This window comes from Collinsella aerofaciens, assembly GCF_028206795.1.
Taxonomy (GTDB): domain Bacteria; phylum Actinomycetota; class Coriobacteriia; order Coriobacteriales; family Coriobacteriaceae; genus Collinsella; species Collinsella aerofaciens_AX.
On record NZ_JAQLFJ010000003.1, the window covers coordinates 10,850 to 126,192 of the forward strand.

85 protein-coding genes and 1 tRNA gene (1 of these 86 cut by a window edge) are annotated in these 115,343 nt (G+C 60.8%); 36 read left to right on the plus strand and 50 right to left on the minus strand.

The genetic code is table 11. The features are described from left to right. The 4 genes from arcC (PMX70_RS02420) to PMX70_RS02435 form a co-directional block, all read right to left on the minus strand. Nucleotides 1-917 (minus strand): carbamate kinase (gene arcC / locus PMX70_RS02420; protein WP_271742771.1); only part of this gene is annotated, 917 nt, incomplete at its 3' end. A gap of 23 nt (nucleotides 918-940) precedes the next feature. Next, nucleotides 941-1,948, minus strand: coding sequence for an ornithine carbamoyltransferase (argF, locus tag PMX70_RS02425; RefSeq protein ID WP_117584179.1), 1,008 nt, complete (start codon nucleotides 1,946-1,948; stop codon nucleotides 941-943). 85 nt (nucleotides 1,949-2,033) lie between these two features. Then, nucleotides 2,034-3,278 (minus strand): arginine deiminase, encoded by a 1,245-nt coding sequence (locus tag PMX70_RS02430; RefSeq protein ID WP_271742772.1) that lies wholly within the window; start codon nucleotides 3,276-3,278, stop codon nucleotides 2,034-2,036. Between the two features lie 41 nt (nucleotides 3,279-3,319). Further along, entirely contained in the window at nucleotides 3,320-4,756 is a 1,437-nt protein-coding gene (locus tag PMX70_RS02435; protein WP_199413514.1) for a YfcC family protein, read from the minus strand. Between the two features lie 277 nt (nucleotides 4,757-5,033). Between PMX70_RS02435 and PMX70_RS02440 the strand changes: the two genes are divergently transcribed. Beyond that, nucleotides 5,034-6,284, plus strand: a complete 1,251-nt coding sequence (locus PMX70_RS02440; protein WP_158566142.1) for an arginine deiminase — start codon at nucleotides 5,034-5,036, stop codon at nucleotides 6,282-6,284. Between the two features lies 1 nt (nucleotide 6,285). Beyond that, complete coding sequence (locus PMX70_RS02445) at nucleotides 6,286-6,936, plus strand: LexA family transcriptional regulator (protein WP_117641077.1); 651 nt, start codon at nucleotides 6,286-6,288, stop codon at nucleotides 6,934-6,936. Between the two features lie 141 nt (nucleotides 6,937-7,077). On the opposite strand, the gene arcC (PMX70_RS02450) is transcribed toward PMX70_RS02445, so the two are convergent. Beyond that, on the minus strand, nucleotides 7,078-8,040 hold the full coding sequence (gene arcC / locus PMX70_RS02450) for a carbamate kinase (protein WP_006235166.1): 963 nt from the start codon (nucleotides 8,038-8,040) through the stop codon (nucleotides 7,078-7,080). Nucleotides 8,041-8,699: 659 nt separating this feature from the next. Here arcC (PMX70_RS02450) and PMX70_RS02455 point away from each other — a divergent pair. Beyond that, nucleotides 8,700-10,061 (plus strand): ATP-binding protein, encoded by a 1,362-nt coding sequence (locus PMX70_RS02455; RefSeq protein WP_271742773.1) that lies wholly within the window; start codon nucleotides 8,700-8,702, stop codon nucleotides 10,059-10,061. Between the two features lie 255 nt (nucleotides 10,062-10,316). On the opposite strand, the gene nifJ is transcribed toward PMX70_RS02455, so the two are convergent. Then, nucleotides 10,317-13,856 carry a pyruvate:ferredoxin (flavodoxin) oxidoreductase gene (gene nifJ / locus PMX70_RS02460; protein ID WP_118080284.1) on the minus strand — a complete coding sequence of 1,180 codons (3,540 nt, stop codon included), beginning with the start codon at nucleotides 13,854-13,856 and terminating at the stop codon, nucleotides 10,317-10,319. A gap of 552 nt (nucleotides 13,857-14,408) precedes the next feature. On the opposite strand from nifJ, the gene PMX70_RS02465 reads away from it, so the two are divergent. Continuing rightward, entirely contained in the window at nucleotides 14,409-15,521 is a 1,113-nt protein-coding gene (locus PMX70_RS02465; protein WP_271742775.1) for an IS110 family RNA-guided transposase, read from the plus strand. Between the two features lie 343 nt (nucleotides 15,522-15,864). Here the strand turns inward: PMX70_RS02465 and PMX70_RS02470 are convergent, their stop codons facing one another. The 5 genes from PMX70_RS02470 to PMX70_RS02490 form a co-directional block, all read right to left on the minus strand. Further along, nucleotides 15,865-16,803 (minus strand): FHA domain-containing protein, encoded by a 939-nt coding sequence (locus PMX70_RS02470; RefSeq protein WP_022094220.1) that lies wholly within the window; start codon nucleotides 16,801-16,803, stop codon nucleotides 15,865-15,867. A 3-nt stretch (nucleotides 16,804-16,806) separates the two neighbouring features. Next, nucleotides 16,807-18,651 carry a serine/threonine protein kinase gene (locus tag PMX70_RS02475; RefSeq protein WP_271742776.1) on the minus strand — a complete coding sequence of 615 codons (1,845 nt, stop codon included), beginning with the start codon at nucleotides 18,649-18,651 and terminating at the stop codon, nucleotides 16,807-16,809. Continuing rightward, nucleotides 18,648-19,553, minus strand: coding sequence for a hypothetical protein (locus PMX70_RS02480; protein WP_271742777.1), 906 nt, complete (start codon nucleotides 19,551-19,553; stop codon nucleotides 18,648-18,650). Before PMX70_RS02480 ends, PMX70_RS02475 begins: the two co-directional genes overlap by 4 nt. Before the next feature lie 245 nt (nucleotides 19,554-19,798). Continuing rightward, entirely contained in the window at nucleotides 19,799-20,395 is a 597-nt protein-coding gene (recR, locus tag PMX70_RS02485; protein ID WP_271742778.1) for a recombination mediator RecR, read from the minus strand. A gap of 13 nt (nucleotides 20,396-20,408) precedes the next feature. Beyond that, nucleotides 20,409-20,729 carry a YbaB/EbfC family nucleoid-associated protein gene (locus tag PMX70_RS02490; protein ID WP_006235174.1) on the minus strand — a complete coding sequence of 107 codons (321 nt, stop codon included), beginning with the start codon at nucleotides 20,727-20,729 and terminating at the stop codon, nucleotides 20,409-20,411. A 341-nt stretch (nucleotides 20,730-21,070) separates the two neighbouring features. On the opposite strand from PMX70_RS02490, the gene PMX70_RS02495 reads away from it, so the two are divergent. After that, a complete protein-coding gene (locus PMX70_RS02495) occupies nucleotides 21,071-21,544 on the plus strand; it encodes a hypothetical protein (protein WP_271742779.1) in 474 nt (157 codons plus the stop codon). 21 nt (nucleotides 21,545-21,565) lie between these two features. Here PMX70_RS02495 and dnaX read toward each other — a convergent pair whose 3' ends face one another. Continuing rightward, a complete protein-coding gene (gene dnaX / locus PMX70_RS02500; RefSeq protein ID WP_271742780.1) occupies nucleotides 21,566-24,046 on the minus strand; it encodes a DNA polymerase III subunit gamma/tau in 2,481 nt (826 codons plus the stop codon). Nucleotides 24,047-24,161: 115 nt separating this feature from the next. Between dnaX and PMX70_RS02505 the strand changes: the two genes are divergently transcribed. After that, entirely contained in the window at nucleotides 24,162-24,878 is a 717-nt protein-coding gene (locus PMX70_RS02505) for a hypothetical protein (protein WP_271742781.1), read from the plus strand. Nucleotides 24,879-24,952: 74 nt separating this feature from the next. Here the strand turns inward: PMX70_RS02505 and PMX70_RS02510 are convergent, their stop codons facing one another. The 6 genes from PMX70_RS02510 to PMX70_RS02535 all read right to left on the minus strand — a co-directional run bounded on the left by PMX70_RS02510 (nucleotide 24,953) and on the right by PMX70_RS02535 (nucleotide 30,267). After that, complete coding sequence (locus PMX70_RS02510) at nucleotides 24,953-25,612, minus strand: DUF5028 domain-containing protein (RefSeq protein WP_271742867.1); 660 nt, start codon at nucleotides 25,610-25,612, stop codon at nucleotides 24,953-24,955. A 5-nt stretch (nucleotides 25,613-25,617) separates the two neighbouring features. Continuing rightward, the gene (locus PMX70_RS02515; RefSeq protein WP_271742782.1) at nucleotides 25,618-26,262 is read right to left on the minus strand and encodes an ABC transporter ATP-binding protein; all 645 of its coding nucleotides are present in this window, start codon (nucleotides 26,260-26,262) and stop codon (nucleotides 25,618-25,620) included. Further along, the gene (locus PMX70_RS02520) at nucleotides 26,259-27,056 is read right to left on the minus strand and encodes a DUF2705 family protein (RefSeq protein WP_271742783.1); all 798 of its coding nucleotides are present in this window, start codon (nucleotides 27,054-27,056) and stop codon (nucleotides 26,259-26,261) included. The genes PMX70_RS02515 and PMX70_RS02520 overlap by 4 nt, the downstream gene beginning before the upstream one ends. Nucleotides 27,057-27,094: 38 nt before the next feature. Further along, complete coding sequence (locus tag PMX70_RS02525) at nucleotides 27,095-27,961, minus strand: hypothetical protein (protein WP_271742785.1); 867 nt, start codon at nucleotides 27,959-27,961, stop codon at nucleotides 27,095-27,097. A gap of 94 nt (nucleotides 27,962-28,055) precedes the next feature. Then, nucleotides 28,056-28,568 (minus strand): hypothetical protein, encoded by a 513-nt coding sequence (locus PMX70_RS02530; RefSeq protein ID WP_271742786.1) that lies wholly within the window; start codon nucleotides 28,566-28,568, stop codon nucleotides 28,056-28,058. A 109-nt stretch (nucleotides 28,569-28,677) separates the two neighbouring features. Further along, entirely contained in the window at nucleotides 28,678-30,267 is a 1,590-nt protein-coding gene (locus PMX70_RS02535; RefSeq protein ID WP_271742787.1) for a helix-turn-helix transcriptional regulator, read from the minus strand. Nucleotides 30,268-31,258: 991 nt separating this feature from the next. Between PMX70_RS02535 and PMX70_RS02540 the strand changes: the two genes are divergently transcribed. From PMX70_RS02540 to pknB, 6 genes are all read left to right on the plus strand, one after another. Next, on the plus strand, nucleotides 31,259-33,112 hold the full coding sequence (locus PMX70_RS02540; RefSeq protein ID WP_271742788.1) for a serine/threonine-protein kinase: 1,854 nt from the start codon (nucleotides 31,259-31,261) through the stop codon (nucleotides 33,110-33,112). Beyond that, the gene (locus PMX70_RS02545) at nucleotides 33,109-34,122 is read left to right on the plus strand and encodes an FhaA domain-containing protein (RefSeq protein WP_035136732.1); all 1,014 of its coding nucleotides are present in this window, start codon (nucleotides 33,109-33,111) and stop codon (nucleotides 34,120-34,122) included. The genes PMX70_RS02540 and PMX70_RS02545 overlap by 4 nt, the downstream gene beginning before the upstream one ends. Before the next feature lie 6 nt (nucleotides 34,123-34,128). Further along, nucleotides 34,129-34,545, plus strand: a complete 417-nt coding sequence (locus tag PMX70_RS02550; RefSeq protein WP_006235180.1) for an FHA domain-containing protein — start codon at nucleotides 34,129-34,131, stop codon at nucleotides 34,543-34,545. Continuing rightward, nucleotides 34,542-36,476, plus strand: a complete 1,935-nt coding sequence (locus tag PMX70_RS02555) for a Stp1/IreP family PP2C-type Ser/Thr phosphatase (RefSeq protein WP_271742789.1) — start codon at nucleotides 34,542-34,544, stop codon at nucleotides 36,474-36,476. Before PMX70_RS02550 ends, PMX70_RS02555 begins: the two co-directional genes overlap by 4 nt. Nucleotides 36,477-36,492: 16 nt before the next feature. Further along, entirely contained in the window at nucleotides 36,493-39,363 is a 2,871-nt protein-coding gene (locus tag PMX70_RS02560) for an FtsW/RodA/SpoVE family cell cycle protein (RefSeq protein WP_271742790.1), read from the plus strand. Between the two features lie 132 nt (nucleotides 39,364-39,495). After that, nucleotides 39,496-41,457: a Stk1 family PASTA domain-containing Ser/Thr kinase gene (gene pknB, locus PMX70_RS02565; RefSeq protein WP_271739909.1), complete on the plus strand. Its 1,962-nt coding sequence runs from the start codon at nucleotides 39,496-39,498 to the stop codon at nucleotides 41,455-41,457. 278 nt (nucleotides 41,458-41,735) lie between these two features. Here the strand turns inward: pknB and PMX70_RS02570 are convergent. The 7 genes from PMX70_RS02570 to PMX70_RS02600 all read right to left on the minus strand — a co-directional run bounded on the left by PMX70_RS02570 (nucleotide 41,736) and on the right by PMX70_RS02600 (nucleotide 48,873). Beyond that, nucleotides 41,736-41,811: transfer RNA gene (locus PMX70_RS02570), tRNA-Arg, on the minus strand. A gap of 135 nt (nucleotides 41,812-41,946) precedes the next feature. After that, nucleotides 41,947-42,345, minus strand: a complete 399-nt coding sequence (locus tag PMX70_RS02575) for a DUF956 family protein (RefSeq protein ID WP_006235193.1) — start codon at nucleotides 42,343-42,345, stop codon at nucleotides 41,947-41,949. 120 nt (nucleotides 42,346-42,465) lie between these two features. Continuing rightward, nucleotides 42,466-43,386 carry a PTS system mannose/fructose/sorbose family transporter subunit IID gene (locus PMX70_RS02580; protein WP_271739910.1) on the minus strand — a complete coding sequence of 307 codons (921 nt, stop codon included), beginning with the start codon at nucleotides 43,384-43,386 and terminating at the stop codon, nucleotides 42,466-42,468. A gap of 16 nt (nucleotides 43,387-43,402) precedes the next feature. Then, complete coding sequence (locus PMX70_RS02585; protein WP_271739911.1) at nucleotides 43,403-44,221, minus strand: PTS mannose/fructose/sorbose transporter subunit IIC; 819 nt, start codon at nucleotides 44,219-44,221, stop codon at nucleotides 43,403-43,405. An 18-nt stretch (nucleotides 44,222-44,239) separates the two neighbouring features. After that, nucleotides 44,240-45,229: a PTS sugar transporter subunit IIB gene (locus tag PMX70_RS02590; RefSeq protein WP_148332486.1), complete on the minus strand. Its 990-nt coding sequence runs from the start codon at nucleotides 45,227-45,229 to the stop codon at nucleotides 44,240-44,242. 405 nt (nucleotides 45,230-45,634) lie between these two features. Continuing rightward, nucleotides 45,635-46,063, minus strand: coding sequence for a hydrogenase maturation nickel metallochaperone HypA (locus tag PMX70_RS02595; protein ID WP_271739912.1), 429 nt, complete (start codon nucleotides 46,061-46,063; stop codon nucleotides 45,635-45,637). A 32-nt stretch (nucleotides 46,064-46,095) separates the two neighbouring features. Further along, on the minus strand, nucleotides 46,096-48,873 hold the full coding sequence (locus PMX70_RS02600) for an FAD-dependent oxidoreductase (RefSeq protein WP_271739913.1): 2,778 nt from the start codon (nucleotides 48,871-48,873) through the stop codon (nucleotides 46,096-46,098). A 188-nt stretch (nucleotides 48,874-49,061) separates the two neighbouring features. Here PMX70_RS02600 and PMX70_RS02605 point away from each other — a divergent pair, with 188 nt between their 5' ends. The 3 genes from PMX70_RS02605 (at nucleotide 49,062) to PMX70_RS02615 (ending at nucleotide 52,525) form a co-directional block, all read left to right on the plus strand. Next, the gene (locus tag PMX70_RS02605; RefSeq protein WP_138340865.1) at nucleotides 49,062-49,724 is read left to right on the plus strand and encodes a TetR/AcrR family transcriptional regulator; all 663 of its coding nucleotides are present in this window, start codon (nucleotides 49,062-49,064) and stop codon (nucleotides 49,722-49,724) included. A gap of 63 nt (nucleotides 49,725-49,787) precedes the next feature. After that, nucleotides 49,788-50,795 (plus strand): DUF5692 family protein, encoded by a 1,008-nt coding sequence (locus PMX70_RS02610; protein WP_271739914.1) that lies wholly within the window; start codon nucleotides 49,788-49,790, stop codon nucleotides 50,793-50,795. A 233-nt stretch (nucleotides 50,796-51,028) separates the two neighbouring features. After that, on the plus strand, nucleotides 51,029-52,525 hold the full coding sequence (locus PMX70_RS02615) for a hypothetical protein (RefSeq protein ID WP_271739915.1): 1,497 nt from the start codon (nucleotides 51,029-51,031) through the stop codon (nucleotides 52,523-52,525). A gap of 73 nt (nucleotides 52,526-52,598) precedes the next feature. Here PMX70_RS02615 and PMX70_RS02620 read toward each other — a convergent pair whose 3' ends face one another. From PMX70_RS02620 to PMX70_RS02635, 4 genes are all read right to left on the minus strand, one after another. Then, nucleotides 52,599-53,951, minus strand: a complete 1,353-nt coding sequence (locus PMX70_RS02620; protein WP_271739916.1) for an ATP-binding protein — start codon at nucleotides 53,949-53,951, stop codon at nucleotides 52,599-52,601. Between the two features lie 321 nt (nucleotides 53,952-54,272). After that, entirely contained in the window at nucleotides 54,273-54,476 is a 204-nt protein-coding gene (locus PMX70_RS02625) for a hypothetical protein (RefSeq protein WP_271739917.1), read from the minus strand. Nucleotides 54,477-54,606: 130 nt separating this feature from the next. Continuing rightward, a complete protein-coding gene (gene clpB / locus PMX70_RS02630; protein ID WP_138375308.1) occupies nucleotides 54,607-57,234 on the minus strand; it encodes an ATP-dependent chaperone ClpB in 2,628 nt (875 codons plus the stop codon). Nucleotides 57,235-57,520: 286 nt separating this feature from the next. Continuing rightward, nucleotides 57,521-58,192, minus strand: coding sequence for a hypothetical protein (locus PMX70_RS02635; RefSeq protein WP_124785760.1), 672 nt, complete (start codon nucleotides 58,190-58,192; stop codon nucleotides 57,521-57,523). Nucleotides 58,193-58,426: 234 nt separating this feature from the next. Here PMX70_RS02635 and PMX70_RS02640 point away from each other — a divergent pair, with 234 nt between their 5' ends. Beyond that, nucleotides 58,427-59,095 carry a hypothetical protein gene (locus PMX70_RS02640; protein ID WP_117839960.1) on the plus strand — a complete coding sequence of 223 codons (669 nt, stop codon included), beginning with the start codon at nucleotides 58,427-58,429 and terminating at the stop codon, nucleotides 59,093-59,095. A 272-nt stretch (nucleotides 59,096-59,367) separates the two neighbouring features. On the opposite strand, the gene PMX70_RS02645 is transcribed toward PMX70_RS02640, so the two are convergent. The 5 genes from PMX70_RS02645 to dnaK all read right to left on the minus strand — a co-directional run bounded on the left by PMX70_RS02645 (nucleotide 59,368) and on the right by dnaK (nucleotide 66,357). Beyond that, entirely contained in the window at nucleotides 59,368-61,668 is a 2,301-nt protein-coding gene (locus tag PMX70_RS02645; protein ID WP_271742791.1) for a hydratase, read from the minus strand. 389 nt (nucleotides 61,669-62,057) lie between these two features. Continuing rightward, nucleotides 62,058-62,474, minus strand: a complete 417-nt coding sequence (locus PMX70_RS02650; protein ID WP_117655932.1) for a heat shock protein transcriptional repressor HspR — start codon at nucleotides 62,472-62,474, stop codon at nucleotides 62,058-62,060. A gap of 72 nt (nucleotides 62,475-62,546) precedes the next feature. After that, nucleotides 62,547-63,512 (minus strand): DnaJ C-terminal domain-containing protein, encoded by a 966-nt coding sequence (locus PMX70_RS02655; RefSeq protein ID WP_271742792.1) that lies wholly within the window; start codon nucleotides 63,510-63,512, stop codon nucleotides 62,547-62,549. A 107-nt stretch (nucleotides 63,513-63,619) separates the two neighbouring features. Beyond that, a complete protein-coding gene (locus tag PMX70_RS02660; RefSeq protein ID WP_117583638.1) occupies nucleotides 63,620-64,462 on the minus strand; it encodes a nucleotide exchange factor GrpE in 843 nt (280 codons plus the stop codon). A 2-nt stretch (nucleotides 64,463-64,464) separates the two neighbouring features. Next, complete coding sequence (dnaK, locus tag PMX70_RS02665) at nucleotides 64,465-66,357, minus strand: molecular chaperone DnaK (protein ID WP_117564548.1); 1,893 nt, start codon at nucleotides 66,355-66,357, stop codon at nucleotides 64,465-64,467. A gap of 476 nt (nucleotides 66,358-66,833) precedes the next feature. Between dnaK and PMX70_RS02670 the strand changes: the two genes are divergently transcribed. Then, complete coding sequence (locus tag PMX70_RS02670) at nucleotides 66,834-67,085, plus strand: indolepyruvate ferredoxin oxidoreductase subunit alpha (RefSeq protein ID WP_158564522.1); 252 nt, start codon at nucleotides 66,834-66,836, stop codon at nucleotides 67,083-67,085. Between the two features lie 203 nt (nucleotides 67,086-67,288). On the opposite strand, the gene PMX70_RS02675 is transcribed toward PMX70_RS02670, so the two are convergent. The 5 genes from PMX70_RS02675 to PMX70_RS02695 form a co-directional block, all read right to left on the minus strand. Further along, complete coding sequence (locus PMX70_RS02675) at nucleotides 67,289-67,834, minus strand: transcription repressor NadR (protein WP_271742793.1); 546 nt, start codon at nucleotides 67,832-67,834, stop codon at nucleotides 67,289-67,291. Continuing rightward, nucleotides 67,834-68,694, minus strand: coding sequence for a carboxylating nicotinate-nucleotide diphosphorylase (nadC, locus tag PMX70_RS02680; RefSeq protein ID WP_271742794.1), 861 nt, complete (start codon nucleotides 68,692-68,694; stop codon nucleotides 67,834-67,836). Before nadC ends, PMX70_RS02675 begins: the two co-directional genes overlap by 1 nt. A 3-nt stretch (nucleotides 68,695-68,697) precedes the next feature. Further along, a complete protein-coding gene (locus tag PMX70_RS02685; RefSeq protein WP_271742796.1) occupies nucleotides 68,698-70,074 on the minus strand; it encodes an L-aspartate oxidase in 1,377 nt (458 codons plus the stop codon). 56 nt (nucleotides 70,075-70,130) lie between these two features. Further along, nucleotides 70,131-71,156: a quinolinate synthase NadA gene (nadA, locus tag PMX70_RS02690; RefSeq protein WP_117735377.1), complete on the minus strand. Its 1,026-nt coding sequence runs from the start codon at nucleotides 71,154-71,156 to the stop codon at nucleotides 70,131-70,133. A 485-nt stretch (nucleotides 71,157-71,641) separates the two neighbouring features. Further along, the gene (locus PMX70_RS02695; RefSeq protein ID WP_271742797.1) at nucleotides 71,642-77,854 is read right to left on the minus strand and encodes an MBG domain-containing protein; all 6,213 of its coding nucleotides are present in this window, start codon (nucleotides 77,852-77,854) and stop codon (nucleotides 71,642-71,644) included. 243 nt (nucleotides 77,855-78,097) lie between these two features. On the opposite strand from PMX70_RS02695, the gene PMX70_RS02700 reads away from it, so the two are divergent. Together PMX70_RS02700 and PMX70_RS02705 are read left to right on the plus strand one after the other, a co-directional pair. After that, entirely contained in the window at nucleotides 78,098-78,820 is a 723-nt protein-coding gene (locus PMX70_RS02700) for a LytR/AlgR family response regulator transcription factor (protein ID WP_271742799.1), read from the plus strand. Beyond that, nucleotides 78,820-80,097: a sensor histidine kinase gene (locus PMX70_RS02705; protein ID WP_271742800.1), complete on the plus strand. Its 1,278-nt coding sequence runs from the start codon at nucleotides 78,820-78,822 to the stop codon at nucleotides 80,095-80,097. Before PMX70_RS02700 ends, PMX70_RS02705 begins: the two co-directional genes overlap by 1 nt. An 18-nt stretch (nucleotides 80,098-80,115) precedes the next feature. Here the strand turns inward: PMX70_RS02705 and PMX70_RS02710 are convergent, their stop codons facing one another. After that, entirely contained in the window at nucleotides 80,116-80,691 is a 576-nt protein-coding gene (locus tag PMX70_RS02710) for a hypothetical protein (protein WP_271742802.1), read from the minus strand. Between the two features lie 136 nt (nucleotides 80,692-80,827). Between PMX70_RS02710 and trxA the strand changes: the two genes are divergently transcribed. From trxA to PMX70_RS02750, 8 genes are all read left to right on the plus strand, one after another. Then, nucleotides 80,828-81,148 carry a thioredoxin gene (gene trxA, locus PMX70_RS02715; RefSeq protein ID WP_117776407.1) on the plus strand — a complete coding sequence of 107 codons (321 nt, stop codon included), beginning with the start codon at nucleotides 80,828-80,830 and terminating at the stop codon, nucleotides 81,146-81,148. 221 nt (nucleotides 81,149-81,369) lie between these two features. Continuing rightward, nucleotides 81,370-81,618 carry a hypothetical protein gene (locus PMX70_RS02720; RefSeq protein WP_006235225.1) on the plus strand — a complete coding sequence of 83 codons (249 nt, stop codon included), beginning with the start codon at nucleotides 81,370-81,372 and terminating at the stop codon, nucleotides 81,616-81,618. A 1-nt stretch (nucleotide 81,619) separates the two neighbouring features. Next, complete coding sequence (nikR, locus tag PMX70_RS02725) at nucleotides 81,620-82,114, plus strand: nickel-responsive transcriptional regulator NikR (protein WP_117757710.1); 495 nt, start codon at nucleotides 81,620-81,622, stop codon at nucleotides 82,112-82,114. 118 nt (nucleotides 82,115-82,232) lie between these two features. Next, complete coding sequence (gene hypF / locus PMX70_RS02730) at nucleotides 82,233-84,686, plus strand: carbamoyltransferase HypF (RefSeq protein ID WP_271742803.1); 2,454 nt, start codon at nucleotides 82,233-82,235, stop codon at nucleotides 84,684-84,686. Nucleotides 84,687-84,816: 130 nt separating this feature from the next. Next, nucleotides 84,817-85,077, plus strand: coding sequence for a HypC/HybG/HupF family hydrogenase formation chaperone (locus PMX70_RS02735; protein ID WP_055250830.1), 261 nt, complete (start codon nucleotides 84,817-84,819; stop codon nucleotides 85,075-85,077). Next, on the plus strand, nucleotides 85,077-86,189 hold the full coding sequence (hypD, locus tag PMX70_RS02740) for a hydrogenase formation protein HypD (protein ID WP_271742805.1): 1,113 nt from the start codon (nucleotides 85,077-85,079) through the stop codon (nucleotides 86,187-86,189). Before PMX70_RS02735 ends, hypD begins: the two co-directional genes overlap by 1 nt. Before the next feature lie 48 nt (nucleotides 86,190-86,237). Then, a complete protein-coding gene (gene hypE, locus PMX70_RS02745) occupies nucleotides 86,238-87,272 on the plus strand; it encodes a hydrogenase expression/formation protein HypE (protein WP_271742806.1) in 1,035 nt (344 codons plus the stop codon). A gap of 105 nt (nucleotides 87,273-87,377) precedes the next feature. After that, the gene (locus PMX70_RS02750; RefSeq protein ID WP_271742807.1) at nucleotides 87,378-88,046 is read left to right on the plus strand and encodes an HAD family hydrolase; all 669 of its coding nucleotides are present in this window, start codon (nucleotides 87,378-87,380) and stop codon (nucleotides 88,044-88,046) included. Between the two features lie 493 nt (nucleotides 88,047-88,539). Here the strand turns inward: PMX70_RS02750 and PMX70_RS02755 are convergent, their stop codons facing one another. From PMX70_RS02755 to PMX70_RS02770, 4 genes are all read right to left on the minus strand, one after another. Further along, nucleotides 88,540-89,097, minus strand: a complete 558-nt coding sequence (locus tag PMX70_RS02755; protein ID WP_117757704.1) for a hypothetical protein — start codon at nucleotides 89,095-89,097, stop codon at nucleotides 88,540-88,542. 235 nt (nucleotides 89,098-89,332) lie between these two features. After that, nucleotides 89,333-89,869, minus strand: a complete 537-nt coding sequence (locus PMX70_RS02760) for a PTS sugar transporter subunit IIA (RefSeq protein WP_117790320.1) — start codon at nucleotides 89,867-89,869, stop codon at nucleotides 89,333-89,335. A 140-nt stretch (nucleotides 89,870-90,009) separates the two neighbouring features. Next, the gene (locus tag PMX70_RS02765; RefSeq protein WP_117773710.1) at nucleotides 90,010-91,449 is read right to left on the minus strand and encodes a glycoside hydrolase family 1 protein; all 1,440 of its coding nucleotides are present in this window, start codon (nucleotides 91,447-91,449) and stop codon (nucleotides 90,010-90,012) included. 170 nt (nucleotides 91,450-91,619) lie between these two features. Continuing rightward, entirely contained in the window at nucleotides 91,620-92,612 is a 993-nt protein-coding gene (locus PMX70_RS02770) for a helix-turn-helix domain-containing protein (RefSeq protein WP_117817495.1), read from the minus strand. 114 nt (nucleotides 92,613-92,726) lie between these two features. Here PMX70_RS02770 and PMX70_RS02775 point away from each other — a divergent pair, with 114 nt between their 5' ends. Beyond that, nucleotides 92,727-95,318: a hypothetical protein gene (locus tag PMX70_RS02775; protein WP_271742808.1), complete on the plus strand. Its 2,592-nt coding sequence runs from the start codon at nucleotides 92,727-92,729 to the stop codon at nucleotides 95,316-95,318. A gap of 166 nt (nucleotides 95,319-95,484) precedes the next feature. Further along, the gene (locus PMX70_RS02780) at nucleotides 95,485-96,339 is read left to right on the plus strand and encodes a MurR/RpiR family transcriptional regulator (RefSeq protein ID WP_117839942.1); all 855 of its coding nucleotides are present in this window, start codon (nucleotides 95,485-95,487) and stop codon (nucleotides 96,337-96,339) included. 144 nt (nucleotides 96,340-96,483) lie between these two features. On the opposite strand, the gene PMX70_RS02785 is transcribed toward PMX70_RS02780, so the two are convergent. Together PMX70_RS02785 and pyrE are read right to left on the minus strand one after the other, a co-directional pair. Further along, a complete protein-coding gene (locus PMX70_RS02785; RefSeq protein WP_117839941.1) occupies nucleotides 96,484-97,104 on the minus strand; it encodes a helix-turn-helix domain-containing protein in 621 nt (206 codons plus the stop codon). A gap of 368 nt (nucleotides 97,105-97,472) precedes the next feature. Continuing rightward, a complete protein-coding gene (gene pyrE, locus PMX70_RS02790) occupies nucleotides 97,473-98,153 on the minus strand; it encodes an orotate phosphoribosyltransferase (RefSeq protein ID WP_152074526.1) in 681 nt (226 codons plus the stop codon). Nucleotides 98,154-98,588: 435 nt separating this feature from the next. Between pyrE and mgtA the strand changes: the two genes are divergently transcribed. Then, the gene (gene mgtA / locus PMX70_RS02795) at nucleotides 98,589-101,357 is read left to right on the plus strand and encodes a magnesium-translocating P-type ATPase (protein WP_271742810.1); all 2,769 of its coding nucleotides are present in this window, start codon (nucleotides 98,589-98,591) and stop codon (nucleotides 101,355-101,357) included. 189 nt (nucleotides 101,358-101,546) lie between these two features. On the opposite strand, the gene PMX70_RS02800 is transcribed toward mgtA, so the two are convergent. Continuing rightward, nucleotides 101,547-102,860, minus strand: a complete 1,314-nt coding sequence (locus PMX70_RS02800; protein WP_271742811.1) for a glycoside hydrolase family 140 protein — start codon at nucleotides 102,858-102,860, stop codon at nucleotides 101,547-101,549. 209 nt (nucleotides 102,861-103,069) lie between these two features. Beyond that, nucleotides 103,070-104,497, minus strand: coding sequence for a PTS transporter subunit EIIC (locus PMX70_RS02805; protein ID WP_271742813.1), 1,428 nt, complete (start codon nucleotides 104,495-104,497; stop codon nucleotides 103,070-103,072). Between the two features lie 490 nt (nucleotides 104,498-104,987). On the opposite strand from PMX70_RS02805, the gene PMX70_RS02810 reads away from it, so the two are divergent. Next, the gene (locus tag PMX70_RS02810) at nucleotides 104,988-106,325 is read left to right on the plus strand and encodes a prolyl oligopeptidase family serine peptidase (RefSeq protein WP_271742814.1); all 1,338 of its coding nucleotides are present in this window, start codon (nucleotides 104,988-104,990) and stop codon (nucleotides 106,323-106,325) included. Nucleotides 106,326-106,587: 262 nt separating this feature from the next. Then, nucleotides 106,588-108,099: a nucleoside hydrolase-like domain-containing protein gene (locus tag PMX70_RS02815; RefSeq protein WP_271742815.1), complete on the plus strand. Its 1,512-nt coding sequence runs from the start codon at nucleotides 106,588-106,590 to the stop codon at nucleotides 108,097-108,099. Between the two features lie 286 nt (nucleotides 108,100-108,385). Here the strand turns inward: PMX70_RS02815 and PMX70_RS02820 are convergent, their stop codons facing one another. Together PMX70_RS02820 and PMX70_RS02825 are read right to left on the minus strand one after the other, a co-directional pair. Further along, a complete protein-coding gene (locus PMX70_RS02820; RefSeq protein ID WP_118271013.1) occupies nucleotides 108,386-109,807 on the minus strand; it encodes a PTS transporter subunit EIIC in 1,422 nt (473 codons plus the stop codon). A 158-nt stretch (nucleotides 109,808-109,965) separates the two neighbouring features. Beyond that, nucleotides 109,966-110,808: a PRD domain-containing protein gene (locus PMX70_RS02825; RefSeq protein WP_158571048.1), complete on the minus strand. Its 843-nt coding sequence runs from the start codon at nucleotides 110,806-110,808 to the stop codon at nucleotides 109,966-109,968. Between the two features lie 469 nt (nucleotides 110,809-111,277). Here PMX70_RS02825 and PMX70_RS02830 point away from each other — a divergent pair, with 469 nt between their 5' ends. From PMX70_RS02830 to PMX70_RS02845, 4 genes are all read left to right on the plus strand, one after another. After that, on the plus strand, nucleotides 111,278-112,015 hold the full coding sequence (locus PMX70_RS02830; RefSeq protein WP_117758603.1) for a DUF4428 domain-containing protein: 738 nt from the start codon (nucleotides 111,278-111,280) through the stop codon (nucleotides 112,013-112,015). A gap of 24 nt (nucleotides 112,016-112,039) precedes the next feature. After that, complete coding sequence (locus PMX70_RS02835; RefSeq protein ID WP_271742816.1) at nucleotides 112,040-113,362, plus strand: hypothetical protein; 1,323 nt, start codon at nucleotides 112,040-112,042, stop codon at nucleotides 113,360-113,362. Between the two features lie 48 nt (nucleotides 113,363-113,410). Beyond that, nucleotides 113,411-114,652 (plus strand): SPFH domain-containing protein, encoded by a 1,242-nt coding sequence (locus tag PMX70_RS02840; protein ID WP_089573532.1) that lies wholly within the window; start codon nucleotides 113,411-113,413, stop codon nucleotides 114,650-114,652. 80 nt (nucleotides 114,653-114,732) lie between these two features. Next, a protein-coding gene (locus tag PMX70_RS02845; RefSeq protein WP_271742817.1) for a hypothetical protein crosses the window boundary here: on the plus strand, nucleotides 114,733-115,343 show its 5' portion. 232 nt of this gene lie beyond the right edge of the window; the window shows 611 of its 843 coding nt (coding positions 1-611); it begins with the start codon at nucleotides 114,733-114,735; the stop codon falls past the right edge of the window.

Sequence of the window (115,343 nt, forward strand, 5' to 3'; positions counted from 1 at the left end):
GCCTTGTCCAGGGCGCCGATGATGCAGGTGCGGCCCTTGCGGGAGCGGGCGAACTTGATGGCGGCGCGGACCTTGGGCTCCATGGAACCCTTGCCGAACTGGCCCTCGTCGGCCAGGCGCTCGGCCTCGTCGGCGGTGAGGTCCTCGAGCTCCTCCTGGTTGGGCTTGCCGAAGTTGATGGCGACGTGCTCGACGGCGGTCAGCAGGAACAGGACGTCGGCGTCGCAGTCCTCGGCCAGCAGCTCGCCGCCCAGGTCCTTGTCGATGACGGCGGGAACGCCCTTGTAGCAGCCCTTGTTCTCGTAGTCGCGGACGACGGGGATGCCGCCACCACCGCAGGCGATGACGATGAACTCGTTGTCGAGCAGGTTGAGGATGGAGTCAGCCTCGACGATCTTCTTGGGATCGGGGGAGGCGACGACGCGACGCCAGCCGCGGCCGGAATCCTCGACGAAGACCTTTGAGGGATCCTCGGCCATGAACTCCTTGGCCTGCTCCTCGGTGTAGAAGGGGCCGATCGGCTTGGTCGGGTTCTTGAATGCGGGATCGTCCGGGTCGCACTCGATCTGGGTGACGACGGTTGCGGCGTGCCAACGCTTGTAGCGCTTGTGCATCTCGCGGCCGATGCCCTGCTGCAGGTGATAACCGATGTAGCCCTGGGACATGGCGCCGCACTCGGGCAGCGGCATCTCGGGGGTGCCGATGGCGTCGTGGGCAGCGGCGAAGGCGTTCTGGATCATGCCGACCTGCGGGCCGTTGCCGTGGGTGATGATGATCTCGTTGCCCTGCTCGATCAGACCGAGAAGAGCGTGGGCGGTGTTGCTCACGGCCTCGATCTGCTCGACGGGGTTGTTGCCGAGGGCGTTGCCGCCGAGGGCGACGACAATACGATCGGGCTTGCCGTACGGTTTACTCATAGTGTTCGTTCACTTCCCAGCTACTAGCGAAGCGTCGCGTACATCATGGCCTTAATGGTATGCATGCGGTTCTCGGCCTCCTGGAACACACGAGACTGCGCGCTCTCAAAGACCTCGTCGGAAACCTCCATCTCGGTCACGCCGAACTTCTCGGCAATCTCGGCGCCGATGGTGGTCTGCGTATCGTGGAAGCTCGGCAGGCAGTGCATAAAGATGGCGCCGGGGTTTGCCTTGGCCATGACCTCGGGCGTTACTCGATAGGGAGAGAGAAGATCGATTCGGCTCTTCCACAGCTCCTCAGCCTGGCCCATACCGACCCAAACGTCCGTATAGATCACGTCTGCATCCTTGACGCCCTCGTCGATATCCTCAGTGAGCTGGATCGTGCAGCCATTCTGAGCGGCGATCTCCTGGCAGCGCTCAAGAAGCTCGGGATCGAAGTGCGTGGCGCCCTCGACATCGCCCTTGGGTCCGCAGGAGCAGAAGTTAATGCCGAGCTTGGCGCAGATAACCATCAGGGAGTCGCTGACGTTGCCCTGCTCCTTGCCCATATAGGTGAGCTTCATGCCGCGCGTGTCGCCAAACTCCTCACGCATGGTAAGAATGTCGGCAAGGGCCTGGGTGGGATGGTACTCGTTGGTCAGACCGTTCCAGACGGGAACGCCAGCCTTGGCGGCAAGCTCCTCGACGATCGACTGGTCGGAGCCGCGATACTCAATACCGTCATACATGCGACCGAGCACGCGGGCGGTATCCTCGATGGACTCTTTCTTGCCCATCTGCGACGAGCCGGGGTCGAGGTAGGTCACGCCCATACCCAGGTCCATACCGCCGACCTCGAAGGCACAGCGCGTGCGCGTTGAGGTCTTCTCAAACAGCAGGACAATGTTCTTGCCCTCGAGAAAGCGGTGCGGATAACCGGCGCGCTTCATATCCTTGAAGTTCTTTGAGAGGTCGAGCATGTACTCGATTTCCTCGGACGTAAAGTCAAGCAGGGTAAGAACGCTTCGACCAGAAAGATTAAGAGCCATGATTTGAGTCCTTTCGGTTGTTGGAACACACAAGGAGGGATGGGCGGCGCAGACCACACGCGCCGCCCAGATACGCTAACGCTGACTAGATTTCCTCACGCCAGAACGGCATGGTCATGCAACGCGGGCCGCCGCGACCGCGAGAAAGCTCCTCGGAGGGAGCGACGAGCAGCTCGACGCCAGCCTTGTAAAGAGCATCGTTGGTTACAACGTTGCGCTCATACACGCAGACCTTGCCCGGTGCGACCGCAAGAGTGTTGGAACCATCGTTCCACTGCTCACGGGAAGCCTCGATCGGATCGCCACCACCGCACTCAATCATGGTGATATGGTCCATACCCGTCGCAAGCTCGAGGATATGCTGCAGGGTGCCCTCGAGTTCCTCGATATGCACCTCCCCCTCCGAATCGCCCTTGGTCAGGCGGTAGGCACGAAGCGTCTGGTAGATGCCGGGATAGACCGTGAACTTATCGTGATCGACCTGCGTGCAGACGGTGTCGAGGTGCATGTAGGCATAGCCGTGCGGAATCTTGATGGCATAGATGTTCTCGATCTCGGCCTCATCGGAACCCCAGAACATATTCTTGGCGAGCTCATCGATGGCTGCAGTCTGGGTGCGCTCGGAAATACCGATGGCGAGCGTCTTGGCGTTGATGTTGAGGATATCGCCGCCCTCGATATGCCACTCGCTGTTGTGGTCATACCAAATGGGGCTACCAGCGTAATCAGGATGGTTACGCAGCACCGTTTCGTAGAAGATTACTTCGCGATTGCGCTGATTCCAGTACATGCGGTTCATGGTAGCGCCCTTGCCCACGACAGCCAGAGGGTCACGGGAGAAATACGAGGCCGGCATGGGGAACAGCACCATATCGTCGCCCTTCAGCTCGTCGCCGTCCAGGCTGGCAAGAGAGCCGCCGACATGCGGGATCTCGAGGTCGCGCACATACAGTCCGCCCATAGCTGTGAGGACAAATTCCTTGTTGTCCTTGATGGAATCGAGCTTCTCGACAACCGCCTGGCGAAGAGCGGCGTTCTTGATACCCGACTCGTTCATGAACTTTCCCATGAACTCCGCACGCGCGCCCTCGACCTTATCAAACGTCTCGGCAACCAGGTCTTCCATATAGACGACCTCGGCGCCAGCGCCGCGAAGAAGGTCGGTAAACTGATCGTGCTCTTTCTGGGCATAGTCCAGATAGAACGCGTCGTGAATCCAAACGCGGTCGAAATCCTCCGCCTTCATGTTTACAAGATCCATACCGGGGCGATGGACGCACACCTTCTTAAGGGCGCCAATCTCGCTATGAACGTTCAGTCCTTTGTTCATCTCTATCCTTCTTTCTTACAACTGTATGTAAGGTTTTGCTTTTACGGCAAGGGGATAAGGCCCGAAACCGCAGTGAATGCCATGCAGATAACGCTCACGACCAGGAAGAATTTCCAAGCAACCTTCCACCACTGGCCAAGCGGAATCTTGCAGACGCCAAGACCGGCAACGAGCATCGCGCTTGTTGGCGAAATGAGAGACATGGCCGCGCTGCCCATGGAAAGACCCGTAACTGCAGCCTCGGGGTTTAAGCCCATCAGCTCAACAAGCGGGCCAAAAATTGGAATCGTAAGAGCAGCGATACCCGAAGAGCTCGGAACGAGGATCGACAGAAGGTTATCCACGACATAGAGGATGCTCGTAAAGATAACGGCTGGAACTCCAGTGAGAGCCGTGGCGAGCGTATTGAGAATCGTATCGATGATGAGGCCGTCATTGGCGATTACGAGGATTCCGCGGGCAAGTCCAACAACGATGGCAGAGAACGCGAAATCTGCAATTCCCTTAACGAACTCGCCAGCGATCTCCTTCTCATTCATCCCGGAAACAACACCAGAAAGAAGGGCCATGGCCAAGAAAATCGCAGAGATTTCGTTCATGTACCAGCCCTGGGCTACCAGGCCCCAAATGATAGCGCCAAGTCCAAGCACGAAAATAACCATGACGGCTTTTTGCTTAGCGGTGAACTCGCTATCGAGGAGGTTCTCATCCGCGCCAAACTCTTTGCGTTTCTCGATATCATCGTGGAAAGCGGGGGACGCTTCGGGGTTTTTCTTAACCTTGAGGGCATACATTACAACCCATGCGACGGCAACCGCCGTGAGCACGGCAAGGGCAATGGTACGCAACCAAAGCTGGGGGTTGCCCTGGATACCGAGGATGCCCTGGGAAATCAGGACGTTGAACGGATTGACGGTAGATGCGATGTATCCGATACGGGCACCCACAAACACCGTCATGAACGCTGTAATTGAGTCGAAGCCCATGGCCATCATGATCGGCATAAGAATCGCAAAGAACGGAAGCGTCTCCTCTGCCATACCAAAGGTGCTGCCGCCCAAGGCAAAAAGCACCATTAGGATCGGAATGATGAGGACGTCCTTGCTCTTGAACTTCTTCACCACTCGGGCGACGCCGCTCGTGATGGCTCCGGTCGCCGTGATGACCTGGAAGGAACCTCCCACGATCATGATGAATGCAACGACCTCGACCGCTTGCTGGATGCCGATCGCAGGGGCCTCAAGTACTTCGAAGATGCCTTGGCGAAGATCGACCTCGTTGCCGTCCTCGTCCGTATAGACCTTATCGACAGGCTCATAGGTGCCCGAGACCGTTACCTCGCGACCGTTAACCTCCTGGCGCTCAAACGAACCCGAAGGCACGACCCAGGTCAGAACGGCAAATACGGCCATCAAGACGAGAATGATGGTGTACACGTGCGGGACTCGAGGAGTGCGCTTCTTTTCTGTCTCTGCCATCTCTCCTCCTTAATTCAGGGGTTTTTCGTTGCCGGCAAAGCCATTGTGTCATCGCGCAAAACACCCTTCCGTCTCTTCGCCCGCCAACGAAGCGCATCGACCCGTAAACGGATTTCAGATTGATGTAATTTGTCAATTTGCTTTCTAAATTGAAGTTTAACATCAATTACTAAGCCGGTTCGTGCCATTCACCTGTGACAGATATGATGTAAATTGAATCAAGCTCGTAATGTGCCACTATGGAAGCAATAAATACTCACCGCCAAAGCGAGGTCACATGTCCGCATTGCATGTTCAAAATGAAATAGGAAAGCTAAAAAAGGTGCTTCTGCACTGTCCCGGCCCCGAAACGCGCAACTACCCCGACGGCCAGTTCAATCAAGTCTTTACGCTACGCCCTTCTAGCAATTCATTTGATCTTGAAAAGGCTCTTGGGGAGCATCATGCTTACTCGGCGATGCTCGAGCACGAAGGGGTAGAGATTCTCTATCTTGAAAACCTTCTTACCGAAGCCCTTGATGCGACAGAGCAAGCGCGTCGCTCTTTTATCGATAGCTACATTTCAGAATGCGGCGCGCGGGGCATTGAGCTCGAGTCTGCCATTCGCGAGTATCTTGAGCATATCGAAGGTTCCCGCGACCTGGTCCAGGCAGCCGTCAACGGCGTTCGCTACTCCCAGGTCTTCGACACGAACAAGGAGGTGTTCAGCCTCTCAAAGCTGACGGGAGACGCATACTCACCCGACGACCTTCTCATAGCCCCCCTTAACACCATGTGGTTCACGCGCGATCCAGCAAGCGTCATCGGCGAAGGTGTCACGCTCAACCATATGTACTGGCCAGAGCGCAACCGTGAGGTTATCGCCTATAAAACGATTTTTAACTATCATCCGGATTTCCGCGAGACTCCTCAGTTCTTCAAGCATGAATCGACTTACCACATTGAAGGCGGCGACCTTCACAACCTCAACAGCGAAAATGTAGCCGTTGGCATCTCTCAACGAACCGAGCCAGCAGCTATAGACACCCTAACGAATAACTTGCTCTGGGACGAGAACTCGACTATTGAGTCCGTATGGGCCATTGAGGTTCCCTACGATGATCTCTGCATTCATCTCGACACATACTTTGCTCGTGTTAACTATGAGACATTCCTCATTGACCGGGAGCTCCTGGACCAAGCGCGAGTCTACTGCATTACACGAGGCAGATCGGAAAGGACAACCCGGGCGCGTCATGTCGAAGGCGGACTAAAAGAAGCGCTGGGATTAGCCCTGGGTTTAAGTTCACCGCAATTTATCCCTTGCGGCGGCTCAAATCCCGGAGCGGCAGAGGTCGAAAGAACCAACAATGCCATAAGCACCCTTTGCCTGGAGCCCGGCAAGGTCTGCGTATACGAAGAGAACACCGAGACTAACAAGGCACTGGAGCAGGCCGGTATTGAACTTGTTCCCATCTCTATCTTTGAGCTGACAAACGGCTTTGGCGGCCCCAACTGCCTCTGCCTTCCCCTCGTCCGCGCTTCATAACATGGGAACGGGTCAAAACATAAAGGCGCTTCGCAAGCGCGACCAGCTCACGCAGGAGGAGTTCGCGGCACTTGTCGGCGTCTCCAAAGAAACGGTATGCCGTTGGGAAAAGGACCGCTATGCCATCCGCCGGTCGACACTGCTCAAGATCGTTTCGAAATTCAATCTGCAGTTTGACGACCTCGCATCGGAAACCGCAGGGCTTGCCGCAAAGCTCGACCACGAGGGGCGGAAGGGGGAATCCAAGGAAACTACTACTGACTCCCTTTGTGATGTATTTAAAATTCAGATGAATGGAGGCAGAACGGGACTCAAGCAGACCGGAACAACGGCGCTCCCCTCATCCGTATTCAAAAACCATCGCGGGTGCTTCTTTGTTCAAATGGACACATCTGCCATGTCCAAATGCTATCCGATAGGATCCCTTCTCCTCGTGGACCCCAACCTGAAACCCTGGAACGGATGCTCCGTCCTCGCCTTGGCCGATAATTCCAGAATGGTCATACGGCGATATAGCACCGGCACGAACACCGTGATGCTGTCATCCTACTCATATCGCACGTCGGAACCGGATATTGTGCTGGACAAACGCCGAATCAGGATTCTCGGAGTCATCGTCTGGTTTCAGGCATCCCATGACCTGAGCATCTAACCAAATTTGCTCTTGTTTACCCCCTGCACACATCTCAAACAGCAAAAGCCCCGCAGCCGGAGCGGACTGCGGGGCTCGTGAAGAGAGGCTAGTCTGTGGGCGCTTTGCCTGGCGCCCACGGGAGAGGCAACGGAGTAGGGACTACTCGTGGATGCGGGTGCCGGAGAGGCCGGCCATGGTCTCGGCAGCCTTGTCCAGGGCGCCGATGATGCAGGTGCGGCCCTTGCGGGAGCGGGCGAACTTGATGGCGGCGCGGACCTTGGGCTCCATGGAACCCTTGCCGAACTGGCCCTCGTCGGCCAGGCGCTCGGCCTCGTCGGCGGTGAGGTCCTCGAGCTCCTCCTGGTTGGGCTTGCCGAAGTTGATGGCGACGTGCTCGACGGCGGTCAGCAGGAACAGGACGTCGGCGTCGCAGTCCTCGGCCAGCAGCTCGCCGCCCAGGTCCTTGTCGATGACGGCGGGAACGCCCTTGTAGCAGCCCTTGTTCTCGTAGTCGCGGACGACGGGGATGCCGCCGCCACCGCAGGCGATGACGATGAACTCGTTGTCGAGCAGGTTGAGGATGGAGTCAGCCTCGACGATCTTCTTGGGATCGGGGGAGGCGACGACGCGACGCCAGCCGCGGCCGGAATCCTCGACGAAGACCTTTGAGGGATCCTCGGCCATGAACTCCTTGGCCTGCTCCTCGGTGTAGAAGGGGCCGATCGGCTTGGTCGGGTTCTTGAATGCGGGATCGTCCGGGTCGCACTCGATCTGGGTGACGACGGTTGCGGCGTGCCAACGCTTGTAGCGCTTGTGCATCTCGCGGCCGATGCCCTGCTGCAGGTGATAACCGATGTAGCCCTGGGACATGGCGCCGCACTCGGGCAGCGGCATCTCGGGGGTGCCGATGGCGTCGTGGGCAGCGGCGAAGGCGTTCTGGATCATGCCGACCTGCGGGCCGTTGCCGTGGGTGATGATGATCTCGTTGCCCTGCTCGATCAGACCGAGAAGAGCGTGGGCGGTGTTGCTCACGGCCTCGATCTGCTCGACGGGGTTGTTGCCGAGGGCGTTGCCGCCGAGGGCGACGACAATACGATCGGGCTTGCCAAGAGGCTTAGACATTGCTGGAATCCTTTCTGTAAAAGGCCTACAACCCATTAATAACCCGCGTCCGTGCGATACGCGAGTTTATTAAGGTTTATATTCTCTTTATCGCTCATTTTATTCATTTTGAAAACAGTTGAACGGTGAACGGTCGTTTTTACCCGCTCAGCGTAAGGAATCCCAGCTCACGCATGTTTACGTCATCTACGTGCGACTTTATTTAATTAGAGCAGAGATTAGGCTGGATTATGCAAACTATATCTTTGCTAAACACATAACGGACACTGCAATTATTTACTCGCACTATACGAGATTCTATGCACTTGCAAGACAAGTATGCACCCCTGCAATAACACGGGGCTTTTCATCCAACAAAAGGGATAGCCAATCGCGCTTCACTTTGCGGCAAGCGACTGTGAGTTTGCAGTATAGAACTTTACCGTCAGGTATTGCATGAACGCCGTCGACGCCCTCTCGCTCCTGCGCGCCCAGGCAATCGAGAACATCAGCGGCGTCCCCAGTCTTTTTGCATGGCACCGCGCCGGCTCGATGGCTCTGGGGCCTAAGCGAATCTTTGCTATCTGCCAATTTTTGTACGATTTGGGTCAAATCTATTTGCCAATTTTTGTATGATTAGGGGCAAATCTATTTGCCAATTTTTGTCATTGAGGGGTTTTATGCTACGCCGTAAGGTCACTGACAGGCTTTTGAGCTGGAAGAACAACTCCAATAAAGCGTTGCTTGTTACCGGTGCGCGTCAAATTGGCAAGAGCTATGCGATTCGCGCGTTTGGTAAAGACAACTACGCGTCGTATTTTGAGGCCAATTTGCTGCTCGATGCCGAGGCAAGAGATGTGCTCATTGGCGCTAAGAACGCCGTTGACTTTATCAACCGCGTTGCCCTTCTTGCGGATGCACCGCTTGTTGAGGGAGATACGCTTATCTTTGTCGATGAAATACAGGAGTATCCGCAGATCGTCACGCTCATGAAGGCGTTGGTCGAGGACGGGCGCTTTAGCTATGTCTTCTCGGGGTCTATGCTTGGGACTGAGTTTAAGGGGATCTCTTCTTTCCCGGTGGGGTATGTCGAGCACATTGTTATGCGGCCAATGGATTTTGAAGAGTTTTGTTGGGCAAACAGCATCAGCGAGAATGTGCTTGCAGACATCCGCAGCTGCCTTGTCGAGAGGCGTCCCGTCGAAAACTATATTCATGAGGCGATGCTCAAAAACTTTAGAGCTTATATCGTTTGCGGCGGCATGCCGGAGGTCGTACAGAACTATATCGATTCGGGTTATTCACTCGTGAGGACGCGTGAGCTTCAAATTCAGCTGGTCGATCAGTACAAAAGTGATATCTCTAAATATGCATCGACTCGAGCGTTTAACGTTCGCGCGATTTTCGAACAAATTCCCGTTCAGCTTGAGGCGGAGTCCCATCGCTTTGTTGTTTCATCCCTGGGCGAGGGGGCTCGCCTTCAAAAATACGAGCAGGATTTCCTATGGCTGGTGAACGCGGGCGTCGGTTTGATGGTCGCCCAGGTGACGGAGGCCCGGAGTCCTCTTAAGAGGACAGAGAAGGCGACCGCCTTTAAGCTATACGAGTCTGATACAGGCATGCTCGCATCACGGTATCCCGGCAGCACGGCACGCGCCGTCTACCTTGATATGAAAACCCCCAACCTCGGCGGTCTCTATGAGAACGTGGTCGCGCAGGAGCTTGTCGCCCTTGGAACTGATGCATGGTACTACCAGACACGCGAGGTCGGCGAAGTTGACTTTGTGATCGAAGGCACCCGCGGGCACGTTGTCCCAATCGAGGTCAAATCGGGCAAGAAGGTTCGAGCCCATGCGGCCCTCGACCGTCTGATGAGCGTGAGCGAGTACAAAATCCCCGAGGCCGTTGTGCTAAGCCACGAGAACCTCAGCAAAGAGGGCAAGGTCCTGTACGTTCCAATCTATATGACATTCTGCCTCGATGAGTTTATGGAAAAGGACGACCCCAACAACGATTTCTCGTTTGCGCCCATATCCCTCTAGGCCATCTGGGTCCGCAACCAAATCCCCCTCTATGCCCAAAGCCGCGAAACAGCGACCGGGACAAGGCACCCCACCAACCACGTCCTTCATCAGCCCACACAATCCGAGGACGTAGTCGTAGCAGGATCTGAGGGCTGACCTTCGCGGACACTCCGCAGGACGAAAGAACCCCCGCCGCACGTAGTGCGCAGCGGGGGTTCTTTCATGTCCGAGGACGTCCGCGAAGGTCAGCCCTCAGATCCTGCGGTGGGAGACCTAAGCCTCGTTGTACACCGTCTTGAGCTTCAACAGGTGAGCGTAGCGGTCCATAGCGGCCTGCTCGTTCTCCTTGAAGAGCTCCTCGGCGCGCTCGGGGAAGGAACGCGTCAGCGAAGCGTAACGGGCCTCGTTCATCAGGAACTCCTGATAACCGCCCGCGGGCTCCTTGGAATCGAGCGAGAACTTCTTGCCGGCAGCAGCCTCGGGATTGAAGCGGAAGAGGTTCCAGTAACCGCACTCGACAGCCTTCTTCATCTCGGCCTGGCAGTTCTGCATGCCGCCCTTCTTGATGGAGTGCATCTCGCAGGGGCTGTAGCCGATGATGAGGGATGGGCCGTCGTAGGCCTCGGCCTCGTGGATGGCCTTGAGGGTCTGAGCCGGGTTGGCGCCCATGGCGACCTGCGCCACGTAGACGTAGCCGTAGCTCATGGCGATCTCGGCCAGGGACTTCTTCTTGGTCACCTTACCGGCAGCGGCGAACTGAGCGACCTGGCCCAGGTTCGAGGCCTTGGAGGCCTGACCGCCGGTGTTGGAGTAAACCTCGGTGTCGAAGACAAAGACGTTGACATTGTGGCCGGAAGCCAGGACGTGATCCAGGCCACCGAAGCCGATGTCGTAGGCCCAACCGTCGCCGCCGAAGATCCAGAAGGACTTCTTGGTGAGGTAAGCCTTGTCGGCGAGGATTGCCTTGGAAGCGTCGCAGCCGCACTTCTCGAGCTCGGCAACGTAGGCAGCGGCAGCAGTCTTGGAGGCCTCGGCGTCGTTGACGGAGTCGATCCAAGCCTGACCGGCGGCCTTGAGCTCATCGGACGGACCATCGGCAGCGATGATGTCCTGGGTAGCGGCGATCAGCTTGTGCTGAACGGCCTCATAGCCAACGGCCATGCCCAGACCGTGCTCGGCATTGTCCTCGAACAGGGAGTTGTTCCACGCCGGGCCGTGACCGTCCTTGTCCTTGCAGTAAGGAGCGGTGGCGGCGGGGTTACCCCAAATGGAGGAGCAGCCGGTGGCGTTGGAAATGAACATGCGGTCGCCGGCGACCTGGGTCACCAGACGTGCATAGGCGGTCTCGGCACAGCCGGCGCAGGAGCCAGAGAACTCCAGGTAGGGCTGCTTAAACTGGCTGCCCTTGACGTTGGCCGCGATGAGCTCCTTCTTCTCGGAGACGTTCTCGACCATGTAGTCCCAAACGGGCTGCTGGTCCATCTCCTGCTCGGTGGGAACCATCTCGAGGGCGCCCTTGGGGCAGACCTTGACGCAGTTGGTGCAACCCATGCAGTCGAGCGGGGACACAGCCATGGTGAACTTCATGCCCTTGGCCTTGGGGCCCATGGCGTCGAGCGTGCGGGTAGCCTCGGGCGCGGCGGCAGCCTCGTCCTCGGTCATCGCGAACGGACGGATGGTGGCATGCGGGCACACATAGGCGCACTGGTTGCACTGGATGCACTTGGTCTCGTCCCAGTGGGGAACGACCACGGCGACGCCACGCTTCTCGTATGCGGAAGCGCCCAGCTCAAACTGGCCGTCGGCGCAACCGACGAAGGCGGAAACAGGCAGGCTGTCGCCGTCCATGCGATCGATGGGCTCGAGCAGGTTCTTGACCTGCTGGGCGATAGCGGACTTGGCCTCCTCGGAGAGCTCGACGGGAGCGGCGTCCTCGGCGGTAGCCCAGTCGGCCGGAACCTCGAACTTACGGAAAGCGGTAGCGCCGGCATCGATGGCCTTGTGGTTGGCGTCGACGATAGCCTGGCCCTTCTTCATGTAGGACTTGGTAGCCGCGTCCTTCATGTACTGCAGGGCGTCCTCGGCGGGCAGGACCTTGGCCAGCGCGAAGAAGGCGGACTGGAGCACCGTGTTGGTGCGCTTGCCCATGCCGACCTTAGCGGCCAGGTCGATAGCGTCGATCAGGTAGACGTTGACGTTGTTGTTCGCGATGTAGCGCTTGGCCACGGCGGGCATGTGCTCAGCGAACTCTTCGTCGCTCCACTGGCAGTTGACCAGGAAGGTGCCGCCCGGCTTGACGTCGCGGACCATCTTGAAGCCCTTGACGATGTAGCTGGGGTTATGGCAAGCGACAAAGTCGGCCTTGGTCACGTAGTACGGCGAACGGATCGGGGAATCACCAAAACGCAGGTGCGAAACGGTGACGCCGCCGGTCTTCTTGGAGTCGTACTGGAAGTAGGCCTGAACGTACTTGTCGGTGTGATCGCCGATGATCTTGATCGAGTTCTTGTTGGCGCCGACGGTACCGTCGCCACCCAGACCCCAGAACTTGCACTCGATGGTGCCGGGGGCTGCGGTGTTGGGCGCATCCTCGGCCTCGGGCAGGCTCAGGTTGGTCACGTCGTCGACAATGCCGATGGTGAACTCGCGCTTGGGCTCGTCCTTCTTGAGCTCCTCGAAGACAGCGAACGCGGACGCGGGAGGCGTGTCCTTGCTGCCCAGACCGTAACGGCCGCCGACGACCTTGATACCCGTCTTGCCGGCCTCGTAGAGAGCGGAGACGACGTCCTGGTAGAGCGGCTCGCCGATGGAACCCGGCTCCTTGGTACGGTCCATGACGGCGATCTTCTGGACGGTCTCGGGGAGAACGTCGACGAAGTGCTTGATGGAGAACGGACGGAACAGACGAACCTTGACCAGGCCGACCTTCTCGCCGTGAGCGTTGAGGTAGTCGATGACTTCCTCAAGCACGTCGCAGAAGGAGCCCATGCACACGACGACGCGATCGGCATCGGGAGCGCCGTAGTAGTTGAACAGGCCGTAATCGGTGCCGAGCTTCTCGTTGATCTTCTTCATGTAGCCCTCGACGACGGCGGGAAGCTCGTCGTAGACCTTGTTGCAGGCCTCACGGTTCTGGAAGAAGATATCGCCGTTCTCGTGGCTACCGCGGGTGTGCGGGTGCTCAGGGTTGAGCGCGTGATCGCGGAAAGCCTGGACGGCGTCCATGTCGCACATCTCGGCCAGATCCTTGTAGTCCCACATGGCGACCTTCTGGATCTCGTGGCTGGTGCGGAAGCCGTCGAAGAAGTTAAGGAACGGGGTCTTGCCCTCGATGGCGGCAAGGTGAGCCACCGGCGAGAGGTCCATGACCTCCTGGACGTTGCCCTCGGCGAGCATGGCGAAGCCGGTCTGACGACAAGCCATGACGTCGGAGTGATCGCCAAAGATGTTCAGGGCGTGGGAAGCGACGCAACGCGCGGAGACGTGGAAGACGCCCGGGAGCTGCTCGCCCGCGATCTTGTACATGTTCGGAATCATCAGGAGCAGACCCTGAGAAGCCGTGTAGGTGGTGGTCAGAGCACCGGCACCCAGCGAACCGTGAACGGTACCGGCTGCACCTGCCTCGGACTCCATCTCGACGACCTTGACCGGGGTGCCGAAGATGTTCTTGCGACCCTGGGCCGCCCACTGGTCGACATGGTCGGCCATCGGGCTGGACGGCGTAATGGGATAGATTCCCGCTACCTCGGTGTACGCATACGAAACATATGCGGCCGCCTCGTTGCCGTCCATAGACTTAAACTTACGCGCCATATACCCCTCTCCTCTCATATAGGTATACAGGCCCCGGCGATCGCCGGGATGTTGGCGTGATGGGATTTTCGCTTGCTTCCAATCATCTGGCAGGCAGACTGAGCAGCAGGTACATGGCGTGGAGAGAAGGCATGCCGAGGCGCGGGCCAGCTGATGCGCCCCACAGACCCGACCGCCCGTCTTGCACATGACCGAGCGCCGCAAAGGCTGCATGCCGGATGCTCCCGGGCACGCCCCGGCGATGGGAAGCGCCCGCAACGAAAATCCGCATGCGGGTTTATTGTACCCCGCCGTCAAGTGTAATTTCGGCAAATATAGGCGGGCGGTAAAGGTTTACCTCGGGTGACCGCCAAGGGCCAAAATGGCCCCTCCATCCCCGGGCGACCGGCTCTGGCGCGCCAAGGAGTGTCCCCAAGTGCCGGCAGAGACGATATGAGCAGGACATAAAAACATTGAGAGCCCCTGCTGCATGAAAGACCGCGGATTAGGCCGACAATGGTGAGTGTCTAATCCAACCGTGGCGGCCACGCCGCATTCATGGAAGGGGCTCCCATGCTCGATACTACCACCTTCATCGGCCTCGACGTCCACGCCCGCTCGATAAAGGCCGTCTCCCTCGACGTCATGACCGGGGAGGTACGTGCCGCGACCTTCGGCTACGACGCCGGCGCCGTCGCGGAGTGGGTCCGTTCCGTGGACCCCAGGGCCAGGTGCGTGTACGAGTCCGGGGCCACGGGGTTCGACCTGCAGAAGAGGCTCTCCGGCCTCGGGGTCGACTGCGTGGTCGGCGCCGTCTCGAAGATGATCAAGCCCAGCGCGGACAGGCGCAGGAAGAACGACCGCAACGACGCCGAGTTCCTCGCCCGCATGCTGTCGGTCGGCAACGTGGTCGAGGTGTGGGTCCCCGACGACGAGTGCGAGGCCGCCCGCGACCTGACCAGGGCGCTCGAGGACGCGAGGGACGACCTCTCGCGCTCGAAGCAGCGGCTCTCCAAGTTCCTGCTCAGGCACGGGCTCGCCTTCGACGAGAGGACGCCCACCGGCCGCAGGAAGGGCAACTGGACCCGGGCGCACTGGTCCTGGATCGAGTCGATTAGGTTCGCGGAGGGGGCCGACAACGACGTGCTCGCCTACTACGTCGACGCGGTCAGGCGGGCGGCGGAGGAGAAGGCGCGGCTCGAGGGGCTCGTCGAGGCCGAGGCCCGCAAGCCCAGGTGGAGGAGGAGGGTCGACTCCCTGCGCTGCCTCAAGGGCGTGGACACCGCGTCCGCCGCCGACCTCGTGTTCGAGGCCGGCGAGTTCTCGAGGTTCGGGAACGCCCGGTCGTTCGCCGCATGGGTCGGCCTGACGCCCTCCGAGCACTCCAGCGGGGAGAGCGACCGCAGGGGCGCGATCACCAAGGCAGGCAACAAGCACCTGAGGAAGGCGCTGGTCGAGGCCGCGTGGCACTACCTGACGTGCTCGGGGCGGCCGAAGGGCCTCGCCAAGGGCCAGGCCCCGGACCGGGTCGCCCGCAGGCATGCCGCCAAGGGCGTGCGGAGGCTGGTCGAGAGGCGGGAGGCGCTGCTCGCGCGCGGGGTCCACGGCAACAAGGCGAACGTGGCCACGGCGCGCGAGCTCGCCTGCTGGGTGTGGGCGGTCGGCCTCATGGCCGAGGAGGCGTAGGGGGCCGGTCCCCCGCACATAAGCCGATCACCCCGGAAGCGGTTCGATCCGAAGCCGTTGAGGCGAACCTCAGGTCCCTTTTCTGCGAGCGCCCAGGGCGCCACACGCGTGCACAGACTGTCGGTTCGACGAAGAAGCCTCAGCCGTAGCAACGGATTGCCCAGCGAGAGATCGCCGCGGGCGGATATTAAACTGCAAAGACGAGCGTCGGTAAGACACGCCGAGGTCGCCGCGGACGGGCTGATATAGGGAGAGGGCCTGACCCCATATCGTTGGGGCCAGGCCCGATTTTGCCTCTTGACAATGTCCTGCTCATATTAAAAGGAACGTCCCTATCTGCCGGCTAGAGAGCACCGAAGAGGATGGCGTAGGTAGTGGATTCGCCGAGCTTGAGCTCGTCGCCGGGATTGAGTTGGGCGGAACGGCCGGGCTCGACCTGAATGCAGACGCGCGTGGCCCCGTTTACCACCACGGTTCCGTTGGTGGACGACAAGTCCTCGACGTGCCAGATATTTTGAGCATCGCACCAGATATGGGCATGGCGGGCCGAGACATCGTCGCCGACGTCGGTAATATCGCCCTCACCAGTGGCCAGCGCGCCAATCTCAACACCCTGCTCACTCGGCTGAATCCAGCGCGGGGCGCTCACGACAAAACTGTTTTGCACGCGCAGCAAGCCCAAGGGGTGCGCCGGGGCGGGTTCGCGCTCGCCTGCGGTCATCGACATGCCAAGCGAACGCGGCGTGGAGGTGCCTCCGCCACAGGTCGCGTGCGCGTAGTCGATGGCATAGTTCACCGAGGACCGCACATCCGCCGAACAACCGACGGCGACAAACAGCACCAGCACGGCCTCGGCGCGCTCGGCGGGCATGAGTTCCGCCGCCTGGGACAGGCGATCGAGCGCGTTGCGATAGAGATTCGTGTCCTGGTGGCACTCTTCGAGCGCGCGTACCATCGGTTCACCTGCAGGGCCGCACACCATATTGATCACAGCCGTGGAGTCCATGGGATTGCGCTGGCGCAGGGCCAGTTGCGACATAATACGCGCAGCCGAGGTACCGTATTCGGCAAAGTAGCGCTGCTGAAGCGTGCCGACCGGCGCGCGAACGATAAAGCGGGAAACCCAAGAGCGATCGGCGGCTCGGCTCTGCGGGCTGCGGCCGTCGGCGAGCGGACGGGACGAAAGCACCAAGCCGCACAGCTCGATATGGCTCAGATGCGCCGCGCGCTTAAAGATGTCAAACATGGCCCCGCATGGGGTGAGCTCAACTTGAGATGCCATGACCTAGGCCTCCTTGGTCGTAGAAATAGAATCGGACGATACTTCGACAGGTCCGCCAAAAGTACGGGCAGCTGCGGCTCCACCGGCAAGCGGAGTCGCCATCTGGGCTTTTGTGCGTCGCGGTGCCGAAACGGGAAGTTCAAAGGCAAAGCCCATCGCAAGCAAAAACCACGTAAGCGTATAGGTTGCAACCAGAGCGGCAACAAGGCCGCCCATCACGGCGCGTTGGGAAAATACGCTACATGCAGCCACAACCAGCACCGGAACCTCGCAGGCAGAAAGCGCAAGCACACCCTGCAGGAACCCCGAGCGCCGATCACGCGCAAGTGCCCCCGCGGCAACGCCGGCTATGCCCGGCAGCGCCAACGCCAGTGCGGCAATAATACCCGGTAGCGACCCAGACCACATGAGCGATCCCAAAGTCGCCGTCACGCGAGCGCCCGACGCCAGCAGCGCGGCCGAAACCACGACCACAGCCCAAACCACGCCACAGACGACCGTCGCGCCGACCATCAGCGCGCGACGAACCGCGCGGCCAGACGCATCCATGGGGCACGGCGTGAGCGGCTCGCCGCGGAGCGAACGACCGACATTTTGCGCATAGTGATCACAAAACGCCGAGAGCGCCGCCTCGACCGCCGCCGGCTCGGGACGATCTTTTTGATGGCTGGACAGACAGGCCATCACCACGTCGAACAGCTGGGCATCGACAAACGCCAGCGCATCGCGTAGCTCCTCGGAATCCGGCTCAAGCCCCAGCTGCTGGGCCTGCTCGGCCGCAGCGAGCGCCACATCGGGCTCACGACGAAGCAGCTGAGTCAAATCGCAACCGGGCGCATGGGCACCAATGGGATAGTCGGGCCGCGCGTCCATCTTGAGACGGTAGGGGCTCGCGATGTCGCGCGTCTTTTTGCGCGAACCCGAGGTGCCCGAAGTGCTCGGCGCGGCTTCGTATGGCACGACGCCGGCAATGAGCTCGTAAACCGTGCTTGCCGCGGCATAAACGTCAATCGCCGGCGACATACGCAAAGCGCGCAGGTCGGGAATATCGTCGGTGAGCATCTCGGGCGGGGCATAGGCAACCGTCGCGCGACGCAGCGTGGCATAACGCTCCGTAAACGACGCCTTGCCGCCGGTACCGGCCACGGCCGACGCAGGCTCAAGCGCCAGCGACGAGCCAAAGTCGATCAGGCACAGGTCAAAGGTGCCCTCGGCAAGCTGCCGGTCAAGCGGTAGACGCGCCGTGCGCACCATAATATTAGCGGGCGAGATATCGCGATGGACAAAGCCCTCGCCCACCAGGCTCATGCGGCAGAGCAGATCGAACAGGTCGCGACCCAGACGCGCCGCCACAAGCGGCGACAGGCGTCCGGCATCGTCCACGGCAAGTCGCGAACGTAAGCGGGCAAGCGTCTCGCCCTCGACCCATTCCATGACAATTGCAGGCACACCGTCGACCTCGCCCCAGCCATAGAGGCGGGGAAAGCCCTTAAGGCCCGAAAGGGCGCGATGGCATTCGTATTCCTCGCGAAACGCCGCCTTGAACTTGGCGACCAGCGCCTCGTGAGCGGCATCGTCATCAAACTCATCGCGCGTCGGCAAGATAAGCTGCTTGAGTGCCACGGCCTCGCCTTGGGCGTTGACAGCACGCGTCACGCGGCCGATACCGCCACGGCGCATGGTGGCATCGTCGGCAAACAGCATCGTAAAACGACGCAGATAGGCAGGCAGTTCGTCCTGACCGAGCGCAATGGCCGGCTCAAACCCGTCGACACGCGCCAGGCGCAGGCCGACCATGGGATCGCGACCGAGCGATTGTGGTGTGGTGGATGCAAGATCGGTCATCATAGGGCAAGCGCCGCCACGTTATTGTTGAAGTTACCGAGCGCGACGTCATCATCGCCGTAATGGCCGACCCATTGGCATAGGTTGGTGTAACAGCCCCACAGATTGGCATACTGCTGATACCACTTTGACCGGGGCGAGAATGTCTGACGACCGAACTCGGCTCGAATGACAAACATCTCCCCGACCAGGCTGTCGCACGGCCTGGGATCTCCCGTAGAGTTATAGGTCGAGACCACGTCATTGGCACGAGAAACATAGCCGTCGAGCATGTTGTACTTGGTCACAAGCCAACTGTGAATGCTCTCTTCCTCAGCAGCGGAAAGGCCACCGGAGTTTGCATCGTTGTCAGTGTTGCCGCCCGTCGAGCCGCCGTTTCCAGACCCTCCGGTAGAGGAACCCGCCCCAGAGCCGCCGCCCGAACTCGATGAATCCGAGCCGGAGCCAGAAGTATCCGAGCTACCGGGCTTTCCGGACTGCTGGGCGTCCTGCTCCTTTTGCTGCTCGACCTTATTCACCGTTGCCGCCACGCTATTGTTGGACAACCGATCGATGATCTTGGTGTTGGTGAGCACGATGGTTTTGCCATTGGCAAGCGTGACTTCGTTGTCCGGGGCCTCGGCGCCGTCCGCATCGTCGGTGCCAAACACAATATGCGCGACCACACTTGCCCAAGCATATCCAGTCGTGGTACCCAGGTCACTTTTGACCTCATGCCCCACGCGCGGTTCGCGTGCGGCATGCGCCTGCATCATGGACGGCACGGTCATGCCATAGGCAGAAACGCCAGCTATGACCAGCACCAGCGAGCACGATAGCAGTGCGTACGCCCGCGGCGCCAAGCCCAGTCGGCGTCGCATGCGCACCGCGGCGCCGCGCTTTGTCTGAGTGCCACCGGGCCGCATGCGTTCTCCTCCAAGAAAAACACGCCGCTCAGAAGCGGCGCATTCATTCAAATCCATATTTGAGTGTATCAGCGAACCCAAAAGGTTGCGCAACGAATGGGCAAATTAAGGATGCGAGCGGAAGCATCCATGCGATAAGCGGATACGAAGCATCTTTGTTGCACAACAAACTCACAGTCGCACGGGGAAATTATGACTACCCCGTGCGTCGCGAGGAAAACATACGGCAGGAGCAGGCTCGCCACCTAAATCGCGCGACGGGCCTCAATGGCGCGGCCAAGCGTAAGCTCGTCGGCATACTCCAGGTCGCCGCCCACGGGCAGGCCGCTCGCCAGACGCGACACCTCGACGCCCAGCGGCTTGATAGTGCGGGCCAGGTAGCTCGCCGTGGTCTCGCCCTCGATGTTGGGGTTGGTGGCGATGATGACCTCATGGATATCCTCGTGGCCCAGACGCGCCAGCAGCTCGCGGATGTGCAACTGCTCGGGACCAATCTTGTCCATGGGACTGATCACGCCGCCCAATACGTGGTAGAGACCGTGGTAGCTGCCCGTGCGCTCGATCGCCTGGACGTCGCGCGGCTCGCCCACCACGCAAATGCGAGTGGTATCGCGCATCGGGTCCTGGCAGATGGAGCACTCGTCGGCCGTGGCGTAGTTAAAGCAGCGGCTGCAAAAGTGGACCTCCTGTTTGACCTCCAGGATGGCCTCGGCCAGGCGGCGGGACTCCTCGGCATCGGCCTCGAGCAGGTAATAGGCGATGCGCTGGGCCGACTTGGGACCAATGCCCGGCAGACGGCCCAGCTCATCGAGCAGTTTTTGCAGACTGTGATTCGCACTCATATATATGTGTGTCTTAGAACGGCATGCCCGGGATGTTGAGGCCGCCGGTGATGGCGCCCATCTGCTTGTTGGCGAGCTCGTTGACGCCGCGGACGGCCTCGTTGACGGCAGCCATGATCATATCCTGCAGCATATCGACGTCCTCGGGATCGAGGGCATCGGGATCGATGGTGAGGTTGACGAGCTCCATCTCGCCGTTAACGGTCACCTTGACCATGCCGCCGCCGGCAGAGGCGTCGACGGTCTGGGACTTGAGGTTCTCCTGCGCGGCGGCAAGCTGCTCCTGCATCTTGCGGGCCTGCTTCATCATCTGCTGCATGTTCATACCGGCCATGATGGCTCCTTTACGTGCGGCCGCACGCCGAGCTGCAAGGGCAGCCGGAGCACGGCAGGACTTTCAAACTTAAAAATCGTACCACGGCGCGCGGCCAGCGAGCGGGGCGGTCACGCTACCTCAGTCGATATACATGTCCTGGAGTGCAAGCCGCACCCAAAAATTATGCAAAGTTGAATAATTCGCATCTGCATAATATTGAAAGCTAAATCTTGTAGAGCCGGAATCCGACATTTTATGCATCCAGCTAGATAACAAAATGCCGAACCGCTGCTCGAGGCGGCGCTCATGATGGCAGGGTATAATTTGATTGTCACAGACAGCAACTTGGAGGTGCCCCCATGAATGCCCCCGACGCGCTCCAAAACATCCGCTCAAAACACCCCGTTGCATATGTGGTTCTCTATCTCTTTGTCGGCTGGGCATTACTGGTTGTCATCACCCATGCTATAGCCTTTGGAGCAGAACTGCTGGTAGCCAGCTCGGATAAGCCCGTTGTCAAATGGGAGGCGACCGACGAGTGCGTCGACGGAACCCGAACCGTTTACTACAACAGCCCGTCCCTCTACCAAGAGTTCAAGGTCGAGATTAATAACTCCAAGATTGTCGATGCCGAGCTAGGCGACTATTCGACAATCGGAGCAACCGTCGACGCCGAGCAAGTCGAGCACACAGACAGCCATGCGACGTATCGTATCGACCTCAACATCCTAGGCCGGCCGTCGCGCACCTGTTTGCTCGAATGCGATATACGCGGCACCACACTACACATGTCCGAAATACAAATGCGCCCGGGCAAGGGGTTCTCTTCTTGAGCAGTATACCCGCCCGTACAGCTACTCCACCGGCTTGAAGATGGTGGCCTGGCCGAAGACGCTGCGGATGAGGTCTTTGGCCTCGTCCTCGGTCTGCGGGATGCTCGGGGCTGCGCCCTGGTGGCCGAAGGGGCTGCCGGCGCCGGGGTTGGACTCCCAGGGAGCTGCAGGAGCGTCCTCCTCTTTGGGGGCAGCTACAGCGGACTTGGGCGCGGGCGTCGCACCCGGCACGTCGAACGGAGGAAAATCGTCCCCGCTCGCATCGCCGGCAAAGCCGCCGACCATGGCGTCGTCGTAGGGCACCTGCTCGGATTCCCACGGCGCGGACTGCGCGACAGGCTGAGCCTTGGGGGCAGCCGAGCGCTCGGGCGCACGGGGTGCGGGCTCGGTCGGGAGCTTACCCGTGGCAGGAGCGCCGGCAGGGTTGTCGGAGCGTAGCCAGGGGGCTTTGCCCAGGTCAGACGACTTGGGCGCGGGCGAGGCGGGCTTGGGCGCTGGTGTCGGAGCAGCCGGTTTGGGCGCCGCGGGCTTAGGCGCCGACGGGGTCGATGCCGCTACCGGCGCCGTTTGCTGCTGCGGCGCGCTGGCGCTCGAGGATACAGGGGCCGCCGAGGACACGGGTTGCGGGTCCGCAGATGCCGCAGCCCGTGCAGATGGAGAATGCTCCTCATGTTGAGGAGCCGGCGTGCCACCCCCATCCAAGACATAGTCGACGGTACGACGACCGAAGACTGCGCAGACCGTCGGCAGGACCACCGATTGCGTGTCAGCGCGGCCGAGCATCTTGATGGCAAAGGTCGAGCCCGCAGGGAACGAGACGGTGAGCTTGGAGCCGTCGTCGGCCGTGGCGCGGGCGTTGAGCAAAAGCCCTGCGTAGGAAGCCTGACGCGCCTTGACACGCTCGACAACCTCGGCCCATTTGCGCTGGAGCTCGCCGGCATCCTCGACCGCGGGGGTCTCGGCAGCACCGGCGGCGGCAACCTGGGCGGCATTGTTGGACTGGGACTTAGATGCCGGAGCGGTGACAGGCGCGGGGGCCGCAACGGGCTGAGACGTCGGAGCCGGCGCAGGCTGAGGTGCAGGCGCTGCAGGCTTGGAAACTGACACGGACGCAGAACGGGGCGCAGGCTGGGCAGCCGGAACAGCAGCACCACGGTCCCAAGGCATACCGCCCTGGCGCGCGGACGTAGCAGCGGGGGCAGCGGATGCCGCCGGAGCGGCAGCACGGGCGCCCGAAATTAGCGTCGGCTGTTGGGCAGCAGCGGGTACGGATGCTGCAGGCGCGGCGGCCTGAGCAGCAGCCACGCTCGCCGGCACGGCGCCGTTGGCAACCATGGCCTCCAGGCGTGCCACGCGCTCGGCCAATGCCTCAATCGTTAAATCGGCCTCGGGACGTGCCAGGCGCGTGCAGGCGATCTCGAGCACCAGGCGCACGTCGCTCGCGCCCCTCATCTCCAGTGCGGCATCGTCGAGCACCGTCAGCACACGGGCCAGGCGGTCGGCAGGATGCTCGCCAAAGGCAGCGGCCTCGGCAGCAAGCGCCTCGGCCTGCTCAGCACCGCCCTCAAACAACTCGGCACGGGCACCGGCAACGCAGGCAACATACACGTCGCGCACGTGCGCCACCAGGTCGCGCGTCAGCTCCAGCAGGTCGTTTCCTTCCTCGACCTGCGCACGGATCAGTCCATATAGCTCGGCGACATCACGCTCGGCGATGGCGCGGGCAAACTCGCCCAGGATCTGGTCCGAAACCTCGCCCAAAAGCGAGCGGGCGTCGTCCGCATGCACAGAACCGTTGCCAAAGACGCTCAGTTGCTCCAGCGTGGACAACGCGTCGCGCATGCCGCCCTTGGCATGGCGCGCCACGATAGCCAGCGCCTCGTCGTCGTAATCAAAGCCCTCCTGCTCGCACACGTATGCCAGGCGATGCTCAATATCCTCGTTGCCGATACGATGGAAATCGAAACGCTGGCAGCGCGAGAGGATGGTCTCCAGAATCTTTTGCGGGTCGGTGGTGCACAGCACAAAGATCACGTGTGCCGGCGGCTCCTCAAGCGTCTTGAGCAGCGCGTTGAACGCCGCCGTCGTGAGCATGTGGACCTCGTCGATGATATAGATCTTGTACTTGCCGCGCACCGGGGCAAAGTTGACGGAGTTGATGATCTCCTCGCGCACGTTGTCCACGCCGGTACGGCTTGCGGCATCGAGCTCGTAGACATCCGGGTGGTTGCCCTCGGCAATGAGCTCGCACTCCTCGCAAGTACCGTCGGGCATGCAGCCGCTTGCACCCTCGGTGCGCGCCGCCTCGGCATTGCGGCACAGCAGCGCCTTGGCCAGAATGCGCGCCATGGTGGTCTTGCCCGTGCCGCGCGGTCCGCAGAACAGGTAGGCGTGGGACAGGCGTCCCTCGGTGATGGCGTGCTCGAGCGTCGAGACGATATGCTGCTGGCCCACCACGGAGTCGAAGGTGAGCGGGCGATACTTTCGGTACAACGATTCCATGGGTGCTCCCCCGGGTATACTGAGTCTTGTTGCCGCGACGGCCATGCGGTCGCACGGCATACTGCATTCATAATAACCCGTACGGCGAGCCCGCCGCGATAGGAGTCCAAAGAGCATGGCAGACGCAGAGAGCAACCTCGTTCCCTCCGAAGCAGCCGACCAGGTCGAGGTCGCGCTCGAGAAGCAGGCCGCAGCCGACGACGGTATCCTGTACCTCAACGAGTACCAGTACGAAAACGACCTGGTCACCGACTTCGCCCGCCTGGTCGCCTCGCCCAGGCGTCGCGGCTCGCTGTATGTCGCCGCGGCAATTGCCGCGCTCATCGGCATCGGCATGTTGGTGGCCGGCGGCAACTGGATCAAGTTTGGCGTCGTGCTGATCGTATTCGGCGCCTTTTTGGCCTGGTGGAGCAAGAACCTGCACCACACCCTCGCCCGCGACTTTATCGACGCCGTCGAGGCCGACGAGTCCATGGGCGGCCGCTATCGCCGCGTCGCCGCCAACGAGGACGGCCTGATGGTTTGGGGCAAGAGCGGCAAGTCGCAGTTCTTCCCGTTTGAGAAGCTCGACCACGTACTCGACGGCGAGCGCATCTTTGTGGCCATGTTCGCCGACCAGGGCGTGACGATCCCTAAGGACACCTTCGTCCGCGGCGATGCCGAGCAGTTTGGTCCCTTCCTCAAGGCGCGCATCAACAAAAAACTCCGCATCGAGACCAAGAAGAAGAAAATGAAGGCCGAGAAGGCTGCCGCCGAGGCCAAACAGGGCGACCAACCCAAAAAGCACGCTCCCAAGCAGCGTAAGCAGAAGAGGAACAAGAAGAAACGGTGAGGCCGAGCGCCACTGCGAAGGGAGCCTCATCCCGCTTCAGCGTAGGATGAGGCTCTCCCAACAGGACCTTCGAGTTACTTCACTTCAAACCTTAAGAGCCTTCTCTCTGGCAGATCGGTCATCTTCATCGTATAAGTCCCAGGAAAAGCCTTCTCAAAACGGACGGTCTCGTAACCTTCGAAATAGTCGTTGGTGTTTTGCATCATGAATGGGACGAGCAACTCGTTCTCCGCCCCAACCTGTACAGCAAACGCAGCAGAACCGCCCAGAGCCGGCATTGCCTGCGTTATCAGATCGGTATTGACCACAAAGTCATAGTTTGGCGCAGACTCCGGCACCAAATGCCAAACATACGTTTTGATTCCGCCTTCGATATTGTCTTTATTCCTGACACGCATCTTTACGGCGATAACACACGTGATGTCGGCGTCCTTCAATTTCGTTTTCGTATCCACGATGCCATATTTTGAATAATCATCATGCGCACGCTTGAGATACTCGCGCGGCGTGAGCAGCTCTGCCCCGTCTATGCAAAACGAATACCCGTCAGTCGCCACATCCTTCGAACCCAGAAACGCCCCATCCATCGAGAGCCATTCGCCCTCCGCATAATATTTCTCAGGAATGACCGTCCGGTTCCCGTTAACGACGCTCACCCTCATGCCCGCAAGGCCGGTAGCAGCACAGCCGAAAAGAGCAAGCACCGCCCTTCTTGTCCACAGGGTTTTCTTCATCGCGCTCACGACCTTTCCCGAGCTTTCACAACGGCACCGTCGCGCATGCAGTAAACCCGATCGGCCAGCTCCTCGAGCACCTCTCCGTCATGGCTGGACAGAATAACCTCGCGACCCGTTGAGGCCGCCATCGCCACAACGCGCTTGAGCATTTCAACGCCCGCTTCGTCGAGGGCATTTGTTGGCTCATCGAGAACAAGTAGCTTCGGCTTTTCCATAATTGCCGCAGCTATCCCCAGACGTTGCTTCATCCCAAGCGAATATGCTCGGAACTTCTTTTTTTCGTCTGCATCGAGCCCCACGAGCCGCAGGGCAGAGCGAATGTCCTCGGGAGTGGCAACGCCCTTGATCTGAGCGATGAGCTCCAGATTGTCGTAGCCAGACAGATATCCCAAAAAGGAAGGCGCCTCGATCAACATCCCCAGACTCGGCGGGAACGAGATGTCCGCCCCAAGCCTTTGGCCATCGATAGAGATTTCGCCTTCGGTAGGCTTGATCAATCCGCAGACCGCTCGCATAAGCATGGTCTTACCCGAACCGTTTATCCCCTGAAGCCCAACCACAGTCCCAGGGTCAACCTCGATGGACACGTTGCGCAGAACATCGTTTTTGCCCATGCGCTTCGATACGCCCCTAACGATCACGCTCATATCTTGTCCCCCTTTTCTATAAGGTCGGCCCTTCGAAACCACAGTCCACCCAACGACAGGCATAACGACATAATCACAATTGAAAACAAGACGCTCGAGCCCGTCGCGATTCCCTCTTTGACAATTCCGCCCCAGCGCAACAGCATTAGGGCGTTGCCTAACAGCACCCAATGCCGCGCAAATGCCGAACAGATCAGGTAGCTCATTAAAACCACAAACGAGACCGACGGCCCAAGTACAAAGCCAATCACTGCCTGCGCAAACGCAAGCGCCTCGAAAGCAAAAAAGAGACCTGTGAAAAACGGCAGCGCATCCGCCTCGCCAGCTTTGAGAAACCACGGCGCCAAATTAGCCAGCTGAAGCGACTCGCCATGGACGACCGCGCTGAACGAGGCGCTCACCATCAAGCTCCAAATCACAACAGAGCAAACCATCACGAGCAGCGAAAATGCCGTTACCGCCGCCACCAAGATAAAACGCGAGACCCACCAAAGGGTTCTTGACCGGCATCGAACAAGCGCTTGCAAACCAAACCCGTGCAACGATTCGGTCGGATAATCGAGTGTTGTATAGAGAATAAGCAGAATGACAAATAGCCATCCTAACGGAGGCACAAACATGAGCCCGGGCCTAGGCTCAAACGGAGCGGATCCGGCAAACACGAGCGCGAGATTATCCGCAAACCCCAAGGCATTCGTCCGAACCCCATACACAGAAGACAAGCCGTAGGCGTACACCAAGTTCGCAACGGTCACTGCCGCAATCGCAATAAAAGTAATGATGTTCTTCTTCAAAACGGTCCTCAGGTCCGCGGCGACCAGCCTAAACAGCATCAGACCACCTCACGCCTTTTTAAGAATCTCGCGGAAATCAAAGAAAAGACGAACAGCAAAATGATTTCCGCAAACCCTGCTCGAATATCGGGCCAGTTATTTAGTGATTCCGACCTGATGCTGTTAAGAATGTTGCAGTTAAAGCCGACGCACGAAAGGACGCTAAAAATCCAGTCGTTAACAAAATGCCATGCAACCATAATCAGATATGGAAAGACCATCGCCTTGATTCTGCTGCGAAACACAACCGACAGACCGGTCACGGCCATGGATAGAACCCCCAGCGTCACCGCATCGAACAGTGTATAAACCAACACGTATAACAGAGGCCGGGAATAAAACAGGCCAGAAAAATAGCTATGCAGATAGAGCCCGACGTAAGTCGATTCGTCGACCCGGGGGAGATACGCGGGAAACAGCATGGAGACAATCAGGAAGTTCACGAGTAGCGGAATAGCCGTGACCGCAAACGCAGAGAGAAAAGCAGACAGCATCTTCACGTTCACGTATGCATTTCTAGAAACACGTGTGCAGATCTGCGCCTCGTAACCGCTCAAACGCTCGGACAGGCATGACCACGACCCGGCCAGCATGGCAAGCAACGGCAGCGCATAGAAAAACACTGATGCCGATAGCGGTGCATTTGCACTCACAACGATCCAGTTACCAAAGCTACTTTCACGCGTTTGGCCGAGGTATGCCTGGACTTGCAAACCAACGCCATAGCCAAGCGATAACAGCTGCTTGCGCTCAGTCTCGAGCGTCCACCATGCCTCAATGGCAGCCGCCATCGAAATTGCAGTTGCAACCATAAGGGTCAACGCAAATATAGGATTGCCAAATATCTTGGACAACTCGTGCCGCATTAGATTTCTATTCAAGCGACATCACCCTCCCTTCGGCCGGGCCGAGCAGCAACACTCGGCCCGGCCCTAATCACAACAAGAAGCTGCGGATTGGCTAGGAGGGAAGTTTGTTAAAATGGCCAAAGCAATCGGGGCTCCACTTTCCATAGACCGTGCCGTATCCGGACTCGGCCCATGCAGTCAGACGAGCATAGCTGCGTTTATTCTCACGGACGAGGTTGTATATCTCCCATTCACGCTCATGGTTGGAGCGATACACGCCCTGCGTGCAATTCATGTTGCCCGTTCCTCTATTGTCATAGGCACCGTCCACGTACAAACGTAACGGCTTTCCCGAATAGCCCATAATCCAAATGTAAACTGAAGATGAGTCGTGCTTCGAGCGATAGCCAGTTGCGCTCGTGCCAGAACATTGAAAAGCGAAATCTGTATCCTTGTTGTTCTTGCATGTGGCAATTCCGGCATCCGCGCTCTGCGAAATGCTAGAAACCTGGGAAGTGTCAAACTCCTCTTGAGCAAATGATGCGGCAGGTGCACCCATCGACAAGCCCGCAACAATCGCCAAGCCGACTCCGATTCGAGCAATAGCGCTCCTTGGCTTAATCATGGCCTTCTCCAATCAAAAGCGGTTAACAATGCGTCGACGCACGGCAACCTTTGCATGAATGGAGAAAGATGTCTGTAAACACCCGCTATTGAGTCGACCACTCAGGCGTTTACACGTTATCTACCTGCGATAACAATGAAATAAGCTCCGCTTTGTTCTTGATCCTCAACTGGCGGTAAGAAGCAGACCGCAGTGCTTGCACCGTAGATGCAGCGTAACCGACATCCTCCGCAATGGTCTTTGTCGTTGCGCCCTCTGCCGTCATCAGCAAAATTTGCGACTGAACATCGGAAAGGGAGCGCGATGTAAGCAAAGCCAGCTGGCGCACGCGAGCCGTTTCGGTGAACCCATTCGCACGGTACTCCAAGACGGCCCTCTCGTTCTCAACCGAGTGGGCGAGCGCGATGTGCGTGACGAACATGGGCACAGACCAGCAGACGACCACCGTTGCCACGACGACATTGACAGCCGAACTATGCCCCAACAGCGACGCAAGGAACAACGGCTCGAAAACCATCAGATCCTGCGCCATATTGAACAAGACAGCCCAGCAAGGAGCCGCCGCCCCAAAGCAAAGCATCCATACCCCAAGCATTTTGCGCTGCGGAAAGCTTCGCAGCACTATATATGTGAGCAGCATCCCCGTCAGTACCGCAAGTCCATGGATTCGACCCCTAGTAGTTGCATAGATTAAAGCGGCCACACCTATCGAAACTAATGGCGCGATAGCCCGAGTATGGGCATGAACCTTAAACGGGCACAGCTTAACGGCGAGCGAAGCCATAGACGCTATGCCGCAAAACAGGACCGGCGCAGCCATCAACGGATCGCGTATGCACCTCCATGCCGCGATATAGACAAAAGACCATTCCACGGCAGACAGTATCGCCCACACACACGGGCTTCCGAGCCCGATCGCCCCATCCGCTCCATCCAGATCGTCCCCGCGCTTTGGTTTTCCACCCGCGCTGCACAGCGACAGAAGCAGCCCGAGACCCAATGTATAGCTTGCAAGAGAAAAGGCGATTGCATGCGTAACGCCGGAACTCCAATCGCTATCCGCCATTACCAAGGGACCCGCCGCAAGGAGGATGAAAAATGATGTGAGCAGGTATCGAAACAGCCGGCGCGTCCGAGCTGATACCAGCAGATCGTCAGCATGCCGCTGCAGCGGCTCAGGCCCTACAGCATCACCCTCACCTGCAAACAACGCCACGAGCTCGCCTGAACCCGCAACCGACGCCTTCCCGTATGCTCGGTGAAGCGTTGTTCGCACCGTCGATGGCTTCGTACCCGTCTCCCTGGCAATTTCCGCCGGCGTTTTCCCTTTGAGCAGCAGTCGAACAAACTGCTCTTCTCGAGGCGACAGGGCAGGGGAAAACACCCCCGCATCGAATGGGTCGGACGTGCGAGGGGTATCCGAATTGTTGTCCCGTTTCTCCCTTAGCAATGTGTATACGAAGGCGGCAACAGCAATAGCGGACCCCGTCGACAGTGATGCAATGACCGTGGCATCGCTTGCAAAGTATGCCTCCTCGACAGCCGGAACAAGGCCAATGGGAACTGCTACGAGCACAGAACGGGCAAACACGTCGCCCTGCCCCCGACCAAAGGCGCGGGGACAGCAAAGCAGCGGGGCCACAGCCAACATGAGATAGACCAGAGGAATTAAAAGCATAAGGCCAATTGATGCGGCCATTACAGGGGACATCCCCCATGGCTCGGGAACGACTCTCCATGAAACTCGACAGCAAAACAGCAGGCAAGACAGGACAACTACTGTTTCTGCAAAAAGTGCGCTCTGCGGTCGGCGGGTCCCCCTTTCGCCGTCCCGCGCCGCCCCCCGTATCAAAGGAGAGCCCGCCGTATTCCAAATTACATATGAGAGGAGCAACGACCCAGTAAAGCACGAGGCGCATGAAACGCCGCGCAACAGCCAGATAGGCGCAAACACGAATGGAATAGAATCTCCGCGAGCATAGAAGGCCAAGTCGGCCCATTCGGGAACCGTAGCAATAACACCAAGGAAAACACCGATAGCACCGAGATGCTTCGGCCGTCTTATTTCTCTCCCCTTGCGGAGCGCAACACCATGACCAAACGCCGCGAGGCATGCACCAAGGATAACGAGCCAGGTCATCGCACCTGATGCCAGGCCGATTGAAGATGAAAACCGGTGATAAGGGGTGACCGCCATTACGATAAGCGCAACGGCACAGGCAGATGTAGCAGAACGGCGGGAAAAGAGCATATGGCCTCCATAGCGTGTCATTATATCGCTCGGGCTGCTCATTTATCTCCGCGCCTGCACCAGCCAGCATCAACGATTCAGGCGAACTCCAATCCGAGCCAGATCACGGTCCAGCTTTTGTCCGCAGTCCCCGCATCAAAGCGGGATGCGCTTTCCTTTTGAGTATCGATCCGGAAACTGCATCCCGTTCTAGGCCAATATTCTGGGATGCAGTTTCCGCAGCCTACCCCATTCGGAAAACGCATCCCGCAATTTGGACGAAAACTGGGGCGCGCTTTCCGGATGGGTCGAGACGAAGGCCGAGTCAGGCAGGCCACCTCGCCCCGCTACCTTCACCATGCGCCCGAGCGTGCTAAACTAGCAGCATCTATGCCACCGCGAACGGCTTGGCTCCGCGCCTGCCGCTCGCAAACGAACTTTAAACGCACGAGGGTTGGCCATGCCGCTTTTCTCGCAACATACCGCCCGGTTCTCGCCGGACGTTCCCTTGGAGGGCACCAGCTCTCGCGAGCTGCTCAAGCGGTTCCAGCCGCTCGAGACGCTCGCGACCGGCGGTTTTGGCTCCATCGAGATTTGCCGCGACACGCACCTGCGCCGTCGCGTCGCCATTAAGCGCATCCCCCTTATCAACGGCGCCGGCATGCCCGCCAGCGACATCATGGATGTCCTGCGCGAGGCACACACCGCCGCCATGCTTCAACATCCCAATATCGTGCAGGTTATCGACTTTACGCACGACACCGCCTATGCCTACCTGGTCATGGAGTATGTCGACGGCATGTCCCTAGCCGAGTTTTTGCATCGCGTGGACGGCCATTCGCTCACCTTTGACGAGGCCGCGGCAATTGCCGACGCGCTGGGCCAGGCGCTCACCTTCGCCCATAGCAACGGCGTGCTCCATCTGGATATTAAGCCCGCCAACGTGCTCATCGACCACTCGGGCAATGTAAAGCTCACCGACTTTGGCATGGCGCGGCTGTCGTCTGCCGGCGGCTTTGGCGGCTCGCGCGGCGGCACCATCGGCTACATGCCGCCCGAGCAGCTCGATATCGAGACCGGTACAGTCGACGAGCGCGCCGATGTCTTTGCCCTCGCCTGTGTGATCTACGAGGGCCTGTGCGGCAACGCTCCCTTTATGGCCGCCACGCCCGGCGACTCGCTCGACCGCATCATCGGCGGTACCACCTACCCCAGCGAGCTCATCCCGCACTTTCCCCCGGGAGCCGAGGCTGCACTCATGAGCGCCCTCTCCCCCATGCCGCAAGACCGCCCCAACAGCATCGAGGCATTTTGCGACCAGCTGCTCGCCGGCTTGGGTAGCGTGCGCGAGGGCCGTCGCAGCCTGGAGCAGATGGTGGGCGAGCTGTCGGACGACGAGCGCGCGGCAGACGATATCGAATCGTTACCCTATGAGGACGACACCATCGAGGTCGACCCCGCACTCGGCTGGGCCGGCACGCGCTGGAGCCACGCGCGCGATTACACCATGCGCGCCATCTCGGCGCTAACGTGTAGCGCCTTTAGTTTTTTGATCATGCAGACGGCTGGCGTCGCGGCGCTTCCCGGACTTATTGCCGCGGCCATCGCGATTGGGGCGGCCGCCGGCCTGGCCCCGCAGATTGGCTCGGCCATCTCGGCCGTGGGCTTTTTGGTACTTATGGCCAACGCCACCATGCAGACGCAGGGCATCCTGTCGATGCTGCCCGTCGCGGTGCTCTTTGCCGCTGCCATGTCCGGTTGGTGGATCGCCTGGGGCCGCACCGAGGCCGCCGCGAGCGCCGCGCTCACCTGCGCGGTGGCACTTGGCTGTCTAACGGGCGACGTCCTCCTTGCCGCCGGGGTCGCCGCCGGCATCGCTGCCTTTTGGCTCGGCCCGGCAAGCGCCGCGGCCGCCACGGGGATGGGCGCACTTTTTGGCCGCCTGGCTACGGTTGCGCTTTCCGCCGGAGGCGTACTGGGGCTCGGCGATGTTGCCGCGGCACTGGGAGACATGCTCTTCTGGGCTGCCGTCGTGCTCGTCGCGGCGACAGCTGCACTGACATCTCTGCTGCTCAACGCCCATGCCAAGCGTGCCGAGCAGGGCTCGAACCTGGCTGCAATCGCTGCCATCGCCGGCTGCGGAATAGGCACCGCGGCGTCGCTCTGTCTTGCACACCATATGGAAATTGCCAGCCTTGCGGGCGCGGTCGTCGTCAAGGCGGCGGTTGCGGGAACCCTATCCTCTATAATCGTTGGGATATGCCTATATTTGCTCGGATACCAAAGAACCTATACGGAGAGTGATCTTTCGTGAACTTCCTGAACATCTTCGAGGACCACGTGGCCGGCATCTTCGGTGCCACCCGTGCCCCGTTCTCCTTTAAGAAGCTTGCCAAGCAGGCCGCTCGCGACATGGAGGATCAGACTCTGGTGATCAACGGCGTCAACACCGCGCCGGCACTCTATACCATCCTGATCGCCGCCGACGACGATCCCATGCTCGCCCCGTTCTACCCCGAGCTTTCACGCGAGGTCCGCGAGTTTGTGAAGGCGCAGGCCGAAAAGCGCCGCTATGTCTTTGTCGGAGAGCCCCTCGTGCGCTTTATGATCGATCCGCAGCTGCGCGCCGGCAAGTTCTCGGTCTTTGCCGAGAACGTCGATGCCCCCACGCTCGGCCGCCTGTACGAAGAAGAGCGCGCCTATCAAAACGGCCTGGGCCAGAACAACTCCGCGGCAAGCCGTGCCGCCAGCGCCCCGCGCGCCGGCCAGCAGCAGTTTGCTGCCCCGCAGCAGCAGCGCCCCGCCGCCATGCCCCAGCAGCAGCCGACGCCTCGCGCCGCCGCTCCCGACCCGCTTGCCGTGGCAGATCCCTTCGCGCCTAGCGTCCCCGACCCCGCCGCCGCACCCATCCCGGTGCCGCAGACCGTCTCGCGCGACGCGCTTGCCGGCATGGGCGGAGCCGCCGCGACCGGTGCCGCCGTGGGCCTAGGCGCCGCAGCCGGCATCGCCTCCAACATGGCGAGCACTCGCGCCCCGCAGCGCCCGCTCGCCCAGCTCGTCGACGTCGTGAGCGGCGAGAGCCATAGCATCACCTCCGCACAGGTGACCATCGGTCGCGAGCGCTCAGTTTCCGACATTGCCCTGCGCGACCCCAACGTGTCGCGCCGCCACGCCCAGCTCACCTTTACGGGCTCGGATTGGTCGATTGAGGACCTCAATTCCACCAACGGCACGCTCGTCAACAACCGCCGCATTACGCGCTGCCCGCTGCGCAACGGCGATCTGCTGACGTTTGGCCTGAGTACCTTTGAATTTAGGGGATAGTCGCTTATGAACATCGATATCGTCCTTTTTGCAGGCCGCATCGTCCTGGTCGCCCTGCTCTATATCTTCCTGTTCGCCGTCATGAAGACCGGCGTGGGACTTGTGCGCGGACAGCGCCGCGACTCGGCTATCTGGACGATCGATGTGGACAAGGGTCCGCGCGGCATCCGTGGCATCCACGTAGACATGCTCGGCCCCGTCATCGTCGGTCGCTCGCCATCTTCGGACATCTGCATCAACGAACCGTTCGTCTCGGCCTCGCATGCGCGCTTTTCGCTGCAGGGCCCGGCGCTCATCATCGAGGACCTCAACTCGCTTAACGGCACGCTCGTCAACGGCCGCCAGCTTGTTGAGCCCGCAACGCTACGCGAGGGCGACGAAGTCCAGATTGGCGATGTGGTCATGAAGGTGAACCGTCGATGATCGACGAGGAGAACAAGTCCGCAACTATGACCGAAGCACCGGCTGCCGCCGCAGCTGCGCCGGCCCACGCCGCTCCGGCGGGCTCCGCACCCGTGGAGCCCGAGGACACCGTGTTCTCCCTGCCTCTTTCGCATGTAACGCATGATATTTCGGATTTCGCCGATAACGAGGACGAAGAGGATACCGTAGCAGCGCCCATCGGCGCACATGCTGCGGAACAGCCCACAGCGCCCGAAGCAATCCCGGCGCCGGCTCACTTTGCAGAGCCCGTCGCCGCGGCAATCAACGAGAGCGCTGCGGTGTTTGCAGCACCCGAGCCCGCCGCGCCGGCGTTTCCCATAGCCCCGGCATCCGAGGTTGCGCCCGCGTCTACGCCGGCGCCCGAGGCGGGGCCATCCCCCGAGGACGGCCCCGCGCCCAAGACCCCGCAGCCTGCGCCCGCAAGCGAGTCCGATGCCGTAGCCGAGCCCGCCGCCCAGTCGCAAAGCACGCCCGCGCCGTCGCACTTTGCGACGCCCGAGCCTATAGACGTCAGCCCGCAAGACGACGAGTCGGCCGCCCGCATGTCCGAGGAGCCCGACTCCCCGGACACCGGCGATTCCGAATCAAACGTCGAGACCGACACCGTCTCTCCCGGTGACACCGCCGAGATCGACGTTGCCGCCGTTGAGGCCAAGCTCAAAGACCCCGGCTCGACCATGAGCTTTGAGCCCCTGACCGAGGAGCGCATCGAGACTGACTCGACCTATGATGCCGGCACCACCACACAACTCATGTGGGGCGCCCGCTCCGACGTTGGCTGCGTGCGCCCGCACAATGAGGATTCCTACCTGGTGCAGTCGCCGCTCTTTTGCGTATGCGACGGCATGGGCGGTCACGCCGCCGGCGAGGTAGCCTCTTCCATCGCCGTCGAGACTATTGCCAAGACGGCCCCGCAGTCCGCCGACGCAGCACGCCTGGCCGCAGCCGTCGAGGCAGCCAACGCCGCCGTAATCGAGGCGGCCATGAACGGCCTGGGTAAGCCCGGCATGGGCTGCACAGCCACCTGCGCCTATATCGAAAACGACACGCTCGCCATCGCCCACGTGGGTGACTCTCGCGCCTATCTGCTCCACGAGGGCACGCTCATCCGCGTGACCCGCGACCACTCCTACGTGGAGGAGCTCGTGGACGCCGGCGAGATCACGGCAGACGAGGCTCGCGTCCACCCCAACCGCTCGGTCATCACCCGCGCGCTGGGCTCGGACCCCGCCATGTATGCCGACCACTTCACTCTGCATATCGAGGAAGGCGACCGCCTGGTCCTGTGCTCCGACGGCCTCTCGAGCATGATTCCCGATAGCGATATCGAGAACATCGCCACGCAGTCCTCAACCGCGCAAATCTGCGTCGACAACCTAGTGGACGCGGCGCTTGCCGCCGGCGGCCACGACAACGTGACCGTAGTAGTCGTTGACCTGGTTGACGATGGCGTCATGCGCGAGGCGCAACGCGTGCGTCGCCGCAACGTTACTATCGCCGCCATCCTGGCCCTCGTCTTTGTGCTGGCAGCTGGCATCTGGGCCTACACGGGTGTCACCGGCTCGTACTACCTGGGTACCTACCAGGGCAATGTCGCCGTCTGGCGCGGCCTGCCCGGCAAGCCGCTCGGACTCAAGCTCCACTGGCTCGAAAGCGAAACCAGCATTAAGCTGTCCGACCTGCCCGAAGACACGCAAAACCGCCTCAAGGCGGGCATTCCGCAAACAAGTGTCGACGATGCGCAGGACACGATATCCAAGTACCGCCACCAGATCGACGAGGAGCAGACCCGCCAGGTGATCGACGCGCAAACGATTCGCGACAACACCAATCAGGGATCGACCTCCGAATCAGATTCCGAGAAAACCGCCGAACAGTCCGCCGAGGCCGAAGCCTCCGATAAGAATTAGAAAGGGAGTGCCGCTTATGAGTCGCCGCAACACCGAGCTGCTCTTGCTCATCGCCTCGGCGTTCCCCGTCATCCTGCTGTATGCGATGTACGTCCTCACCGCGGGCGCTGCCATCTCCTTTGAGACGCTCGCCGTACCGATCGGCCTCTTTGCCGCCTTTGCCGCGGCCCACATTGCCGTGCGCATCTTGGCGCCCGGTGCCGACCCCGCCATCCTGCCCATTGTCTTTGTGCTTTCGGGCATCGGCATCACGTTCGTGACGCGTCTCGCCCCCGCTCTCGCCATCTCACAGCTCATCATCCTGTTTGTCTCGGTGGCCCTGATGGTGGGAACGCTCGCACTGGTCAAAAACCTCGACGTGGTCATGCGCTACAAGTACACCTTTGGCATTATCGGCATCATCCTGCTGATGCTGCCCATCTTTATCGGCACCACGATCTCGGGCTCCAAGCTCTGGATTCGCATCGCGGGCTTTACCATCCAGCCCGGCGAGTTCGCCAAGGTCTTTATCGTGCTGTTCCTGGCCGGGTACCTGGCCGAGAACCGCGAGCTGCTCTCCATCTCCAACCGCAAGATCCTGGGCTTTAAGATCCCTCGCCTGCGACTGCTGCTGCCGCTGTTTGCCGTGTGGGGTGTGTGCCTGCTCGTCGTCGTCTTCGAACGCGATCTTGGTTCGGCCGTGCTGTTCTACACCATCTTCTTGCTGATGCTCTACGTTGCCACGGGGCGCTTTTCGTATGTCGTTATCGGCCTTGCGCTCTTAGCCGTCGGAGCCGTGGGCGCCTACAAGTTCCTATCGCACGTTCAGGTGCGTTTCCAGGTTTGGGTCGATCCGTTTAAGGACGCCCAGGGCCAGGGCTACCAGATCGTCCAGTCGCTCTTCTCGCTTGCCGATGGCGGTCTGGTCGGCGTTGGCATCGGCAACGGCATGGCCAACAACATCCCTGTCGTCGAGTCCGACTTTATCTTCTCGGCCATCGGCGAGGAGATGGGCCTTTTGGGCGGCGGCGCCGTGCTCATCCTGTTTATGCTCTTTGCCGTGCGTGGCCTCACCACGGCTGCCCGCGCTAAATCCGACCTCGCCGCCTTTAGCGCCACAGGCCTTACGGCCGCCATCAGCTTCCAGGCCTTTTTGATCGTTGGCGGCGTAACCCGCCTGATCCCGCTGACCGGCGTCACCCTGCCCTTTATGAGCCAGGGCGGCTCCTCGCTGCTGGCGAGCTTTATCATCGTCGCGCTCCTGCTGCGCGCCGGTGACGAAGCGACCGGACGCGAGGCCGAGCTTACCGGCACCGGCACCATGGCCGCCATCACCGATGATCAGGTCGCATCTGCCGCCGCCCCGTCGGGCACGCGCTTTGCCGCCGCGTCTTCCTACGGCAGCGGCAGCCATTCCGTCGGCTCGCGCATGCGCCGTCGCCTGCTCGACACGCCTGAATCCGGCGTGCTCGGCCGCGTCGCACTCGCCAACCGTCTAACCCGTGCGGTGCTCGCCTTTACGGCGCTGTTCGCCATCCTTATCGGCAACCTCACCTATGTCCAGGTCATCAAGGCCAAGGACTATCAGGATATGCCGACCAACAACCACACCATCGCCCGCTCCAAGTACATCCAGCGCGGCTCCATCATCACGTCCGACGGCGTGACGCTGGCCGAGTCGCTGCAGCAGGAGGACGGCACCTACGTACGCTCCTACCCCAACGGCAACCTGGCAGCGCACGTGGTTGGCTACGTGAGCCAGCAGTATGGCACCACTGCCATCGAGAGCGTCATGAACGACACGCTCACCGGCTCCAAGGATTACTCCAGCTGGAACAACGCCATCGCGTCGCTCGCGGGCCAGACCCAGCCGGGCAACACCGCCAAGCTCACCATCGACTCGCGTATCCAGACGGCGGCCGAGCAGGCGCTCAAGGGCTTTAAGGGTGCTGTAGTGGTCATCGACCCGCGTACCGGCGCGGTGCTCGCATGTGCCAGCTCGCCCACCTACGACAACACCAACATCGACGCCCTGCTGCAGGCGGGCGGCGGCGAGGACGGCTCCATGTACAATCGCGCTATGGACGCGCTGTACACGCCGGGCTCCACGTTTAAGGTCGTTACGCTTTCCGCGGCACTCGAGACCGGTACCGCCAGCCTTACCAGCACCTACCAGGCACCCGGCTCCATGGACATCGGCAACGCACCGGTCACCAACTCTGCCAACGAGAGCTACGGTACCATCAGCCTGCAGCAGGCCTTTGCCGTGTCCTCCAACGTCGTCTTTGGCCAGGTGGCAAACGAAGTTGGCGCAAACACGCTCGTGCAGTTTGCCAACGCCTTCGGCTACGGCCAAAAGCTCGGCCAGGACCTGACCTCCGCGGCCTCCATCATGGCCGACCCGTCGCTCATGACCGAATGGGAGACCGCCTGGGCCGGCGCCGGCCAGCCTGTCGGCATGGACCATACGCCCGGCCCGCAGACCACCGTCATGCAAAACGCCGTGATTGCCGCCGCCATCGCTAACAGTGGCGTGGTCATGGACCCGTACTTTGTAGCCCAGGTACTTGCCCCGGACGGAACTGTGGTCAAGACCACGCAGTCCCGCTCGCTGGGGCAGGCCGTCAGCTCCGCCACGGCCGACCAGGTCAAGCAGGCCATGCTTGCCGTCGTCCAGTCCGGCACCGGCACCGATGCCCAGATCCCCGGCGTCAAGGTCGCCGGCAAAACCGGCTCGGCCGAGACCGGCGGCACCAACGTCAACTCGATGTTCGTTGGCTTTGCACCTTACGATTCACCCACGGTCGCCATCTCGGTGGCCTTGGAGGATTTCGACAAGCATGACGTCCAGGCCGCCAAGATCGCCGGTATCGTCCTGACCGCGGCGCTTGCCGCACAGGGAGCGTGATGCCCATGATCGAATCGGACACCCGAGGCGCGCCGCGGCCGAAGAGTTAGCGGCAACGCGCCACACGGCCCCAGCGGCCACATCGTAGGTACTACACACATCGTTGAGCGAATAGTTATGTTAGGAGCAGGAATGGAACAGAGGGTCCTCGGGGGAAGATACCTCCTCAAGGATAAGGTGGGAACAGGCGGCATGGCGACCGTCTACCGTGCACAGGACCAGGTCCTCGACCGCACGGTAGCCGTCAAGATCATGCTGCCGCAGTATGCTGGCGACGCAACCTTCGCCGCACGCTTTAAGCAGGAGGCCCAGGCAGCAGCCGGTCTCTCCTCCCCCTATATCGTGGGCGTCTACGATTGGGGCAAGGACGGCGACACCTATTACATCGTCATGGAGTACTTGCGCGGCACCGACCTTAAGAGCGGCATCAAGAGCCACGGCGCCCTCGACCCCAAGAAGGTCGCCCAGATCGGCTCGCAGATCAGCTCCGCGCTTTCGGTCGCCCACAAGCACGAGATCATCCACCGCGACATTAAGCCGCAGAACATCATGGTGCTGCCCGACGGCAACATCAAGGTGATGGACTTTGGCATCGCGCGCGCCAAGAACAGCCACCTCACGCAAGACAACAACGTGCTGGGAACCGCCCACTACGTCAGCCCCGAGCAAACCCGTGGTCAGGACCTCGGCCCCACCTCGGATATCTACTCGCTGGGCGTCGTGATGTATGAATGCGCCACCGGCCGCGTTCCCTTTGACGGTGACGACGCCATCTCGGTCGCACTCAAGCAGGTCAACGAGTTGCCTATTCCGCCGAGCCAGATCAACTCCGGTGTCGACGCCGACCTTGAGCGCATCATCCTCAAGTGCATGGAGAAGGACCCGGCAAACCGCTTCCAGACCGCCGACGAGCTGCGTCAGGTGCTCAACAGCTACCTGTCGGGCCGTGCCGTCAACGTCTCGGAGCCCACGCGCATCATCGGCGCCCCCGGTGAGCTGGGCGCTACCAAGACCCGTGAGCTGTCTGACTCCACGCGCGCTATGGTTCGCCCCGTATCGGGCGTAAGCGGACAGACCAACCCCCGCAGCGCCGTCTCGGGTTCCACCGGTTCCTACGAGGTCGATCAGCCCAAGTCCAACAAGAACAAGATTATCGCCGCCGTAGTCGCCGCAATCGCCGTGGTTGGCGTTGTGGTGGCCTTCGCCACCGGGCTCTTTGGGGGCGAGCAGGTTACGGTGCCCGATGTGCTTAACAAGGACCAGCAGACCGCTATCGAGCTGATCAAGGAGGCCGGCCTTGAGGTCGGAACTGTCGACCAGAGCTATAACGACGATGTCGACGAGGGCAAGGTTGCCGAGCAGACCCCCAACGGCAACACTAAGAAGCCCAAGGGCTCCAAGGTGAACCTGGTGATCTCCAAGGGCCCCAAGCCCTCCGAGAAAGTTGAGGTTCCGCAGCTCGTCGGCCTGACCAAGGACCAGGCCGAGGCCGCGCTGGCAAGCGTGGGCCTGAAGGGCAACGCAACCGAGGAGGCCAACGAGGCCGACGAAGGCCAGGTCTTTGAGCAGGGCACTGATGCCGGCAAGGAAGTCGAGAAGGGCACGACCATCTCGTATAAGGTCTCCAGCGGTCCTGACACCACCTCCGTCCCCGATCTGACCGACATGACCGAGGCCCAGGCACGCAACGCCCTCGATATGGCAGGCTTTGGCGTCGACGTTAGCTACCAGGAGAACGACTCGGTTACCGAGGGCACCGTGATCAGCTGGAACCCCAGTGGCAAGCAGAAGCCCGGCGCCACGATTACCGTCGTCATTGCCAAGAAGTCCGGCAAGGCCAGTGTTCCGGGCAACCTGTACGGCAAGAGCATCTCCGCCGCCGTCACCGCGCTCAACAACGCCGGTTTCTATAACATCGGCTTCTGTGACCAGAACGGCAATCCCGTAAGCGGTAACGAGGATGCCACCGTTACGGGCGTCTCCCCCACCGGCAAGCAGTCCACCGACAGCACGATCACGCTAACAGTCACACTTTCTGGCTCGGGCTCTGACTCTGGCTCGGGCACGGGTGACGATTCCGGTACGAACAACTAGTCGCCACCCCACCGCTCATCACGGCTTTCGCCGCAAACATATTCGCTCACAGGCGCCCGCTTGCTCCCCCAGCAAGCGGGCGCCTCGTTTTTGACATGGCATGAACCAGAAGAGCCCGGCACCGTAGCGGTACCGGGCTCGATATTCCTCTGGTGCCCCCGGGCGGATTCGAAAACTCCCCCCGCGGGGAAATTGGTGACGCGGGTGTCGACGGCTCGAATCCTGCCCTTAGACCAGAAGAGCCCGGCACCGTAGCGGTACCGGGCTCGATATTCCTCTGGTGCCCCCGGGCGGATTCGAACCGTCGACACCCGCTTTAGGAGAGCGGTGCTCTATCCCCTGAGCTACGGAGGCATGTTGTACTAGTGTAGCAGATTTACTGCATCGCAATACGTCGCATGACTAGACTTCGAAGTTGCGGTGGAATAGTTCCTGTCTGAAGCATCTAAAGCCGTATTTAGGAACTATTTCACCGCAACTTATGAGGAGCTAGTTACCTTTGTGGAAGAGGTTTTTGATAACGGAGGGGATGCTCTTGGCGCCCTTGGCCGTCACATCGATAAAGTCGGGCGAACGCACGAGCTTATCCTCGTCGACGTACTTGCGGACAGCACGAAGCGTCTCTTTGTCGTCGCGCGTCGAAAACGTAAAGTGACCGTTGTCCTTGGTGAAGATGGCAAAACGCGTGATCTTCTTGGTGCCGCGTAAAACCTCGGCGGCAATATAGTCGACCTCGTCCCACGGGATTTGAATATAATCCTCGGGATTGCGCTCGTTATAGTACTCAAACGCCTTATTGCCCACCATCACGTTACCGTGGCTGGTAAGCCCCATCAGGCAGGTTGCCGGCGTTGCCAGATCGACCGTGCTGTTCTGAGATTGCGCCATACGCGCCTCGCCCTCCAATAAAAACAATCGGACCGCATCCAGTGTACCCACCGGGTGCGGTCCGTTTCAATGGCTCAAAAGCCCTTGCCTAGCAACTCTCGGTCTTAAGCCGAAGCGTGCTTACATGAAGCCGCAGACGCGACCGATGATGCCGACGGCGAAGAGAGCCAGGATGATGACGATCGGGCTGACCTTCTTCTTGAGGAGCTTGCAGACCAGCAGGGTCAGGCACACAGCGGCAAGGCCGGGGATGAGCTGATCGAGGTTAGCCTGAAGCGTGGTGACCTTAACCTGATCAAGGGCGGTAGCACCGATGGAGTTGTACATCGTCAGCGCTTCCTTGACGCCCTCGGAGCCGGAGGGCAGGCTAGCCCAGTCGATAAAGGCGCCAGCAGACTGCGTGACCTTGGAGACGACCGGGGTGAAGGAGATGGACACCCAGCGCTCGACCAGGGCGCCGATGATGAACATACCCAGGATGGAAGCACCCTCGGTGACCTTGCCCATCAGACCGCCGGAGAGGTCCTTGGCGATGGAGGAGCCGACCTTGTAGCCAAACTCCTGCGTGTACCACAGGAAAGCGTAACGGATGATGTTCCACGCAAAGAAGAACAGCAGCGGACCGGCGATGCTACCGGACAGGGCCATGGAAGCGCCCAGAGCGCCCAAAATCGGGCGAAGGGTGAACCAGAAGGCGGGGTCGCCGACGCCGGCGAGCGGGCCCATCATACCGACCTTGACGCCCTGGATGGCGACGTCGTCGATCGGAGCACCGTTGGCGCGCTCCTCCTCGAGAGCGAGGGTAACGCCAATGACGGGGGCGGAAACATAGGGGTGGGTGTTATAGAACTCCAGGTGGCGCTTAAGAGCGGCAATCTGGTCATCCTTGCTGGTGTAGAGCTTCTTGATCGCAGGGATCATTGCGAAGCACCAGCCGCCGTTCTGCATACGCTCGTAGTTCCACGAGCCCTGAAGGAACTGATGACGGAAGCAAACCTTCTTGCGGTCAGCCTTGGTGAGCTGAATCTTGTTCTCTGCCATATGTATCACTCCCCTCCTACTCGTAATCGTTCAGAATGTCGCCGAGCGGGTCACCGGAGCCACCGCCCATGCCGCCACCCTGCTTGGCCAGATCCTTAAGGCCAAGGTAGATGAGGGCAAGGGAGATGCCGATGAGGCCAAGGGCGATCAGCGTGAGCTGAGGGATGGCAGCAAGGACAAAGCCGAGGATGAAGAACGGCCAGGTCTCCTTGGTGGCCATCATGTTGATGACCATGGCGTAACCGACGGAAGCGACCATGCCGCCGCCGACAGCCATGCCGCCGGACAGCCAGTCGGGCATAGCGTTAAGCGCGTTGGTAACAGCCTCGGCCGGGATGATGCACAGAAGTACTGCCGGGATGGCGATACGAAGGCCCTGCATAAGGATGGCAATGTACTGCCAACGCTCGATGCCGGCGAAGTCGCCCTTCTCGGCGCAACCGTCCATGGCGTGAGCGATAGCGGTAGCCAGGGTACGGCAGATCATGGTCAGGAACAGACCAGCGACCGACAGCGGGACAGCGACGGCGATAGCGGCGGTAACGGCCTTCGACGGATCGGTAGCGCCGCCGTTGAGGGCGAGCACCATGATGATCGAAGAGGCGACCGAGGCCAGAGCGGCGTCAGGCGCGACGGCGGCGCCGACGTTAGCCCAGCCAAGGGCCATCATCTGGAGCGAACCGCCCAGGAGGATGCCCTCCTGAAGGTGACCGGTTACGAGACCGATAAGCGTGCATGCCACGAGCGGCTGATGGAACTGGAACTCATCCAGAATGCCTTCCATACCGGCAAGCAACGCGACAATCGCAACAAGCAGAATAGTGATTGCAGACATGTATCGGACCCTCCTTTACTATGCTTGAGCGGCCAGTTCGGCCTTAGCTTTCTTCAACATGGCGTCGAGATCCTCGGAGGAATCCGAAGGAACCTTGCGGACCTCGAACTTGACGCCCTTGGCCTTGAGGGCCTCGAGAGTCTTGACGTCGTCATCGCCCATAGCGACGGCGTTGGTGACGACGACCTTGCCCTTGGAGTGAGCCATGGAACCGATGTTGACTTCCTTGATGTCGACGCCGGCCTCGATGGCCTTGAGCAGATCCTGCGGGTTCTCGAAGAGCAGCATGGCCTTGGTGTCACCAAAACGCGTGTCCTTGACGACCTCGGCCATCTTCTTGATGGGCACGACGTTGGCATGGACTCCCGGAGGGGCAGCCTGCTCGATCATCGTCTTGCGAAGCTCGTCGTGAGCAACGCCGTCGGAAACCACGATGATGCGGTTGGGGTTAATCTGCTTGGTCCACGTGGTGGCCACCTGACCATGCAGCAGACGGGTGTCGATACGGACGTGGGCAATCTTGATGTGCCCGTCGCCAATGACCGTTCCCGGAGGGATGGCGCCTGCAGGAGCAGCAGCGGCCGCAGCCGGCTTCTTCTCCTCGGGCTCCAGAGACTCGGGCTTGACGCGCACGCCAGCCTTAGCCTCAGTCACGAGATGTTTTGCGATCGCATGTGCAGTGTTCTTTGCATCAAAGCGCTGCGAATATGCCTCGATGAGCATAGGCAGGTTGACACCGGTGACGATAGCCCAGGAATCGTGGCCCTCGATGAGCCCGCTGATCTGGTTGAACGGCGTGCCGCCCCACAGATCAACGAGGAAGAGCACCTGCTCCTGGTCCTCGAAGGAAGCGACTGCTTCCTCGACCTTGGCACGGAAATCGTCGGGGCCCATGCTCGGCTCGAGCGAGACCACGGCAACAGACGGCTGATCGCCAAAGACCATCGAGCCCGTCTGCTTGATTCCAGCTGCCAAGTCCCCGTGGCTAGCAAGAACAATACTTACCATCACATAACCTCCTTTTTGTCTACGTATTTCCTACACGACATGAAAGGAGTATACCTGTTTGGATTGTGGAATTATAGCTAAATCCGCAAAAGGTTGGATTATTTGTTTAAACGTCTAGGTTTGTTACAAGTTGATTACGTTACTGCTTTTTGACTCATTACACGACAAGGCGTCGCTCATCAAGCTATGTATTTTATAGATACAAGCAAGCTGTTCATTAATATCGATATTAAGCAAGTGCGAATGTGCTCGTACTGTCACTATTTTGTTTAAACAGACATGGCTTGACTATTTTCGTGACTTATGGTCTATGAAACCACTCAAAATAGTTGCGGTGGAATAGTTCTTGTTTAAGAGCCAGAAGGCTGGATTTAGGAACTATTTCACCGCAACTTATAGGGAATCCTAGGCGATGTGGAGTGGGTTGGCGGCGTCGACGGCATCGGGGGCGTCGGAGAGGCCGTCAGGAGCAGCGTCTGCCGGATCCTCTTCGGGGGTCCCGATCTGTTTGATCATGACCTCTTGGCCCTGCAGCAGGTATGTCTCGCCGCTACCGCAATGGGGGCAGGTCTTGCCGTACTCGACCGTCGCGTAGTCGCAGCCGCACGCCTCGCAATGTGTCACGGCCTCGACGGGCTCCACGATAAGCTCCGCGCCCTGCGCGATAGGCTTTTTATCTGCTGCCCAGCGCCAAGCGTCGAGCAGCAAGTCGGGAACGACGCCCGAGACCTCGCCCAGCAGCAGCGTGACGCTCGAAACGCGACTCACGCCATTGGCGCGCGCCACATTCTCAATATCACGAATGATGTGATAGACGATTCCGAGCTCGTGCATTTATTTCCTTCCGCCGTTCCCGTTATGACTACTTACTTGCGACCGAACTTAATCTTGATGGCGCGCTTCAAAGCATACTTGCCGAGGCTTGGGAGCTTTTGCTCGTATTTGACCATCGTGGAGCACTCGGGGCGGTCGCGATCCAGATGGATGGCGTCGAACGCGCACTTGGTGGTGCACAGGCCGCAGCCGATGCACTTGTTAGGGTCGACGATCGAGGCGCCGCAGCCCAGGCAGCGGGCGGTCTCGGCGCGCACCTGCTCCTCGGTAAAGGTCTCAACATACTCGCTAAACGGCGCAGCCTTCTCGCGTTCGCGGTCCACGTGGGCAACCTCGCGGCTCGCGTTGTCGTAGCTCTCGAGCACAACGTCGTCGCGGTCGAGCGCGGTGTAGCGGCGCTGGTTGCGGCCGATGGTGAGCGTGGAGCCCGGCTGCACAAAGCGATGGATGGACACCGCGGCCTCGTGACCGGCGGCAATGGCGTCGATGGCAAAGCTCGGACCGGTGTAGACGTCGCCGCCTACAAAGATGTCGGGCTCGGCGGTCTGATAGGTCTGAGGATCGGCAAGGGCACCCTGGCCGCGGCCGAGCTCCACCTTGGAGCCAGCTAGCAAGTCGCCCCACACAATGGACTGGCCAATCGACATGACGACACGGTCGGCATCGACACGGCGCAGATCGTTCTCGTCGTACTCGGGCGCAAAACGGCCCTCGTCGTCAAAGACACGCGTGCAGCGCTTGAAGGTGATGCCGCACACACGACCGGCCTCGTCCAGGTGAACTTCCTTGGGGCCCCAACCGCAGCTGATGTGCGCGCCGTCCTCAACGGCCTCGCGACGCTCCTCCTCGCTGGCGGGCATCTGGGCCTCGCTCTCCAGGCAGAACATCTCAACGTGCTCGGAGCCCAGACGGCAGGCATTGCGCGCGACGTCGATAGCCACGTTGCCGCCGCCCACCACGATGGTGCGGCCGGGCAGCGCGTCGATCTTGCCACTGTTGACCTCGCGCAAAAAGTCGACGGCCACGGCCACGTCCTCGGCATCCTCACCCGGAATACCGGCGAGGCGGCCGCCTTGGCAGCCAATGGCAACATAAAAGGCCTTAAAGCCCTGCTCGCGCAGCTCGTCGAGCGTCACATCGCGACCGACCTCCACGCCATAGCGGAACTCGGCACCCATCAGGCGAATAACCTCGACTTCGGCCTCAATGACGTCCTTCTGCAGCTTAAAGCTGGGAATGCCGTAGGTGAGCATGCCGCCCGGGCGCTCGTTCTTCTCGAACACGACGGGCTTGTAGCCCTTCTCGGCCAGATAGAAGGCACAGGACAGACCGGCCGGGCCGGCACCGATGATGGCGATCTTCTGATCGAAGCCGCCAGCACGCGTCGGCGTCACCACAGGCGGGACGTAGCGGGTCGCGGCGTCCAGATCGCGCTGGGCGATAAACTTCTTGACCTCGTCGATGGCCACGGCCTCGTCCACGCGGCCGCGGGTGCAGGCATCCTCGCAGCGGCGATTGCACACACGGCCGCAGATAGCGGGCAGCGGGTTCTCGCGCTTGATGAGCGCCAGCGCCTCGTCATAGCGGCCCTGCGCTGCGAGCTTCAAGTAGCCCTGAACGGCAACGTGAGCGGGGCAGGCCGTCTTGCAGGGCGCGGTGCCGGACTCGTGCGTCTCGATGCGGTTGTCGTTGCGGTAGTTGGGCGACCACTTGGTATGATCCCACTTGGTGGCATCGGGCAGCTCCTGGCGCGGATACTCGGGCACCTGTCCGCCGGCCTTTTTGCTGCAGAGCTTCTGGCCCAGCTTGGCGGCGCCGGCCGGACATACCTCAACGCAGCGACCGCAGGCCACGCACTTGTCCTTCTCGACCTTGGCGACATAGGCCGAGCGCGACAGGTTGGGCGTGTTGAACAGCTGCGAGGTGCGCAGAGCGTAGCACACGTTGACGTTGCAGTTGCAGATGGCGAAGATCTTGTTCTCGCCGTCGATATTAGTGATCTGGTGCACAAAGCCGTTGTCCTCGGCCTGGCGCAAGATGTCGTAAACCTCGTCGCGGGTCACGTAATGGCCACGATCGGTCTCAACCACGTAGTCGGCCATATCGCCCACGGCGATGCACCAATCGGCCGGGTCGTCGGCGCAGCCCTCACCCATCACGCGACGGCTCGCGCGGCAGCTGCAGGTGCTGGCGGCATATTTGCCATCGTATTTGTCGAGCCAATGCTCGATATGCTCGATCGGCACCGAGGTGCTCGCGGCGTCGATGGCCTTCTCGACCGGAATGACGTGCATGCCGATGCCGGCGCCTCCGGGCGGCACCATCGGCGTGGCCTTGGACAGCGGTCCCTTGGACGCCTGCTCAAAGAACTTGGCATAGACCGGGTGCTCCTCGAGCTGGCTCACGCGCATGTTGAGGAACTCGGCAGAACCCGGCACCAGCATGGGCAACACCCATTGCTTGGCGCGCTCGGGGTTTTCCCAGTTGTACTCGAGCAGACCCGTGTAGCTCATGTCGTCGAGCATCTTCTCGATCTGGGTCTCGGGCATGCCGGTGAGCTTGGCCATCTCGGGCAGCGTATAGGGACGGCGCATCTTCATCTTGCAGAGCACTTCGGCCTGCTCGTCGGTCGCGGCCTCGGCAAACGACCAGTACTCGTAGCCCAACAGCTCGTCGCGATGCAGCAGACGGTTGGTGCAGTGCTCGCACAGCTTGACGATGGCCTCGCGCGGATGCTCCGGCAGCGGCGGCACGAACTCCGAACCGATGTCGGGCTCGGTGTAGCTAATCCCCGGTCCGTTGAGAATCATGGTTGTCCCTTCTCTTGCCACAGCCCGACGAAGCCGCAGCGCCCCTCTTTTTTTGCAGGCCGGGCATGCCCCATGCCGTTCACCCGCCATTGTTGACATTGTGTCAAAAATAGTATTGACGAACCGTCAACAATATTCAAGACTGTTAGGCGAACGGTCAGGCAAAAGAGGATGAAAGGCGGCAAAACATGGGCAACAACACAGCAGGTACCTCTGTGGTCGATGCCGTCCCCGCATCCGATAGCGCGGCAAAGCGCCTGACGGGCGACGAACGCCGTCGCGAGATCCTCGATGCCGTGCGCACCGTAAGCTCCGAGCTGGGCGTGTCCCACCTATCGGTATCGGCCGTGACCAAGCGAGCCGGCTGCACGCGTTCATTGTTCTACCACTACTTCGCCGACATGGACGCCGCCGTCACCGCTGTTATGGACGAGGCGATCGACGGCTTTATCTCCGAACTCGAGCGGTGGAACGCCGACCGCACCGTCGGTGATATCGAGGGCGCGCTCGACACCGTCGCCCCGCTCTTTAAGCGCCTGGTCGCCAGCGGCCACGAGCTGCCGAGCACGCTTACCTCGAGCAGCGGCGCGCTCTACGGCGGCTTTTTGCACAACGTGGTCCAGCGCGTGGCGCAGTATATCTGCGACACCACCGTAGTGGATTTTGTCGCCCATCATGAGCTACGCATCGACCATGTCTACGAGACGTTCTACACCCTCATCATGGGCCTTTTGATGTATATCCGCACGCACCCCGATGTGCCCGACGAAACGGTCAAGGAAATCATCGCCTCGACACTCCACATCGAGGGCTATACCGCCAAGTATCCGGAGCGCAAGCCCCAGAACTGACGACATTTGGCCAAACTGCCCGCGATCAGAAGAGGGGCCGCGGGCGTGTGAAAGGAGAGCAGCATGCTGTTCGATGTTTGGGGTAGCGACACCCTTATCCACTGGGCCGGCTGGGCCATGGTCTTTATCGGCCTGATCGTGCTCAACGAGGTCGGCCGCCACACCAAGCTCGGCGCGGCCATCATCTTTGGCGTGGCTCCGCTGGCCATGACCATCTACTGCGTCGCCATCGCCGTGGGCGTTTCGCAGGGTGCCGAGTGGGCGCTCACCAACCCCACCCATGTGTACCAGAACAGCTGGTTCCACTACGCCAAGGTATACGCGGCGCTCGCCGGCTGCTGGGGCTTCATTGCCATTAAGTACCAGTGGGGCAAGATCGGCAAGGCGCATTGGTTCCGCGCGTGGCCGTTTGTGATCGTCGCCATCAACATCATGATCGCCGTCGTGTCCGACTTCGAGAGCGCCTATCACTTCTTTGTCCTGGGCGAGTCCACCTGGGTCACCTCCGAGGGCGCCACGCAGCTGGCCGGCTGGAACAACGTGTTCAACGGCATCGCGGGCATCATCAACATCTTCTGCATGACCGGTTGGTGGAGCGTCTACGCCTCCGAGGATCAGACCGACATGCTGTGGCCCGATATGACCTGGGTCTACATTATCGCCTACGATATCTGGAACTTCTGCTACACCTACAACTGCCTGCCCACCCACTCCTGGTTCTGCGGCTTTGCGCTGCTGCTGGCGCCCACCGTCGCCGCCTTTATCTGGAACAAGGGCGGCTGGATCCAGAACCGCGCCTTTACGCTGGCCATTTGGTGCATGTTTGCCCAGGTGTTCCCGTACTTCCAGGAGGAGTCCATCTTTGTGACCCACTCCACACTCGACCCCGGCGCCGCTACCGCGGTCTCGATCGCCGCACTGGTCGCCAACGTCGCCGCGATCATCTACATCGCCTACCGTGCCAAGAAGCTCGGCCGCAATCCCTACAAGCAGGATGTCTTTGAGGGCACCAGCGATTGGGAGAAGGCTACCGCCCGCCGCGCCAAGGTTGATTACGCTCACGCCGAGTAACGCGCCTGACGCAGACATCGCTTGGGCGCGAAGCAGCATAGCCGGCTCCGCGCAACTCAACGCATTGCAGAGCCCCCGGAATGTGATTCGTTCGCGTTCCGGGGGCCTTTTGCTGCCGCGAGGATGCGGCCGAACGATGCGCTCGAGTTAAATCGGATCTTATATTTCGCACGCGCTTTATATGGCTCCATTTTTGGGTACAGTGTTGTCCCGATATTGAGCTTGGGGGATATATGAAAGATGAGACGATGGGCCAAGAGGATGCGGCCCAAGATGCAGAAGCTTGCGCTGAGGCCTTGGAGAGCTTAGACCGGATTTCACTTGATGAGATTGCGTTTGACGATTCGGGCGTTGATGTGCAGGATGAGTCGGAAGCCGAGGCGCAGTCCGATGATCAGGATGCAGACGACGTTGAGCCTGCCGAAGATGAGGCAGATCACGAAGACACCGAATGCGAGGCCGATGACCAGCCCGAATCCGACACGAGCGAGGAAACCATCTTGCTCGACAGCTTGCCGGCCGAAGATTCGCTGACCCGCGAGCTTCCCGGCCTGGGCTCCGCTCCTGCCGTGGACGAGACCATCGCCATGGGCGATATTCCCCTGCCGTCCGTTCCCTCGGCACGCGAGGCCGAGGTCCGCCATCGCAAGATGTCGCCCAAGCGCCGCAATCTGATGGTCGCCGGTGTCGTGGCCGTCGCGCTCGTCGCCGGCGGTGCAGGCTATGCTGCCTGGAACGGATATCAGCAAGAGCAGGCTGCCGTGCTTGCCGCAAACGCCCATACCATGATGTCGGTGCAGATTGGCGTGCATGCCGCGGGCCTCGACTGCTCAACTGGCTCCAAGATTCCCGTGCAGGTGAGCGGACAAGATTCCGACGGTTCTTCCGTGAGCGAAACGCTCTACGTTGACGAGCACGGCCGCGGCATCAAACTGCTGCCCGGCGATTACACGCTCTCCATCGCTGCCTCCCCCATCGCGGCCGACGGCACCATCTATACCGTCCCGACCACCAAGACGCAGGTCACCGTTAAGAGCGATGGACAGGATTTAAGTGCCCAGGCCACCTTTAAGCTCAAGGTGCCTTCGGCCGACACGGTGACTGACGACCAGATCGATGCCGCCGCCAAGTATGCCGAGGAGGGCGGTGCGAGCTCCGCCGCGGCTGCCAAAGTGCTCCAGCAGGCAGCAACCGCGCGGCGCGACGCCGCCGTCAATGCCGTGAGCGCGCAAAAGGCACAGGCGTCCCGTGATGCTGACGCTCGCCACAAGGCAACCGACCTCTACCAGCTCGATATTCCCGTCGAGTGGTACGGCAAGGTCGCAACTTGGCAAAACGGAAGCACGCTATGCATCTATCTGGGCGACGACGCCAATACGCCGCTCGTGACGCTCGTCGCGGTGCGCGAGGGCGAGAGCTTTACGCCCGATGAAGGCGATACGGTTTTGGGCGCGGCCAATCTAGGCAACGGTTATACCGTCTACGCCAGCGGCCCCGTCTATCCGTACGTGGTGCCCCAGACCATCAACGGACAGACGCAGAACCCCGTGTCAACCTACCCCATGGACACGGCCATTGAGCTTGTCGAGCTTACGACCGGCAACCGCTATACCTATAGCCAGATCAAGAACGTGCTGGTCGGCAAAGACGGCAAGGCCGACGCCGCCGCCAAACTCGAGACCGACTACCTCGCCCAGATTCTGATGCCGAGTATCAAAGCCCAGGACTAGCCTGGCGCAGCAAGGTGCTCCCCAACCGTGATGAGGGAGCCAGGAGGTCCTGACCCCACAGGTCCATAGATGATTAGGCAAGGAGCCACTTCCATGCGGGCACAACGTGGACCACACCGTGCTCGCATGAAATATCGGTCTGTTCATCCATGGTAACGATTGCCGACTCGCCAAGATCGAACTGGGCCATCGAGGCATCAAGCGCGGCAATTTCGCGCTCGCGCGTTTTCTCACGTGCCATATCCGCACTCACCTGAATCAGGCTATAAGCCCGCATGAGAAGCGCGTCCCCAGCCACAAAGTCCACCTCATGGCTTTTGCTCTTCTCTTTGATCAGCAGGCGGCAGACCGAGCCGGTCCTCACCGCGGGAGTCTTTCTTCTTAGCGCATTGAACACTGCGGTCTCGAGCCTCTGGCCCTGGTCCAATGCTGATGCGGGAGAGAATGCTCCAAACATCGCAGGGTCGACAGCGTAGACCTTAGACGCAGACCGCATGTTATTTGCCAGTGAACGCGTGAACTCCGGCACAGAAAATAACAGGTAGGCGTCCTCATAATACTCAAGTAAATCGCTGAGCGAATTACGACTGGCGGGTATCTGTCTGCTCTTGAACTCGTTGTACACTTTGTTCACTGACAGCTCTCGTCCCGAAGATGCCATACACCGCGTCAAGAACAGCGATGCCAGGCGAGGGTTCTTGACGTCGTAACGCTCAACGACGTCCATAGCGACCGTTCGCGAAGCATATTCCTGTAGCAGCTGAATCGCGTCTGTGGGCGTCTGCTCAAGTGTCGCGATGAATCCCCCTTGTTCAAGATACCCGATCAGATGATGTCGAAGCAGCGCTGCATCGCTCGGGGAAAAGGTCGCATCTGGCTCGAGAACGCTCCCCGTCTTATATCGAACGTATTCCGAAAAACTCAACGGAAAAAGCTCTCGCACAAGAGAACGACCCCTGAACTCGCTCTTAAGTTCTGAGGACAGCATCTTAGAAGAAGATCCCGTCACATAGACGGTCGCTTTCTCCGTATCGACTACACGCCGCAGAAACGCACCCCATTCGGGAATTTCCTGGATCTCGTCAAAGAAAATGTAAGCGCCCTCGGTTCGAGCAACAGGATACAGCGCATAGAACGTGTCGAGCACGTCCGCCAGCAGCGATGGCTCATACGGGCGCAAGCGCTCATCCTCAAAATTGAAGTAAAGCATCCGGTCAAGCTCGACGCCCCGGCTCTGAAGCCGCCGCATCTCCTGATACAGGCGATACGTCTTTCCACAACGGCGGGCCCCCACAATCACATTTACGATGTTGTCGCGCTTTGGCTCCTGTGGGTTTCCTAGATCAAGGTCTCGCTCAAAGACCTGCGGAACCCCCTGCTGTTCAAAGTCCTTTATTTTCTGGGCGATCAAGTCGTTGAATGCCATGATTCTCCAATCTTGCTCTCTAGCTAATCAAAATTATACCGATTCTTGATTAATTAGAGAGCAAGATTGTGTGTAGCTTGATTAACACTTAAGCAAGTTTTATCACCGATATTGCTCCGAAGGATATCGAGTGGCTAAGAGGACAACCGAGCTCGAATGCGACTCCCCGAGCAGTCAATTTGGGACGGGGCTTTTTTGACTACCCTCCCCCTGTAGAAAAATCCCTAACGCAGTTGCGGTGAAATAGGGCTGTTTTTGCTGGTCAAACCGCAAAACAGTCCCTATTTCACCGCAACTTATTGGTGGCCTTTTGGGTGGCACTTAGCGCCAGGGGTCGGCTTCGAACATCGGCTCGCGCTCGGGGCGGCGATCGCTGTAGGGATCGTAGCCGTCATCGTCCTCGTTCTCGGCACGGATGTAGGGGTCGCGCGGCTTGGGCGCCGGTTTGGGAGAAGCCTTCGGTGCGACCGCCGCGGCGGGCGCTGCCTCAGCAACCGGTGCGTGCGTCTTGTTCTCGTCTTTCATCTGCATATCTCCTTGCCATGTGCTCATGCTCAACATCATCGATTGTCGCACGAAAAAGGGCGGCGGACCCGATTGGATCCGCCGCCCTTGGCGTTTTGCGATGAGGTGCGGTTAAAGCCGGCCCCATAATTTACTCTGCGTCGGGGACCTCGTAGGTGGCCGCCGGCGTGTTGTCGCACACGACGGTAAAGCCACCGTCCTTGTCGACATCGACCGTCACCTGATCGCCCTCGCGCACCGTGCCGTCGATGATAGCGGCGGCGATGGCATCCACGACCTCGCGCTGAACCAGACGCTTGAGCGGACGGGCGCCAAAGACCGGGTCCAGGCCGCCCACGGCGAGCATCTGCTTGGCCGCCGGGGTGATGGCAAGCGTCATGCGCTCCTTGGCCAGACGCGCGCGGACGTCGGCGAGCTGGATGTCGACGATCTTCTCGATCTGCGCCATACCGAGCGGATGGAACACCACGATATCGTCGATACGGTTGAGGAACTCGGGGCGGAAGGTCTGAGCCATGGCCGCGTCGACCTGATGGCGCATCTCCTCCTCGTCCTTGCCGGAAAGCTCGGCGATAGCCTTGGAGCCCACGTTAGACGTCATGATGATGATCGTGTTCTTGAAGGACACCTGACGACCCTGGCCATCGGTCAGACGGCCGTCGTCGAGCACCTGCAACAGCACGTTGAAGACATCAGGATGAGCCTTCTCCATCTCGTCGAGCAAGATTACGGAGTACGGGCGACGGCGCACGGCCTCGGTGAGCTGGCCGCCCTCGTCGTAGCCCACGTATCCCGGGGGCGCACCGATCAGACGCTGGACGCTGAACTTCTCCATGTATTCGGACATGTCGATACGCACGAGCGCGCGCTCGTCATCGAACAGGCACTCGGCCAGCGCCTTGGCGAGCTCGGTCTTGCCCACGCCGGTGGGACCCAGGAAGAAGAAGCTTCCGATGGGCTTGTCCGGATCGGAGAGGCCCGCACGGCTGCGGCGCACAGCTGCGGCGACGGCGGAGACGGCCTCGTCCTGGCCGATGACGCGCTTATGCAGCTCGCCCTCCAAGCCCTTGAGCTTGTCGAGTTCGCCCTGCATCATCTTGGACACGGGCACGCCGGTCCAGGCGCTCACGACCTCGGCGATCTCATCGGAGGTCACCTGTTCGTTGAGGCCCTCGCCGTCCTGCTGCTTTTGCGCCTCGAGCGCGGCCTCGGAATCCTGAATCTGCTGCTGCAGGCCCGGAATCACGGAGTAGCGCAGCTCGGACGCACGACCCAAATCGCCATTGCGCGTCGCGCGCTCCTCTTCGCTCTTGGCCTCGTCGAGCTGCCCCTTGAGCTCTTGCACGTGGTCGATGGCGTTCTTCTGGTTGAGCCAGCCGGCCTTTTGCACGTTAAGCTTTTCCTGGACCTCGGCAATCTCCTGGCGCAGGGCCTCCAGACGCTCCTTGGAGGCGTCATCGGTCTCTTTCATGAGCGCCTGTTCCTCGATCTGCAGCTGGGTGAGCTGACGCGTGGTGGCGTCGATCTCGACCGGCATGCTGTCGAGTTCCATGCGCAGGCGGCTTGCCGCCTCATCGACCAGATCGATGGCCTTGTCGGGCAGGAAGCGGTCGGCGATGTAGCGATCGGAGAGGTCGGCAGCTGCCACGAGCGCGCTATCGGTGATATGCACACCGTGGAAGATCTCGTACTTCTCCTTGAGGCCACGCAGAATCGAAATGGTGTCCTCGACGGTAGGCTCGCTCACCATAACGGTCTGGAAACGACGGGCGAGCGCCGCGTCCTTCTCGATGTACTTGCGGTATTCGTCGAGCGTGGTCGCGCCGATCGCGTGCAGGTCGCCACGGGCGAGCGCCGGCTTGAGGATGTTGCCGGCGTCCATGGAGCCCTCGGTGGCACCCGCGCCCACGATGGTGTGGAGCTCATCGATGAACAGGATGACCTTGCCCTCGGACTTCTGGACTTCCTTGAGTACGGCCTTCAAGCGGTCCTCGAACTCGCCGCGGTACTTGGCGCCGGCGACCAGCGCGCTCATGTCGAGCTCGATAAGGTCGCGGTCGCGCAGGGTGCTCGGCACGTCGCCGGCCACGATACGCTGGGCGATGCCCTCGACGATGGCCGTCTTGCCGACGCCCGGCTCACCGATGAGCACGGGGTTGTTCTTGGTGCGACGGGACAGGACCTGGATGGTGCGGCGAATCTCATCGGTACGGCCGATGACCGGGTCGAGCTTGCCGGCGCGGGCCAGATCGCAGATGTTGCGACCGTACTGCTCCAGTGCCTCAAACTGAGTCTTGTCCTCGGCAGACGTCACGCGGTCATCGCCACGCAGCTCCTCGTAGACTTGCTCGATGCGCTCCTTGGTGACGCCGGCGTCGCGCAGCACGCGGCCCGCCTCGCCCTTGTCCTCGGCAAGCGCCATCAGCAGATGCTCAGTCACCACAAAGCTGTCGCCCATCTTGGTGGCCTTCTTCTCGGCCTTTTCGATGACGCGGACGAGCTCGTTGGACAGGCCCATCTGCTGGCCCTCGCCCGAAACCTTGGGCGCGTGGTCGATGGCATCCTGTGTGGAGCGTGCGAGCTGAGCCGGGTCGGCACCGATGCGCTCGATGATCACGGAGATATTGCGCTCGCCGGCACCGAGCAGGGCAGACAGCAGATGAATCGGCTCCACCGCGCCGGCCTGCGCGTCAGCGGCCGTGCTCATGGCGGTCTGCAGCGCCTCGCGCGACGTCATTGCTAGCTTATCGATTCTCATGGAATCACCTCTCTTGGGGCGGCCGCCCTACGGGGCGGCTTCACGTTGTTCGAGAAGTATTGTTGCCAGCTTTGCGCGATCTTATACACAAATCTAAGTCTCTATATATAAGATTTTCTGAGTGAATTACGGATAGGGTACTGAGATGTCAGCCCGCCGCTGCCCAGGCGCGCTACCGTCTCGATCTGTAACATCTAGCAGCCATTTTTGATCCTAGATGTTACAGATCGAGACAGACCGAAAACCACCACAAAGAGGACAGGCACCTTTGTGGTGGTCGCGGTCTCTACTCCTTCGCCGAACCCGTACTTCCCGATTCGACGGTCCAGGGCATCTCATCCTCGAACAGCCATGTACGGGCAGACCCACTATCGCGTGCAGTCTGCGGGTCAGGCAAGCAGGTCTGTTTATAGGCATCTTGGATACACTGACCCATAAAATCGTTGAGCTCGCTCTGGTCGCCCTCCATGACATAGGCGACATCGCCGTCCATGATGTAGATGCCCGGACCCTCATTGCCCTCGTAGCCCGGATCGTACGAGACATCACATAACTTTGCGCCGTTTGCAGTGTCCAGCTCGATGGACGAGTGGCATCCGCCAACCATGTCGTTCGCTTTTGCCCGATAGGACGCATATCCGTACCAACGCTTAAATGTTTTGCCCTTGAGTAGCTCGGACGCCCTATCGATCAGGCTTGTATCCGTGGTATAGCGCATGGCCCCAAGCTGAATACGCGGATAATTACTAATACCCAGCACAGCCGGCTGCTCATCAAAATCAACGGTAATGGTCTCGGGCTTGTCGTCGCCGGTCAGAAGTTCGACAGATTGAGTCACAGGCTTGACCACCGGCTCCGTCACCGCAGCAGGTAGAAATGCCATACCGACAGCGCCCGCGCCAACCACAGCGATCGCAAGCGCCAAGACAATCAATCCAATACGGGCAGAACGGCTCACGGCAAAACACCCCACAATGCAAACCTTCGCCACCTGCACTAATGATACCGCCAGCTAACACTATTACCAAAAGAAGCCGCGCGCTCCTCACCACCACAAAGGGGACAGGCACCTTTGTGGTGGTTTTCGACGCTAACGGTCGACCATCTCGCGCAATGAGATTAAACTTGAATTGCTCTCTGAACATATCCATTTCTGCCTATCCTCAACAGATCTTTGTCTCGAGGAGCGCATATGAAGCCGCCTCATTCCACCGGTCGCAACGTCATCGCCATTCTCGCCATACCCATCGTGATGCTCTTCCTTATCGTCATCACGCCCTTTTCCCTTGGTATCACCTCGCCCTTCGATTTATGCGGAATGGTCGACGCCAGCTCGCGTGCCACCTCGCTCTCCTTTATCTGTCGCGGCGTGTTTTACGAAGATGGAATTCCCACCGGAAGTTGGCAGTCAAAGTTGCCACTGCTCGGTCAGATCGACGGATGCTCCCCCTATTTCTGCCTTGGACCTCAGACGCTAAACTATCTAATCGACGACCAGCCACTCGACTTCATCACCCTCGCCTACGACTACGCACCAAACACCGATGAGCGCCACATGAACCAAGTCCTCGACAAGATGCTTGGACAGTGCGGGCTCACCGAGGAGGCCGGTCGAACCATCTATAGCAACCAGAAATTAAAGCGAACAGAACTCCGCCGTGTCGGAAAAATCAAAGGGCGAAACGGGGCCGCCTACTGGGATGCCTGGGCAACACGCGACAAGGGCGAATTCGGACACAGCACCTATATGGTCACTGTCTACACCAAAGACGGAATTAAGGACAATGTTGACGATTTCGCGTCATCCAAACTCGGCATCCCCAAAACAACCAAACCCGCCAGCCCAGATGAAATTCTGTAGAGCCGCCCATTAACATGCCGCTCAACGATCACAACAGCATCGAGCTCGTCCCCACCACCACAAAGGTGCCTGCCCCCTTTGTGGTGGTTTTCAACAAAAAGAAGCCGCCCCGATAACAGAGGCGGCATCAAGCAAGTCTATTTATTAGCGTCCCTCAAGACCCAACGAGAACGCAGAAATGTAGCCCGGGGCTTACCCTTTCCCGAACGCGGCCCTCGTGAAGCGCGTGAGCGGGCGGGAAAGGGTAAGCCCCGGGCGGACAATTAAGTGCGCTACTCGGCAGCGGCCTTGAACTTGTTGTAGTTGATCAGGCAGCCGGCCTTGACGATGGCACGCTCCTCTGCCGTCATATCGGCAATGTAGAGCTCAATCTGCTCGACCGCACCATCGGCGCGCACCACGTAGGCGGCGATGTCCTTCAGGTCGCCATCGAGCGCGGCACGGATACCCGGCACAAAGACGTAATCGCCCACCTCAAAGTTGGGCTCGGCCTCCATCTGGAAGGGCACCATGCCCCAGTTCATCACGTTGGAGCGATAGCGCTTGGTGGCGTACTCGTGGACGATGTTGGCCAGGCCGCCAATTACGCGCTGGCAGCTCGCGGCCTGCTCGCGGGCGCTGCCGTCGCCAGGCTTCTTGGCGTAAATCATGGAACCGAACTCGGTCGCCTTGGCATCGGCCGCGACACCCGCGCCGGCCAGCGCCTCAAACACACCGGCAAGCTCGGCATCGAACGCCGCCAGGTCGCCCGCGGACTCGCCGGCAACGCGACGCTTCTCCACAGCGTCGACCTCCTTGGAGCGACCCACGTAGGCCGGGTCGCGGCGGCTCAGCGTAAACTCAGCCAGGCCCAGCGGGTTGGAGCGGAAGGAGCTCGTCTCGCCCGAGGGAATGAGCTCGTCGGTCGTGGTGACCGGGTCCATGATCTTGGAGCAAACCTTGAGCAGGATGTCGTCGCCGAGCGGCTCCATCGCGGGCCACGGCTTGATGTTGGGGCCTTCGACCAGCTCGTCGGCAGGCTCCGCCTTGCCAAAGCCCCAGTACACGCGCTTCTTGTACGGCGCGTCGTCAAAGGTGTACTCGCAGGCCTCGTCCCAAGTGTCCTCGGGCAGGTCGGTCGCCGGCGTCAGGACGCCGCCGTTGGCAGCCGTTGCCGCAATGGAGCGGGCGTCCATCAGGGCCACGGCGCTCAGCTGGCCATTACCCGGCTTGGAACCCTCGCGGTTGGGGAAGTTGCGCGTGGTGTGACGGATCGAAAGGCCGTTGTTGGCGGGCGTGTCGCCGGCGCCGAAGCACGGGCCGCAGAATGCCGTGCGCACGATTGCGCCGGCCTCCATGAGGTCGTAGATGTAGCCGCGGCGTGTAAGTTCGAGCGCCACGGGCTGGCTCGTGGGATAGACCGACAGCGAGAACTCGCCGCAGCCGGTATTGGCGCCCTTGAGCACGCGGGCAGCCTGGACCACGGAGTCATAGTTGCCGCCCGAGCAGCCGGCGATAACGCCCTGCTGCACGTGCAGCTTGCCGTCGACGATCTTGCCGAGCAGGCTAAAGTGCGTCTTGCCCTCGCCGATCTTGGCGGCCTCGAGCTCCACCTCGTGCAGGATGTCCTCGAGGTTCTCGTTGAGCTCGTCGATCTCAAAGCCGTTGGAAGGATGGAACGGCAGTGCGATCATGGGCTTGATGCTCGACAGGTCGACCTCGACGCAACCGTCGTAGTAGGCGACATCGGCGGGCTTGAGCTCGCGGTAGTCGTCGCCGCGACCGTGCATGGTCAGGAATGCGTGCGTGTCCTCGTCGGTGGCCCAGATGCTCGACAGGCAGGTGGTCTCGGTGGTCATGACGTCGACGCCGTTGCGGTAATCGGTCGTCATGCTCGCGATGCCCGGGCCCACAAACTCCATGACCTTATTCTTGACGTAGCCCTTGGCAAAGACGGCACGGATGATGGCAAGTGCCACATCGTGCGGGCCAACGCCGGGGCGCGGGGCGCCCGTGAGGTAGATGGCGACTACGCCGGGATAGGCAACGTCGTAAGTGTCGCGCAGCAGTTGCTTTGCCAGCTCGCCGCCGCCCTCGCCCACGGCCATGGTGCCCAGGGCGCCGTAGCGGGTGTGCGAGTCGGAGCCCAGGATCATCTTGCCGCAGCCGGCGAAGTTCTCACGCATGAAGGAGTGGATGACGGCGATGTGCGGCGGGACGAAGATGCCGCCGTACTTCTTGGCAGCCGAGAGGCCAAAGACGTGATCGTCCTCGTTGATGGTGCCGCCCACGGCGCACAGCGAGTTGTGGCAGTTGGTGAGCACGTAAGGCAGCGGGAACTGCTCCATGCCCGAGGCGCGCGCCGTCTGGATGATGCCGACAAAGGTGATGTCGTGGCTCGCCATGGCATCGAAGCGAATCTTGAGCGCCTCGGGGTCACCGGACGTATTGTGTGCCTGAAGGATCGAATACGCGATGGTGCCGCGCTTGGCATCCTCGGGCGCCTGTGTAATGCCGCGCTCAGCGGCCTCGGCCGCAGGCACAACCTCACTGCCACCGCGCAGGTAGATGCCGTCCTCGTACAGCTTGACCATACTGTCTCCCACTCTGCCCGAAAGGCTCGGGCGCATAGCATACATTCGTTCAATATCGTGCCATAGAACGGTTGCGAGTAGGTTGCGAATCTACACGTTCACTTTATCTCGGTAAAGCATGGGACGGGCCCGATGTGGGCAGGCAGATTTGGTGCAAGAGTGTCCCTTTCGACTAGTCATTTAAGAACGTCCCCAATGACCACCGTATCCGGAGCAAGGCAACGCCGCAGGTAGAGGACGGACAGCGAGCGACGTCCAGAGCGAACAAGTTGGCATGAAAAAGGCAAGGCATAGACCTTCTGGTCATGCCTTGCCTTTTGAATGACAAATTGTCGCTCTGGACGTCGCGCAGCGTCGAGCCGTTACGCCGTTCGGCAGAACGGCGTAACCTAGAGATCCCCGCCGGCACCCAGCAGCTTGCGCATGACCTGTTCGGGGTTGACCGAGCCGTCGCGCGGGGCCAGGGCGGTGATCTTCTTCTGCATCTTGTACTCGTGCAGCTCGTCCTCGAGCTGGCGCACGCGGGCGCGGAGCTTTTCGTTCTCGCGGTCGCGCTCCTCGGCACGCTCCTTCATATCGAGGATGCGCACCACGCCGGCAAGGTTGATGCCCTCGTCGGTCAGTTGGTTGATGAGTTCCAGACGCTCGATATCGGCACGCGAATACAGGCGCGTGTTACCGCCCGAGCGCTGAGGATTCACCAGGCCCTTGGACTCGTAGACGCGCAGAGTCTGCGGGTGCATGCCGGTCAGCTCGGCCGCCACGCTGATCATGTACAGCGGTTTGTTCCTATTGTCCTCGGCCATGCTACCTGACCCCTTTCCGTCTCGTTATCGTCCATCATAAGCCCGCGGGCGTGGGCGTGCGCCGCGACCGCCCTAGTACGTCGCCTTGTAACGGTTGACCTTCTCGCGATAATCGCGCGTGTCGGCCTCGCGCAGCTTGGTCATGGCATCGCGCTCATCGTCGGACAGGCTCGTGGGGACCTGCACCTTGATCTCGACGAGCAGCGCGCCCGTACGACCACGGTGCTTAACGTCGGGCGCGCCCATCTCTTTAAAGCGGAACTTCTTGCCCGTCTGGGTGCCAGCGGGCACCTTCAGACGAACCGTCGCGCCGCCGGGCGTGGGCACATCCACCGTGCAGCCGAGCGCCGCCTCGTAGACCGAGACCGGCACCTCCATGGTCACATCGGCACCCTTGCGCTTAAACAGCGGATGCTCCTCCACATGCGTGGTCACGACCAGGTCGCCGCGCTCGCCTCCGGCAACGCCGTACTCGCCGCGGCGCTTGTAACGCAATTTGCCGCCGTCGACCGCGCCCGCGGGCACCGAGACCGTAATGGTCTGCTGCTCGCCTGTCGAGGGAATGCGATAGGTGACCTTGTGCGTCACGCCGCGAAACGCGTCCTCGGCAGTTACGTCGACAGTCAGCGACAGGTCGCCGCCCTTGCGCGCGCGGTTGCGGCCCGCGCCCGCACCGGCAGCGCCCGCGGCCCCGGCAAAGCCCGAGCCCCAATCGCTGCCCCAGGCGCCGTTGCCGCTAAAGATGCTGTCGAAGATGTCGCCCCAGCCGCTGGCGCCCGCGCCGGCACCGTAGCCGCCGCCATACGCGCCGCCTGCGCCCGGCATGCCGCCAAACATGAGCATCTGGTCGTACTCTTTGCGCTTCTTCTCGTCCGAAAGCGTCTCGTAGGCCTCGCTAATCTCCTTGAACTTGGCCTCGTCGCCGCCGGCATCGGGGTGATATTTTTGCGCGAGCTTGCGAAACGCGCTCTTGATCTCTTTGTCGGAGGCGCTCTTGGATACGCCCAGGATGTCATAGAAGGTTTTGCCTGCAGCCATCGTAGCTCCTCTCCTGTTTCATCCGCCGCCCAGCGGGCGGCGGCTCATGCTTTCATATGGCACTAGGCCAGAAAGGGCCCCGGGTGTTGCCCCGGGGCCCTTCTCAATTACTCCTCGGTGCTCTCAGCCGTATCGGCCGCAGCATCCTCGGGCGCCGCTTCGGGCTCCGGTGCGGGGCGCTTCTCGCCACCGTAGGTCACCGTCACCATCGCGGAGCGCAGGATGCGGTCCGCCATGCGGTAGCCCTTCTGGTACACGTCGTTGACGGTCTCGTCGTACTGCGATGCGTCCTCGACACGCCCCACGGCCTGGTGCTCGAGCGGATCGAACGCCTCGCCCTTGGGATCGATGGGCTCAACGCCCTCGTGCGCAAACACATCGAGCAGCTTGGCATGCACCGCGTCAACGCCATCGACGAACTGCTTAAAGTCGTCGGAAAGCTCCTGACTACGGGCATGGTCGATTGCACGCTCGATATCGTCAACCACCGGCAACAGCGCGGTGACGAGCTTCTCGGTCGCGCGCTCGCGCTCGGCGATACGCTCGCTAGCGGTGCGGCGACGGAAGTTCTCCCAGTCGGCCTGCAGACGGGCGGTACGCTCGGTGGCGTCCTTTGCCTTGTCCTCGGCGGCCTTCTGGGCCTCTGCCGCAGCATCGAGCTCGCTGCGCACGTCGGCAAGCTCCTTTTGGGCCTGCTCGAACTTGAGCTTAAAGTCGTTGTCGGCGGCTTCCTCACCGGCGCGGATAGCGGCTTCCACCATCTCGTCCTCGGTCATCGTCGCCTCCTTGTTGGAATCCTCTACCTGGTTCTCGGCAGCCTCGGCGGCCTCGGCCTCGTTGGCCTCGGTATCGTCGACGGCCTCTACGGGAATCTTCACGTCCTTCTCCTCAGAGTCAACGGGGGCGGCGCCAGCGGCGGCCGCCTCCGTGCGAGCTTTACGGGCGGACATGATTACTTGTCCTCGTCGTCCACAACCTCGTAGTCGGCGTCGACAACGTCATCGTCGGCAGGCTGGGCACCGGCGGCACCGTCGGTCTGCTGCTGAGCGTCGGCGTAGACAACCTGAGCCAGCTCGTAGGCCACGGACTGCAGGGACTCGCCAGCGGCCTTGATGGCCTCGACGTCAGAGCCCTCGAGCGCCTTCTTGGCGTCGGCGATAGCGGCCTCGGCCTTGGACTTCACGTCGGCGGAAACCTTGTCGCCCAGCTCGTTGAGGGTCTGCTCGGTGGAGTAGCACAGGCTGTCGGTCTGGTTGCGGACCTCGACCTCTTCCTTCTGCTTCTTGTCCTCCTCGGCATGAGCCTCGGCGTCCTTGACCATACGATCGACTTCGTCGTCGGACAGAGCGGTGGAGCCAGAAATGGTGATCTGCTGCTCCTTGCCGGTGCCCTTGTCCTTAGCGGAGACCTTGACGATGCCGTTGGCGTCGATGTCGAAGGTGACCTCGATCTGCGGCACGCCGCGGCGGGCAGCCGGGATGCCGGTCAGCTGGAACTTACCGAGCGACTTGTTGTCGCGGGCAAGCTCGCGCTCGCCCTGGAGCACGTTGATCTCGACGCTGGTCTGGTTGTCGGCAGCGGTGGAGTAAACCTCGGTCTTGGAGGTCGGGATCGTGGTGTTGCGGTCGATCATCTTGGTCATGATGCCGCCCATGGTCTCGACGCCCAGCGACAGCGGGGTAACGTCGAGCAGCAGGATGCCCTCGACGTCGCCGGTGAGCACGCCGCCCTGGACGGCAGCGCCGTCGGCAACGACCTCGTCGGGGTTCACGGACATGTTGGGCTGCTTGCCGGTCATGGTCTTGACCAGATCCTGGACGGCGGGCATACGGGTGGAGCCGCCGACGAGGATGACCTCGGTCAGATCGGAGAGCTTGAGCTTAGCGTCGCGCAGGGCGTTGGTGACAGGCTGCTTGCAGCGCTCGAGCAGGTCGCGGGTGATCTTCTCGAACTCGGCGCGGGTCAGCGTGTAGTTGAGGTGCAGCGGGCCAGACTGGTTCATGGTGATGAACGGCAGGTTGATGGTGGACTGCTGGGCGGCGGAGAGCTCCTTCTTGGCGTTCTCGGCGGCCTCCTTCAGACGCTGCAGGGCCATGGGGTCCTGACGCAGGTCGACACCGTTCTCCTGCTGGAACTTATCGGCCATCCAGTCGATGACGCGCTGATCCCAGTCGTCGCCGCCCAGGTGGTTGTCGCCCGAGGTGGACAGAACCTCAAACACGCCGTCAGCGAGGTCAAGGATGGAGACGTCGAAGGTGCCGCCGCCCAGGTCGAAGACCAGGATGCGCTGGTCGGTACCCTGCTTGTCCAGGCCATAGGCAAGAGCAGCAGCGGTCGGCTCGTTGACGATACGCTTGACGTTGAGGCCGGCGATCTTACCGGCGTCCTTGGTGGCCTGACGCTGGGCGTCGTTGAAGTAGGCCGGGACGGTGATGACGGCGTCGGTGACGGTCTCGCCCAGATACTTCTCGGCGTCGGCCTTCATCTTTGCGAGCGTCATGGCGCTCACCTGCTCGGCGGTGTAATCCTTGCCCTCGATATCGACGACGGCACGGCCACCCTGGCCCTCCTTGACCTCATACGGCACGGTCTTGATCTCGGAGGTGCACTCGGAGTACTTGCGGCCCATGAAGCGCTTGATGGAGAACACGGTGTTCTTGGGGTTGGTGACAGCCTGGTTCTTAGCGGCCTTACCCACGACACGGTCGCCGTCGGCACGGAAGCCCACGACGGACGGGGTGGTGCGGTCGCCCTCGGCGTTCACGATAATGGTCGGAGAACCGCCCTCGAGAACGGCCATTGCGGAGTTAGTAGTACCAAGGTCGATACCAAGAATCTTACTCATTAGAAATTCCCTCTCTCTTTTGCGTTCGCGCCGCCTCGACGGTCTGTCGCGCGGCGCTTCGGCTTGTCTTTCAGGATGTAGTGTATCCCCTTATGGGCCGGAATATACAAAATCTAAGTCAATTCATATAAGATTTCTTATCTCTGAGAGTTTAGGTTCTCAAATGCGCAGGTAGATGCACTGTTTGAGTTCTCGGCAGATCTATTGAGATCTATGTAGAGATGGCTGAGGTGCGTGCCTGAAGCCGTGCAGGGAGCCTTGGAGCGACCCGGGGGAAGCGCGACCCAATCTGAGCGTAAATTCTGGGACGTAGCTTCCGCAAGCACGCTCAATCGCCCTATATTTCAAGTCACCTGTAGCTAACATTTGCGCAGCTCAACGGCCTCACCTGCATGTTTTTTAGTAAGCCGTGGCATACTCGGCGAACGGTATGAAGATGCCGGTCAGAGGGTATTGCAAACGGTCGCTCCCGTGGTATGTTTTTGCCCGAATCAAACCGGCGCGCATCGCCTGTAGCGTCGGTCAACAGAGAGGAAACTACCATGGCTCATCCCGTAATTGATGCCGACGAGTGCATCGCTTGTGGCGTTTGCGTCGACTCCTGCCCCGCTGGCGTTCTGGAGCTCCAGGACGTCGCTACCGTCGCTGACGAGGATTCCTGCGTCGCCTGTGGCGCTTGCCAGGACGCTTGCCCCGCCGGCGCGATCACCGAGATCGTCGAGGAGTAACAGCTCCCCCACCTGCACACTCAAAAGTACACCGTGCACAAAAAGGAGGCCTCCGCATCGCCGCGGAGGCCTCCTTTTGTTTGTATAGGCAGCTAATTGGGGACAGGGCTACCTTGGCAGTTGCGGTGGAATAGTTCCCGATTCATTGCTTAGGTGCCGATTTTAGGAACTATTTCACCGCAACTTATAAAGACAGTATCGGGCTAGGACAAATCATCCTCGTAGGGCATTAAATCGGCAAGGTAGCCCTTCTCCCTGAGCATGGCCTCGATCTCGTCGAGAGTTTGCTCGTCATCTGCCGCAATGCGATGGAAGTGATAGCCACTCGTCACCGTTAATAGCGGAAAGCTCTTGCCACTCTCGATATCGTGTAGGTAGCGCTCGACATCGCGACGATTGCGGATGTCCAGGTCGGCTGTGATCTTACCGTACACGCGGTGGTTGACGATCACGTTGAGCACGGCGCCGCCCGCGTCGACGATGCTCGTGAGCTCATCGCCCGCCTGCTCCACGCCGTGGCGTACCTTGACCAGACGCGTGGGCACAGCCGGGCTGCTCGCTGCCTCCTGTAGCACATAGCCGCGATTGGTGGCGACAATATCGTGCCCGTCGGCGCGCAGCAGGGCGATGTCCTGCACCACAACCTGACGGCTCACGCCCACCTCGCGGGCAAGCGCACTGCCCGAGACAGGATCTTTGGCTTCCTCGAGCACGGCCATGATGGAACGGCGACGCTCGCGGGCGTCCATTATTTACCGTCCAGTAGACGCAGGTGCTTAAGCGAGAGGTCGAGGATCGGCGCAGAGTGCGTCAGAGCGCCCGAACTAATATAGTCAACACCCAGGCCGGCCAGGGCGCGAATGTTGTCGGCGTCTACGTTGCCCGAGCACTCGGTCTTGGCACGACCGGCGATAAGCTCAATCGCAGTAGCCATGTCGTCGTGGGTCATGTTGTCGAACATGATGATGTCGGCGCCGGCCTCCACGGCCTCGCGCACCATGTCCAGGTTCTCGCACTCGATCTCGACCGTCGTGGTAAACGATGCGTGGGCGCGCGCCATCTCAATCGCGCGTGCCACGCCACCGGCGGCGTCGATGTGGTTGTCCTTGAGCATGACAGCCGTCGACAGGTTATAGCGGTGGTTGCTGCCACCGCCGATCTCGACTGCGGCCTTCTCGAAGACACGCATGCCCGGCGTGGTCTTGCGCGTGTCGACAAGCACGGTCTTGGTGCCCTCGAGCGCAGTCACCATCCGATGCGTGTAAGTAGCGATGCCGCTCATGCGCTGCAGGTAGTTGAGCGCCACGCGCTCGCCCGAAAGCAGCACGCGCGCGTCGCCGCGCACCTGGCCCACGTGGTCGCCAGCGTGCACCTCGTCGCCATCCGAGACATCGAACAACACGGAGCTCTGCGGATCCAGCAGCTCAAAGGTGCGGACGAATACGTCCAGGCCGGCGATAATGCCATCGGCCTTGGCGATGAGCTCAACGGTAGCGGGGCGCGCCGTGGGACACACGCTCGCCGTACTCACGTCCTCAAACGTGATGTCCTCGCGCAGAGCCTGCAAAATCAGATCATCGACGACGAGCTTCATGGTAATGGGATTCATGGTCTACTCCTCCACGGCCTGCGTGCCGGCGGCACGGGCCAAATCATCGATTGCAAGGGTATCGGCACTCAGGGCGCGATGACGCCCGTCAAGCGCGGGCTCACCGGCCTGCTCCACGGCCAGCGACTCGCCGGTGCGCATGTACCACGCGGCACGGCGGCCCCAAACCAGAGACTCGAGCAGGCTGTTAGAAGCCAGGCGGTTCTTGCCGTGCACGCCATTGCAGGCCGTCTCGCCGGCGGCGTAGAGTTCGGGCATCGAAGTGCGGCCGTCCTTGTCGACCCATACGCCGCCCATAAAGTAGTGCTGCGTGGGCGTAACGGGGATGGGCTCGTCCAGGATGTCGCGGCCGTCCTCCAGGCAGCGCGCGCGGATATTGGCAAAGTGCCCGGTCACCACGTCGCGCTCGACGGGAGCAAAGCTCAGCCACTCGTTATCGGTGCCGTCCTGCTTCATCTGCTCGCGAATGGCGGCGGCGACCACATCGCGCGGCTGCAACTCGTCGGTAAAACGCTCGCCGGCGGCGTTGAGCAAAATCGCGCCCTCGCCGCGGCAGCTCTCGCTGATCAGGAAGGTGCGGCCCGGCTGCGGCGAGAACAGTCCCGTGGGATGAATCTGCACGTAGTCCAGGTGCTCCATCGTGATGCCGTGCTCCTGCGCGATGTAGCAGGCGTCACCGGTGAGCTGCGGGTAGTTGGTCGAATGGTCGTACACGCCACCGATACCACCCGTTGCCCACAGCGTATGGCGGGCATGGATCTTAAACGGCTTGCCGGCATGTACGCCCTCAGCGGCATTTGCCAGCTCGTCGGCGGGACGAACCGAGTTATCCTCGTCCACGGGAACGGCGACGACGCCGGCGCACACCGTAGCGCCATCGCGCTCGGCGGTCAGGATGTCGGTCATGGCAACGTGTTCGAGAATCTGCACGTTGTCCAGCTTGCGGACAGCCTGGAGCAGCTTGGTCGTAATCTCCTTGCCCGTAATATCGGCATGGAAGGCGATGCGCGGGCGGCTGTGTGCGCCCTCGCGGGTAAAGTCGAGGCTGCCGTCGGCCTTGCGCTCAAAGTCCACGCCCATGGCCAGCAGGTCGTTGATGACCGAACGGCTCGAGCGAATCATGATGTCAACACTCTCGCGGCGGTTCTCGTAATGGCCGGCGTGCATGGTGTCCTCAAAGAAGGCATCGTAGTCAGAACCCTCGGGCAGTACGCAGATGCCGCCCTGCGCGAGCATCGAGTCGCACTCGTCGACAGCGCCCTTGGAGAGCATGATCACGCGCGTGCTCGTCGGCAGATTGAGAGCCGCATACAGGCCTGCCACGCCGCAACCGGCAATGACAACGTCACACTCCATATCGGGGTATTGTTTGGTTTCCACAGGAATCCTCTCCCTTGTAATGTGGCATAAGGAATGGTCCCTCATGTCACATTGGCTTAGCGCGCCGCGTACTCGAGCATGCGGTCGAGCGTGAGCTTGGCCTGATCGGCGGCCTCGTCCGACACGCCAATCTGCACCTCGCCCTCGCCCGTCTCCAGGCAGTGCACGAGCTTTTCGAGCGTGATGAGATCCATGTTGACGCAGGTGGGCTGCACCGCAGGGAAGTAGAACTTCTTGCCGGTGCCCTGGCAGCGGCGCTCGAGTTCGTAGAGCACGCCACGGACCGTCACGATGATGAACTCGCTGGCGTCCGACTCCTCGGCATATTTGATGATGCCGGCGGTGGAGCCGATGTAGTCGGCCTCGGCCAGGACGTCGGCCTTGCACTCGGGGTGCGCCAGCACGAGCGCGTCGGGGTGGGCCTCCTGCGCGTCGACGATCTGCTCGACGGTAATGATGTGATGACGCGGGCAGTAGCCGTTGTTGAGGATGACGTGCTTTTGGGGCACCTGCTCGGCCACAAAGCGGCCCAGGTTCTGGTCGGGAATGAACAAGATGTGCTGCTGTGGCAGCTCGGAGACGATCTTGACGGCGTTAGAGCTGGTAACGCACACGTCACTCCAGCTCTTGATTTCAACCGTCGAGTTGACGTAGCAGACGACAGCTAGGTCGTCGCCGTACTCGGCACGCGCCGCATCGACCGTCTCGCGCTTGACCATGTGCGCCATGGGACAGTCCGCGCCTGGCTCGGGCAACAGCACCGTTTTGGTGGGATTGAGCAGCTTGGCGCTCTCGCCCATAAACTCCACGCCGCACAGCACGATGGTCTGCTGCGGCAGGCTCTTGGCAAGCTTTGCCAGGTAGAAGCTGTCGCCGACGTAATCGGCCACAGCCTGGACCTCGGGCGCCACGTAATAGTGCGCCAGGATCACCGCGTCGCGTTGGGTTTTAAGTTGCCGAATGGCCTCGACGAGCTCTGCGGGCACCAATGCCGCGCGCTCCGTTGCCGTCGTTGCCGATGCTAGGCCGGCCGCGATATCGCGTGCAAGCTCCGACGCATCCATGTTCGCGCTCTGTGCCATCAAGGCCCCTCTCTTTTGGCGAATCTTGGGGCTTTAGTATGACACCTGGCTTTACAGCTGACAAGACAGCTGTAAAGCCAGGTGTAAAGTTGAAATAAAGATTCAATCATGGGGCGGGTCCATTTTCGAACTGGCAAGCTGAGGATAGTTAAAAATGGACCCGCCCCATGATTCGAGCAGCCCGTTTTGTCCTGGACCAAGGGGCGGTGGTCAAAAAAGGCCAAATATGAGTACTGTCACCAAATTGGTAGCAGCGATTTTCCGGTCCAGAGCAGCAAAATCGCTTTGTATGGAGCCCGATTGCAACTCTGAAGGACGAAAATCGATGCACTTTTGGCCGCTGGCACCGATTTTTGAGGCCATGTGGCTGTCACTAAACTGGTAACAGTACTCATATTTGGCCTTTTTTGAGCACCGGGTTTCCGGCAGACCCCAAAAGCGGGCCCGGATCGCTCAATCCGGACCCGCTGGGAACTGGCGCGCGGTTAAGCGCGGCGCTTCATGGTCCACGCCAGCAGCAGAGCTGCCACTCCGGCTGCGAGTACGACACCAGCCATGACATACGTGCTGTCGCCGGACTCAGGCAACGTCTCCTTGCCAGCCTTCTTCTTAGGCTTGGAAGTCGTAGTCGTGGTCGTAGTAGTCGTAGTGGTCTGGCCAGGAGCGGGCTTGGCAGCCTCGGCAACGGTGAAGGTCGTCTCTGCCGTGCCCGTGCTCGAAACCACGCTCAGCTTATGCTCGCCCACGCCGAGCGTATTCAGGAAGCTCGCCTTGAGCGTCACGATCGTAGAGCCCTCGGTGAGCACGTAGTTCTCGGCAGCGACCTCCTTATCGTCAACCAGCACCTTCTGGAAGAACACGAGCGGCGCGTTCGAGCGGAAGCTCAGGTCCTTGGCGGCCTCGACCACCATCGTCTGGCCCTTACCGTCGGTGATCTCGGGCTTCAGAATCGCGATCTCCTCGGTCTTGCCCTTCTCGCGGCAGACGGTGCACTCCTGATGCTTCTCACCCTTGGCCTCGACCGTCGCCGGCTTGTCGACGACCCACTTAAAGGTGTGCCCAGCCTTGTCGATGATCTCGCCGCAGCGGCAGACGTGCCAGTGATTCTGAGCGTCGTGCGCCCAGCCAGAGCCGTCGGGCTCGTGCTTGAGGACACCCTCGACCGTCACATTCACGTCGCCCTCGACATCCTTGAGCTCATAGGTGCCCTTGTCGGAGAGCTCGATGGCCTTACCGTCGACCTTGACGGCGTAGCCCTTGCCCGCAAAGTACGCGCTGTCGATGCTCATGGTGAGCGTTGCGGTCCCATGCCAATCAAGCTCGGTTGCCGTCGAGGTGAGCGCATAGCCCACCTGATTGCTCGGCAACGCCACGACCAGCTTGCGGCCGGCAGCCACGGTGATCTCGGTAGCAGAGGAGGCATCGTAGTTGGCCTTAGCCTGGTAGCGCACCTCGTACACGCCGGCGGCGAGATCCGTGAGCTCGGTCACGCCCTCGCCCACGGCCTGATACTTGGCGGCATCCTTGGCGCGCCACTCCATCGTCGCGTCGACGCCCACGATCTTACCGTCATGTTTGCCACTCACGGCCTCGGCCTCGGCCTGAACCTTCGGCGCGTCCTGATCGGCGTTCTTGATGGAGAACCCACACGTCAGACCCTCAGTCGGAAGCGCGTAGTTGCCCGCGGCCTTACCCGTCAGCGCTGTGAGGGTCGCCTGATACGAATCGCCAGCCTCGACCTGGGAGCCCACGACGGTCGCGCCAAGGTCATCCTTGCCGTTGACGTTGCCGAGCGTCGCCTCGGGGCAGTGCTCCTCGCCGTCGTAGACAAACTCACTGGTGCCCCACGTCACGGTGAGCGGCCGCTGGTTGATGGTGAACACGCCATCGACGAACGTGATGCTGTAGTTGGGGTTTGCACCCTCGGGCTGCGTCAGCTGCAGAGCATAGCCGCCGTCGCGCACGTTGTCGTTATTTTCGCGCTCGATCTCGAGGCCCTGAAGCGTTTCGCCCGCGACGAGTTTGCCAGAAGTGACATCCCACGTAAACACGGGATCAGCCTCGCCGTAGGTCTTAGAAGCGTCCTGGGCGGTGACCGTAATCGCGCACGGCTTGACCTCGAGCTCAACCTTGCCCTCGGCGGTCGCACCGTCAATCGTCACCTGGTAGGCGACGGTCAGTTTGCCGACGTCCTTAATCTTGGGGGCCTCGGGGGACCAATTCTTGCCGTCGGTGCTGTACTGAGCCGTTGCGCCCTCGGGTAGTCTCGTCGCATCGACCGTGTGATACGCACCGTCGTACTCGTCGGAGTAGCCAACGATGGCGGCAGCCGGAATCTCGACCTCGGCAAGCTTGTGACCGCAGACCTTGCACCGCTGTTGCTTGGAGCCCTTCTCGGTTGCCGTGGGGGCCTTGACGACGACCCACTCAAAGTCGTGCTTGGCCTCGTCGATCTTGTCACCACAGGCGCACTTATGCCAATGCGTGCTGTCGTCGGAGAGCCACTCCTCGTTCACGACCTCGTGCTTGCGCACGCCCTCGACGGTGATGGTGGTCTTCTCCTCGACATTGCTCAGGACGAACTTTCCATCCTCGCCCTTCTCGAGAACAACGCCGTTCGCCTTGACGACAAAGTCGTCGCCCGCGTAGTAGCCATCGGAGATCTTTACCGAGAACTCCACGCTTTCGTGCCACTGCAGTCTGTTCGGGCTATGCCAGTCTATCGAGTAGGCGTCATTCTCACTAGAAAGGGTGACCCATAAGTACTTACCGTTGTCGACATGCACTTCCACAGGCGCGGACGGCATGTAATTTTTAGTCTCGGCATACCAGACCTGGTAGTCGCCAGCGGCAAGATTCTCAATCTTACCGTCTTCGGAAACCATGGTCTCGCCATCGGCGTCCCCGGCTTCGGTGCGGAACAGGCGGTAGGCGACGCCGCCGTGCGCGCCTTTAATCTTGCCGTCGCACTTGCCACGGATGGTTTCGGCGGTAGCCTTCAGGCCCTGAGGCTTCTCCTGCTCGGCCTTATAAATCGTGTAGGTATACTCAAGGTTTTCGGTAGGAAGGGCATAATTCTTGATGACCTCGGGGTCACCGGCGAGGCCCGTCACCTTTGCCAGATAGCCACCGGCATCGATGCCCGTCGCGTTCTCGACCTCATAGGAAACCTTCCCCTCGTCACCCTCGGCAACATTGCTGACCGTGACCTTGGGGCCCTGAGGCTCGCCGTCATAGGTATACGTTCCGACCGTCCAGCCAACACCAATCTGGCGCTTGGTGATCTCGAACGTGCCGGTCTGGAGCGTCGGAGCATAGTTCGCCCTCTGGATCTTGTCCCACTTGTCGCCGACCTCGCTCTCCTCGATCGTCAGCGTATAGGTGCCCACGTTCTCGCCGGCCTCACGGCGAATCTTGAACCAAGAGAGCGGGTGGCCCTTGATGATCGAGCCCTCGACGGCCTCGAGCTCAAAGTCCGGATCGTCATAACCGTACACCTTCGAAGCATCCTTGGGCTTCACCGTTACCGGACGGGGATCGACCTTAAGCTCGACCTCGCCCTCGCAGGTGTCGCCAGACGTGAGCGTCGCCTTAAACTCGACGGTCTTGGAGCCAGCATCGCAGATGAGCGGAGACTCGTCGCTCCACTTCTTCACGCCCTTCTCGCGATACTGGATAGATGCGACGGTCTCGGCGTTAACCGTCACGCCGTGCTTTTCGCCATCGTAGATACCCGAGTAGCCGGTAATACCGAAAGCCGGAATCTCGATAGACTCGCGCTCGTAGCCGCACGTCTTGCAGCGCTCGTGCTTGGAACCGGGCTTATCGGCCGTGGCGTCCTGGTCGACGACCCACTCAAAGTCGTGCTGGGCGCGGTCAACGTCCTCCTTGCCGCAGGTGCAGGTGTTCCAGTGCTCGGCGTCGTCGTGCTTCCAACCGCTACCGTCGGCCTTCTTGGGGCCGTCCTTGACCTCAACTGTCAGGGCCTCAGAGGCGTTATGGTTACGGTCGGCCTTAAGACGAACGCTGTATTTGCCAGCGGCGAGGCCCTTAACCGACGTCTCGCCTTCGGCAATCCGCTGATAGTCGCCGGCGGCCTCGGCTTTCCACTCGTAGGTGTTATCAATCCCGTCGATGCTGCCATCTGCCAAGGCATGTCCGGTCGCGGCCGTCGTCTTAACGTCCCTGGGGGCAGCCTGTTCGGCGGGGGTGATCTTTATCTCGAGCTCGCCCTCCACCGGCACGTAGTCGGGTGCGGTAATACGATATTTAATCGTCTCGGCGCATACGTTGCCGTAGACATCGCGCGTGACATTGGTATAGGAGGGGATTCGGTCTTCGTACAGCGAGCCGCCATCGACGCTATATTCGATCTGCGTGCCCTCGGGGGCGTTGTCGACCGTCACCGACGGCGAGTGAGCCTTGCCGTCATAGGTGCCATCAAAGCCCTTGGCCTGAACGTTCTCGAACTGCGTGCCGTAGATGCTCCAGTAGAAAAACTTGCCGTATGTGAAGTTCCCCAGACCCCAAGCCTGGCTCCGGTACGCACCGAGATCTTTCTCGGACACCGATTCACCCCAAGCGAAACGCTCGAAATCGACGCCCTCTTTAAGCTCAATCCATTCGTCGCCAAGCTTATACGTCACCTTAATGCGAGGCGTTATCTCCTCTCCCGTCCACTTATAAGACGGAACGTCGCTGAGCACGTCACCGTTACTGAACCTGACGTTATCCTTCAGCTTGTCGTAGCCGATGATTTCGACCTTGCAAAGATCCTTGCGGTTGGAGTCCTTCTCCGCAAGCGAAGCAGGCTTGATCTTGAACACGCGCTCGAGCGTAACATCGTTCTGCCCTTCGACGGCGACCGTCGCCACCACGCGATAGGTGCCCGCATCGCACGGCTGCGACCCTTCCATCTCGATGCCCTGGGGATTATTGTCATCCACGCCCCTATAGAACCGCGCGCTCACAATCTTTACCTTGCCCTGGGCTACAGCGTTGTCCTTTTGAGACGGCTTAGTCGTAGCAAGCACGGCATCGCGCGGCTTGCCGTTGTAGGTAAAGCTCAGGTCGCCGCTCTTGGACGACATCAGCGAGATCTTCTCGCCATCCCTGGAGTAGACACAGTGTGAGGCCTCATACTGTCCGTTGCACGTAGCCGCGATGCTGTACCCATCCTTGTTGGCGGAATAGGTCCACTCGTGCTCGTGCTTGCGATGGATAACCTTGACCTTGCCATCGGTAACGTCGTATGCAAGGTCGGCATTAGCAAACTTGAGCCTGCTCGCAAGATCCTCCTGCGAAAGATCGCTCGTGCCAAGGTTCACATACTCATAGTAGTAGTACTGCTTATTGGACTCGGGATCGAACTTGGTATCGTCGACAGACAGGACGGCTTCGCCCGTAAAAGACTTATCGACGTGAACCTTGCCGTAGCTACCGGCATCGGATGCGTCGATGCCCTTCGCCTTGACCGTGGTGACCTTCGTGTTGCCAGCGAGCGTCACAGAACCGAGAGCGTAAACCGTGCAGCGCTTCTCGTCCTGACCGCTTATGTCGCGACCGTTGAAATAATCAGAGGGGAACACGTACGAATCATTGATAACCGTATCGTTTATGGTGCACGACGCATCCTTTGCCACCGCAATGGCGCTCGTCATGTGCATCTGATATTGAATATCCCACACCTTGAACATATAAGAGCAGGGTCCATTCCATGACGTATCGCTCGTCGAACGAATGCTGCAGTTATTCAGGGTAACTTTGGCATTTTTGACGCCAATATTGCCCGCATGCACATGGCCGCTCTCGAACTTCATCTCGTCGCATGCAATCATTCCCTGACTGTTGTTTTCGAACGTGCAGCCGCTCAACGTGACCTTGGGGGACTTCGCTCGCCCGACCACGCTCAAGGCGCCGACGCAGTCATCACTATTATTCTTAAACGTGCAGTTGACAAACGTTGCATCCACCGCGACCTGGCTGCCTCTGATAGTCACAGGTGCCGGCGAGGCTTCGTAGATTTCATTATCCTGGTCAACCTTGAATGCGTTGTTCTTGCAGCATTTCCAACCGCTGACATTCACGTTCGTGAAGCTGGCCGTCTCCCCCGCACCCATGGTTCCATAGAGCGTGATTGCCCGAACGGTATCATCGTTATCGGTCCTTGAAACAAGCTTGAGGTTTTTCACGACAAGGTTGAGGCTCTTGCCTGTATTCGGCTTATCGACACCTCCACGCGCTTCGTAATCGTTGCTATCGCTCAAAAACGTTTTTCCATCACAGCGGACCTCGGTCGAGGCGCCCGAATCACCGATGAACTCGACGTAACCGCCCTTAAGCACAAAGAGGGGATGCTGCGAATACGTGAGGTCACGCTTGACGGTCAGCGGGCCGCCCAGAGACGAGCTGTTGGTGAAATACAGGCGAGTCGGATTCTCCTTGGTACCGCCCTCGACCTCATAGTGGTCGATATCGACCGTACCGGCAAACCAGTAGTCTTTGCCGCCGGAAAGTTGGATTACGTCGCTTTCGCCATACGAAAGCTCACTTTTCAAGTGTTTAGGTTTGGTCGCGGTGTACGGATACGCCTCCGCCACCGTAGGCGTAGCAAGCGTTGTCGCCGCGCCTCCGAGCGCTAACGCTGCAGCCAGCGCACAAGCAGCAAGTCTGCGCATCCCCATCTTCTTCTCCCTCATCACAGCTCCCCTTACCCCTATGCTTTCGCGATGATCGTTATCGCTTGGCGCCGGCGGTCGGTCTGATTCCCCGTCCGACCGCCGGCATCGATTGATATGTGTATCCATGGAGTATTGTGAGGTCACCAAAACTGACACCCCGCCGCTCGGCGCGAGTTGCGTACCGTGGGGCGCAAATGGAACGCACCCCCGCGGGTGGCGCGTGCACGATATGGCAAAATCGAGGTACTAAGGGGGCCCAATATGCTCAAAATCATCGCCTGCGACGACGACGTCGCCTTTCTAGATAACCTGCACCGCATGATCAACCGCTGGTCGACCGAGACGGGTACGGCGGTCGATGTTGCACTCGTTACGCGCGGCGAGGACCTGCTGGCACGCCATGCCGCATCGCGCGCCGACATCATCATGCTCGACATGATCATGCCGCTCGTCAACGGCATGGACACCGCCCGCGAGCTGCGCCAAACCGATACCGCCGTGCGCTTGGTGTTCCTCACCTCATCGCCCGAGTTCGCGCTTGAGTCCTACGAGGTCCGCGCCTTCGACTACCTGCTCAAACCCGTAACCTACGAGCGCGTGGCGCAACTGCTCGACGAGCTGTCGAGCCTGCGTCCGGCAGCGACCGATGAGCTCGTCATCAAGACGTCCTTTGGCTACCATGCCCTGCGCCTATCCGATATCGAATATGCCGAGGCTCGCAACAAGCACGTGGTCTTCCACCTGCGCGATGGCCGCGATATCGAGGCGCTCGAGCCGTTCCGCAGCATCGAGGACCGACTGGCCCAAAACGCGACCTTCTTTAAGTGCCACCGCAGTTACCAGGTCAATCTGCGCAACATCGACCACTTTAACCGCACGGAAATCGTCATGCGCTCGGGCGCGTGCATACCGCTCGCGCGCAGCTGCAAGCAGGGATTCCAAGACGCCTACTTTGCAGTGCGGTTCGAGGGCGGGAGACGCTGATGCTTTCCTCGGCAGAACTGGTACTTTGGGCAATCCACCATGCGACGACATTGCTCTTTGGCGTCTTTGCCTCGGCGGCTCTGTGCGGTGTCGAGATCAACGGCCGCCATTCGCTCGAACTGGTGGGGGTCGGCGCCGTAACCGGATGCGCATTTGGCCTCGCCAATGCCGTCGGCGGCGAGCTTTTCGCCCGTCAGGCCTATCCGCTCGTCGTGCATCTGCCGCTTGTCGTCTACCTGTGCGTACGCTATCGCCTGAGTCCGCTGCTCGCCATCTTGGGCGTTACCAGTGCCTATCTGAGCTGCCAGTTTAGCAACTGGATGGGCATCGCCGCATTCGCCGCCACCGATTCGCAGGTCGCGTACTACGTGGCGCGCATCATCACCACGCTCGGCGTCTTTGCCGTCTTATTGCATTGGGCAAGCGACATTGGCCCCCGCCTGGCGATCAAAAGCCCCACCGAGCTGGAGATTCTGCTCATCCTGCCGCTCGTCTACTACATCTTCGACTACGCCACCAATGTCTATACCACGCTCTTCCACTCGGGCTCGGTGGTAACTGTTGAGTTTTTGGCGTTCGCCCTCTGCGCCTTCTACCTTATGTTTCTTGCCGTCTACCTTCGCGAATACGAAGCAAAGGAAATCGCCGAGCGCGAGCGCTGGATGCTCGCGACCCGCGACAACGCGGCCATCAAAGAGCTCGAAGCCTGGCGCCAGTCCGGACGCGAGCTCTCGGTTCTCCGTCACGACATGCGCCACTACCTGCGCGGTCTAGCGGCCCTGATCGAAGAGGGTCACACCGATGAGGCACTCGAGCGCATCGACGCGCTCTGCGAGACCAACGACCGCACCGCCGTGCGCCGCTACTGCGCCAACGAAACGGTCAACATTGCGCTCTCGTCGCTTTCCGCGGACATCAACGCGCACGGCATCACCGCCGACCTGCGCGCCGCCGTGCCCGAAACCGTCCACGTGGGCGATGTCGATCTATTCAGTGTGGTATCGAACGCCCTGGACAATGCCATCGCCGCGGCGAGCGCCGCCCCCGAAGGCAAGCGGTTTGTCGACCTGGACCTTCGCTACGAAGACGGTCAGCTTCTATTGCTGGTTTCCAACACGTTTGGCCGTGCGCCGCACATGGTCGACGGCATGCCCGTGGCTCAGCACACTGGGCACGGTTTTGGAACCAAGAGCATTAAACTTGCCGTCGAGCGCATGAACGGCAACTGCCAGTTCCGCATTAACGGCGACCGGTTTGAGCTGCGCGCCGTAATGTAGGGGCTGCCGCCAGCCTCGCTACAGCGGTGCAGCCGCCGGGGTCAGCTGCTTAATGTAGGCCCACATGCGCTGTTTTGCGGCCTTGTCGGTGAGCGCCGCCTCAAAACCGTCGAGCGCCAGCACGCGGCGCCCCTGCACATGGGCGACCAGGCCGGGCTTGAGCATGGCGGTGTCAAAGTCATCAATCGCCACAAGCATATCGGCATAGGTCTCGCGCATGACATCGGCCGCACTGTTGTCCAGCAGCAGCACCGCCTCGGGATCCAAGGTCTCCAGCGCCTCGCGGAACAGGTCGCACGTCAGGGCCTCGCCCGCCGCGACCGTTCCGTCGCCCGCGCCGGCGACGCTTGCCAGCACGCAAAAATCCTCGGGGGCATATCCGATGGCGCCGAGCGCCTTGCGCAACGCGGCGCCATCCGCGCCGGCAGCCAGCTCGCCGCCCGAGCACTCGGCTTCATCCAAATCGCCTTTGACCAGCACAATCGGCGAGCACGCGTTGCCCGCGATACGCACACCGCGACCTGCAAGCGACGCGAGCTCCTGCTCGGTCGCCTGAGCGATGGCTTCTTTTTTCTGGCTTTGTGACGTGGGCATGCGCTCTCCAATCGTTTGCGTGCCCACCATTATATAAAAGAGCCGCCCGCGAGTGGTTGCTTTGCGGGCCGCTGGGTATAAGCACGGTCGTACTGAGTTTTACGCGGCCGAGCCGCGTCGTATTATGGAGGTCACCATGGCTGACATTAAGCAGATTACCCCCGAGAACTTCGATTCCATCGTTAACGACAGCCTGCCCGTACTGGTTGATTTTTGGGCCCCGTGGTGCGGCCCCTGCCGCTCGCTCTCGCCCATCGTAGACGAGGTTGCCGACGAGCTGGCCGGCAAGTTGGCTGTGGCCAAGTGCAACGTCGACGACAACCAGGACCTGGCCATGAAGTTTGGCGTCATGAGCATCCCCACGCTGATCGTCTTTAAGAACGGCGAGGAGGTCGACCGCTCGGTCGGCGCCTTGCCCAAGGCAAGACTTCAGGCACTGCTGGAGAAACATCTGTAATACGCTTGTTACCCATCTGCCGTCCATGAGCGGTTTCGCACCGCTCGCCGGAGTGCCAAACGCAAGGTATGCGACCACGGATAGTATGGTAGATACAAACAGCCCCCAGTGAACGGGTGCGGGTCAGACGGACTCGCACCCGTTTTCTTATGCGGCGGCGCTCAAGGCGGGCGTAGTAGAATCTGAACCACCATATCGCCCCGTACAAAAGGAGACTCCCCATGCATGACGTCGGAATGAACATGAGCCAGCTTGCCATGAGCGTCAAGCAGGTCGACGACACCATTGAGCTCGCTCACGAGTGGAGCCATCAGCTGCTGCATGCGACCGAGAACTTTGACATGGAGCGCATTGGCGCCAAGCTCGAGGCCGCCATGGCGGCACTCCACGAGGCGCACGATGCGCTCGAGGGCTACGAGGAGGCCATCGAGGCCGACCACAACTCCGTCGGCTCTGTGAAACTGGTGTAACGTGGCCGAGCACGAGCACGCGCACAATCACGGTGCGGACGACGATGCAAGCTGCCGCTACAGCGGCTCCAGCTCCGAGCTGGTCCGCTTTTCGGTCACCGCGCCCGACGACCTGCTGCGCCGCTTTGACGAGCAGATCGCGCGCCGCGGTGACGTGGCTAACCGATCCGAGGCCGTACGCGATCTGATTCGCGCCTCGATCGCCAAGGAGCAGATGCGCACGCCCGACGAGCAGGTCATCGGTTCGCTCACCATGATCTATGACCACCATACCGGCGATCTGACGCGCCGTCTGGACGAGGTGCAGCACGACTACACCGACGAGATTGTCTCGACCATGCACGTGCATCTGGACCACCACAACTGCCTGGAGATTCTGGCGCTCAAGGGTCGCGGCAAACGCGTCTATGAGCTAGCGGACCGGTTGCTGGGACTGCGCGGCGTTAAGCACGGCGAGCTCACCTGCGCCGCCACCAAGCAGAGCCTGGGGCTGTAGCGGGATTTCCCGCAGCGCACCTGCCAAAAAGGGACAGGTTTGTTTTGGCAGGTTTAGAAGTTTTACCGACCAAAATAAACCTGTCCCTTTTTGGTCGGTTTTGACGAGGGGAAGCCACATGCGGCATGTGCATATTCATGTGACGGGCATTGTGCAGGGCGTTGGCATGCGGCCATTTGTGTATCGCGAGGCTATGGCGCATGGCATCTGCGGCTGGGTGCTCAACGCGGGCGATGGCGTACACATCGAGGCGCATGCTTTGAGCGAGGCGCTCGACGAATTTGTCACCGCGCTGTCGGAGCACGCGCCGGCCGCAGCCCGCGTTGAGCATGTCGCTGTTGCAGACCTGGAGCCCGACGCTTGGGATGCCGACGATGAGCAGGTCTTTCGTATTGTAGCGTCACAGGATCAGACCGTGCACACGACGCTCATCTCCCCCGATATCGCCACCTGTGACGACTGCCTGCGCGAACTGTTCGACCCCGCCGACCGTCGCTATCACTACCCCTTTACCAACTGCACCAACTGCGGGCCGCGCTTTACCATCATCCGGTCGCTGCCTTATGACCGAGCGGCCACGTCGATGGATTGCTTTCCTATGTGCCCCGAGTGCGCTGCAGAGTATGGCGACCCGCTTGACCGGCGCTTTCATGCGCAGCCCGATGCCTGCTTTGACTGCGGGCCACATATTACCTGGCGCGAGGCGGCGGGCGACATGGAGCTCGAGGGCTCGGGGGCGATGCCGGCCGTCGGCAGCACGCGCGAAACCAGCGATGCCATTATTGACCGCTGTGTCGAGCTGCTGGCCAGCGGCGGTATTGTCGCCATCAAGGGGCTGGGCGGATTCCATCTGGCCTGCAACGCCGCCAATGAGCAGGCGGTGGTCGAGCTGCGCCGTCGCAAGCGCCGCAGCAACAAGCCGCTTGCCGTTATGGTGCGCAGCCTTGCCGATACTGAACGCCTGTGCCATGTCGATGATGCCGAGCGCGACTTGCTGGCCGGCAGCATCCGCCCCATTGTGCTGCTGCGCCGCCGTGTTGTTGGCGAGGGAGATTCCCCCGACGGCCTTACACTCGCGCCATCCGTCGCGCACGATCTACCCGATCTCGGCGTCATGCTCCCCTATACACCGCTTCAGCATCTGCTGCTTGCAGCTGCCTCGTCGCATGGCATGCACGCGCTGGTCATGACCAGCGGAAACCTGAGCGAGGAACCTATCGAGACCGACGATGCCCTTGCATGGGAACATCTTGTTGCCGCCGGCATCGCCGACGCGCTACTTGGCAACGACCGTGCGATTCTCTCACGCTACGACGACTCCGTGGTACGTGTGGTCGACGGCACCGTCATGCCTGTGCGTCGCGCACGCGGATATGCGCCGCAACCGTTGTCGCTGCCGGCGCTCGACGGCACTGCACCCTGCGTGCTCGCCTGCGGGCCGCAGCAAAAAGCCACGATCGCGCTCACGCGCGAGGACGCCGACGGCCATGTGGCCTGTTTTGTGTCGCAGCATATCGGCGATGTCGAAAACGGCGCGACCTTCGATGCCTGGAGCGCCGCCCGCGCACGTCTAGAAAACCTCTTTGACCTGACGCCTGCCGCCCTGGCATGCGACATGCATCCCAACTATCTATCGAGCCAGTGGGCGCGTGAGCGGGCACGGGAGCACAGTCTGCCGCTAATCGAAATCCAGCATCATCATGCGCACATCGCGAGCGTAATGGCAGAGGCGATTGTCGCTGGCCGGATTGCGCCTGATGCACGCGTCCTCGGTATTGCCTTCGATGGTACGGGTGCCGGCACCGACGGCACCATATGGGGCGGTGAGTTTCTTATCGCCGGCCTTGCCGATTTTGAACGCGCCGCGCACCTGCGCACCTGGGCGCTGCCAGGCGGAGCCACATCCGTGCGCGATGCCCGGCGCAATGCCTTTGCCCTGCTGAGCGAGCTCGGCCTGCTCGAGCATCCGGGTGCCGCGGGGCTATTGGGCACCCTCGACGAGCAAACACGCAGCGTGACAGCCACCATGATCGAGCGCGGCATCAACAGCCCGCGTACCAGCAGCATGGGTCGTCTCTTTGATGCCGCGGCAGCGATTCTGGGCATCTGCGACAAGGCAACCTACGAAGGCGAACCCGCCATAGAACTCGAAGCCGCCGCCTGGCGCGCGCTCGACGGTAAGACCGTTCGTCTCGACGGCAATCATACGGGCGTATTCACGTCTGCCGACGACTCCCCCATCTTGGACCCCCAACCGCTCATCGAAGCTCTTCTGAATGGAATCGAGGCAGGCGCGCCGGCCGACAGGCTCGCGCTCGACTTCCATATCGCCATCGTGCGCTCTTCGGCACGAATCGCACGCGAAATCTGCGCGCGCGAAGGCCTCGATACCGTCGCGCTCTCGGGCGGTGTGTTCATGAACCGGCTTTTGCTTCAGCTCCTTACCCACGAACTCAAAGACGCCGGTCTTGCCGTCTTGGTCCCCCATACTGTGCCCGTCAACGACGGCTGCATCGCCTACGGTCAGGCCGCCATCGCTCGCGCTCGCCTCGCGCAGACAGCATCGCGATAGGCGTTTTGCCAGCCTGCGCGCCGCCGTCTCACAGGTGTAACGCGTTTGCTCGTGACTCCCGCGAGCGCTACCATCAACTGATGGGTAATTAGGCGCCTATCCAGCGCAAAACGTATAAAAGGGGAACATTATGTGCCTTGCCGTTCCCGGCAAAGTGGTCAAACGCGACGACGACCTTAAGGCGACCGTCGACATGATGGGCATCGAGCGCCCCGTTTCGCTGCGCCTCGTGCCGACGGCACAGGTAGGCGACTATATTCTCGTGCACGCCGGCTTTGGCATTCAGATTGTCGACGAGCAGGAAGCCCAAGAGACACTCGAGCTCGTCAATACCATGACCGAGCTGGCCGAAGAGGACCAGCTCGCCACTAACCCGGCCGAGGCATACTAGTGGCGGCGGCGCAGCCGGTTCGCTCCGGTATCGACTTTTCGGCATTTCGCGACCCCAAGCTGGCTCGCGATCTCATCGATCGTATTCATGAGCTTGTCGGCAACCGCAGCATCAACCTTATGGAAGTCTGCGGCACGCATACCGTGAGCATCGGGCGCTATGGTTTTCGCTCCATTATGCCTGCCGGGCTCAAACTGCTGAGCGGTCCGGGTTGCCCCGTCTGCGTTACCGCCAACCGCGATATCGACCATGCAATCGCGCTCGCCAAGATGGACGGCGCCATCATCACCACCTTTGGCGACATGATGCGCGTGCCCGGATCGTCCACCTCGCTTGCCGCGCAAAAGGCCGCGGGGCGCGACATCCGCATCGTCTACTCTCCGCTCGACGCGCTCGACATTGCCGAGCAAAACCCCGATCGCCCGGTCATTTTTATGGGCGTGGGCTTTGAGACCACAACGCCCACCATCGCCGCCGCCATTTTGGAGGCCGATGCACGCGGGCTCCAGAACTTCTCGGTCTATTGCGCCCACAAGACCACGCCGCCGGCGCTATGCGCGATTGCCAACGATCCCGAGACCACCATCGACGGCTTTATCCTGCCGGGCCACGTCGCCACCATCACGGGCTTGGCCCCCTTTGGCTTTTTGGTCGACGAGTTTAAGACTCCAGGCGTGGTAACGGGATTTGAGCCGGTCGACATCTTGCAGGGTATCTGCATGCTGGTCCAGATGGTTGTCGAGGACAGGCCCGCGATCGACAACGCCTACCGCCGTGGCGTCAATGCCGACGGCAATCCCGTGGCGCGCCAGCTGGTCGAGCAGGTATTTGAGCCGTGCGATACCACATGGCGCGGATTGGGGCCGATTGCCAACTCGGGCCTTTCCATCCGCCCCGAGTTCTCGCGCTTTGATGCCCGTGCTCGCTTTGACGTGCCCGTTGAGGCGACGGTCGAGCCGCGCGGGTGCCGCTGCGGCGACGTGCTGCGCGGGGCCATTGCGCCGAGCAGCTGCCCGCTCTTTGGCCGCACCTGCACGCCCGAGCACCCCGTCGGCCCGTGCATGGTGAGCTCCGAGGGCAGCTGCGCGGCGTACTACCGCTACCGCGACTAGCCCGGACACACCCGCACACCGGCACCACCCACGATTGGAGTTTTCGATATGTCCCATAGCGTTACCGATAGCACCGTCCTGCTGGGCCACGGCTCCGGCGGCCAGATGATGAAACGCATCATCGATGAGGTCTTTTTGGATGCCTTTGGGTCGCCCGAGCTGCTCGAAGGCAACGACGCCGGCGTCGCCGCGCTGCCCGCGAGCGGGCGCATCGCCATGTCGACCGACAGCTTTGTAGTCTCGCCGCAGTTCTTCCCCGGTGGCAACATCGGACGTCTTGCCGTTTGCGGAACCGTTAACGACGTCGCGACCTCGGGCGCTAACGTGCGCTACCTCTCATGCGGCTTCATCCTCGAAGAGGGCTACCCCATGGATAAGCTCCGCCAAATTGTGCAGACGATGGCCGAGACAGCGCGCGAGGCAGGTGTGAAGATTATCACCGGCGACACCAAGGTGGTCGAGCGCGGCGGGGCCGACGGCGTCTACATCAATACCGCCGGCGTGGGCGAGGTGCCCGCGGGCGTGGCGCTCAGCGGCGCCAACTGCCAGCCTGGCGATGTCATCCTGGTGTCGGGTACACTCGGCGACCACGGTATCGCCATCATGAGTCAGCGCGAGGGTCTGGCGTTTTCGAGCACCATCGAAAGCGACGCCGCGCCGCTCAACCACCTGATTGCCGACGTCTTGGCCGCAGCGCCTGACACGCGCTGCTTCCGCGACCCCACGCGCGGTGGCCTGGCCTCGACGCTCAACGAGTTTGCGCAGGCCAGCGGCGTTGCCATGGAGGTCGACGAGGATGCAGTGCCCGTGCGCCCCGACGTGCAGGCAGCCTGCGAGATGCTCGGCTACGATGTGTTGCAGGTGGCAAACGAGGGCAAGATGGTCGCCTTGGTGCCGGCCGAACAGGCAGATGCGGCACTGGCCGCCATGCGCGCCGCCCGCTACGGAGAAAACGCCGCCATCATCGGCCGCGTTTTGCCGCTTGCCAAGGGCGCCCGTCCCGCCGTGCGCGTACACACCGGCTGGGGCTCGACCCGCATCCTCGACATGCTCGTAGGAGAGCAGCTGCCGAGGATTTGCTAACGACAAAGGCTCAGGGCTATTAAAGATATTCAGATTCCAAACATGCCCGGCACGCATGCCCAGTATCATGGGGTGCGTTTTACAACTCAAGCGGCAGGAGCACCCATGGCAGCAGCTTTTTCCCATGTGATTTTTGACCTGGACGGCACCATTCTCAACACGCTCGAGGACCTGGCGGCCGCCGGCAACCATACCTGCGAGATGCACGGCTGGCCCACGTTTGCCGTAGACGAGTACCGCTACAAGGTGGGAAACGGCATGCTCAAGCTGGTTGAGCGTTTTATGCCTGCCGAATATGCGGGCGACGGTCGCATGTTTGAGCAGACGCTTGCCGAGTTTAGGGCTTACTACGGCGAGCACAAGGAGGACCACACCGCCCCCTATGCCGGCACGATCGAGATGCTCGACCGTCTGCGCACAGCGGGCGTTCAGCTTGCCGTGCTCACCAACAAGGATCATATTTCGGCAGCCCCGCTTATCGAGAAATACTTTGGCCCCGATCGCTTTGCGCTGGTACAGGGCCGTGTGGGCGCATTTCCGCCCAAGCCCGAGGCACCCGTCACGTTGCATGTGATGAAAGAGCTGGGCGCCGATCCGGCAACCACGCTCTATGTGGGCGATTCGAATGTCGATGTTCTGACCGGCCACAACGCCGGCCTTAAGAGCGCGGGCGTCAGCTGGGGCTTCCGCGGCCGCGCAGAGCTGGAAGCCGCCGGCGCCGACTACGTGGTAGATACGCAGGACGAACTCGCCGAGCTAATCTTGGGCGAGTAGCGAGCGACACCGCTTAACGCAGCTGCGACAATTCTTCCACGCGGAAAGTGCATCCCGTTTTGGAGCTCCGAAATGGGATGCACTTTCCGTTTGAGGCGCGTCGGGGAAACCGTATCCCGTTTCAGAGCAATATTCCGGGTCGCGGTTTCCGCAACCCGCCCCATCCGGAAACCGCGACCCGGAATTCGGCCAAAAAACCGGGTCGCATTTTCCCGAGCATTTGATACGGCGTTGATACAAGGAGTGTCCCCAACTGCCGGCAGAAAAGGAACGTCCCCAAGTGCCGCCTCAATGACTACCATGGCAACGCCGCAGGTAGAGGACGGGCAGCGAGCGGGCACCAGTGCGAACAAATTGGCATGAAAAGAGGACGGTATAGACCTTCTGGTCATGCCGTCCTCTTTGAATGACAAGTTGTCGCTCTGGTGCCCGCGCAGCGTCGGGCAGTTACGGCGTTTGGTAAAACGCCGTAACGAACTACCGCGTAACTCCCCTAGCTCATCATCGCATTCATCATCTCGGTGGTTGCGGAATCGTCAGCAGACCACTCGCCATCGTCATTGGCGGTGTACTTGAAGGTAACCTTGGTGTCCTTGGTCTTAGCGGCCTTGGTCACGTCGACCATGACCTGGCCGGCCATCTTGTACAGGTCGTCCTCGGAAGGCATCGTATCGAGCGCCGCGATCTTCTCCTGATACTGGGTGGCGAAATCTTCAACGATCTTGTTCATGGACTTGCAGGTAATGGTGACATCGGCAGTCGCGGTGCCCTTGTCCTCGTCGACCGTCACATCGCCGATCTTGTAGTCAAAACCCTCGAGATAGCTCTTGGCGTACTCCTTGGGATCGATGCCCAGCTGCTCGAACTCGTCGCCCGAGGCCTCTTCCAGGCCGGCGAGGAAGTCGTCGCCGCCGTTCTTGACCTCGTCAAACTGCGTCGTAAGATCCTCGGTGATGAGCTCCTCAACCGAAGGACCTCCGCAGCCGGAAAGCACAACCACGCACGCGACCAGAACAGCCATCAGGGGCGCAAGCAGCAGCTTCTTCTTCATGACATTCCTCCCAACAAGCGGCACCGCGCTTCCCGACGCGGTGCGCGTCGTAACAATAAGGCCATACTAGCCGATAACGAACACCCCCGGCAAAGCAAAGGCGCAGTCGGCTCGATTTAACGTCCGAACGGTTTACCGGTCCGCCCAACGCGCAATAAAACGTTCCGCCGCATTGCAATAAAAAAGGGCGGCCGGATAACCCGACCACCCCAAAACACCCTTATGTTGCCGCAGACTACTTGCGGACGACCTTGACGATGGCATCGCCAGCGGAGACAGCGGAGTCAGCCTCGACGGCGAGCTCGACGTCGGCGAACTCGGCGGTGTTGGACACAGCCACGACGACGCAGTCCTTGTAGCCGGCAGCGGCGATCTTGGCGCGGTCGATCTTGAGCATGGGCTGGCCAGCCTTAACGACATCGTCGGCCTTGACGAAGCCCTCGAAGCCATCGCCGTTCATGTTGACGGTATCGACGCCAACGTGCACCAGAACCTCGATGCCGCTATCGGACTGCAGGCCCACGGCGTGACCCATGGTGACGGTCACCTTGCCGTCGCAGGGAGCGTAGACCAGGTCGTCCTCGGGCCACACGGCGCAGCCCTTGCCCAGAACCTCGCCACCAAAGACGGGATCGGGCACGTCGGCCATCTTGATGACCTTGCCCTTGACGGGCGAGCACAGCACGTCGGCGCCGGCAGAAGCAGAGATGGAGGACGGAGCAGCGGCAGTCGCGGGCTCAGCCTTCTTCTTGAACATGTCAAACAGACCCATACGTTTTCTCCTCTTGATTAAGCGCAACGTTGTGCGCATGCCTATGGTGATTATAGTGCCAAATGGTTCAAATGCTAAGGTGGGGACTCGAATCGCGAGCCCATCCCAACGCTTTTCCCCGGTGGCACTCATATTGTCGATTAATCCAGGCCCTCGGCACCGTTGGACTTGATGATCTTCTGGTAGGCGTAGAAGCTGTCCTTGCGGCGTCGCTCGTAGGTACCGGTGCCGTCGTCGTACTTATCGACGTGGATAAAGCCGTAGCGCTTGCGCATCTCGCCGGTGCCGGCGGAAACCAGGTCGATGGGGCCCCACCAGGTGTAGGCGATCAGGTCGACGCCGTCGGCAATGGCCTCGCCCATGGCCTTGACGTGGCTCTGCAAGTAGGCGATACGATACGGGTCGTGGATGGAGCCGTCCTCCTCGACCTCATCGTAGGCGCCCATGCCATTCTCGACCACCATCAGCGGAATCTCGTAGCGGGCGTAAATCTCGTTGAGGGCGATGCGCAGGCCCAGCGGATCGATCTGCCAGCCCCAGTCGGTGGACTCCAGATAGGGATTCTTGCCGCCAAAGGTCATGTTGCCCTCGGTCATCTCGTGATCCTTGTGGGTGCCCACGGTGCCGGACATGTAGTAGCTAAAGGTGTAGAAATCGACCTTGCCGTCGGCGATATCCTGCAGGTCACCGTCCTCCATCACAAGCTCGACATCGTTCTCGGCCCAGAAGCGCTTGGCATAGAACGGATACTTGCCGCGCACCTGCACGTCGGAGCAGTACCAGTTCATGGTATTCATCTCCTGCTGCGTGGCGAACACGTCGGCCGGATCGCACGTGGCGGCATAGGAGAGGATGAAGCAGTCCATGTTGCCCATCTTAAACTGCGGATAGTGCTCGTGGGCATAGCGCACGACGCGGCCGCTGGCGACAAACTGGTGATGCAGGGCCTGCATACGGGCCTGCGGCGTGGTGTGGACCGCCGAAGCCGGGCCCTCAAAGCCCTGGATCATGCTGGTCCCAAAGAGGTTGCCCATGTCCTGGGTGCCGCAGTTGATCTCGTTGAAGGTGAGCCAGAACTTGACCTTGTCCTGATAGCGGTCGAAGACGGTCTGGCAGTACTTCTCAAAGAAGCCGATGAGCTCGCGGCTCGCCCAGCCGTTGTATTTCTCGACCAGGTGATAAGGCATCTCGTAGTGCGACAGGGTCACGAGCGGCTCGATATTGTGAGCGCGCAGGCAGTCGAAGACGCGGTCGTAAAAGGCGAGGCCGGCCTCGTTGGGCTCGGCGTCGTCGCCGTTGGGGAAGATGCGGCTCCAAGAGATGGACATGCGGAACATGTTGAAGCCCATCTCGGCGAACAGCGCGATGTCCTCCTCGTAGTGATGGTAGAAATCGATGCCGTCATGGTTGGGGTAGAAGCGGTTAGGGTCGATGTCGATCGTAATCTGGCGCGGCTCCTTGTAGCTGCCACCCAAGAAGTGGTCGTCGACCGACGGACCGCGGCCGTCAACGTTCCAAGCGCCCTCAAACTGATTGGCGGCCGTGGCGCCGCCCCAATAGAAACCCTCGGGGAATCCCATAAGTGCCTCCTCGCTCATGCGTGTTGCTGATGAAACGAGTATGCCGCCGAGTCGCTCCAGGCCAGGGCGAAGGCGCCGATTTGGACACTTCTTTTCGCAGACGCGCGCTGCAACAGCGCTGCAGCTGAAACTTTTTGACACCGAAGGAGCGAAGACAATCCGCCCCGCGCTTACCGGCGGTATGCCGCGGGGGTGCAGCCATACTTGTCGTGAAACTTACGGTAGAAGAAGCTCATGTTTTCATAGCCCACCGCATGCGCAGCCGCCCCGGCCGTGGCGCCGCCGCGCAGAAGCTCGGCCGCACGTACCAGGCGTCGCTCCTGCACAAGCTGCCTAAAGGTCTTGCCCACATGCCGCTTGAGGAGCGCCGTCGCATAATTAGGGCTCAAGCCAAACTCCGCCGCCATCCCCTCGAGGGAGCATGCAGCGAATTCGCGATCGATATAGCCAAGCATTCCCGTCACCAGGGCAGTGGGCCCCGCTGCGCCGTCCGCCGCGCCGCGCACCAGCTCGCGCTCGTAGCAATCCATGAGCTCGGCCAAAAACAGCTGAAACAGACGCAAGACGATCTCGGGACCGTTGGGGCTCGGGTCGTACAGCTCGCAGAGCATCTCCTGCATGTAGCGCCGAATCCGACGGCTCTCGCCGCAATGAAAACGGACATGGCCCCGATGGTCCGTCTCGCTGTTGAGCGCGTTGAACAAAAACCGCGAGACCGCGCTCTCGCGCGAGAGGCTCGACTCGAGACTCCGGCGCAAAAAAGAGCGTGAAACGGTCATGCTCAGCATGATGTCGTCCTCACCAAGCGCCGCCACGGCATGCGGGCAGAGGGCGTCGAGCAAAAGCACCTCGTTGCGGCCCAGCTCGAGCCTCTCCCCCGCCACCGTCTGCGGGCAGCGTCCGCGATACACATAGCTCAGCTCCACGTAATCATGCACGTGCTCGGGAACTGCATTAAAGCGCGAGTTTTTCCTTATCGTCAGGCCACGCGGCATGCCGGGCTGGGCATAGGCAAACCCTGGCTGGCCAATCTTGCGCACTGGGCATCCGTCGATTTCGACATGCTCGGTCATAATCGACCAATCAAATGCCATGCCGTCTTTATAAGCGATCTCACTGGCGCTCAGTTCGTTGAGCCTACGCTCGAGCTCGTCGATCTCCATGGCTTGCCAATCGTTGATTTGGTCATAGTTCGTCGTGATTCAGATATTAGCAGAACGCGCTGACATGTCCATAATCTGTGCTATGCAGCAGATCGATCGAGCCAAGGAGGATCCATGACCGCGTACTATCAGCAGGTGCTCGAGGGCACATACGACAACCACGTGCTTCCGTTTTTGTGGATGAAGGGCGAGAGCCATAAGACCATTGCCGAGTATCTGGAAAAGATCGCCAGCGCCGACATCCACGAGGTCTGTCTCGAAAGCCGCCCACACCCCGATTTTTGCGGCGAGGGCTGGTGGCGCGACTTGCGCTTTGTCATTGACGAGTGCAAGCAGCTGGGCCTTAAGCTCTGGATCTTGGACGACGCGCACTTCCCCACGGGCTTTGCCAACGGCGCCGTCAAGGAGGCCGTGCCCGAGCTCCGCAAGATCGTGCTCACGCACCGCACGTTCGACATCGTGGGCCCCACGTCCGCCGCGAGCATCGCGCTCGCCAACATGCTCGACAAAACGGAGCGCTTCTACGGCGTGACATTTATGCAGGACGGCAGCCCCGTCGACGTCGCTTACCGAGTAATCGACGATGCAAACGGCAACCCCAGCCGCCTGGTCTTCGATGCGCCTGCGGGCCTCACGCAGGCATGCGTGATGTTCACGAGCGGCAAGACCTCCTACAACGAGGACTATATCAATATGGTCGACCGCGCCTCGGTGGCGCGGCTCATCGATGCTGTCTACGAGCCGCATTTTGAGCATCTGGGCGATGAGTTTGGCAAGACGATCCTGGGCTTTTTCTCCGATGAGCCCGGATTTGCCAACGAGAAGGGCACCACGGGCCCCGATGGCATCTCGGACACGCTCATCGGCAAGGCCACCGCGCCCCTACCCTGGTCGGTCGAGCTTGAGCGTCGCCTACGAGCGGCACTGGGCGAGCGCTACCTGGCCGAGCTCCCGCACCTGTGGGACCGCGAGCCGGCCGGCGCGCACGTACGCCACGTCTATATGGACATCGCGAGCACCCTCTATAAGGAGTGCTTCTGCGACCAGCTCGGAGACTGGTGCCGCGCGCGCGGCGTGCAGTACATCGGCCACGTTATCGAGGACAAGGACTGCCACGCGCGCCTGGGCGTGGGCGCCGGGCACTACTTCCGCGCCGTGGGCGGTCAGGACATGGCGGGCGTCGACATCGTGATCAACCAGCTGGTGCCTGGCATGGACCGCGGCCTTCACAGCTACGGGCGCGGCGTGTGGGACCTCGAGTTCTATAACTACGTGCTGCCCAAGCTGGGCTCCTCGGCAGCACACCTCGACCCCAAAAAGCAGGGGCGTTGCATGGCCGAGGTCTTTGGCGCATTTGGATGGCACGAAGGCCTACGCGAGATGAAGTGGATCGCCGATCATTTTTTGGTGCGCGGCGTCAATTGGTTTGTGCCGCATGCCTTTAGCATGGCCGCCTTCCCCGACTGGGACTGCCCGCCGCATTTCTATGCGCATGGCCAAAACCCCCAGTTTGCACACTTTGGGCAGCTCATGAGCTACATGAACCGTACGGCGAGCCTGCTGAGCGGCGGGCGCGCAACGACCCCGGTGGCGCTTCTCTACCATGCGGACGCCGAGTGGGCAGGCGAGGCGAACTTTATGCAGCATGCCGCCTCCGAGCTTTTGCGCGCGCAGGTCGACTTTGACATCGTGCCGGCAGAGGCATTTGAGGACGCAGGGCGCTATGCCGTTGAAATTGCCGCAGACGGTAGCGGCTTTAGCGTGAACGGCCAGGCATACCGCTGCCTGGTGATGCCCGGAGCCGAGTTTGCCGGCGGAGCCGTGCTCGACTTTGCCGCGCGTGCCGCAGCCGCAGGTGTTGCCGTGTACGCGCTGGATGAGTTGCCGAACAAGCGCTACGACGGTGACACTGCAGGCCGCGAGGGCTTTGCCTCCCTGGATGCAACCGCGCTCGCCGACATCAAGCTCCTGGCGACCACCGAGCTCGCAGACACACTTGCCAATACCGGCATGCAGACCTTGGTTTGCGCCGAGCCCCAGCCCTGGCTGCGCGCACTGCGCTACGAGCGGGCGGGCGAGAGCTATCTGATGCTCGTCAACGAGCATCCCAAGCAGGGTATCTCCACTCAGATTGCGCTTGCCGACGGCACACCCGTTGCAGGCGCGCGCCTCGACCTGCTCAACGGCACCGAGCCCGCCGCCTTTGACGGCACGCTCGAGCTGGCTCCCTACGAGAGCTGCATCGTGGTCCTTGGGGCTACAGGTTCCGCCGGCGCGACAACCGCTGGAACCGAAGCCGCATGCATCGACGGGCCCTGGACGGTTGCCTTCTCTACCCCTGGCACCGATGCCTTTGGCGAGTCTGTTGAGCTTGCAGACCTGCACGACCTTTCCTCGGCCGAGTTCCCCGGCAAGGCCGGCACATTCCGCTACCAGGCTTCCTTTGTCCTGGACGAAGCGGCCACCCGCACCGTCATCGACTTTGGCGAGGTCTTTGAGACCGAAACCGTCACCCTCGACGGCAAATCCCTCGGCACGCGCATCTGTCCGCCTTACCGCTTTGAGGCCGGCGCGCTTTTGGCCGGCGAGCACGCGCTTACGATCGATATCATCAACACCCTCGACCATGCCGTCCCCGACATGTTCGGCATGACCGAGCCCTCCGAGCCCAGCGGCCTCTTGGGGCCCGTACGTGTGCTCGGGTAACGCCCCGGGCGCAAACGGCCCAACAAGGACAGTGCCCCCATGTTGAGCCCGCACGGCGTCGAGCGGTCCGTCGTTCATAGACCGGCGGACCAAAACTCCCAGCCAAGCCGAACGTTTTATTTATCGTTATGATTGGTTTATCGCGACGCAAACGCATAGGAGCCATATGGATATCAGGCGAAAGATCACGCAGGGCAAAAGCCTCACCCCCACCGAGCAACAACTTGGGCAAACGGCCCTCGCCATGGGCGAGGATGTGCGCGGGCTTTCCATTAAGGAATTTGCCGCGTGCGCCAACGTTTCGGTCGCGAGCGTGCACCGCTTTTGCAAAAAGCTCGGCCTCGAGGGATTCAAAGACCTCAAGGTCGAGCTCATCCGCCAGGCGACCGAGGCGGGCAATCGGCGCGACGTGGACATCAACTTTCCCTTCGATGCCACCTCCACCCCCGCACAGGTAATGGAGCGCATGGAGGGGCTCTACCAGACCACCTTGGCCGAAACGCAGGAACTGCTCGACCCCGCACAGCTCGACTACGCCGCCAAGCTCGTCATGCGCGCCGACACCGTGGACATCTACACGGGCTCGCATAACCTGTATCCAGCGGGAATGTTCCGCGATCGCTTGCTTTCCGCCGGTAAAAGCGCGACGTGCTACGGCAGCGTCGAGGCGCAGGTGCGTACGGCGCTCGCCTCGGGCCCCGACCATGTGGCGATTGTCATCTCCTACAGCGGCCTTGCCCCCAACCTCAGGGAGATCTTGCCGATCCTCAGCAGTCGACGCGTCCCGGTCATCGTCATCGGCACACCGTACTGCGCCCGCATTCACCCCGGCTTTGCCGCCTATCTCATGGTGAGCGACCACGAGAGTATGACGCACCGCATCACGCAGTTCGCCAGCCACATCGCCGTGCAATACGTGCTCGATTCGCTCTACAGCAGCTACTTTGCCAAAGATTACGCCCGCTGTTCCGAGTTCCTCGAGCGGTCGTTTCCCTACACCCGCCTGCCCGGGCTCAAGTAACGACGAGCGTGGATTTTTGGACACTCAGATAACGAGCGTGGATAATCTCCCACTTTGAGCCCGCACACAGGCCAAAACCGGGAGATTATCCACGCTCATTTTGGGTCCCCTGGGAAACGCATGAGGAGGGCGGATAGACAGCCGTTATTTGCGAGGCGTCAGCGACGTAAAGAGCCCGTGTTGGTTGCAGTAAAGATATATCCTGCCGCGCCCGGTAATATGGAAGCGCGGCTGCACCGATTGCTCTGGATAGAGCTTCTTAAAGCAGACGCCGTCCATAGTCGCATATGCCACAAAGCTAATGTAGTGATCCTTGGTCATGGGATGATCGAGCGTGACGTACCAATCGTCCTCGATGCGCTCGATGGAAAAGGCGTGGTCCGCGTCCGGCTCTTCGGCCTCCTGGGGAAACATCGTGGAGCCACAGCAGCTAAAGCTGCCTTCTCCGAGCGCGTGCACAACGTTTCCGCAGATAGGGCAAACGTAAAAGACGCCTTTGAGCATATTGCCTGCACGGTTGGCGTTGGCCCGAATGTCACCAGCCAAAAGCTCAGCCACGCTTATGCCGAGTCTCTGGGCCAAAGGCTCAACGAGGGAAATGTCGGGAAGGCCGCGGCCGGATTCCCACTTGCTGACGGCTTTATCGGTCACACCAAGGCTTTCCGCCAGGGCGCGCTGGGTGAGGCCGCGCTCTTCGCGCAGCTGCTTAATGGCATGCGCTGCCAAAAAAGTATGGGAGGCATTGGTTTGCCGTGTCTGGTTCATGGGCTGTCCAATCAAATTGAAGAAATGGAGTGAACCGGTTCGACAGTCAGTATCCATTTGAAGGCCAGGCTCGACAACCTACGCTGCGTAGACATGCGCCAATCGAACGAGCGCGGATTTTTGGACACTCATCCTGAGTAGTCATTTAAGAACGTCCCCAATGACTACTCATTTATGTCTGTCCCCAATGACTACCACGGCAACGCCGATGTTTTGGTAGCGACAGCGAAAACCCGCCAGAGCGAGCAAGGTGCCTTGAAACGAGGCGGCATTGACCTTCTGGTCATGCCGCCGAAGTTGAAAGGCAGATTGCCGCTCTGGCGGGTTTGCAGCGTCGAGCAGTTACGGCGTTTGGTAAAACGCCGTAACTAACGAGCTCCGTACTGCTCGTAGTAGGCGTCGATAGCGGCCTTGAGCTCGTCATCGATGACGACCTTGCCGTCGATCTCGTGGTTGTAGAGGGTCTCGACGACCTCGGCCATGGAGACGATGCTCGCGACGGGGAAACCGTACTTGGCCTCGATCTCCTTCTGCGCGGTGGTCACGCCACCCTTGCCGACCTCCATGCGGTTGAGGGAAACGATAAGGCCCTTGATCTCGACATCGGCAGCAGCCTTGACCTTGGGGTAGGTCTCGTCGATGGACTTGCCGGAGGTGGTGACATCCTCGACCATAATCACGCGGTCGCCGTCCTGGGGCTCATAGCCCAAAAGGTTGCCCTTGTCGGCACCGTGGTCCTTGGCCTCCTTGCGGTCACAGCAGTACTTGACCTCCTTGCCGTACAGCTCGTGGTAGGCAATGGCGGTCACGACGGCCAGCGGAATGCCCTTGTAGGCCGGTCCAAACAGCACGTCGAAGTCGTCGCCAAAGTTATCGTGAATGGCCTGGGCGTAATACTCGCCCAGCTTCTTGAGCTGATAGCCCGTCACGTAAGCGCCGGCGTTCATAAAGAACGGGGACTGACGGCCGCTCTTGAGCGTAAAGCTGCCGAACTTAAGAACATCGGACTCGACCATAAACTTGATGAACTCTTGCTTGTAAGCCTCCATGCGGGCTCCTCTCGTAATCGCGTACGTGTCTTCCAGTTTAGCGCAGGCAAGGCGCGTTGCGGGCGCGCTTTGGGGCCTCAGCATTCTGTAAAGGCTTTGTCAGGGGCAATGGTTTTCCAAACAAAGGGGTTGACACGGCAAACCCCCTCATCAAAAATACGGGCGGATTAAAACGGGTACGAGATACCCAAAGCGCGCCGCGCCCGGCCTTAAGGGGGTGTGCCATGGAAGGCAGCCATAGTCGAAAAACCTGCATGTCGCCCTCGGCACGCCGCGAGGATTCCGCGCACGCATAAGCGCCACTAACCGATCGTCAAAACCACCACAAAGGTGCCTGTCCCTTTGTGGTGGTTTGAAAGCATGACGTGAGCGACATCTAGGTTTTTTGAAGCAAATACGACACGTACGCTAACTCCCTTCAACAAGGAGGACCCTATGCTGATGCTCAAAACCGCCACGGTACTCGAAGCCATCTCCAAGCGCCGCCGCACGGCGCGCCCCGCCGCTCGCGCCGGCATGTCCAAGAACATCATATTCGCCGCCACCCATAGCGCCGAGGACGCCCTCGTGCTGCTCGACGCCACGGCCGACGGACTCACTGCCGAGCATGCCGCCGAGCGCCTGAACGCCGTCGGCCCCAACACCATCGAGGCGCCGACCAAGACGCTTGTGCGCCGCATCGCCGACGCATTCGTTGACCCCTTCGCCGGCATCCTCGCCGCGCTCGCGCTGGTCTCGCTCTACATCGACGTGCTCGCCGTGCCCGAGCCGCAGCGCGACCCCTCCACGGTCATCGTCATCGGCATCATGTTGCTGGTATCGGGCGGCATGAAGTTTATCCAGGAAGCCCGCAGCGGCAATGCGGCCGAGGCCCTCAAGGACCTGGTCTCTAACACCTGCTGCGCCCTGCGCGACGACGAGCGCCTCGAAATCCCCTTCGACGAGCTCGTCCCCGGCGATGTGATCCGTCTCTCTGCCGGCGATATGGTGCCGGCCGATGCCCGCATCATCACCGCGCGCGACCTGTTTGTGATCGAGTCCGCGCTCACGGGCGAGAGCGAGGCCGTCGAGAAGACCTCTGCCGCAGCTGTCATTGAGGGCGCCGACAGCTCCGCGTTGCCGCTGTCTGCCTGCAAGAACATCGTCTTTACCGGCACCTCCGTGCAAAACGGCACCGCCATGGCACTCGTCGTTGCCACCGGCTCGGACACATACCTGGGCGGCATCGCCAAGATGCTCAACGGGCGCGGCGAGAAGAGCGCGTTTGACCGCGGCGTCTCGAGCGTCTCCATGCTGCTCGTGCGCCTCATGCTCGTTATGGCGCCGGCGGTCTTTGCCATCAACGCCGCCACCAAGGGCAACGTCATCGATGCGCTGTTGTTCGCCACGAGCGTGGCCGTGGGCATCACGCCGCAGATGCTTCCCGTCATCGTGACCACGAGCCTGTCGCAGGGCGCCAAGGACCTCGCCCGTCGCCAGGTTATCGTCAAGGAACTGCCGGCGATCCAAAACCTCGGCGCGATGGACGTCCTGTGCTGCGACAAGACCGGCACCCTCACCGAGGACCGCATCGTGCTCGAGCGCTACCTCAACACCGACGGCAACGAGGATGCACGCGTGCTGCGCCATGCGTTTTTGAACAGCTTCTTCCAGACCGGCCTCAAAAACCTTATCGACCTGGCCGTCATCGACCGTGCCGATGTGACGCCCTCGACCGTCGTGCCCGATTCCATGCTGGGCCAGAGCCTGCGCGACCGCTATACCAAGGTCGACGAGGTGCCCTTCGATTTCTCGCGCCGTCGCCTGAGCGTAGTTGTCGCCGACGCCCAAGGCAAAACCCAGATGGTTACCAAGGGCGCTGCCGAGGAAATGCTCGAGATCTGCTCCTTTGTCGAGGTCGATGGCATCGCTCAGCCGCTCACCGACGAGAGGCTCGCCCAGATTCGAAAGCAGGTCGCCGGACTTAACGCCGAGGGCCTGCGCGTGATTGCCGTGGCGCAGAAGACCAATCCGCGCTTCGTGGGCGAGTTTGGCATCGCCGACGAGTGCGACATGGTGCTGATGGGCTTTTTGGCCTTCCTCGATCCGCCCAAGGCGAGTGCCGCGGGCGCCGTCGCCACCCTCGAGGCCAAGGGCGTGGCGGTCAAGGTCCTGACCGGCGACAACGATCGCGTCGCCGCCACCGTCTGCGAGCAGATCGGTATCGACGCGAGCAATGTCTTGCTGGGCTCCGAGATCGATGCGCTCGATGACGCCGAGCTTGCCGAGCGCGCCGAGCACACCCACCTCTTCGCCAAGCTCTCGCCGCTGCAGAAGGCGCGTCTGGTGCGCGTCATGCGCGAGCTGCTCGGCCACACCGTGGGCTTTATGGGCGACGGCATCAACGACGCCGCCGCCATGCGCGCGAGCGACTGCGGCATCTCGGTCGATTCGGCCGTCGACATCGCCAAGGAATCCGCCGATATCATCTTGCTTCAGAAGGACCTGGGTGTGCTCGAGCGCGGCATCATCGAAGGCCGCCGCACCTACGGCAACCTGCTCAAGTACCTCAAGACCACGGTGAGCTCCAACTTTGGCAACGTACTGTCCGTGACCGTCGCGAGCCTGTTCCTGCCGTTTTTGCCCATGAGCGCCCTGCAGCTGGTGTTGCTGTCGCTGGTCTACGAGATCGTGTGTATCGCGCTGCCGTGGGACACCGTCGATGACGCCTGGACCGCCCGTCCGCGCGCCTGGGACGCCGCGTCCATTAAGGGCTTTATGCTCGAGTTGGGTCCCGTGAGCTCGCTGTTTGACATCGTAACCTTCGCCGCGCTCTTCTTTGTGGTGTGCCCTGCCACCGTAGGCGCAAGCTGGTCCGAGCTCGCCGGGACGGGCAACGCCGCAGGCATGGCGGCCTTTGTGGCGCTCTTCCAGAGCGGCTGGTTTGTCGAGTCCATGTGGTCGCAGACGCTCGTGATCCACATGCTGCGCTCCCCGCGCCTGCCGAGCCCGCGCGACCACGCCGCGCCCGCGCTGTGCGTTCTCACCGTACTGGGCCTGGCGCTCGTCACCTGGCTGCCGGCAAGCCCCATCGCCGATGCGCTCGGCCTCTTGCCGCTGCCGGCGAGCTTCTTCGCGCTGCTCATCGGCATCGTCACCGCCTACATCGCGCTCACTCAGCTGGCAAAGCGCCGCTACATTGCCCGCCACGGCGAGCTGCTGTGACGCCCGAATCGTGGCGCGCGACCCATCAGGCGGTCAAAAAGTCCCGTCTCAAGTTAAACCACTCATTTAAGTACGTCCCCAATGAGTGCGGCGGAATGGCTCCCCTTGACAGCTTAAAGCCGTCATGCAGGAACCATTCCGTCGCAGCCTTATGAAAGGGACTGGGTTGTAAATGTTGGAGAAGAGCCGTTAGCGCTCGGGTGTCAGGATCACCAGAGCGTCGTGCTCAAAGGGATGCTGCGCCACGCGCACGGTGCCGTCACCGTTGTCACGGACGGGCAGTTTTGCGATGCGCTTGTCCTCCATGTCGAGGACCGTCGCCGTCCAGCCACGCGCGCCGTCGAGCTTAAACTTGAGCGCCGTGGTACGCGGCAGGTACGCGACGATGCGATCGCCAACGCGCGCCACACGGATGGCCTCGCGCGCGTCATCGAGCAGCTCCTGCGCCGGAACCACGGCAAGCGCATCGTCACCGGCAGTAGCGCCTAGGCTGGCAAGCACATGTTCGATCGCGCCAAAGTCCCACACACCCGCAAACTGCAGGCACTCTTGCCAGCGGAAGGGCATGTCAAAGCCCTCGCCCAGGACCGAACCCTGGCTGCGCGATGTTTGCCAGTTCCACACGCCGTGTGCGCCATAGGTCACGCCGGCACTGGCGCCGGCAAGAATCGACGACCATACGCTCGCGCGGCAATCCTGCGCGGTAAAACGCCAGTAGACGTTGCGCGACGCACCCATCTGCTCGTAGCAAGGCTCGGAGTTGACCATCGGCTTTTTGGGATAGTTGGCGATAAAGTCCTGCGGCAGACGCCATGCCTCGGGCTGGCCCTCGTAGTTGTGGCCGGGCTGGAACATATAAAAGTCCAGACGGTCCAGATACTGCGCCGGAATGGTGCGGTTACCGCGGTTGATATGCATGGTGCGCAGTGCCTCGGGCGCGCGCTTGACGACCTCGTCGAGGGCGTCCTCGTAATAGGCGATCGCCTCGTCGCCGGCAAAGTCGGTATCGCCCGTCACCACGTAGACGGGGTCGAACTCGCCCAGGTTCTCGACGACGCGGGCAACGTGGACGCGAACCTCCTCACGCGGCATAACCTCGGCGCCGCAACGCTCGGCGATCTTGGCGCCCCAGGTACCGGGCACGTAATTGCACCACATGAGCACGAGCGCCGGACGAATGCCGTGCTCGACGGCAGCGCGGCACATGGCGGCGGCACGATCCCAGTACGCCTGGTTGGGACGGGACCAATCAAAGTGCACGCCGTCCTCGCTGGCATAGGGCCAAATGCCCAGGTCGGGGCAGCAGCGATCCCACTGCGGCAGCGTGTTGATCTGCAGTGCGTTCATGCCCTGCTCGGCACGGCGGGTCAGGTAGTAATCCCAGTCGTCCTCGGCAATGCTCGTAAATGCGCTCCAGCACGTATCGGCAAACCAAAAGAACGGTTTGCCCTCGCACAAAAAGCCGTCCTGGCGACCGTTGACGGTCAGCTTTCCCAAACTCATCTGCATGTCCTTTCGTTTGATAAAGGATTTGCGAACCGCCGGGGGCTTTCGCGATAACCCCGCGCGAAAGCCCCCGGCGCTTGGCAAACCCTCGCGGGCGAATCTCACCCGCCTCCATCAGTCTACCTTGCAAGAAGGGCCCCGCCGGGCTTACGCCTGACGGGGCCCTGTCGTGTAGGTGAGGTCTTATGCGACCGAACGGTTTGGCCTTAGGCCTCCATCTCGGCGAGCTCCTCCTTGGAGAAGCCGGAGACAAAGACGACGGCAGCGGCGATGACAAAGGAGATTGCCATACCAACGATAGCCCAGACGGTGTTCATCTGGCCACCCTGCAGGTAGTTGGTGAAGACCAGGAAGTTGGAGGCACCGCCTGCGAGGTAGTAGGTAACCCCCATGAGGCCGGAGAACACAGCGCCGATGGCACCGCCGATGAACATGCCAAACATGGTGCGACGGAAGCGCATGAGGATGCCGAAGAGCGCGGGCTCGGTGACGCCGCCGGCGATGGCGGAGATGACGTAACCGATGGCGAGAGACTTCTCGTCGGGGTTCTTCATCTTGAGGAAGGCACCGAAGGCGCAGCCCCAGACAGCGGCCATAGCGCAGTTGGTGGAAACGAAGACGAAGGGATCGTAACCGGCAGCGATGATCTGAACCTGGGCGAGCAGGATGACGGGCATGTGCATGCCGCAGACCACGAAGAGCTGCCAGAAGGCGCCGAGGATGGCCATGACGATCAGGATGCCGATGCCGCCAAGGTCAGCAAGGCCGAAGAGGGCGTTAGCGATCAGCGTACCGATCTCGTTGCCGATGGGGGCGAGGACGATGAAGGCGATGGGGATGGTAACGATCATGGTGCAAAACGGCGTGAAGACCGTGGAGAGCACGTCGGGCATGACCTTCTTAAAGAACTTCTCGACGAAGTAGAGGACAGGCACCGAAAGGATGATCGGCAGGACGGACTGCTGATAGTTGGCAGCAGCGATCTGGATGCCGTAGACGGAGATGATGCCGCCACCCTCCTGCGTGGCAGCCGTCACAACGGACGGAGCCATGAGGGCGCCGCCGAGCAGCATGCCGAGCACGGGGCTGGCGCCGAGCTTCTTAGCCGCGGCATAACCCAGGTAGATGGGGATAAAGGTGAACGTGGCCTCGTACAGCGTGGTGTAGAGGAACGTATAGGTCGGGTCGTCGGCCGAGAGCACACCGAGCATGGTGGGGCCGAGGACGGCCGCGATGGTACGGAACAGACCGCCGGCCATGAGCAGCGGGATGAGCTGGGTCATGGAGCCGGACAGATAGTCGAGGATGATGTTAGGCAGGTTCTTGAGCTCGAACTTCTCCTTGGGAGCATCGAGGTTCTCGTTGACGGCCTCACCCTGCTTGACGCCGGAGATGGCGACGAACTCGGCGAGCACCTTGGGCACGTTCTGGCCGATGATGACCTGGAGCTGGCTGCCGGCGAACTGGCAACCCAGAACACCCTTGACCTTCTTGATCTTCTCCACGTCAACCTTGTTGTTATCCTTGAGCGTCAGACGCAGGCGCGTCATGCAGTTGGTGGCGACGGTGACATTCTCCGCACCGCCCACGAGCTCGAGGACATCGGTGGCAATCTGCTTGTTATCTACTGCCATGGGACCCCTCCCCATATCTTCGTGTGCCTGGTCGTTCGTTCGCAGGCACGCCTTTGGCCCGGCGACTATAACCCCTTACGGTTGCCGGACCCTTGGATACGCTTTTGTAAACAAGGTGTTTACTGAACGTTTACGGGCTTTAGTTTACACGGAGCGCCGAATTTATGGCAATTTTGCCGTCTACAGTCCGGTGAACGGTAGGAAATCGGGGGTGAGCGTATTTAAATGGCGGGAGAAGATCTATTTGACCATCTATCAATATATGGCTATTTACGTGGGATTTTATTTTGATAAACACCTCTATGACCTGTTAGCTCATCAACAGAAGCCCTGCTAGAAGCTAGTAAACATATGTTTAGTAGTTCATGGCGTGTTCATTTTTGCCGTTTACCGAGTTTATCAGCTTGTTCTGCATTTCTGGATTAAACTAAACATGTTTAGATTGTATTGCCGCTTTTGTTTCCCACTAGCGGCGCAAGGGAGGCAGCTCATGGAACTCAAATTGTGTACCTACGCGACCGTCACCACCTTGGGCGACTTTGGCCCCTGGATCAGCAAGGTCGTACTCGACCTGCCCTGCACCGTGCGCGCCAACGACATCGACGCGAACACCTTCCATATATATGTAGAGCGTCACGAACGCTCGGGCGAGGTTCTGATGCGCAAGGAGCGCGGCGCCGACCATGCCGCGCCCTCCGTGGGTTACATCGACATTCTCGCCGCATATCCGTGCGACGAGAACGGACGTAAGCTCGCCGTGGGCACCCATGTGGCGCTCGAGGTCGCTGAGCAGCGCCTGACCAAAAAGATCGAAGGCGGCGTCATGGGCTCGCGCATGCTCGATGACCAGCTGCGCATCACGCAGCTCGCAGCTCTTCCCGGCAACGACGGCGACGATCCCACCTGCGGCCTGGTCTTCGACACCTGCCGTGGCGATATCTGCCCCGCGCTCAAAGGCTGGAGCAACGCCACGCAAAAGACCGCCGTCGACGGCATCGCGCTCGAATACGGCTTCTTTGAGCCCAGCTTTAAGGCCGAGGACTCGGCCTGCTTCAATCCCTTCGCGCCCGAGGCGACGGTCGTACCCCAAAAGGCACCGCTCGTGGTGTATCTGCACGGCGCCGGCGAGGGCAAGGGCGCCACGCAAGGCGAAGGCGCTACGCGCGCCTATATCGGCAACCGCGTGACGGCCATTAGTCAGGCGCAGATCCAGCGCTACTTTGGCGGCTTTGCCTGGGTGCTCGTGCCGCAGTCGCCCACGTTTTGGATGGACAACGGCGTCGAGCAACTCGGTCGCTCCAACCAGAGCATCTACTCCTCCGTGCTCAAGGCGCTTATCGACGAGTTTGTCGCCGAGCATGTCGACCGCATCGACACCGACCGCATCGTGGTCGCCGGTCTTTCCAACGGCGGCTTTATGACCCTGCGCCTGTGCGCCGACTACCCCGATTTCTTCGCCGCGGGCCTTCCCTGCTGCGCCCCGTGGTACAACGCCACGGACAAGGACGTGGCCGCGCTCGCCAAGACGCCGCTGTGGTTTACACACTCAAAGGGCGACGAGCTCGTGCACCCGCAACAGACCGTGCTGCCGCTGTTCGCGCGCCTACGCAATGCCGATGCCAACGTGCACCTCACCTACTTTAGTCATGTCGAGGACCTGACCGGCGTGTATCGCGAGGCCGACGGCTCGGCCAAGAAGACGTTCAACCATGGCGTGTGGATTCACCAATTCAACGACCTGTGTTATCAAGACTTCGACGGGGGCAACGTACTCATCGACGGCGAGCCGGTGGGCTGCTGGGAGTGGTCGGCCGGGGTCGACCGCTAAGCCCTCCCATCGCGGGGACCGGGGTTTAGTCTTGCAAACGTCCTCGGGCATGCATGGGCTGGCGCTTTGCGCTTCGCGCTGCGCCTGCCCATGCCCCCTGCGGAATGTTTGCAAGACTAAACCCCGGTCCCCGCTGCGTTGACGTTGCTGTGACCCTGGCCGGGCGCTTCCGGCGGGCCGACGGGTCGGTGGCGATGGGGGCGTGGGTCCCGTCTTGCCTTGCGCGTAACTGGCTGAAATTATTTTGGTTGGAGCTTTGCTTATGTCTCAAAATTTGACTCGGGTGATTGTTACTACCGATATGGAAGTCGATGATATGAACTCACTTGTTCATTTGGCTCTGTATCTTAATTTGCTTGATGTGCAGGCTGTGGTGTATACGGCTTCGCAGTATCACTTTCTTGGGGATGGAGTTCATACGCTCGGCGAGGTGAATTCGCATTGGCGGACCAAGGGTGTGCGCTCCTATACCTGGGATGTTGTGCCTCATGAGCCCGATCCGCTGGCCGGCGAGCTTCGCGAGTATCGGCCTTTTCCCGAGCATTGGATCGAAAGTCTTTGGAGCAACGAATACGCCCAGGCTTGGCCGCAGCTGCAGGCCAATGCCGTTGCCGCCGGCGAGCCGTCCTTCCCCACGCCCGCACAGATGATTGAGCGTACGTTTGTGGGAAATGTTGCTTTTGAGGGTGATGTGACTGAGGAGACGCCCGGTTCGCGCGTCATCGCCGATGCCATCATGGACGACGACCCCCGCACGCTGTGGCTGCTCAGCTGGGGTGGTATGAATACTATCGTTCGTGCCCTCATGAGTATTGCCGAGCGTTATCACGACACACCCGAGTGGCCCGCCGTACAGCAGCGGGTCTATCAGAAGGTGCGCGTGATGGGCGTTGCCGATGGCGTGGGACAGGACAACTCGTGGCTCGACCATGGGCGCGAGCTCTTTCCCGAGCTCGTCTTTTGGCGTGTGCCCTATATGTATGGCGGCTATGTCGACGCCAAGACGGCTCAGCCCGATACGCTGCCGCTGTTTAAGGCTCCTTGGCCTGAGCAGAATCTCACGCAGGACAACGGCCCCCTCATGGCGCGCTACATGCTCTATGGCGATGGCAAGGTCTACGAAAACGAGCCTGAGCGCTTTCAGTTTGGCAAGCATGCCCGTCTGGATTGGGGCCTGGAAGGCATGCCCGCGGTGCAGTTTGAGCGCGGCGACTTTATGGCCGAGGGTGACAGCATGACCTATATTCCGCTGCTGCCGTTTGGCCTGCGCGGTATCGACGACCGCGGCTTCGACACACTGCTCGGCCGCATGTTTCTTGATGGGCATCCCGATGCGAACGCGCCCGCCGGTCTTGCCGCCCTCGGCACGCCTGCAGACGACAATCTCAATCCCTATCTGCGTGCCTATCAGGAAGACTTTGCCGCCCGCGCGCAATGGTGCGCCCATGATCCGGCCATCTGCTCGCATCCGGCACATGTTGTCGAGGTCACGGCCGACCGCAGCGCCGCAGCCGGCGAGCGCATCGACCTTGCGGCGACCATCGTCGACCCCGACGACCGCGGCTTCGACGCACATTGGGATATCGCCGTGGACCCGTCGAGCTATGCAGGCGTCCAGGATCTGTCGATGTGGCAAGAATGCACGGTAGACACCGCTTTCATCGTGCCCGCCGACGCACGACCCGGCGACCGCTTTGTGCTCACCCTCACCGTGCTGACGCACGCCGAGCGCCCCTGCACCCGCTACGCCCAGGTCGCCGTGACTGTGGCGTAGCAAGGACAGCGCCAATATTCAACAAAGAGCGTCCCCAGGTACCAAACGAGCGAGGATTTTTGGACACCCAAATGACGAGAGTGGATAATCTCCCACTTTGAGCCTGCACACAGGCCAAAAACGGGAGATTATCCACTCTCACTCTACGGGTACTCATTGGGGACGTACTTAAATGACTAGTCAGACAAGAACGTCCAAGTGCCAAAAAAGGGGCGCCGTCGGAATATCCCGGCGGTGTCCCTTGCGCTGAACTGTCCCCCAGAGGAGAAAATACCTGTAGGAAGCGTTACTCCTCGTCAAGCTCGGCCTGGTCGGCCTCGGTGATGCCAAAGAAGAAGGCGAGCACGGCGGAGACGATAAAGGCCACGGCAAAGCAGATGCCAAAGTTGATGAGGTTGCCCATACCCGGGGTGAGGTAGCCCAGGAACACCAGGAAGTTGGAGTTGGCGCCCGGCATACCCAGCGTCACGCCCAGAATGCCGGCGAGCAGACCAGAGATGGCGCCGCCGATAACCATGCAGGGAATCATACGCTTAAAGCGCATGATGCAGCCAAACAACGCGGGCTCGGTCACGCCACCGAGGATAGCCGAGATGACATAACCAAAGGTCAGGGCCTTCTCCTCCTTGTTGCGGATGCGCAGCGCGGCACCAAACACGGCACCCCACACGGCAATCATGGCAAAGTTGGACGCAACAAAGATGAACTTGTCCTCGCCCAGCGCCATAAAGGTAGCGAGCGCCGGCATGATCACGGCGATGTGCATACCAGTCAGAACAAACAGCTGCCACAGACCGCCGACGATTGCCATGGCGATGTAGAAGCCGATACCGGTGCCCGCCATACCAAAGAGGACGGCGGAGAGCAGGTTACCGAGCTCGTTGCCGATAGGACCAAGCACGATAAGCTCGATGGGCACCATAACGACCATCGTAAAGAACGGCGTAAAGACGGTAGACAGAACGTCCGGCACAATCTTCTTAAAAAACTTCTCGACCCAGTAGAGCGCGGCGCAGGAAAGCAGGATCGGCAGAACCGTCTGCTGGTAGTTCTGCAGCGGAGCGCTGATGCCATAGACCGTGAGCGAGGTCTCGCCGCTCTGGGCAAGCGCCACGATGTCGGGGCAGATGAGGATACCGCCGCAGAACATGCCGAGCACCGGACTCGCACCGATCTTCTTGGCCGCGCTGTAGCCCAGATAGACCGGCAGCAGGTACATGGCCGCGTCAAACAGGTAGGTGTAGAACAGCAGGTAGGTGGGATCGGTCTCGGGCACCAGGTTAAAGACCTGCGGACCGATGAGCGTGCCGATACACTTGAACAGGCCACCGGCCATCAAGATGGGGATCAACGCCACCATGGAGCCGGACAGGTAGTTGAGGATGTTGTTGCCGATCACCTTGGGCGTGAGCTTTTGCTTAGGTGCATCGAGGTTCTCGTCGATTGCGGCGCTCTTGGCAAAGCCGCCCATTGCACACACCTCGTCATAGACCTTGGGCACGTTCTGGCCGATGATGACCTGGTACTGACCGCCCGACTCCTGGGCACCGATGACACCCTTGATCTTTTTGACCTTGTTGGTATCGGGAATACCGTTGTCCTTGAGCGTGAAGCGCAGACGCGTCATGCAGTGCGTCACGCCCGAGACGTTCTCCTTGCCGCCGACGGCTGCAAGCACGTCCTCGGCAATCTTCTTGTTGTCGGCCATAATGACCTCCTTTTCTCGCGGGACCCGCCCGCCGGCACCTCTACGGCGCCCTCAACAACCCGTCGCCCGGCTGCCGCGATTTGTAAGGGGTATGGGGAGCTTCGCGGCGGCCTCAGGCCGGTTTACCTGCAGCGATAACCGACGCTGCTGCGGTATATCTACACCCGGGGGTGCGAGATACGATGAATGTGCATGAGCACGTATAGCTTCTCGGAGTCGCTGATCTGGCATCCAAAATGTTCCTCGATAAGCACGCAGGCGTAGTCGAGAACCTCAGCCGAACGGCCCATCTCGCCGCGCACGGTTCCGTAAAGCTCCGCGCCGTCGGTGTTCATGGGCTCACCGGTACGAATGCGCCCAAACAAATAGTGGATATGGGTAGCGAAGCGTGCAAACTCAAAGCCGTGACGGTCGACCTCGATTCCGTAGGTCTTCTCGATCCTTGCGATGATGGCGCCAATGAGACGTTCATCGTCGCGGGCCTCGGCGTCGGTTTCGGCCTCCTTCTCGGGCGCCAGACGCGCGTTGAGCAGGCACATGGCGATCCCCACGCCCTCGCTCTCTGCAAGCTCCACATTGAGGCCATCGAAGATACGCCTGAGGGCAAAAACGCCCACCTTGTACTCGATGGGATACATCTGCGCCACGTCATAGGCGAGCGGCATCTGCACGGTAATGCCGCGCTTGGCGCGCTGCAGGGCAAAAGTAATGTGGTCTGCAAGGGCGAGCACGGCGTTGTGACTAAGTTCGTAGGGGAGCTCCAGGTCGGCGGCCTGAATGATTTCGGCAGAGACCGCGAGCACGCGGGGCGATAGCTCTTCGAGAAGCGCCAGGTAATGTTCGTCCACGTTGTAGAAGGTGCGCTCGATAGCGGCGAGCGGCAGGTCACCCGTCTCCTTGTCGATAGCGAAGGCGATGCCCTTGCCAAACGCAACGACGCTTCGACCCTTTGAGTCGGTGCACATAACTGCGTTGTTGTTGATTCGCTTGACGACCTTCACAGTTCTTCCCTTCGGCAACGGCGTTCTACGGCGGCGCATGGCGTGCATGCGCGGGCGCAAATCGACGAGCCGCCCGATCATGCCTCGAAGGGAGTCGCACTCAAGCTGAGCTCTGACTGTTATTTAAGCGTCATTGAATCGCTTTAATAACGGAATTGTGGCCGCGCCTGGCGAACGGTCGGCATTAATCGGTGAACGGTCGATTCCCTGCGCGGCCGACGCCGCCTCCCGTTTAGAGGTAGCCCCCAGGCAAGGAGTGTCCCCAGGTGCCGGCACAAAAGGAACGTCCCCAAGTGCCAACCCCATGACTAGTCGTTTACCACTCATTTAAGTACGTCCCCAATGAGTAGGAAAAATGGGCCATGTGTCCCAGTTGTGGAGACTCCTTGAGCCGTCTGGGTATCGTGAAAGGCTGCGCACTCCCCCATCATCAAAGGTGACACACGCTACCAGTTGATGGGAGGCAGCCATGGGCTTCTTTGACAAGATGTTCGAGAAGAAAGAGTGCGCGATTTGCGGTACCGAGCTGGGACTTCTAGGTAAGACAAAAATCAATGAAGGCTACCTGTGCAAAGAGTGCGCCGGCAAGCTCTCCCCCTACTTTCACGGCTATCGCTCCAGCACCGCGGACGATATCCGCGAGCAGCTCGCCTACCGCGAGGCCAATGCCGAGCGTCTGGCGTCGTTCAACCCCACGCGCACGCTTTCTGCCGGGCGCACCAACATCATGCTCGACGAGGACGCGGGCCTGCTGATCATTACCTCGCAGAGCCGCTGGCGCGACGCCAATCCCGACATCATCGAGTTCTCGCAGGTACTCGGCTGCGATATGGATATCGACGAGCATCGCACCGAAATCTACCGCGAGACCGAGGACGGCGAGCGCGAGAGCTACAACCCGCCGCGCTACGACCTGGATTACGACTTTAATCTGACCATCCACGTCAACACGCCGTACTTTACCGAGATCAACCTGCGCGTGAACGACTCCACCATCGATCAGCGCGGTTCCATCGAATACCGCGAGGCCAAGCGCCAGGCAACCGAGGTCCGCGACGCGCTAGTGCAGCTGCGACAGGAGACACGCGACAGCGTCGTGGCCGCCAAGGCCCCCAAGACCGCAGTGACCTGCCCCTTCTGCGGAGCCACCACCATTCCCGATGCCAGCGGGCGCTGCGAATACTGCGGCGGCGCCATCGGCGCATAGCCTCCGGCACGGAAAGGACCGATCATGGCCTTCGAGAGCGTCAACTATCAGTGCCCCGCATGCGGCGGCCCCCTTCACTTTGCCAGTGCCGAGCAAAAGCTCGTCTGCGACTACTGCGATTCGCGCTTTGAAGTCGAAGAAGTCGAGGCCCTCTATCGCGAGCGCCAGGACAAGGCCGACGCCAAAGCCGATGCGGCAGCCGCAACGCCCAAGCCCGTCGCCGACGACGCGGTGCAGGAGCTCGCCCAAAACGCCGGCTACATCTGCTCGTCGTGCGGCGCCGAGCTCGTGTCCGACGGCACCGTCGCCGTCACCACCTGCCCGTACTGCGGCAACTCCGCCGTAGCGCCCGGTCAGCTTTCGGGCGACTTCTCACCCGACCTGGTAATTCCGTTTAAACTCGGACGCGACGACGTCACAGCCGCACTCAAGGAACACTACAAGGGCAAGATCTTGCTGCCCAAGAGCTTTGTCACCGGCAACCACATCGACGAGGTCCAAGGTGTCTACGTGCCGTTTTGGCTCTACGGCGCCCGCGTTGACGGCGAAGTGTATTTTGACGCGACCAACGAGACCGTGACCGAGAAATCCGATCGCACCGTCACGACCACCGACCACTACGATGCCTATCGCAAGGGCAATATCTCGTTTAAGCGCGTGCCCGTCGACGGATCGTCCAAGATGCCCGACGGCCACATGGACGCCATCGAGCCGTTTGACTACGACGCGTTGCGCCCGTTCTCGGTCGCCTATATGCCCGGCTACATCGCCAACCGTTACGATGAGGATTGCGAGACGTGCAAGGCGCGCGCCGAGCGCCGCATGGAGGAGAGCACGATCTCGGCCCTGCGCGAGACCGTCGTCGACGAATACGACGATGCCACGGTCGAAAGCAAGCAGCTCGACTACACCTGGGAAGACAGCGACTACGCCCTGTTCCCCGTCTGGATGCTCTCCACCTCGTGGAACGGCAAGAGCTACCTGTTTGCCATGAACGGCCAGACCGGCCGCTTGGTCGGCGAGCTCCCCTGCTCCAAGCCCAAGCTCGCCATTGCCTCGGTGCTGTTCTTTGTGATCGGATTTGTCCTCTCCCAGATTCTCTTTATGGGCGAGAACGCCTTCGATCCGGATTACCTCGCCTTTGATATCGAGGGCATCCTCATCAACATCATCGCGCCGCTGATCATCGTGATTATCGGAGACGTGCTACTGGTAGGCCAGCTCAAGACGGCCAACGAGGCCACCCACGCCGACAAGTACTGCGGCGAGCTCGACCTGACCGAGAAGCACGACACCTTCAGCCACACCGAGACCACCGTTGTCATGAAAGACGACAAGGACGACTAAGCAATCCAACCAATACCACCCGGTCTTTGACGAGAAAGGAAGATCACCATGGGACTCTTGAAAGCTGGATTGGGAGCTGCCGGCGGCGTCATGGCCGACCAGTGGAAGGAATTTATCTACTGCGAATCGATGCCTGCTGACGTCTTGGCCTGCAAGGGCAGCAAACGCACCGGTGGCCGCAGCTCCAACACGCGCGGCGAGGACAACGTCATCTCCAACGGCTCGGTCATCGCCGTCAACGACGGCCAGGGCATGCTCGTGGTGCAAAACGGCAAGATCATCGAAGTCGCACTGGAGCCCGGTGAGTTCGTCTTCGATACCGGCAGCGAGCCGAGCGTCTTTAGCGGCAACCTGGGCGATTCCATCAAGGAGACCTTCGCCAATATCGGCAGCCGCTTTACCTTTGGCGGCGACGCGGGCAAGGACCAGCGCGTCTACTTCATCAACACCAAGGAGATCATCGGCAACAAGTACGGCACCGCCTCGCCCGTGCCCTTCCGCGTGGTCGATAACAACATTGGCCTGGACGTTGACATCTCCGTGCGCTGCAACGGCGAGTACTCGTACCGCATCACCAACCCGCTGCTGTTCTACACCAACGTGTGCGGCAACGTGACCGATAGCTACACGCGCGACAAGATCGACAGCCAGCTTAAGTCCGAGCTGCTCACCGCCCTGCAGCCCGCCTTTGCCAAGATCTCGGAAATGGGCATCCGCTACAGCGCCATCCCCGGTCACACCACCGAGCTCGCCCGCGCGCTCAACGAGGTCCTCTCTGCCGACTGGCGCGACCTGCGTGGTGTCGAGATCGTGAGCTTTGGCGTCAACTCCATCGCAGCCTCGCAAGAAGACGAGCAGATGATCAAGGACCTGCAGAAGGCCGCAGTCATGCGCGATCCCACCATGGCGGCAGCCAACATTGCCAGCGCCCAGAGCGACGCAATGCGCGCGGCAGCCGCCAATCCCAACGGCGCGATGGCAGGCTTTATGGGCATGGGCATGGCAGGTGGCATGGGCGGCATGAACGCCAGCCAGCTGTTCGCCGCCGGCCAGGCACAGCAGCAGGCCGCCCCGCAGCCGGCTCCGGCACCCGCTCCCGCACCGGCTCCTGCCGCTGCCCCCGCGGCCGGCACATGGACCTGCAGCTGCGGCGCCACCAACACCGGCAAGTTCTGCTCCGAGTGCGGCAGTCCCGCACCCGCCCCGGCACCGGCCAAGTGGTTCTGCCCCAACTGCGGCAGCGAAAACGGCGGCAAGTTCTGCAGCAACTGCGGAACGCCCAGGCCCTAGCCCCTCTATCTGGTAATTGGCGGGGGATCCGCCACCCCCGCATTTGCTTCTATGGGTTTCGTTCGATAAAGGAGGACACCATGAAGACAACGTTCAAAAAGTCCGTACTCGCATTTCTGACATGCGTCCTTGCGCTCGTCTTTGCCCTGACGGGCTGCAGCGGCGGCGGCAAAGACCCCAAGGCCAACTTCGTCGGCAGCTGGGAACTCTCGGGTGGAACCCTGGAGGGCGAAGAACTGACCGATGAGTACATGAAGATGCTCGAGGATTGGGGTGTGCACTGCGTCCTGATTCTCGATGAGGACGGTACAGGTGCCCTCGACCTGTTCCTTGAAGTCGTCGACCTTAAATGGGAGGCAAAGGACGCCACCACCGTAACCATCACCGCCGAAGACGAGTCGCATGACATGAAGCTCAAGGACGGCAAGCTCATCCTCGAAGAGGATGACGGCAATCTTGTCTTTACCAAGTCCGACAAGGACCTGTCCGGCACGGTGAAGAAGGATCGCGAGGCGGCCGAGAAGGAAGAAGAGATCGACGAGGCCGTCGAAGACGACGACGTCCAGAAGATTGAAATCTCCCCCGCCGTCACCGTTGCCGATGACGACCTGTGCACCATCACCATCACCGAGAAGTTCAAGGACGAGTGGGGCGACATCGGTTTTGTCGTCAACATCACCAACAAGAGCGA

Coding starts and splice junctions, on each gene's coding strand:
- PMX70_RS02530 (WP_271742786.1), bottom strand. CDS start 28,568: ATGATTAAGCCAAGGAGCGCTATTGCTCGAATCGGAGTCGGCTTGGCG.
- PMX70_RS02640 (WP_117839960.1), top strand. CDS start 58,427: ATGAAGCCGCCTCATTCCACCGGTCGCAACGTCATCGCCATTCTCGCC.
- pyrE (WP_152074526.1), bottom strand. CDS start 98,153: ATGGAGGCTTACAAGCAAGAGTTCATCAAGTTTATGGTCGAGTCCGAT.
- dnaK (WP_117564548.1), bottom strand. CDS start 66,357: ATGAGTAAGATTCTTGGTATCGACCTTGGTACTACTAACTCCGCAATG.
- PMX70_RS02445 (WP_117641077.1), top strand. CDS start 6,286: ATGGGAACGGGTCAAAACATAAAGGCGCTTCGCAAGCGCGACCAGCTC.
- PMX70_RS02540 (WP_271742788.1), top strand. CDS start 31,259: ATGCCGCTTTTCTCGCAACATACCGCCCGGTTCTCGCCGGACGTTCCC.
- PMX70_RS02810 (WP_271742814.1), top strand. CDS start 104,988: ATGGAACTCAAATTGTGTACCTACGCGACCGTCACCACCTTGGGCGAC.
- mgtA (WP_271742810.1), top strand. CDS start 98,589: ATGCTGATGCTCAAAACCGCCACGGTACTCGAAGCCATCTCCAAGCGC.
- PMX70_RS02620 (WP_271739916.1), bottom strand. CDS start 53,951: ATGGCATTCAACGACTTGATCGCCCAGAAAATAAAGGACTTTGAACAG.
- PMX70_RS02475 (WP_271742776.1), bottom strand. CDS start 18,651: ATGATGACCGATCTTGCATCCACCACACCACAATCGCTCGGTCGCGAT.
- PMX70_RS02595 (WP_271739912.1), bottom strand. CDS start 46,063: ATGCACGAGCTCGGAATCGTCTATCACATCATTCGTGATATTGAGAAT.
- PMX70_RS02505 (WP_271742781.1), top strand. CDS start 24,162: ATGGCAGACGCAGAGAGCAACCTCGTTCCCTCCGAAGCAGCCGACCAG.
- PMX70_RS02765 (WP_117773710.1), bottom strand. CDS start 91,449: ATGGGATTCCCCGAGGGTTTCTATTGGGGCGGCGCCACGGCCGCCAAT.
- PMX70_RS02555 (WP_271742789.1), top strand. CDS start 34,542: ATGATCGACGAGGAGAACAAGTCCGCAACTATGACCGAAGCACCGGCT.
- PMX70_RS02710 (WP_271742802.1), bottom strand. CDS start 80,691: ATGCCCACGTCACAAAGCCAGAAAAAAGAAGCCATCGCTCAGGCGACC.
- PMX70_RS02490 (WP_006235174.1), bottom strand. CDS start 20,729: ATGGCCGGTATGAACATGCAGCAGATGATGAAGCAGGCCCGCAAGATG.
- PMX70_RS02700 (WP_271742799.1), top strand. CDS start 78,098: ATGCTCAAAATCATCGCCTGCGACGACGACGTCGCCTTTCTAGATAAC.
- hypE (WP_271742806.1), top strand. CDS start 86,238: ATGTCCCATAGCGTTACCGATAGCACCGTCCTGCTGGGCCACGGCTCC.
- PMX70_RS02650 (WP_117655932.1), bottom strand. CDS start 62,474: ATGGCCGAGGACAATAGGAACAAACCGCTGTACATGATCAGCGTGGCG.
- PMX70_RS02675 (WP_271742793.1), bottom strand. CDS start 67,834: ATGGACGCCCGCGAGCGTCGCCGTTCCATCATGGCCGTGCTCGAGGAA.
- PMX70_RS02600 (WP_271739913.1), bottom strand. CDS start 48,873: ATGATTCTCAACGGACCGGGGATTAGCTACACCGAGCCCGACATCGGT.
- PMX70_RS02525 (WP_271742785.1), bottom strand. CDS start 27,961: ATGCGGCACGAGTTGTCCAAGATATTTGGCAATCCTATATTTGCGTTG.
- PMX70_RS02480 (WP_271742777.1), bottom strand. CDS start 19,553: ATGCGGCCCGGTGGCACTCAGACAAAGCGCGGCGCCGCGGTGCGCATG.
- PMX70_RS02840 (WP_089573532.1), top strand. CDS start 113,411: ATGGGACTCTTGAAAGCTGGATTGGGAGCTGCCGGCGGCGTCATGGCC.
- PMX70_RS02770 (WP_117817495.1), bottom strand. CDS start 92,612: ATGGAGATCGACGAGCTCGAGCGTAGGCTCAACGAACTGAGCGCCAGT.
- dnaX (WP_271742780.1), bottom strand. CDS start 24,046: ATGGAATCGTTGTACCGAAAGTATCGCCCGCTCACCTTCGACTCCGTG.
- PMX70_RS02695 (WP_271742797.1), bottom strand. CDS start 77,854: ATGAGGGAGAAGAAGATGGGGATGCGCAGACTTGCTGCTTGTGCGCTG.
- PMX70_RS02755 (WP_117757704.1), bottom strand. CDS start 89,097: ATGAAGAAGAAGCTGCTGCTTGCGCCCCTGATGGCTGTTCTGGTCGCG.
- PMX70_RS02605 (WP_138340865.1), top strand. CDS start 49,062: ATGGGCAACAACACAGCAGGTACCTCTGTGGTCGATGCCGTCCCCGCA.
- PMX70_RS02560 (WP_271742790.1), top strand. CDS start 36,493: ATGAGTCGCCGCAACACCGAGCTGCTCTTGCTCATCGCCTCGGCGTTC.
- pknB (WP_271739909.1), top strand. CDS start 39,496: ATGGAACAGAGGGTCCTCGGGGGAAGATACCTCCTCAAGGATAAGGTG.
- PMX70_RS02535 (WP_271742787.1), bottom strand. CDS start 30,267: ATGGCCGCATCAATTGGCCTTATGCTTTTAATTCCTCTGGTCTATCTC.
- PMX70_RS02430 (WP_271742772.1), bottom strand. CDS start 3,278: ATGAACAAAGGACTGAACGTTCATAGCGAGATTGGCGCCCTTAAGAAG.
- PMX70_RS02760 (WP_117790320.1), bottom strand. CDS start 89,869: ATGGGTCTGTTTGACATGTTCAAGAAGAAGGCTGAGCCCGCGACTGCC.
- recR (WP_271742778.1), bottom strand. CDS start 20,395: ATGAGTGCGAATCACAGTCTGCAAAAACTGCTCGATGAGCTGGGCCGT.
- PMX70_RS02455 (WP_271742773.1), top strand. CDS start 8,700: ATGCTACGCCGTAAGGTCACTGACAGGCTTTTGAGCTGGAAGAACAAC.
- PMX70_RS02575 (WP_006235193.1), bottom strand. CDS start 42,345: ATGGCGCAATCTCAGAACAGCACGGTCGATCTGGCAACGCCGGCAACC.
- PMX70_RS02435 (WP_199413514.1), bottom strand. CDS start 4,756: ATGGCAGAGACAGAAAAGAAGCGCACTCCTCGAGTCCCGCACGTGTAC.
- PMX70_RS02805 (WP_271742813.1), bottom strand. CDS start 104,497: ATGGCAGTAGATAACAAGCAGATTGCCACCGATGTCCTCGAGCTCGTG.
- PMX70_RS02510 (WP_271742867.1), bottom strand. CDS start 25,612: ATGAAGAAAACCCTGTGGACAAGAAGGGCGGTGCTTGCTCTTTTCGGC.
- PMX70_RS02785 (WP_117839941.1), bottom strand. CDS start 97,104: ATGAACCAGACACGGCAAACCAATGCCTCCCATACTTTTTTGGCAGCG.
- PMX70_RS02470 (WP_022094220.1), bottom strand. CDS start 16,803: ATGGCATCTCAAGTTGAGCTCACCCCATGCGGGGCCATGTTTGACATC.
- PMX70_RS02750 (WP_271742807.1), top strand. CDS start 87,378: ATGGCAGCAGCTTTTTCCCATGTGATTTTTGACCTGGACGGCACCATT.
- PMX70_RS02705 (WP_271742800.1), top strand. CDS start 78,820: ATGCTTTCCTCGGCAGAACTGGTACTTTGGGCAATCCACCATGCGACG.
- PMX70_RS02670 (WP_158564522.1), top strand. CDS start 66,834: ATGTTTTTGCCCGAATCAAACCGGCGCGCATCGCCTGTAGCGTCGGTC.
- PMX70_RS02585 (WP_271739911.1), bottom strand. CDS start 44,221: ATGTCTGCAATCACTATTCTGCTTGTTGCGATTGTCGCGTTGCTTGCC.
- PMX70_RS02615 (WP_271739915.1), top strand. CDS start 51,029: ATGAAAGATGAGACGATGGGCCAAGAGGATGCGGCCCAAGATGCAGAA.
- trxA (WP_117776407.1), top strand. CDS start 80,828: ATGGCTGACATTAAGCAGATTACCCCCGAGAACTTCGATTCCATCGTT.
- PMX70_RS02835 (WP_271742816.1), top strand. CDS start 112,040: ATGGCCTTCGAGAGCGTCAACTATCAGTGCCCCGCATGCGGCGGCCCC.
- PMX70_RS02580 (WP_271739910.1), bottom strand. CDS start 43,386: ATGGCAGAGAACAAGATTCAGCTCACCAAGGCTGACCGCAAGAAGGTT.
- clpB (WP_138375308.1), bottom strand. CDS start 57,234: ATGAGAATCGATAAGCTAGCAATGACGTCGCGCGAGGCGCTGCAGACC.
- PMX70_RS02645 (WP_271742791.1), bottom strand. CDS start 61,668: ATGGTCAAGCTGTACGAGGACGGCATCTACCTGCGCGGTGGCAGTGAG.
- PMX70_RS02800 (WP_271742811.1), bottom strand. CDS start 102,860: ATGAGTTTGGGAAAGCTGACCGTCAACGGTCGCCAGGACGGCTTTTTG.
- PMX70_RS02550 (WP_006235180.1), top strand. CDS start 34,129: ATGAACATCGATATCGTCCTTTTTGCAGGCCGCATCGTCCTGGTCGCC.
- PMX70_RS02515 (WP_271742782.1), bottom strand. CDS start 26,262: ATGAGCGTGATCGTTAGGGGCGTATCGAAGCGCATGGGCAAAAACGAT.
- nadA (WP_117735377.1), bottom strand. CDS start 71,156: ATGGCACAGAGCGCGAACATGGATGCGTCGGAGCTTGCACGCGATATC.
- PMX70_RS02660 (WP_117583638.1), bottom strand. CDS start 64,462: ATGTCCGCCCGTAAAGCTCGCACGGAGGCGGCCGCCGCTGGCGCCGCC.
- PMX70_RS02590 (WP_148332486.1), bottom strand. CDS start 45,229: ATGGTAAGTATTGTTCTTGCTAGCCACGGGGACTTGGCAGCTGGAATC.
- nifJ (WP_118080284.1), bottom strand. CDS start 13,856: ATGGCGCGTAAGTTTAAGTCTATGGACGGCAACGAGGCGGCCGCATAT.
- PMX70_RS02780 (WP_117839942.1), top strand. CDS start 95,485: ATGGATATCAGGCGAAAGATCACGCAGGGCAAAAGCCTCACCCCCACC.
- PMX70_RS02720 (WP_006235225.1), top strand. CDS start 81,370: ATGCATGACGTCGGAATGAACATGAGCCAGCTTGCCATGAGCGTCAAG.
- PMX70_RS02440 (WP_158566142.1), top strand. CDS start 5,034: ATGTCCGCATTGCATGTTCAAAATGAAATAGGAAAGCTAAAAAAGGTG.
- PMX70_RS02830 (WP_117758603.1), top strand. CDS start 111,278: ATGGGCTTCTTTGACAAGATGTTCGAGAAGAAAGAGTGCGCGATTTGC.
- arcC (WP_006235166.1), bottom strand. CDS start 8,040: ATGTCTAAGCCTCTTGGCAAGCCCGATCGTATTGTCGTCGCCCTCGGC.
- PMX70_RS02735 (WP_055250830.1), top strand. CDS start 84,817: ATGTGCCTTGCCGTTCCCGGCAAAGTGGTCAAACGCGACGACGACCTT.
- PMX70_RS02820 (WP_118271013.1), bottom strand. CDS start 109,807: ATGGCCGACAACAAGAAGATTGCCGAGGACGTGCTTGCAGCCGTCGGC.
- hypF (WP_271742803.1), top strand. CDS start 82,233: ATGCGGCATGTGCATATTCATGTGACGGGCATTGTGCAGGGCGTTGGC.
- PMX70_RS02655 (WP_271742792.1), bottom strand. CDS start 63,512: ATGGCTGCAGGCAAAACCTTCTATGACATCCTGGGCGTATCCAAGAGC.
- PMX70_RS02465 (WP_271742775.1), top strand. CDS start 14,409: ATGCTCGATACTACCACCTTCATCGGCCTCGACGTCCACGCCCGCTCG.
- PMX70_RS02610 (WP_271739914.1), top strand. CDS start 49,788: ATGCTGTTCGATGTTTGGGGTAGCGACACCCTTATCCACTGGGCCGGC.
- PMX70_RS02495 (WP_271742779.1), top strand. CDS start 21,071: ATGAATGCCCCCGACGCGCTCCAAAACATCCGCTCAAAACACCCCGTT.
- PMX70_RS02775 (WP_271742808.1), top strand. CDS start 92,727: ATGACCGCGTACTATCAGCAGGTGCTCGAGGGCACATACGACAACCAC.
- nadC (WP_271742794.1), bottom strand. CDS start 68,694: ATGAATCCCATTACCATGAAGCTCGTCGTCGATGATCTGATTTTGCAG.
- argF (WP_117584179.1), bottom strand. CDS start 1,948: ATGGCTCTTAATCTTTCTGGTCGAAGCGTTCTTACCCTGCTTGACTTT.
- PMX70_RS02815 (WP_271742815.1), top strand. CDS start 106,588: ATGTCTCAAAATTTGACTCGGGTGATTGTTACTACCGATATGGAAGTC.
- PMX70_RS02625 (WP_271739917.1), bottom strand. CDS start 54,476: ATGAAAGACGAGAACAAGACGCACGCACCGGTTGCTGAGGCAGCGCCC.